Origin of the sequence: Geomonas oryzae (assembly GCF_004117875.1) — a bacterium.
GTDB lineage: Bacteria > Desulfobacterota > Desulfuromonadia > Geobacterales > Geobacteraceae > Geomonas > Geomonas oryzae.
Window position 1 is genome coordinate 1 of record NZ_RAHW01000006.1, and the last position, 114738, is coordinate 114738.

106 protein-coding genes and 3 tRNA genes (1 of these 109 only partly in view) are annotated in these 114738 nt (G+C 62.3%); 83 read left to right on the forward strand and 26 right to left on the reverse strand.

What is annotated here, in order from left to right; genetic code table 11:
- The 8 genes from D6Z24_RS15040 to D6Z24_RS15075 all read left to right on the forward strand — a co-directional run.
- Positions 1–2618 (forward strand): VCBS domain-containing protein (locus D6Z24_RS15040; RefSeq protein ID WP_198419566.1); only part of this gene is annotated, 2618 nt, incomplete at its 5' end.
- 216 nt (positions 2619–2834) lie between these two features.
- On the forward strand, positions 2835–4496 hold the full coding sequence (locus D6Z24_RS15045) for an AAA family ATPase (RefSeq protein WP_129127429.1): 1662 nt from the start codon (positions 2835–2837) through the stop codon (positions 4494–4496).
- A gap of 1 nt (position 4497) precedes the next feature.
- A complete protein-coding gene (locus D6Z24_RS15050) occupies positions 4498–5217 on the forward strand; it encodes a general secretion pathway protein GspB (protein ID WP_129127430.1) in 720 nt (239 codons plus the stop codon).
- Positions 5218–5354: 137 nt separating this feature from the next.
- On the forward strand, positions 5355–5705 hold the full coding sequence (locus tag D6Z24_RS15055; RefSeq protein ID WP_129127431.1) for a hypothetical protein: 351 nt from the start codon (positions 5355–5357) through the stop codon (positions 5703–5705).
- 59 nt (positions 5706–5764) lie between these two features.
- On the forward strand, positions 5765–6466 hold the full coding sequence (locus D6Z24_RS15060; protein WP_129127432.1) for an aspartate/glutamate racemase family protein: 702 nt from the start codon (positions 5765–5767) through the stop codon (positions 6464–6466).
- Between the two features lie 64 nt (positions 6467–6530).
- Positions 6531–7070, forward strand: coding sequence for a surface-adhesin E family protein (locus D6Z24_RS15065; RefSeq protein WP_129127433.1), 540 nt, complete (start codon positions 6531–6533; stop codon positions 7068–7070).
- 38 nt (positions 7071–7108) lie between these two features.
- Complete coding sequence (locus D6Z24_RS15070) at positions 7109–8410, forward strand: MFS transporter (protein ID WP_246014684.1); 1302 nt, start codon at positions 7109–7111, stop codon at positions 8408–8410.
- 21 nt (positions 8411–8431) lie between these two features.
- Positions 8432–9049 carry a LysE family translocator gene (locus D6Z24_RS15075; protein ID WP_129127435.1) on the forward strand — a complete coding sequence of 206 codons (618 nt, stop codon included), beginning with the start codon at positions 8432–8434 and terminating at the stop codon, positions 9047–9049.
- A gap of 55 nt (positions 9050–9104) precedes the next feature.
- Here the strand turns inward: D6Z24_RS15075 and D6Z24_RS15080 are convergent, their stop codons facing one another.
- Complete coding sequence (locus D6Z24_RS15080; protein ID WP_129127436.1) at positions 9105–9374, reverse strand: Txe/YoeB family addiction module toxin; 270 nt, start codon at positions 9372–9374, stop codon at positions 9105–9107.
- Positions 9364–9642, reverse strand: a complete 279-nt coding sequence (locus D6Z24_RS15085; protein WP_129127437.1) for a type II toxin-antitoxin system Phd/YefM family antitoxin — start codon at positions 9640–9642, stop codon at positions 9364–9366. Before D6Z24_RS15085 ends, D6Z24_RS15080 begins: the two co-directional genes overlap by 11 nt.
- Before the next feature lie 301 nt (positions 9643–9943).
- Here D6Z24_RS15085 and D6Z24_RS15090 point away from each other — a divergent pair, with 301 nt between their 5' ends.
- Complete coding sequence (locus tag D6Z24_RS15090; RefSeq protein ID WP_162605150.1) at positions 9944–12130, forward strand: tetratricopeptide repeat protein; 2187 nt, start codon at positions 9944–9946, stop codon at positions 12128–12130.
- Here D6Z24_RS15090 and D6Z24_RS15095 read toward each other — a convergent pair.
- Positions 12127–13410 carry a 4Fe-4S dicluster domain-containing protein gene (locus tag D6Z24_RS15095; RefSeq protein WP_129127439.1) on the reverse strand — a complete coding sequence of 428 codons (1284 nt, stop codon included), beginning with the start codon at positions 13408–13410 and terminating at the stop codon, positions 12127–12129. The genes D6Z24_RS15090 and D6Z24_RS15095 overlap by 4 nt on opposite strands.
- A 228-nt stretch (positions 13411–13638) precedes the next feature.
- Here D6Z24_RS15095 and D6Z24_RS15100 point away from each other — a divergent pair, with 228 nt between their 5' ends.
- Both D6Z24_RS15100 and D6Z24_RS15105 read left to right on the forward strand, forming a co-directional pair.
- Positions 13639–17301 (forward strand): PAS domain S-box protein, encoded by a 3663-nt coding sequence (locus D6Z24_RS15100; protein ID WP_129127440.1) that lies wholly within the window; start codon positions 13639–13641, stop codon positions 17299–17301.
- Positions 17298–18269 (forward strand): diguanylate cyclase, encoded by a 972-nt coding sequence (locus D6Z24_RS15105; RefSeq protein ID WP_129127441.1) that lies wholly within the window; start codon positions 17298–17300, stop codon positions 18267–18269. The genes D6Z24_RS15100 and D6Z24_RS15105 overlap by 4 nt, the downstream gene beginning before the upstream one ends.
- Positions 18270–18280: 11 nt before the next feature.
- Here D6Z24_RS15105 and cobO read toward each other — a convergent pair whose 3' ends face one another.
- The 10 genes from cobO to D6Z24_RS15155 form a co-directional block, all read right to left on the reverse strand.
- Positions 18281–18862: a cob(I)yrinic acid a,c-diamide adenosyltransferase gene (gene cobO, locus D6Z24_RS15110; RefSeq protein WP_129127442.1), complete on the reverse strand. Its 582-nt coding sequence runs from the start codon at positions 18860–18862 to the stop codon at positions 18281–18283.
- Positions 18863–19061: 199 nt separating this feature from the next.
- Positions 19062–19736 (reverse strand): sulfite exporter TauE/SafE family protein, encoded by a 675-nt coding sequence (locus tag D6Z24_RS15115; RefSeq protein ID WP_129127443.1) that lies wholly within the window; start codon positions 19734–19736, stop codon positions 19062–19064.
- A 38-nt stretch (positions 19737–19774) separates the two neighbouring features.
- Positions 19775–20014, reverse strand: coding sequence for a cbb3-type cytochrome oxidase assembly protein CcoS (gene ccoS / locus D6Z24_RS15120; protein ID WP_129127444.1), 240 nt, complete (start codon positions 20012–20014; stop codon positions 19775–19777).
- Positions 20007–22412 carry a heavy metal translocating P-type ATPase gene (locus D6Z24_RS15125; protein ID WP_129127445.1) on the reverse strand — a complete coding sequence of 802 codons (2406 nt, stop codon included), beginning with the start codon at positions 22410–22412 and terminating at the stop codon, positions 20007–20009. The genes ccoS and D6Z24_RS15125 overlap by 8 nt, the downstream gene beginning before the upstream one ends.
- An 11-nt stretch (positions 22413–22423) precedes the next feature.
- Positions 22424–22879: a FixH family protein gene (locus D6Z24_RS15130; protein ID WP_129127446.1), complete on the reverse strand. Its 456-nt coding sequence runs from the start codon at positions 22877–22879 to the stop codon at positions 22424–22426.
- Positions 22880–23040: 161 nt separating this feature from the next.
- A complete protein-coding gene (locus tag D6Z24_RS15135) occupies positions 23041–24264 on the reverse strand; it encodes a 4Fe-4S dicluster domain-containing protein (protein WP_129127447.1) in 1224 nt (407 codons plus the stop codon).
- Complete coding sequence (locus D6Z24_RS15140; protein WP_129127448.1) at positions 24261–24752, reverse strand: c-type cytochrome; 492 nt, start codon at positions 24750–24752, stop codon at positions 24261–24263. Before D6Z24_RS15140 ends, D6Z24_RS15135 begins: the two co-directional genes overlap by 4 nt.
- 65 nt (positions 24753–24817) lie before the next feature.
- On the reverse strand, positions 24818–24985 hold the full coding sequence (locus D6Z24_RS15145) for a CcoQ/FixQ family Cbb3-type cytochrome c oxidase assembly chaperone (protein WP_129127449.1): 168 nt from the start codon (positions 24983–24985) through the stop codon (positions 24818–24820).
- Between the two features lies 1 nt (position 24986).
- Positions 24987–25850: a cbb3-type cytochrome c oxidase subunit II gene (locus D6Z24_RS15150; protein ID WP_129127450.1), complete on the reverse strand. Its 864-nt coding sequence runs from the start codon at positions 25848–25850 to the stop codon at positions 24987–24989.
- A 10-nt stretch (positions 25851–25860) separates the two neighbouring features.
- Complete coding sequence (locus tag D6Z24_RS15155; RefSeq protein ID WP_129127451.1) at positions 25861–27264, reverse strand: cbb3-type cytochrome c oxidase subunit I; 1404 nt, start codon at positions 27262–27264, stop codon at positions 25861–25863.
- Positions 27265–27638: 374 nt separating this feature from the next.
- Between D6Z24_RS15155 and D6Z24_RS15160 the strand changes: the two genes are divergently transcribed.
- On the forward strand, positions 27639–28307 hold the full coding sequence (locus tag D6Z24_RS15160; RefSeq protein ID WP_129127452.1) for a hypothetical protein: 669 nt from the start codon (positions 27639–27641) through the stop codon (positions 28305–28307).
- Here D6Z24_RS15160 and D6Z24_RS21665 read toward each other — a convergent pair.
- Positions 28304–28477 carry a hypothetical protein gene (locus tag D6Z24_RS21665; RefSeq protein ID WP_198419470.1) on the reverse strand — a complete coding sequence of 58 codons (174 nt, stop codon included), beginning with the start codon at positions 28475–28477 and terminating at the stop codon, positions 28304–28306. The two genes, D6Z24_RS15160 and D6Z24_RS21665, sit on opposite strands and share 4 nt — an antisense overlap.
- A 197-nt stretch (positions 28478–28674) precedes the next feature.
- On the opposite strand from D6Z24_RS21665, the gene hcp reads away from it, so the two are divergent.
- Entirely contained in the window at positions 28675–30321 is a 1647-nt protein-coding gene (gene hcp / locus D6Z24_RS15165; RefSeq protein WP_129127453.1) for a hydroxylamine reductase, read from the forward strand.
- 176 nt (positions 30322–30497) lie between these two features.
- Here the strand turns inward: hcp and D6Z24_RS15170 are convergent, their stop codons facing one another.
- The 4 genes from D6Z24_RS15170 to D6Z24_RS15185 form a co-directional block, all read right to left on the reverse strand.
- Positions 30498–31868 (reverse strand): cbb3-type cytochrome c oxidase subunit I, encoded by a 1371-nt coding sequence (locus D6Z24_RS15170; protein ID WP_129127454.1) that lies wholly within the window; start codon positions 31866–31868, stop codon positions 30498–30500.
- Positions 31865–32581: a c-type cytochrome gene (locus D6Z24_RS15175; RefSeq protein ID WP_129127455.1), complete on the reverse strand. Its 717-nt coding sequence runs from the start codon at positions 32579–32581 to the stop codon at positions 31865–31867. The genes D6Z24_RS15170 and D6Z24_RS15175 overlap by 4 nt, the downstream gene beginning before the upstream one ends.
- A gap of 407 nt (positions 32582–32988) precedes the next feature.
- On the reverse strand, positions 32989–33684 hold the full coding sequence (gene ric / locus D6Z24_RS15180; protein WP_407925422.1) for an iron-sulfur cluster repair di-iron protein: 696 nt from the start codon (positions 33682–33684) through the stop codon (positions 32989–32991).
- Positions 33685–34048: 364 nt separating this feature from the next.
- On the reverse strand, positions 34049–34468 hold the full coding sequence (locus tag D6Z24_RS15185) for a bacteriohemerythrin (RefSeq protein ID WP_129127457.1): 420 nt from the start codon (positions 34466–34468) through the stop codon (positions 34049–34051).
- A 211-nt stretch (positions 34469–34679) separates the two neighbouring features.
- Between D6Z24_RS15185 and D6Z24_RS22030 the strand changes: the two genes are divergently transcribed.
- From D6Z24_RS22030 to D6Z24_RS15200, 3 genes are all read left to right on the forward strand, one after another.
- Positions 34680–34907, forward strand: coding sequence for a DUF4160 domain-containing protein (locus D6Z24_RS22030; protein ID WP_407925424.1), 228 nt, complete (start codon positions 34680–34682; stop codon positions 34905–34907).
- Entirely contained in the window at positions 34885–35160 is a 276-nt protein-coding gene (locus D6Z24_RS15195; protein ID WP_129127459.1) for a DUF2442 domain-containing protein, read from the forward strand. The genes D6Z24_RS22030 and D6Z24_RS15195 overlap by 23 nt, the downstream gene beginning before the upstream one ends.
- A 155-nt stretch (positions 35161–35315) precedes the next feature.
- Positions 35316–36266 (forward strand): divergent polysaccharide deacetylase family protein, encoded by a 951-nt coding sequence (locus D6Z24_RS15200; protein WP_129127460.1) that lies wholly within the window; start codon positions 35316–35318, stop codon positions 36264–36266.
- Between the two features lie 159 nt (positions 36267–36425).
- Here the strand turns inward: D6Z24_RS15200 and D6Z24_RS15205 are convergent, their stop codons facing one another.
- On the reverse strand, positions 36426–37799 hold the full coding sequence (locus tag D6Z24_RS15205) for a ParA family protein (RefSeq protein ID WP_129127461.1): 1374 nt from the start codon (positions 37797–37799) through the stop codon (positions 36426–36428).
- Between the two features lie 319 nt (positions 37800–38118).
- On the opposite strand from D6Z24_RS15205, the gene xseA reads away from it, so the two are divergent.
- The 43 genes from xseA (at position 38119) to acnB (ending at position 82024) form a co-directional block, all read left to right on the forward strand.
- Positions 38119–39462 (forward strand): exodeoxyribonuclease VII large subunit, encoded by a 1344-nt coding sequence (xseA, locus tag D6Z24_RS15210; RefSeq protein ID WP_129127462.1) that lies wholly within the window; start codon positions 38119–38121, stop codon positions 39460–39462.
- A gap of 109 nt (positions 39463–39571) precedes the next feature.
- The gene (locus D6Z24_RS15215) at positions 39572–39799 is read left to right on the forward strand and encodes an exodeoxyribonuclease VII small subunit (protein ID WP_129127463.1); all 228 of its coding nucleotides are present in this window, start codon (positions 39572–39574) and stop codon (positions 39797–39799) included.
- Positions 39800–39976: 177 nt separating this feature from the next.
- Entirely contained in the window at positions 39977–40864 is an 888-nt protein-coding gene (locus tag D6Z24_RS15220; protein ID WP_129127464.1) for a polyprenyl synthetase family protein, read from the forward strand.
- Entirely contained in the window at positions 40865–42802 is a 1938-nt protein-coding gene (dxs, locus tag D6Z24_RS15225; protein WP_246014685.1) for a 1-deoxy-D-xylulose-5-phosphate synthase, read from the forward strand. It begins immediately after the preceding gene.
- Positions 42795–44036, forward strand: a complete 1242-nt coding sequence (locus tag D6Z24_RS15230; protein WP_129127465.1) for a peptidase MA family metallohydrolase — start codon at positions 42795–42797, stop codon at positions 44034–44036. Before dxs ends, D6Z24_RS15230 begins: the two co-directional genes overlap by 8 nt.
- A 75-nt stretch (positions 44037–44111) precedes the next feature.
- Complete coding sequence (locus D6Z24_RS15235) at positions 44112–44489, forward strand: holo-[acyl-carrier-protein] synthase (protein ID WP_129127466.1); 378 nt, start codon at positions 44112–44114, stop codon at positions 44487–44489.
- The gene (locus D6Z24_RS15240; RefSeq protein WP_129127467.1) at positions 44490–46079 is read left to right on the forward strand and encodes an NAD(P)H-hydrate dehydratase; all 1590 of its coding nucleotides are present in this window, start codon (positions 44490–44492) and stop codon (positions 46077–46079) included.
- Between the two features lie 2 nt (positions 46080–46081).
- The gene (locus D6Z24_RS15245) at positions 46082–46531 is read left to right on the forward strand and encodes a CBS domain-containing protein (RefSeq protein WP_129127468.1); all 450 of its coding nucleotides are present in this window, start codon (positions 46082–46084) and stop codon (positions 46529–46531) included.
- 5 nt (positions 46532–46536) lie between these two features.
- Positions 46537–47010, forward strand: coding sequence for a tRNA (adenosine(37)-N6)-threonylcarbamoyltransferase complex ATPase subunit type 1 TsaE (gene tsaE, locus D6Z24_RS15250; protein ID WP_129127469.1), 474 nt, complete (start codon positions 46537–46539; stop codon positions 47008–47010).
- Between the two features lie 212 nt (positions 47011–47222).
- The gene (locus D6Z24_RS15255) at positions 47223–48440 is read left to right on the forward strand and encodes an aspartate kinase (protein ID WP_129127470.1); all 1218 of its coding nucleotides are present in this window, start codon (positions 47223–47225) and stop codon (positions 48438–48440) included.
- Between the two features lie 156 nt (positions 48441–48596).
- Positions 48597–50183 carry a citramalate synthase gene (cimA, locus tag D6Z24_RS15260; protein ID WP_129127471.1) on the forward strand — a complete coding sequence of 529 codons (1587 nt, stop codon included), beginning with the start codon at positions 48597–48599 and terminating at the stop codon, positions 50181–50183.
- Positions 50180–50737, forward strand: coding sequence for a ComEA family DNA-binding protein (locus D6Z24_RS15265; protein WP_129127472.1), 558 nt, complete (start codon positions 50180–50182; stop codon positions 50735–50737). Before cimA ends, D6Z24_RS15265 begins: the two co-directional genes overlap by 4 nt.
- A gap of 154 nt (positions 50738–50891) precedes the next feature.
- A complete protein-coding gene (locus D6Z24_RS21670) occupies positions 50892–51047 on the forward strand; it encodes a hypothetical protein (protein WP_012529698.1) in 156 nt (51 codons plus the stop codon).
- A 132-nt stretch (positions 51048–51179) separates the two neighbouring features.
- On the forward strand, positions 51180–51596 hold the full coding sequence (locus tag D6Z24_RS15275; RefSeq protein ID WP_129127473.1) for an RrF2 family transcriptional regulator: 417 nt from the start codon (positions 51180–51182) through the stop codon (positions 51594–51596).
- A gap of 166 nt (positions 51597–51762) precedes the next feature.
- Entirely contained in the window at positions 51763–53061 is a 1299-nt protein-coding gene (locus D6Z24_RS15280) for a cytochrome ubiquinol oxidase subunit I (protein WP_407925425.1), read from the forward strand.
- 10 nt (positions 53062–53071) lie between these two features.
- A complete protein-coding gene (cydB, locus tag D6Z24_RS15285; protein WP_129127475.1) occupies positions 53072–54100 on the forward strand; it encodes a cytochrome d ubiquinol oxidase subunit II in 1029 nt (342 codons plus the stop codon).
- Positions 54101–54418: 318 nt separating this feature from the next.
- Positions 54419–55735 carry a trigger factor gene (tig, locus tag D6Z24_RS15290; protein WP_129127476.1) on the forward strand — a complete coding sequence of 439 codons (1317 nt, stop codon included), beginning with the start codon at positions 54419–54421 and terminating at the stop codon, positions 55733–55735.
- A gap of 8 nt (positions 55736–55743) precedes the next feature.
- Positions 55744–56343, forward strand: coding sequence for an ATP-dependent Clp endopeptidase proteolytic subunit ClpP (clpP, locus tag D6Z24_RS15295; protein WP_129127477.1), 600 nt, complete (start codon positions 55744–55746; stop codon positions 56341–56343).
- Entirely contained in the window at positions 56340–57593 is a 1254-nt protein-coding gene (clpX, locus tag D6Z24_RS15300) for an ATP-dependent Clp protease ATP-binding subunit ClpX (protein ID WP_129127478.1), read from the forward strand. The genes clpP and clpX overlap by 4 nt, the downstream gene beginning before the upstream one ends.
- A gap of 9 nt (positions 57594–57602) precedes the next feature.
- The gene (lon, locus tag D6Z24_RS15305; RefSeq protein WP_129127479.1) at positions 57603–60026 is read left to right on the forward strand and encodes an endopeptidase La; all 2424 of its coding nucleotides are present in this window, start codon (positions 57603–57605) and stop codon (positions 60024–60026) included.
- 86 nt (positions 60027–60112) lie between these two features.
- Positions 60113–60388, forward strand: a complete 276-nt coding sequence (locus D6Z24_RS15310; RefSeq protein WP_129127480.1) for an HU family DNA-binding protein — start codon at positions 60113–60115, stop codon at positions 60386–60388.
- 28 nt (positions 60389–60416) lie between these two features.
- Positions 60417–60493: transfer RNA gene (locus D6Z24_RS15315), tRNA-Asp, on the forward strand.
- Positions 60494–60504: 11 nt separating this feature from the next.
- A tRNA-Val gene (locus D6Z24_RS15320) sits at positions 60505–60580 on the forward strand.
- Between the two features lie 95 nt (positions 60581–60675).
- Positions 60676–60752 (forward strand) — tRNA-Asp (locus tag D6Z24_RS15325).
- A 208-nt stretch (positions 60753–60960) separates the two neighbouring features.
- A complete protein-coding gene (locus tag D6Z24_RS15330; protein ID WP_129127481.1) occupies positions 60961–61701 on the forward strand; it encodes a polyprenol monophosphomannose synthase in 741 nt (246 codons plus the stop codon).
- Positions 61701–61886, forward strand: a complete 186-nt coding sequence (locus D6Z24_RS15335) for a hypothetical protein (protein WP_129127482.1) — start codon at positions 61701–61703, stop codon at positions 61884–61886. The genes D6Z24_RS15330 and D6Z24_RS15335 overlap by 1 nt, the downstream gene beginning before the upstream one ends.
- Before the next feature lie 73 nt (positions 61887–61959).
- Positions 61960–63165, forward strand: a complete 1206-nt coding sequence (locus D6Z24_RS15340; protein ID WP_129127483.1) for a type II secretion system F family protein — start codon at positions 61960–61962, stop codon at positions 63163–63165.
- 7 nt (positions 63166–63172) lie between these two features.
- Entirely contained in the window at positions 63173–64894 is a 1722-nt protein-coding gene (locus D6Z24_RS15345; protein WP_129127484.1) for a GspE/PulE family protein, read from the forward strand.
- 15 nt (positions 64895–64909) lie between these two features.
- Positions 64910–65818, forward strand: a complete 909-nt coding sequence (gene pilM / locus D6Z24_RS15350; protein ID WP_246014687.1) for a type IV pilus biogenesis protein PilM — start codon at positions 64910–64912, stop codon at positions 65816–65818.
- A gap of 1 nt (position 65819) precedes the next feature.
- Positions 65820–66386 (forward strand): PilN domain-containing protein, encoded by a 567-nt coding sequence (locus D6Z24_RS15355; RefSeq protein ID WP_129127486.1) that lies wholly within the window; start codon positions 65820–65822, stop codon positions 66384–66386.
- Positions 66383–66937 carry a type 4a pilus biogenesis protein PilO gene (pilO, locus tag D6Z24_RS15360; protein ID WP_129127487.1) on the forward strand — a complete coding sequence of 185 codons (555 nt, stop codon included), beginning with the start codon at positions 66383–66385 and terminating at the stop codon, positions 66935–66937. The genes D6Z24_RS15355 and pilO overlap by 4 nt, the downstream gene beginning before the upstream one ends.
- A complete protein-coding gene (locus tag D6Z24_RS15365) occupies positions 66934–67569 on the forward strand; it encodes a type II secretion system protein PulP (RefSeq protein ID WP_129127488.1) in 636 nt (211 codons plus the stop codon). Before pilO ends, D6Z24_RS15365 begins: the two co-directional genes overlap by 4 nt.
- 22 nt (positions 67570–67591) lie before the next feature.
- Positions 67592–70147: a cohesin domain-containing protein gene (locus tag D6Z24_RS15370; RefSeq protein WP_129127489.1), complete on the forward strand. Its 2556-nt coding sequence runs from the start codon at positions 67592–67594 to the stop codon at positions 70145–70147.
- Positions 70148–70165: 18 nt separating this feature from the next.
- Positions 70166–70657, forward strand: a complete 492-nt coding sequence (locus D6Z24_RS15375; RefSeq protein WP_129127490.1) for a type II secretion system protein — start codon at positions 70166–70168, stop codon at positions 70655–70657.
- Positions 70658–70661: 4 nt separating this feature from the next.
- Positions 70662–71075, forward strand: coding sequence for a prepilin-type N-terminal cleavage/methylation domain-containing protein (locus D6Z24_RS15380; protein WP_129127491.1), 414 nt, complete (start codon positions 70662–70664; stop codon positions 71073–71075).
- A gap of 18 nt (positions 71076–71093) precedes the next feature.
- Positions 71094–71765 (forward strand): cell division ATP-binding protein FtsE, encoded by a 672-nt coding sequence (gene ftsE / locus D6Z24_RS15385; protein WP_129127492.1) that lies wholly within the window; start codon positions 71094–71096, stop codon positions 71763–71765.
- A complete protein-coding gene (gene ftsX / locus D6Z24_RS15390; RefSeq protein WP_129127493.1) occupies positions 71752–72699 on the forward strand; it encodes a permease-like cell division protein FtsX in 948 nt (315 codons plus the stop codon). The genes ftsE and ftsX overlap by 14 nt, the downstream gene beginning before the upstream one ends.
- A gap of 1 nt (position 72700) precedes the next feature.
- Positions 72701–73894 carry a murein hydrolase activator EnvC family protein gene (locus D6Z24_RS15395; RefSeq protein ID WP_129127494.1) on the forward strand — a complete coding sequence of 398 codons (1194 nt, stop codon included), beginning with the start codon at positions 72701–72703 and terminating at the stop codon, positions 73892–73894.
- Between the two features lie 36 nt (positions 73895–73930).
- On the forward strand, positions 73931–75265 hold the full coding sequence (locus tag D6Z24_RS15400) for a S41 family peptidase (protein WP_129127495.1): 1335 nt from the start codon (positions 73931–73933) through the stop codon (positions 75263–75265).
- A gap of 171 nt (positions 75266–75436) precedes the next feature.
- Positions 75437–76801: a cohesin domain-containing protein gene (locus tag D6Z24_RS15405; protein WP_129127496.1), complete on the forward strand. Its 1365-nt coding sequence runs from the start codon at positions 75437–75439 to the stop codon at positions 76799–76801.
- A gap of 183 nt (positions 76802–76984) precedes the next feature.
- Positions 76985–78442 carry an NADP-dependent succinate-semialdehyde dehydrogenase gene (gene gabD, locus D6Z24_RS15410; protein WP_129127497.1) on the forward strand — a complete coding sequence of 486 codons (1458 nt, stop codon included), beginning with the start codon at positions 76985–76987 and terminating at the stop codon, positions 78440–78442.
- Positions 78443–78531: 89 nt separating this feature from the next.
- Positions 78532–79284: a formate dehydrogenase accessory sulfurtransferase FdhD gene (gene fdhD, locus D6Z24_RS15415; protein ID WP_129127498.1), complete on the forward strand. Its 753-nt coding sequence runs from the start codon at positions 78532–78534 to the stop codon at positions 79282–79284.
- A 220-nt stretch (positions 79285–79504) separates the two neighbouring features.
- Complete coding sequence (gene acnB / locus D6Z24_RS15420) at positions 79505–82024, forward strand: bifunctional aconitate hydratase 2/2-methylisocitrate dehydratase (protein ID WP_129127499.1); 2520 nt, start codon at positions 79505–79507, stop codon at positions 82022–82024.
- Positions 82025–82185: 161 nt separating this feature from the next.
- On the opposite strand, the gene D6Z24_RS15425 is transcribed toward acnB, so the two are convergent.
- Positions 82186–83952 carry a M3 family oligoendopeptidase gene (locus D6Z24_RS15425; protein WP_129127500.1) on the reverse strand — a complete coding sequence of 589 codons (1767 nt, stop codon included), beginning with the start codon at positions 83950–83952 and terminating at the stop codon, positions 82186–82188.
- A 290-nt stretch (positions 83953–84242) separates the two neighbouring features.
- Here D6Z24_RS15425 and D6Z24_RS15430 point away from each other — a divergent pair, with 290 nt between their 5' ends.
- Complete coding sequence (locus D6Z24_RS15430; protein ID WP_246014688.1) at positions 84243–84623, forward strand: helix-turn-helix domain-containing protein; 381 nt, start codon at positions 84243–84245, stop codon at positions 84621–84623.
- Between the two features lie 3 nt (positions 84624–84626).
- Here the strand turns inward: D6Z24_RS15430 and D6Z24_RS15435 are convergent, their stop codons facing one another.
- The gene (locus D6Z24_RS15435; protein WP_129127501.1) at positions 84627–85322 is read right to left on the reverse strand and encodes an HAD-IA family hydrolase; all 696 of its coding nucleotides are present in this window, start codon (positions 85320–85322) and stop codon (positions 84627–84629) included.
- 67 nt (positions 85323–85389) lie between these two features.
- Positions 85390–86766 carry a threonine synthase gene (thrC, locus tag D6Z24_RS15440; RefSeq protein ID WP_129127502.1) on the reverse strand — a complete coding sequence of 459 codons (1377 nt, stop codon included), beginning with the start codon at positions 86764–86766 and terminating at the stop codon, positions 85390–85392.
- A gap of 406 nt (positions 86767–87172) precedes the next feature.
- Here thrC and rimP point away from each other — a divergent pair, with 406 nt between their 5' ends.
- From rimP to D6Z24_RS15525, 17 genes are all read left to right on the forward strand, one after another.
- Positions 87173–87652, forward strand: coding sequence for a ribosome maturation factor RimP (gene rimP, locus D6Z24_RS15445; protein WP_129127503.1), 480 nt, complete (start codon positions 87173–87175; stop codon positions 87650–87652).
- A gap of 39 nt (positions 87653–87691) precedes the next feature.
- Positions 87692–88846, forward strand: coding sequence for a transcription termination factor NusA (nusA, locus tag D6Z24_RS15450; protein WP_129127504.1), 1155 nt, complete (start codon positions 87692–87694; stop codon positions 88844–88846).
- A 2-nt stretch (positions 88847–88848) separates the two neighbouring features.
- Positions 88849–89442, forward strand: coding sequence for a DUF448 domain-containing protein (locus D6Z24_RS15455; protein WP_129127505.1), 594 nt, complete (start codon positions 88849–88851; stop codon positions 89440–89442).
- Positions 89443–92349: a translation initiation factor IF-2 gene (infB, locus tag D6Z24_RS15460; RefSeq protein ID WP_129127506.1), complete on the forward strand. Its 2907-nt coding sequence runs from the start codon at positions 89443–89445 to the stop codon at positions 92347–92349.
- Positions 92350–92680: 331 nt separating this feature from the next.
- A complete protein-coding gene (locus tag D6Z24_RS15465) occupies positions 92681–93040 on the forward strand; it encodes a ribosome-binding factor A (protein WP_129127507.1) in 360 nt (119 codons plus the stop codon).
- A complete protein-coding gene (locus D6Z24_RS15470) occupies positions 93021–93989 on the forward strand; it encodes a DHH family phosphoesterase (RefSeq protein ID WP_129127508.1) in 969 nt (322 codons plus the stop codon). Before D6Z24_RS15465 ends, D6Z24_RS15470 begins: the two co-directional genes overlap by 20 nt.
- A gap of 2 nt (positions 93990–93991) precedes the next feature.
- Positions 93992–94876 (forward strand): tRNA pseudouridine(55) synthase TruB, encoded by an 885-nt coding sequence (truB, locus tag D6Z24_RS15475; protein WP_198419576.1) that lies wholly within the window; start codon positions 93992–93994, stop codon positions 94874–94876.
- 138 nt (positions 94877–95014) lie between these two features.
- Positions 95015–95281, forward strand: coding sequence for a 30S ribosomal protein S15 (gene rpsO, locus D6Z24_RS15480; RefSeq protein WP_129127510.1), 267 nt, complete (start codon positions 95015–95017; stop codon positions 95279–95281).
- A 182-nt stretch (positions 95282–95463) separates the two neighbouring features.
- Entirely contained in the window at positions 95464–97554 is a 2091-nt protein-coding gene (gene pnp / locus D6Z24_RS15485; RefSeq protein ID WP_129127511.1) for a polyribonucleotide nucleotidyltransferase, read from the forward strand.
- Between the two features lie 53 nt (positions 97555–97607).
- Positions 97608–98864 (forward strand): M16 family metallopeptidase, encoded by a 1257-nt coding sequence (locus tag D6Z24_RS15490; protein WP_129127512.1) that lies wholly within the window; start codon positions 97608–97610, stop codon positions 98862–98864.
- Positions 98864–99304 (forward strand): dUTP diphosphatase, encoded by a 441-nt coding sequence (gene dut / locus D6Z24_RS15495; protein WP_129127513.1) that lies wholly within the window; start codon positions 98864–98866, stop codon positions 99302–99304. Before D6Z24_RS15490 ends, dut begins: the two co-directional genes overlap by 1 nt.
- 100 nt (positions 99305–99404) lie before the next feature.
- Positions 99405–100508, forward strand: coding sequence for an aminopeptidase (locus tag D6Z24_RS15500; protein WP_129127514.1), 1104 nt, complete (start codon positions 99405–99407; stop codon positions 100506–100508).
- Positions 100509–100510: 2 nt separating this feature from the next.
- Positions 100511–101119 carry an L-threonylcarbamoyladenylate synthase gene (locus tag D6Z24_RS15505; RefSeq protein WP_129127515.1) on the forward strand — a complete coding sequence of 203 codons (609 nt, stop codon included), beginning with the start codon at positions 100511–100513 and terminating at the stop codon, positions 101117–101119.
- Positions 101120–101473: a hypothetical protein gene (locus D6Z24_RS15510; protein WP_129127516.1), complete on the forward strand. Its 354-nt coding sequence runs from the start codon at positions 101120–101122 to the stop codon at positions 101471–101473.
- Between the two features lie 114 nt (positions 101474–101587).
- The gene (gene queD, locus D6Z24_RS15515; protein ID WP_129127517.1) at positions 101588–101956 is read left to right on the forward strand and encodes a 6-carboxytetrahydropterin synthase QueD; all 369 of its coding nucleotides are present in this window, start codon (positions 101588–101590) and stop codon (positions 101954–101956) included.
- Positions 101949–102701, forward strand: coding sequence for a 7-carboxy-7-deazaguanine synthase QueE (locus D6Z24_RS15520; RefSeq protein ID WP_129127518.1), 753 nt, complete (start codon positions 101949–101951; stop codon positions 102699–102701). The genes queD and D6Z24_RS15520 overlap by 8 nt, the downstream gene beginning before the upstream one ends.
- Positions 102702–102845: 144 nt before the next feature.
- The gene (locus tag D6Z24_RS15525) at positions 102846–103763 is read left to right on the forward strand and encodes an AAA family ATPase (protein WP_129127781.1); all 918 of its coding nucleotides are present in this window, start codon (positions 102846–102848) and stop codon (positions 103761–103763) included.
- Between the two features lie 22 nt (positions 103764–103785).
- Here the strand turns inward: D6Z24_RS15525 and D6Z24_RS21955 are convergent, their stop codons facing one another.
- A complete protein-coding gene (locus tag D6Z24_RS21955; protein ID WP_281275039.1) occupies positions 103786–103911 on the reverse strand; it encodes a hypothetical protein in 126 nt (41 codons plus the stop codon).
- Here D6Z24_RS21955 and D6Z24_RS15530 point away from each other — a divergent pair.
- The 3 genes from D6Z24_RS15530 to D6Z24_RS15540 all read left to right on the forward strand — a co-directional run bounded on the left by D6Z24_RS15530 (position 103904) and on the right by D6Z24_RS15540 (position 108360).
- Positions 103904–104626, forward strand: coding sequence for a DUF58 domain-containing protein (locus tag D6Z24_RS15530; RefSeq protein WP_246014689.1), 723 nt, complete (start codon positions 103904–103906; stop codon positions 104624–104626). The genes D6Z24_RS21955 and D6Z24_RS15530 overlap by 8 nt on opposite strands.
- Positions 104613–106499, forward strand: coding sequence for a transglutaminase family protein (locus tag D6Z24_RS15535; RefSeq protein WP_129127520.1), 1887 nt, complete (start codon positions 104613–104615; stop codon positions 106497–106499). Before D6Z24_RS15530 ends, D6Z24_RS15535 begins: the two co-directional genes overlap by 14 nt.
- 61 nt (positions 106500–106560) lie before the next feature.
- A complete protein-coding gene (locus tag D6Z24_RS15540; RefSeq protein ID WP_129127521.1) occupies positions 106561–108360 on the forward strand; it encodes a tetratricopeptide repeat protein in 1800 nt (599 codons plus the stop codon).
- Between the two features lie 4 nt (positions 108361–108364).
- On the opposite strand, the gene D6Z24_RS15545 is transcribed toward D6Z24_RS15540, so the two are convergent.
- Both D6Z24_RS15545 and D6Z24_RS15550 read right to left on the reverse strand, forming a co-directional pair.
- Positions 108365–109096, reverse strand: coding sequence for an energy transducer TonB (locus tag D6Z24_RS15545; protein ID WP_129127522.1), 732 nt, complete (start codon positions 109094–109096; stop codon positions 108365–108367).
- Positions 109097–109444: 348 nt separating this feature from the next.
- Complete coding sequence (locus D6Z24_RS15550) at positions 109445–111694, reverse strand: NADP-dependent malic enzyme (protein WP_129127523.1); 2250 nt, start codon at positions 111692–111694, stop codon at positions 109445–109447.
- A gap of 289 nt (positions 111695–111983) precedes the next feature.
- On the opposite strand from D6Z24_RS15550, the gene D6Z24_RS15555 reads away from it, so the two are divergent.
- The 3 genes from D6Z24_RS15555 to D6Z24_RS15565 all read left to right on the forward strand — a co-directional run bounded on the left by D6Z24_RS15555 (position 111984) and on the right by D6Z24_RS15565 (position 114163).
- Positions 111984–112460, forward strand: coding sequence for an HIT family protein (locus D6Z24_RS15555; RefSeq protein ID WP_129127524.1), 477 nt, complete (start codon positions 111984–111986; stop codon positions 112458–112460).
- Positions 112457–113359 carry an ROK family protein gene (locus tag D6Z24_RS15560; RefSeq protein ID WP_129127525.1) on the forward strand — a complete coding sequence of 301 codons (903 nt, stop codon included), beginning with the start codon at positions 112457–112459 and terminating at the stop codon, positions 113357–113359. Before D6Z24_RS15555 ends, D6Z24_RS15560 begins: the two co-directional genes overlap by 4 nt.
- Before the next feature lie 105 nt (positions 113360–113464).
- On the forward strand, positions 113465–114163 hold the full coding sequence (locus D6Z24_RS15565) for a DsbC family protein (protein ID WP_129127526.1): 699 nt from the start codon (positions 113465–113467) through the stop codon (positions 114161–114163).
- A 3-nt stretch (positions 114164–114166) separates the two neighbouring features.
- Here D6Z24_RS15565 and D6Z24_RS15570 read toward each other — a convergent pair whose 3' ends face one another.
- On the reverse strand, positions 114167–114738 hold the 3' portion of the coding sequence (locus tag D6Z24_RS15570) for an endonuclease Q family protein (RefSeq protein ID WP_129127527.1). 670 nt of this gene lie beyond the right edge of the window; the window shows 572 of its 1242 coding nt (coding positions 671–1242); its start codon lies beyond the right edge, outside the window — the gene reads right to left on this strand; it ends in the stop codon at positions 114167–114169.

The following is a 114738-nucleotide window of genomic DNA, read 5'->3' on the forward strand; positions in this document are numbered from 1 at the left end:
AAGACACCCCGAGCGTCGAGACCGTGACGTTGTCCACAAATGGGACGCTGGTTGTCACCGACGCTGATCAGCATCAGTCGGCGATCAATACGGCCGTCGCACCGGTGGCGAGCGAAGGCGCACTCGGCCACATCACGATCGACAGCGCCGGTCACTGGACTTACAGCGTTGCCAATGCCGATGTGCAGTACCTCGGCAACGGGGAAACCAAAGTCGAGACCTTCACCGTCCAGAGTGTCGACGGCACCAGCCACGACATCGTCATCACGATCAACGGGACGAATGACATCCCGACCTTCACCGGGGCAGACTCGGGCTTCGTGACCGAGGACACTCCGAGCGCTGAGACAGTAACGTTGTCGACTAATGGGACCCTTGTTGTTACCGATGCTGATCAGCACCAGTCGGCCATCAACACGGCCGTTGCACCGGTGGCGAGCGAAGGCGCCTTGGGCCACATCACTATCGACAGCGCCGGTCACTGGACTTACAGCGTTGCCAACGCCGACGTGCAGTATCTCGGCAATGGTGAAACCAAAGTTGAAACCTTCACCGTCCAGAGTGTCGACGGCACCAGCCATGACATCGTCATAACTATCAACGGGACCAACGACATTCCGACCTTCAGTGGCGCCGACTCTGGGTACGTCACCGAAGACACCCCGAGCGTCGAGACCGTGACGTTGTCCACAAATGGGACGCTGGTTGTCACCGACGCTGATCAGCATCAGTCGGCGATCAATACGGCGGTCGCACCGGTGGCGAGCGAGGGCGCACTCGGCCACATCACCATCGACAGCGCCGGTCACTGGACTTACAGCGTTGCCAATGCCGATGTGCAGTACCTCGGCAACGGGGAAACCAAAGTCGAGACCTTCACCGTGCACAGCGTCGACGGCACCAGTCACGACATCGTCATCACTATCAATGGCACCAATGACGTTCCGACCTTCACCGGGGCCGACTCGGGCTACGTGACGGAAGACACCCCGAGCGCTGCAACTGTCAATCTGACTACCGCCGGGACTCTGGTTGTCACCGATCTCGACCAGCACCAGTCGGCGATCAACACGGCGGTCGCACCGGTTGCCAGCCAGGGGGCCCTCGGCCACATCACTATCGACAGCGCCGGTCACTGGACTTACAGCGTTGCCAATGCTGATGTGCAGTACCTCGGCAACGGAGAAACGAAAGTCGAGACCTTCACGGTGCAGAGTGTTGACGGCACCAGCCACGACATCGTTATAACGATTAACGGTGCCCCTGACTTGCCGACTCTTGATTCGCACAGCGTCTACATGCCGGATTCTTCTTCAGAGATGACTGGCGACTATGCTAACGGATATGCGCTGCAAATCGGCGCACCTTCCGGTGGGGACACTGGTGATGCAATAACCATTAAGGTTGGAACTTTGCCTACTACAGGCACGGTTGGGTATGTCGACGATACCGGCTTCCATGCCGTTGCTGCGAACCAGACACTAACATCCGCACAGCTGCAGTCATTGGTTTATCAGCCAGACGGCTTGGCAACGTTCGATCCGGCGACTGGATTCGGTAAGGCCGGCGCCGACAATGTTCAGTTCACCTACACGGTTAATAATGGATTCGATTCGGCAACAGGAACAATCGATCTGCACACGCTGCTTGGCACCGGTGGTTACATTGCAGAGGTACAAGTCGGCAGTGTCTCTCATCCCTTGACTTCGGGAAGCAATCAGTCCGTTCAATTTGCAGTGGATCCGATATTGGCATCGGTTACAGACTACTCTCAGTCCGCTATCCAGCTCACGACCGACTTCATGAGCATGAACACGAAGACATTGACGTACCAGGTTGAGAACCAGGTAAATGTTAAACTGGTCATTGACGGGCACACTTTCACGGTTGTCTCTGCCAGCGACACCGCGCATGTGAATTGGCAGGCGATACCTGGCAGTGGTGGTGACGGCGATTTGAATGTGGATCACGGCGCCTATTGGACCAGCGTGAACACTAATGCCCCTGCTGGCGCCAACACCATCCAACAGCACAGCATTTCGTTCAATGACATCTCAGATGGAACTACCACGCTAGCTTCCTATCTGGCTAACCATCCGCAGGCCCCGGGCTCTGTCTGGACCGTGGTGTATGACGATATTAAATCAGGGAACGAACAGGCACGGTACATACATCTCTCGATCGTCCAGGATGTAAGCGCGCAAAACGCAGTGTCCACGGTGGGGTCAAGCGGCAACGACGTGATCTACGGAACTACGTCCCATGGCGACAATCTCAGCGGTGGTGCCGGCGATGACGTCATTACCGGGCGCCAGGGCAATGACATAATCTCTGGCGGTGCAGGACATAACACCTTGACTGGCGGCGCAGGTGCCGACACCTTTAAAGTCGGTGCAGGGCACGACACAATTAAAGACTACACCGCCGGTGAAGACAAAATAGTCATTGAACCGACGCACACGGACGCTCTCTTCGAACAGGCGGACGGATCCACTACGGCACATCTTACCATCTACAATAACGGCGCTCAGGTGGGGACGGTGACTTTTGAAAACGTCAGTAACTCAACGGATCTTTTGAATTCCCTTATTCATGACGATCCCACGATTCATAAGTAAGGTTCACTGATCATTTAGACCAGAGCTGCCGCGAAAGGTATCTTTCGCGGCAGCTTTTTTTGTATGAAATAGAACATGCTGCGGCTTCCCTGTGACTTAAATTGTTTTTCATCCTCCTCCGCAGGATTCCCTTGACACTCCCGCCGCAAGAAACTATAGCTATAACGTCCACTTCACCCAATCCTTCTCCGCCCTTGACGGGCTTTTCGGGGAAACATGTACTGGGAATCTTTCGGCTTCAAAGAACCGCCTTTCGCACTTACTCCTAACCCGTCCTTTCTCTTCCTGAGCGCTCCGCACCAGGAGGCCTTCGCGCACCTGCTCTTCGCCATCGAGAACCGCGCTGGCTTCATCGAGCTCTCGGGCGAGGTCGGCACCGGGAAGACCACCATCGTCAGGACGCTCCTGAACCAGCTCGACCCGGAAACGCACCGCACGGCTCTGATCTTCAACCCGATCCTGTCGCCCTTAGGCTTCATGAAGGAGGTGAACGCGGAGTTCGGCCTTTCCTGCGAGGGGGACGAGATCCGCGACCTGCACGCCGCGCTCAACGCCTTCCTACTCGAGGAGAATCGCGCCGGTCGGACCGTGGTGCTGGTCATCGACGAGGCGCAAAATCTCTCCATCGAGGTGCTGGAGCACGTCCGGCTCATCTCGAACCTGGAGACGGAGAGCGCGAAGCTCATCCAGATCGTGCTGGTCGGGCAACCTGAGTTGAACGCGCTTCTGGGCCGGGACGAACTGCGCCAGCTCGACCAGCGCATCACGGTGCGCTACCACCTCAAACCGATGTGCTTCGAGGATACCTGCGCTTACATCAGGCACCGGATCAGGTTCGCCGCCGACGGCAGGGAGCCGCTCACCTTTTCCCTGGGGGCCTTCAGACGTATCTACCGGTTTTCAGGTGGACTGCCGCGCCTGATCAACGGCGTTTGCGACCGTGCCTTGCTGCTCGCCTACACACGGGAGTGCAAGGAGGTGAGCAAGACGATGGCGTCTCTCTCCATCGCTGATCTGCGCCGGGAGAGCCCGCGCAGGCGGTACACCCTTCAGGTCCGGGTGCTTTCGGCCGCACTCGTGGTGTGCGTTATGGTCATCGCCGGCTTCTCCATCGCCTCGTTGCATCTTTTCGGAAAAGGTGAGAACAAGGCGGTGCAAAAGGTCTCTGAGCCCAAAGAGGCCAAGGTGAAGGCAAAGGAAACGGCGCCTTTCTCGGCCGAGTCCGCCCGGCAGGCGATAGCCGCTCAGCCGGCTCAGGACAACCTTTATGCCGCGTTGAACGCGGTACTCGGCGCCTGGCAGGTGCCGAAAATCGACCCGGTGGCAGGTCAGCCCGACAACATCCGTACCCTGGCGCGGCAGCGCGGCCTCACCGCCACCAAACAGAACGTAAGCTTCGAAACTCTCGAGCGGCTGGACGCCCCGGCGCTACTTCATCTCGTTCTCCCCGGAAACGTCGAACGGCTGGTGGCCCTGGTCGGGCTGGACGGCGATCAAGTGCGCGTCGTCCCCGCCATAGCAGGAAGATCGACCCTGTCCCGGGCTGAGTTCGGGCAGTTGTGGAGCGGCGGCGCCACCTTGCTCTGGAAGGACTTCCACGGCATAGCCACCAAGGGCGCCGACAAGGTGGCGGGGACCAGGCAACTGCAGGAGCTTTTGAAGCAGGTCGGCTTTTACGCCGGGACGCCTAACGGTACCTTCGACGAGGCCACGAAAACGGCCCTTGCCGAGTTCCAGCGCAGGGAGCAAGTGACGGCGGACGGCAAGGTGGGAGCCCAGACCCTCATCCTGCTTTACCGGCGCGCCGGCGGTTTCTTCCCTCCGGGGCTTGCCAAGGCGAGCGGGACGAACGGCAAACAGACTACGGGGCGGATCTGACATGAGCCTTATCCTTGATGCATTGAGAAAAATGGAGCAGGAACGCAGAAGCAAGCGCGGCAACGGCCAAGACCTGCGTCCCGAGGTGCTTCGCTACCGCCTGGCCGCCCAGCCCAAGGAAAAATCCCGCTATCCGTTGGCTATCGTGGCCGGACTCGTGTTGGTCTGTGCCGGTCTGGGGGCGGGCTTCATGCTTAAGGGACACGGTGCCATGCAGGTTGCCGACCAGGCGCCCGCCGCCGTTCCCGCCGCACAACCTGCCGTGGCGGTACAGCCCCCGGTCGCGACGGTGCCGGCGCCTGCTGCTCCTGCAGCGGTCGCGGTTCCGCAACCGGTTCCCGCGCCGTCTGCCGCCGCTCCGGCAGCTCCAGCCCAGCCTGTGGTTGGAGGCGCCATACCCGTTTCGTCCCCGGCGGACCCGGTCAGAAAAACTTCCCGCTCCGCCGTTACACCCTCTGTTCAGGACGCACCCGCGCAGCCGAGGGCGCCGCGCGGGGAAAGTGCGAACGCTGCCGCTGGCGGGCAGGATATCGTCATCTCCGGCATCGCGTATCAGGACGAGCGTCGCATGCGCCGTGCGGTGCTGAACGGAAGCCTGGTAGGCGAGGGGGCCGAGGTTGCCGGAGCCCGGGTGGTCGAGATCAAGGAAACCAAGGTGAGGCTGTCCAGGGGAGGGCACGTCTTCGAGATTCCCTTCTCCTCCGGGTTGCAGTCCCGCTGAGTTCTCCCCTTGACGCCCCCGGTCTATTCGCGTGGACCGTGGGGCAGTCTCTCTCAAAAAAAAATAGCACTGTAAAGAAAAATACCGGACAGATGCGGTCTCACAGTGGATAATTGGCTCCAACAGGAGGTGATGTCATGCTGCGGACGCGTGTGTATCTGACTTCCGGGCTCTTGTCATTGGCACTGGGTGGTTGCAGTTCAGGCAACTTCATGGTGAGCAAGGAAAACGTCAGCTTCTTCATCACCAGCGATAGACCGGAGTTGAGACTCGTGCTGTGCGATTCCGGTGACATGGAACGGATCGCGAGAGACTCGCACCTGCAGGACCACCTGCAGCAGACGCTGAAAGAAAAGATCTGTGCGGTGCATAAAGACAGGAAGGACCTGAAGGCGCTGCTTGCTTCGCTGGACAAAGACCAGCTTGCGGCTTTCATGGATGCCTTCCGTAAGAACGGCTATGAGATAAATATCGTTGCGGACGGCTGAGCCGGCGGATGACGCGTCCGTGCGACGCTGATGCGGCGAGGGGAGCAAGGAGGCAGGGCATGAAGACTATCGGCATGGTTGGGGGACTCGGGCCTGAGTCCACCGTGGACTACTACCAGCGCATCATCCAGGCCTTCCGGGTTCCCGGAAGCCTCGCCGCGCCCGAAATGGTGATCTACAGCGCGAACCTGGAGGAGGTGCTGGACCTGGTGGCCCGGCGCGAGTGGACCCATCTCATCTACCTGCTCGTGCAGAAGGTCAGGGCCCTGCAGAAGGCGGGGGCGGATGTCGCCATCATTACGGCCAACACGCCGCACGTTGTTTTCGAAGAGGTAAAGGCGAAAACGACCCTTCCTATGATCAGCATCGTCACCGCGACCTGCGAAAAGGCGCAAGAGTTGGGCGTAAAGAAGGTAGCGCTCCTCGGCACCCGCTTCACTATGCAGGAGAATTTTTTCGCTCCTCCCTTTAACGCCGCCGGTATTTCGGTGGCGGTTCCCAACGAGGCCGAGCAGGAGTACATCCACGAGAAGCTGATGACGGAAATCGAGTTGGGCGTCTTCAAGGATGAAACGAGGAAAGGGCTGATCGATATCATCGACCGCATGGTGCGTGAAGAAAAAGCGGAGGCGGTCATCCTCGGCTGCACCGAATTGCCGCTCATAGTGAGGGATGGCGACTACGACACCACCTTCCTCAACACCACGGCCATTCACGTTGAAAGCGTGGTCAGGTATTGCAGGGAAGGAAGAAAATGGTGAGTCAGCCGGTGTAGTGATAGCGGCAGGCAATGACAACACGTGGAATGAAAGAAGAGGGGGGAGTATGAAGAAATTGATGGTTCTGGCGATGGTCCTGATTGCTTCGACTTCCTTCGCCGGACAGAAGAAAAAGGTGTCAAAGGAAACGGCCGCCTCCGTTACGCTCCAGGAGAAATGGGATGCCGATCCCTCCTTGCTGAAGCTCGACTGCAACGACAACATGTGCGTCTACGGGATCAAGGGAACGGCCCAGATCATCGACGCCGATACCAACGTCCGGTCCGCGTGGGTCGCCTTTCTCTACACCAACGAAGGGCGCAAGACGCTCTCGCCCCAGTTGAAGGGGAGCTATTACAGCAAGGAAAAGTGGAACATCAACTGCAACGACCTGAAGATGAACGTCTCATCGATCCACTATTACGATGCCAAAGGGACTCCGCTCAATTCCTACAACAACGACGAGGAATGGTCCGATATCGTTCCCGGCAGCTTCGGCGAGACGGTGGCCGCCATCGTCTGCTCCATCGAGGACAACGGGGACGAGGACGAGACCCCCGCGCAAGAGGTCCCTGGTGAATCGGTCAAGGAAGGGACCGTCTTTTAGGGCCCATGACTCCTGCCCAAGGGACATCGCGGCTTAGGATGCTGCTTCGGGCACTGCGCTCCCGCAACTACCGGCTTTTCGTGGCCGGCCAGAGCGTCTCGCTCGTCGGCACCTGGATGCAGCAGGTCGCCATGAGCTGGCTCGTCTACCGCCTTACCGATTCCGCCTTCCTGCTCGGCGTGGTCGGCTTCACCAGTCAGATTCCCACCTTCGTTTTTTCACCCGTCGCAGGTGTTCTCGCCGATCGCATGGACCGCAGGCGTCTTTTGATGATCACCCAGGCGCTCGCCATGGTGCAGGCCGCGCTCCTAGCCGCAGCGGTGATGCTCGGGGTGGTGCAGGTCTGGCATATCGTGGTCCTGAGCCTGGTCCTCGGCATGGTGAACGCCTTCGACATACCGATCCGGCAGTCCTTCGTGGTCGAGATGGTGACGAACCGGGAGGATCTCGGCAACGCCATCGCCCTTAACTCCTCCATGGTGAACGCCGCCCGCCTGGTCGGTCCGACCGTCGCCGGGCTCCTGGTCGCTTCGGTCGGGGAGGGAATCTGCTTTCTTTTGAACAGCGCGAGCTACCTTGGCGTGCTGCTGGCGCTGTTCGCCATGCGCATCGAGCCGCGTGAGGGCGACGGTAAGCCGCGGCGTCACGTCCTGCACGAACTGAAGGAAGGTTTCTTCTACGCCTTCGGCTTCGCCCCCATCCGGAGCATCCTGCTTTTGATCGCGCTGATGAGCCTCACCGGCATGCCCTACACCGTGCTGATTCCGGTCTTCGCAAGGGATATTCTGCACGGCGGTGCCCACACCTTCGGCTTTCTCATGACCGCAGCAGGCTGCGGCGCACTGGCGGGGACCATCTATCTCGCTTCCCGAGACAGCGTGCTCGGCCTCGGGCGGGTCATCGTCGTCTCGGCCGCGCTCTTTTCCGCCGGGGTCGCCGCCTTCGCCCTTTCCGGCAATATCTCCCTCTCGTTGATCGCCCTCATGGTGGCCGGCTTCGGCGCCATGACCATGGTCGCCTCGTGCAACACCATCCTGCAGACCATCCTGGAGGAGGACAAGCGGGGGCGGGTGATGAGCTTTTTCACCGTGGCCTTCATGGGGATGACGCCTTTTGGCAGCCTGGGGGCGGGGACCATGTCACGCATGGTGGGGCCCCGTGTGACGCTCGTCGTCGGTGCCGTCTGCTGTCTGCTGGGGGCTCTCGTTTTCGCGAGGAATCTGCCGCGCATCAGGGCACTGGTGCGCCCGATTTATGCCCGCATGGGGATCGTGAAGGAGGTCGCCCAAGGGATGGAAAGCGCGGCGGAACAGCCTCCCATGCCGGAGGAAAAACAATGAAGAAGAAAGGGTGCGCTTGGCATGTTTGAGTTTCTGACGGTTGGTCTTGTTCTCGGGTTTTCGGCGGGGTTTTCGCCGGGGCCGCTTCTCATGCTGGTCATCTCGGAGACGCTCACCCACGGCACCCGCTCCGGCGTCCGGGTGGCGCTCTCGCCGATCATCACCGATTTCCCCATCATCCTGGCCACCGTGCTGTTGCTGATGAACCTTTCCGGCTATCACGGCGTCCTCGGCGTCGTCTCCCTGGCAGGGGGACTGTTCGTGCTCTACACGGGGTACGAGTCGCTGCGCGCCCGGCCGGTCGCACTGGAACTCCCGAAGGAGCCGCCGAAGTCGCTGCGCAAGGGGATACTCACCAACTTCCTGAGTCCGCATCCCTACCTCTTCTGGATCACGGTCGGCGCTCCCATTCTCACCAGATCCCTCAATATCGGCATCACCGCTTTTCTCGCCTTCATCGGAAGCTTCTACCTCTCCCTGATCGGGGCGAAGATCATCCTCGCCGTGGCGGTGGGGAAGTCGCGGGCCTTCATGGGAAGCCGCCTCTACCTCTGGATCATGCGTCTTCTCGGGGGGCTTTTGACCTTCTTCGCGCTGCTTCTCTTCCGGGAGGGGCTCAGGCTGCTGGGGGCGTTGTGAGGCTGGGATGAGGCTGGGATGAGGCAGTGGGGCGTTCTCGTTGTTGCCGTTGCAGTCAGTAATGGTAGCGGGCCTGGAGGAAATCCACGCGCTCGTCGGAAACCAGGTAGACGAGGCGATGCTCCTGGGTCAGGCGGCGAGACCAGACGCCGGGTGAGAGGTACTTGAGCGGCTCCGGTTTTCCTATTCCTTTGAATGGGTCGCGCAGGACCGCTTCCACCAGTGAGAGAGCCCGCAAGGCTGTCTTACGGTCCACTTCGACCCAGTAGCGCAGATCCTCGCGGAACTCAGGCAGAAATACGGCGGCACGCCGCTTAGCCTCCAAGACCCAGTTCCTCGCGGAGTTCACCGGCCGTCTCAGGTTCGCCCTCGCCCTTTAGTGCGCGCTCAAGAGCGCCCAGGAGGCGTTGCGCATTTTTCGGCGAGCGCATCAGGTGCGCCGTCTCAACCAGGCTCGCCAGTTCGTCCGCCGATATCATGGCCACGCTGTCGCCGTTGCGGCGATCTATGATGACGATTTCGCGGTTCTTGGTCACCTGGTCGCAAAGGCCGGCAAGGTTGGCCCGGGCGTTGGTGTACGAGGTCTTCAGCATGTTCCCTTCCTCCTGAGTTGTACAGGAACACTGTACTTTAGTTTTCTCCTTTTAGCAACCTTCATCCTCTCCAGCTCGCCCCCCCCGTCCGGAGCGCGTCAAAAAGACGGTCGCCAAAGAGCATCTATATGGCAAGTTCTGAATCGTAATATATATTGACACGTCTATTAGTATGCACTAAATTGCCGCAAGCGCGTGAACCGGCACCTTTTTCGGCCGGAGTCTTTCGGTTGGCAGCCGAATGACGCTTCCCGCGTCGGCCGCTTTTAGCGGTTATCCTTCGCGAAAGCGAGATCGTGCAATGGCGAAAAAAGCTTCCACCGCAGCAAAGCCCACCGCAGCCCCCTCCACACCGGCCGCATCGACGGCCACGGCACCGCAAACCTGGCTCGATAAAGCGCTTCCGATGTTTCTCATCCTCCTAGTCGCGTTGGCGGGTTACGCAAACACCTTCGGGGTTCCCTTCGTCTTCGACGACCAGACTTCCATCATCGACAACCAGGCGATCAGGGACGTCGGGCGGTTCCTCTCCGGAGACGGATTCGCCTACAACCCGCGGCGCTTTGTGGGGTACCTCACCCTTGCCCTCAACTACCATTTCTCCGCGCTGGAGCCTGCCGGCTATCACGCGGTCAACCTCGCCATCCACGTCGCCTGCGGCTGGGTCGTGTACGCTCTTTGCCGGGTCACGCTCTCGACCCCTTTCTTCCGCGCGAAGTCGCTGCCGCGTTCGGCCACCGCGACGATACCGTTTCTGGCCGCCCTGCTCTTCGTGGCGCACCCGGTCCAGACCCAGGCGGTGACCTACGTGGTGCAGCGCCTGGCATCGCTTGCCACCCTTTTCTACCTTGCCGCCCTTCTTTGCTACGCGAAGGGGAGGGTGCTACAGGAGGAAAGCTGCAGCACCTTCCCGGCACGTGGCGTGGTTTTCTTCCTGCTCGCTCTGGTTTCCGCGCTCGCTGCATTCGCCACCAAGGAGATCGCCGCGACGCTTCCCCTGGCGCTTTTGCTCTACGACTTCTCCTTCTTCGGCAAGGGGATGAAAAAACGCTACCTGCTTGTGGCCGCGTCCGTCCTCTGCATCGCGGCAATCGCAGTGGCCGTCGCCACCGCGGAGCGCCCGATCGGCGAGCTCATCTCCGACATCTCCCGCGCCACCATGGAGACCCAGCAAGTGTCCCGCCTGGACTACCTGCTGACCCAGTTCAGCGTGATCGTCACCTATCTGCGGCTCCTGGTCCTGCCGGTCGCCCAGAACGTGGACTACGATTTCCCGGTCTACAGCACCGTCCTCACTCCGCCGGTATTCCTCTCCTTTCTCGTGCTGGCGCTTCTCTTCGCCTTGGCGCTGTATCTGTACCGGTTATCCGCGCCCCAGGCCGGCGACGCCGCAGAAGAGAAGGGGAGGGAAGGGTACTTAAGGCTCATCGGTTTCGGCATCCTCTGGTTTTTCCTGACCCTCTGCGTGGAGTCGAGCCTCATCCCGATCTCCGACGTCATCTTCGAGCATCGGCTCTACCTTCCCTCTTTCGGCGCCTTCCTGGCCTTCGCCGCCGTTTTCGCCATGGCCTTCGAAAAGAGTGCTTCCTCGACGCGCGTTGCCGTCGCCGCTTTCGTGGTGCTGGCGCTGACCGTCGCGACGTGGCAGCGAAACGGCGTATGGGGGGACAGCGTCACCCTTTGGAGCGACAATGCGGCAAAATCCCCGAACAAGTGGCGCCCGCAAAACAACCTCGCCCGTGCGCTTCTCAAGGAAAACAGGGTGAACGAGGCCTTGGCCGCCGGCTCCAACGCGGTCCGCCTCGCTCCGGATAGCTACGAGGCGCACAACGTCCTCGCGACGGTTTACGAGAAGATGGGGGCGCTGGATGCCGCGATCGAGCAGTACCGCCTTTCCGTCGCCGTCAACCCGAACTACGTCATCGCCCTCAGCAACCTGGGTGCCGCCCTGCAGAAAAAGGGGGCGCTTTCCGAGGCGACCGCCTGCTTCAGAAAGGCCGTCGAGCTTGACGGCGCCAACATGGTCGCACACAACAACCTGGCGGGCGCGCTGCTGCAGCAGGGGAATCTCGAGGAAGCGAGGCGGCACGTACTGGAGGCGGGACGTCTGGACCCTGCAGCGCTGGAGCCGCGCGTGAATCTCGCCGCCATCACGGAGGCGGCCGGGGACCTCGACGGGGCGATCAGGATGTACCAGGATATCGCGGGTCAAAACCCCGGGTATGCCTTTGTACGGTACCGGTTGGCGGGCGCTTACTACCACAAGAAGGAGATGGAAAAGGCGATCGGCTGCTATCAGGAAGTGGTGCGGCTGGACCCGGGTTACGTCCCGGCGTACCTCGATATGGGGCGCGCCTATGCGGCTCTCAGGCAGATCGACAAGGCGCTCGAGCAGTTCCAGCAGGCGCGCCGGGTCGCTCCCCAGAATCAGGAAGCGGCGCTGCTGGAAGCGAAGACCCTTCAGTTCCTGCAGGCGGCGCGGCGCTAGTCGGAGAAGCGGTCGACCTCGACCTCGCTTAACAGCCGCTCCAGGTACCGGCTCTTCAACTGCTCGCTCGCCATGAGCCTTTTCAAGGGGGGGAGCCTCAGGATGGCGCCCAAAAGCGCCGCCATGGCGCGGTGGCTGAGAAACGCCTGGTTGTCGAAGATGAGGTTTTGCAGCTTGCCCCGCTCGATCGCCATGAGGACCAGCCGGTGCGCGGTGTTGACGGGAGTGAGGATGCGCCTCTCCCGCGGCTCGAGTGAGACGGCGCCCGCAGGGCAGCTGCGCACGCATACCCCGCACCCGAGGCAGAGCTCCTTTGCCGCCCGGGCCGTTCTTCCTGTTTCCCCCTGAGCCTCCATGCTGATGACACCTACCGGGCAGACCGCCGCGCACCTGCCGCAGCCTGTGCAGCGCGCCGCGTCGGTTGCCTGCACGAAGTTCGTGCTGTACATGGCGTTTGGGATGGCGAGCCGGCGCGCGGCGATCATCGCCTCGCAGCAGCAGGCGCAGCAGTGGCAGATGAAGTTCACCTGACGCTGCACGTTGTCCGCGCACTGCACGAGGTTCAGGTCGCGGGCCTTTTGCAGAAGGTCGAGCCCCTCGGCACGGTCCACCTCCCGTGCCGCCCCGTGCCTGATCAGCGATTGGGCCGCGAGGTTCAGCGTCATGCAGATGTCCAGCGGAGCCCGGCAGGCCCGCTCCAGCTGGAGCATCTTATGGCGGCAGTAACAAAGTCCCACCGCAATATGGCTCGCGCTCTTGATCACCTCGCTTGCCCGTTCGTAATCGAGCACCTGGCACGCCTTCTCCTCGGGGATCGCCTCCTCGTTCACCATCACCCTGCCAAGCGAAGTCTCCCCACCGGCGAAGAGGTCGCGGATGAAGGCGTCCTCCACGTTTATGTAACTGAAGAAGAGACCGGCAAGCTCCTTCTGGTCCAGTTCCGGGCGCAGCCGCATCAGCGAGAATTCGAAGAACCCGGCCATCGGAGGAGGGAGGAGGTAGACCGTCCTGTCCTCCCGCTCGATGTCCAAAAGAAGGGATCGCGCCGCGAGCCCCTCCAGGCGGGTGCGTGCCGCCTCGGTGGAAAGGCCCAGTATCCTCCCCGCCTTCGCCGCGGTGAACGGCCGGAGCGGGAGCCGGCTCAGCAAAAGAGCCTCCTCCTCGCTGCACAGGATCGAGAAGATCCTGAGCAGGAGCTCCGAATCGGGCGCCCCCTGCGGGAACAGGTTCACCCGCCGCATCAGGCGATGGTAGCCGTCCAGGGTCACGCGCTTGGTCATGGCGGCATCTCCGGTATGAAAAGAGAAAACGCCTCATTTTAACACTCTCGGAAAGGTCGGCAACGCCGGCCTCGGGACATCCCCCGCCACCGTTTCGAAAACCCCTATCTAATTAAAGCTATTCCCACGCCGGCCGATGAGTAGCATAAGCGCCTGCGTCTTTGCCCCGGCACCTCCGGGCGGGGCAAAGACCGCCGTGCCGCCGTCACAAGGAGCCCGCCGTCTGAGATGAAAAACCTGAGCCTCACAACGAAAATTAGCCTGACGGTGTCGCTGCTGGTGGTGCTGGTGCTCTCCTTCATGACCCTGTGCGCGTCATGGTTTCTGCAGAAGCAGTACGAGTCGACCGTTTCGGAACAGCAGTTCTCCATGGTCTCCTCCATGGCCGAGGAGATCGACGGCAAGATACGCGGCGCGGCCGTACAGCTCGAGGCGCTGACGCGGACGGTTCCGCCGCGGCTTTTCAGCGATGCCGCAGCGGCGCAGCGGTTCCTACAGCAACATCCCGAAACCCTAGCCCTTTTCGATAGCGGACTATTCCTCTTCGATTCCGGCGGAACACTCCTCGCAGTTACGCCACTTGAGCCCAGTCTCATCGGCAAGGATTACTCCTTCCGTGACTATTACCGGGATGCGGCGCGCACAAAGCGCACCGTCATCTCGGAGCCATTCATTTCGACCCAGGTGCACCGGCACCCAACGGTCGCCTTGATCGTTCCGGTGCTCGACTCCGGCGGCGCCGTCATCGGGATGCTAGGCGGAGCCGTCGACCTTTACAAGGACAACTTCCTCGGTAAGCTCGCGCACGCGCGCGTCGGCAAGAACGGCTACTTCTACCTGTTCAACCGCGACCGCTACATCATCGTGCATCCGGACCAGGGGCGGATCCTGAAGCGGGATGTCCAGGTCGGTACCAACCTGCTGCTGGACCGTGCCATCGCCGGGTTCGAGGGGGCGGCGGAAAACGTCAACTCCCACGGCCTCGCCTCGGTGAGTTCGTTCAAGCGGCTAAAGAGCACCGGCTGGATCCTCGGCGCAAACTACCCGCTGGCTGAGGCGTACGCTCCGGCACGAAATGCGAAGTTCCTTCTTTTCCTCGGGCTTGCCAGCGCCGTTGCGGCGAGCATCTTCGTCTCCCTCATGCTGATGAGACGACTCACGGCGCCCCTTCTCACCTTCATCCGCCACGTCGAAGGGATCACCGAGCAGGAGCGGGACCTCGAGCCGGTGGCGATCCACACCGGGGACGAGATAGGAAACCTCGCGCACGCCTTCAACCGGATGATCGAGGAACTGCGCCGGCAAAAGGATGCGGCGCGTGAGTTCCAGCTCGCCATCGACCAGGCACCGGTGACGGTTCTGGTCACCGACCGCGAGGGGATCATCCGTTACGTCAACCCGCACTTCACCAAGGTGACCGGCTACCAGGCCGACGAGGCGCTGGGGCAGACCCCGAGGCTGGTGAAGTCGGGGTGGCATCCGCGCGAGTTCTACGCGGGGATGTGGCAGACCGTGCTTTCCGGCGAGGTCTGGCGCGGGGAGATGCGCAACAAGCGCAAAAACGGCGACCTTTACTGGGAGAGCGCGTCGATCTCGCCGGTTAAGGATGCCTCGGGGGAGATACGAAACCTCGTGGCGGTGAAAGAGGACATCACCGAGAGAAAGCGGGCCCAGGAGGCCCTGATACGCAGCGACGAACGTATCAGGCTCCTGCTTGAATCGACGGCGGAGGCGATCTTCGGCATCGACCTATTAGGCAACTGCACCTTCGCCAACCGTGCCTGCGCGCGGCTTTTGGGCTACGACAGCGCGGACGAGCTCCTCGGGAAGAACATGCACCTGCTGATCCACCACAGCTGCCCCGACGGAACGCCCAACCCGGTGCAGCAGTGCCCGGTCTACCAGGTGCTGCGCGGGAACAAAGGGGTGCATGGCGACAAGGAGTACTTCTGGCGTGCCGACGGTTCCAGCTTCGCGGCGGAATACTGGTCCTTCCCCCAGCTGCAGGATGGAGAGCCGGTGGGCGGGGTGGTGACCTTCTTCGACATCACCGAGCGGAAACGGGCCGAAGAGGAGCTTTTGCGCGCCACCGAGGCGGCCGAGGGCGCCACCAGGGCCAAGAGCGAGTTCCTGGCCAACATGAGCCACGAGATCAGGACCCCGATGAACGCGGCCCTCGGGATGCTCTACCTCTTGCAGCAGACCGAGCTCTCCGCGCAGCAGAAGGAATTCCTGGAGAAGGCGCAGAGCGCCTCGGGGGTGCTCCTCAGGGTGATCGACGACATCCTCGACTTTTCCAAGATCGAGGCCGGCAAGATGGAACTGGAGCACATCCCGTTCCGGCTGGGACAGGTGCTGGGCGACCTGGAAAACGTGGCGTCGGCCATCCTGGGCGAAAAGGAGGTCGCCTTCAAGGTGACCGCCGCCGGCGACATCCCGGAACTGCTGGTTGGGGACCCGATCCGTCTGGGGCAGGTCCTCCTTAACCTGACCGGGAACGCGGTCAAGTTCACCGAAAAGGGGAGCGTCGAGGTGGAGGCGGCCCTCGTAGCCCTGGAGGACGGTGAGGCGACGGTGCGTTTCGCCGTTTCCGACACCGGCATCGGCATGGACGAAAAGCAGCGCGAGGCGCTCTTTCTCCCGTTCAGCCAGGCGGACAGCTCCACCACGCGCCGCTACGGCGGTACCGGGCTCGGCCTCGCCATCTGCCGGGAACTGGTGCAGCTCATGGGCGGCCGGATGTGGGTCGACAGCGAGCCGGGGCGCGGCAGCACCTTCAGCTTCGTCGCCCGCTTCGGCCTGAAGGACGCGGGACAGGACCCGGTGCCGCCGCATGCGGCCGAAGGGGAGACGCGGGACCTGTCCGGGGTGCGGGTCCTGCTGGTGGAGGACAACAAGATCAACCAGGAGGTGGCGCGGCTCATCCTCGAGCGGGGCGGCGTGCAGGTCGAAGTGGCGGGTAACGGGGCCGAGGCGCTTGCCATGGTTCATGCCGCCGGTGCCTCGTACCACGCGGTGCTCATGGACGTGCACATGCCGGTCATGGACGGGCTTGAGGCGGCCCGGCGCATGAGGCTCGACCCGGCGCTTGCCACGCTCCCCATCATCGCCATGACGGCGGGGGCCCTGCCCAGGGAGCGCCAGCTCTGCCGCGATGCCGGGATGAACGACCAGGTGGACAAGCCGATCAACATCCCGGCCTTTTTCGCCACCCTCGGACGTTGGGTCGGGGCGGAGCCGCGCGTCATCGAGAAGGCGGCCGCGACGCCCGATTTACAGGAGGACGACATCCCCGAGCAGGTGCCCGGACTGGAACTGAAGCGGGCCATGGAGCGCATCGGGGACGGGCGCCTTTTGAAAAAGCTGCTGGTGAGTTTCCGCAAGGAAAACGCTGCGATGGTCGATGAGATCGGGGCGGCGGCCGCGGTCGCGGATCTGAAGCTCGCCCGGCGCCTGATTCACACCGTAAAGGGAAGCGCCGGTAACCTGGGCGCCACCAGGCTCGGGAGCGCCGCTGCCTCCCTCGAGATCGCGCTGCGCGGCGAGGACGCCTCGCTCGTGCACCAGACCCTTGAGAGCTTCGCGGAAAAGCTCACCGAGGTGCTCGATTCCATCCGGCAGCTCGAGGAGCAGTGGGGCGTTGACGGCGCGGAAAGAAGTAACGTGAAGATCGCCTGCGACGACCTGGAACAGATGGCGGCGCTCTCCCGGAGCCTGGATCGCCTGCTGCAGAGTCAGAACATGAGCGCGCTCGCGGTTTGGGAGGAGATGCGTCCGCTTCTTTCCGGCGAACTTGCGCAACGTCTGGACGCAACGCTGCAGATGCTGGATTTCGGGGACGCAGGTGCGGTCCTGAGGGAAATTATGGAAGAGCTGGAGATCACGCTATGAACCTTAGAAGCCAGATTAAGAGGCACAAGATCCTGATCGTGGACGACACCGCCGCGAACATCGAGATCCTGTACAAGATTCTCAAGGAAAACTACGACGTCCTCTTCGCCAAGAGCGGGGCGGACGGCATCCGCATGGTGCAGGAGCAGCATCCCGACCTGGTCCTTTTGGACATCATGATGCCGGACATGGACGGGTACGAGGTCTGCTCACTTCTGAAGCAGGACCGGGCAACGGCCCGGATCCCGGTGGTGTTCGTTACTGCGATGGGGAACGACGAGGACGAGGCGCGCGGGCTGGAGCTAGGCGCCATCGATTACCTGACCAAGCCGATCCGTCCGCACATAGTCCTCGCCCGGGTGCGAAACCACCTGGAGCTGAAGCACCGGGGCGATCTTCTGGAGCGGCTCACCCGCGAGCTCGAGGAGAAAAACCGCACCCTTGACGTCCTCGCGCGCAAGGACGGGCTCACCGGCGTCTCGAACCGGCGCAATTTCGACGAGGTGCTGCAGTCCGAGGTGCAGCGTGCCATGCGCAACAGCCGCAACCTCTCCCTCATCCTGTGCGACATCGACCACTTCAAGAGGTTCAACGACCTGTACGGCCACATGGCTGGGGACAAGTGTCTGCAACTCATGGGGGAAATCCTGCGGGATACCTTCAAGAGGGCGGGAGAGGTGGTGGCGCGCTACGGCGGCGAGGAATTCGCCGTCATCCTTCCCGACACGAGCGCCGAGCTTGCCGGGCACATGGCGGAGCGGCTGAGGCTCGCGCTTTTATCACAGGCGCTGCCGCACGGGCATTCCGAGCACAACGTGGTGACGCTGAGCGCCGGGGTGGCGGGGACGCTCGTCGAGCGGCCGCACACCCTTGAGTGGTTCCTGGGACGGGCCGACCAGGCGCTGTACCGCTCCAAGGCGGAGGGGCGCAACCGCGTCACCGTGGCGGAGGCCGAAGCGGACGCCTAGATGCGGCGTCCTCAGTAGTCCACCCCGGGTTGCGGTTCGATCTCCTTGCGGTAGGCGTGCTTCACCTCGACCACCTCGCTCACCGTGTCCGCCAGCTCGATCAGCAAGGGGTGGGCGTCGCGGCCGGTCAGCACGAGGTGCATGAGGGAGGGCTTCGCCTCCAGGATCTCCAGCACCTGCTCGAGGTCGACGAGCTTCAGTTGCAGGGCGTTGTTGACCTCATCCAGGATGACCATGTCGAAAAGGCCCGACGCCATCCTCTCCAGGGCGAGCTGAATCGCGTCCTGGGCGTTGGCGCGGTGCTCGCTCCTCGGGTACGGGTTTCCCTGGATGCCGCAGAACCCCTTGCCGGTGGCGTGCAACTCCACCCGGTCTCCCAGAAGTTTCACCCCGTCCCACTCCCCGGCGTAAAGATCCCCTTTCATGAACTGGATGATGCAGACCCTCATCCCGTGGCCCGCCGCCCTTAGCGCCATGCCGAGCGCAGCCGTGGTCTTCCCCTTGCCGTGGCCGGTGATCACCACGATGAGACCCTTCCTCTCCTTCGGTTCCAGCCGGTCTATCTTTAGCGGCGGGGTTCCCTGTTTCTTCATGACGTTGGCTCCGATGGATTTCCATTGGTTGTGGACGGATACGGATGTCTCTATCCCCTCTCCCCCTGGGAGAGGGTAGGGTGAGGGCGCCGGCAGATGCAAACACTCGCTTCGTGGCAATGCCCTCACCCGCCCTTTGGGCACCCTCTCCCGGAGGGAGAGGGGGGGGGCAGGTTGACTCCGTGTGCAGCGGTGGTGATTAATGGTGCGCGGCCATCTTGCCGAGCACGCGCCAAAGCCCCGCAACCCCCATGAGGGCGATGGCTAGGCCGGCGGCACGCAGCATGGCGTTTTTAAGCGCTCCCGAGACGGCGCTCGAGGCGGTGCCGAAGGCAAGGAGCACGGGAACGGTACCAAGCCCCATGGCTGCCATGGTGGCGGCTCCGATCACCGGGCTGCCGGTACCGGCAGCGGCCAGAAGCGGCGCGTAGACGAGGCCGCAGGGAAGAAAGCCGAGCACGAGCCCTAGCGGCAGCGAGGCTAAGGGGGAGTTGGCGGCGAGGAGGCGCTTCAAGGGTGCGGTCAGAAAGCGCGCGCCGGTCCCCTCCAGGGTGGAGAGGTTCAGGACGTTCAGCCCCAGCGCCGAGGAGAGTCCCACCATGATCACCATGAGGTTCGCCCCGACCATGAACCAGCGGAAGACCACTTTCATGGACATGAGGTCGAGGGATGAGCCGATAAGGCCTGCGACGGCGCCCAGGGCGGTGTAGGTGGCGATGCGCCCTGTGTTGTAGAAGAGCTGCGACTTAAGGCGCGCCGCGAAGACGTTACTGCTGTCTTTGAGGGAGATGGCGGCGACGATGCCGCCGCACATCCCGATGCAGTGGAAGCTCCCGGCGAGTCCTGCGAGGAAGGCCAACCAGATCTGTAGCATTTCGGTCTCCTGTGCGCTGTGTCAATGGGATGGTGGGGCTACTGCCGGCTTTGCGGGTCATGCGCTGAAGCGTTGTCGACGTTGCCGTCGGAAGATTCAGGCTCCGCCGCGCCGCTCCTTTTTTCATGTGGCAGAGGCGTCTCGTCGTCGAGCATCCTGTGTTTCGGGCGCTCCATGTCGTTGAACTCCCCCCGGTGCACTCCCCAGAGAAAGAAGAGCCAGCAGCCGCAACCAAGGCAGAAGGATAGCAGGATGAGCGCGATGAGCGAGCTAGTCATGCGGTACCCGCAAAAGTCTCAGCGAGTTCCCAACGACGCAGACCGAGCTTAACGCCATGGCGGCCGCGGCATAGACCGGGGTGAGCCGACCGGTCATGGCGAGGGGAATCCCGATCACGTTGTAGAGAAAGGCCCAGGCCAAATTCTGCCGCACCACCTTCATGGTGCGCCGGGCCATCCGGTGCGCGAGTGCCAGCCGGTCCAGGTCCGCTTTGGCGAGTACCAAGTCCGAGGTCTCCATGGCGATATCGGTCCCCCCGGCCACGGCGCATCCTACGTCCGCGGCGGAGAGGGCCGGGGCGTCGTTGATGCCGTCACCCACCATGAGGACGGTCGCCCCCGCACCCTTCAGCTTCTCGATCTCCCGCGCCTTGTCCGCAGGCGAAAGGCCGCCGAGGCCGAGGGCGACCCCAGCACCCCGGGCCACCTTGTCGGTGCACTCCTGCCGGTCGCCGCTCAGAAGAAGGGTGTCGATCGCCTGGCGCCGGAAGTACGAGACGAGCCCCGGCGCGTCGTCGCGTATCCGGTCCTTGAAGATCAGCGTCCCGGCGTACTGCCCCTTGCGGGCGACGCCCACCACCATGCCACCCTCGGGGGATTCGACCCCGTCCGGGATCCCGGTGACGCCCAGACGCTCGAGAAAGGTGACGCTCCCTAGCGCCACCGTCTCGCCCGCCACGCGCCCCTTGATCCCGGCTCCCGCCAGGGTGACCATCTCGGTGCCCGTCGGGTAGTCGATGTCGTGCCGATCGGCGTAGGCTCGGATCGCGTGGGCCACCGGGTGCAGCGAGCCCCGCTCGACGGCCGCGGCGAGGGCGAGCACCTCCTTGGGCTTCACCCCCGGCGCCGGCTGGATGTCGACCAGCATCGGCGCCCCTTGGGTGAGGGTCCCGGTCTTGTCGAAGACGGCGATGGTGATGCGGCTCAAGCGCTCGAGGATGTCGCCACCCTTGAAGATGACGCCGAAGGAGGCGGCGGCGCCGGTGCCGGCAAGGATCGCGGTCGGGGTGGCGAGGCCTAGGGCGCAGGGACAGGCGATGACCAGGACGGCGAGGGCGATCATGAGGCTGGCACCGAGGGCCCTTCCCTCCCAGTAGTGCAGGCAGAAGGTGGCGACCGCGAGGGTCAAAACGGCCGGGACGAAGTAGGCTGCGACCCTGTCGGCCACCCCCTGGATCGGGGCGCGCCGGCTCTGCGCCTCCTCGACCAGGTGCGCGATCCGTGCGATGAAGCTCTCCCCCGCCTCGCGCAGGCAGGTTACCCGCAGGGCGCCGGAGAGGTTGGTGCTCCCGGCGATCACCTCGTCCCCCTTTTTCTTCACCTGGGGGAGCGGCTCGCCGGTGGCGGCGGACTCGTCGACGTCGCTTGCTCCCTCCTCGACTCTGCCGTCCACCGGGAAACGCTCCCCGGGTGCTACGAGGATCAGGTCGCCGGGGTGGAGCTCGGAAGGATCCACCGTTTCGAGCGTCTCTCCCGCGAAACGCTGTGCCTGCCCCGAGGATAGCTCCAAAAGCCTCGCGATTCCCCCGGAGGCGCGGCGCTTGGCGCCGTTTTCCAGAAGCCTCCCGGCGAGGATGAGGGTGACGATCATGGCCGCGGTCTCGTAGTACACCTCGCCGCCGGAAAAGGTCGCATAGACGCTGTAGCCGAAGGATGATAGGGCGCCCAGGGCGATGAGAAGCTCCATGTTGGGTGCGCCGTTGGCGAGGCCGCGCCAGGCGCCTTTCAGGAAGGGCCAGCCGCAGTAGAAAACGACCGGCGCGGTGACCAGGAGCGAGAAGAGCTGCAGGTACCCTTTCATCTGCGGCTCGATCCCCTGGAAGTATCCGGCGTACAGGGCGAAGGCGTAGGCCATGAGCTGCATGCTGAGGAAACAGGCGGTCCCGAAACGGATCAGGAGGTCCTTCTGCTCGCGCCTTGCCATCTCGCGCACCTCGCTCTCGGTGTAGGGACGGGGCGCGTAGCCGATCTGGTCGATGCGGTTGAAAATGGCGGCGGGAGAGGTGATGCCGGGGTCGAACAGCACGCGGGCCCGGCCGGTGGCGTAGTTGACGCGCGCCTCGACGACGCCGGGGAGCGCGCCGATGATCTTTTCGATGAGCCAGACGCAGGAAGCGCAGCGGATGCCGTCGACGATGATGTCGATGGCGCTTCCCCCGGCCGACTCCCGGACGAATCCGGCGAGGTAGCTGTCGCGAAAGCCCCCCTTGAACGCCTTCGGAATGAGACCCGTTTCCTGCCACTGCCTGCGGCGGTAGTAATCGGAGAGCCCGGAGCCGCTGATCAGAAGGTAGGCGCCGTGGCAGCCGTGGCAGCAGAAGGGGAGCACGGTGTCACCGCTGCGCTCCTCGACCAGCATCCCCGGTGGTATGTCGCCGCCGCAATGAAAACAGGGCACGAAGACTCCTCTCAATTGAAGAACACGACCTTCCGGCTCGCGCTCGCCTCACCCTTGGTGAAGACGAGGAGCCCCCTGAGTTCCGCCTTTCCCGTGGCGGGCCACGGGGAGACGAAGACCCCCGGGGAGGCCTCGGTGAGCGACAGCACCGACGGGTTCCCGACGGCTTCGGTGCGAAACTGCAGCGCGCCGCCGGTTATCGGCGCTCCCTTCTCGTCATGCACCCGCACCTGCAGATCGCGCCCGGCGAGGGAGGCGGACATGCTCCAGTTGAGGCCGGGGTTGCGCGCGCCGCTTTTGGTCCGGTCGTAGTTCAGCCCGTTCTGGTAATACTGCGCATCGGTCACCCCGGCTCCGCGCTGCATGGACATGAGCATGGTGCCCGCCATGCCCAGGAGAAAGACGGCGATCATGAGCACGATGGAGAGCTGCCAGCGGCAGGGGGATGTATTTAGTGTCTTCTGCATCGTTTTCCTCTTTTCTTCCCTCACCTGACGTCCACATCCCCTCTCCCTTCGGGAGAGGGCCAGGGTGAGGGCGACGGCGGTTGCAACATTCTCACTTCGGGGCAAGGCCCTCACCCGCCCTCCGGGCACCCTCTCCCGGAGGGAGAGGGGAGAGGGGCGTTCTAACGTATTGCGACCGGCAGCGGGCTTGCCGCGACCACTTTACCCGCCGACAGGAGCCTCAGCTCTACGACGGTGCCGGGCGCCGGCGCGGGGTTCATCTTCAGCGCGAAGCCGATCTTCCGGTTCGCGTTCGCCGGGAGCTCCACGTCCCGCACCGGGCCTACCAGCTCGACCCGGTAGCCGGGCAATGGCGCCGTCTCCAACTGGAAGGTCCCCGGCTTACCGGAGCGATTCTCGAGATACGCCGAGTAGAAGTTCACCAGCGAGCCGTCGGGCAGCGTCTTCACCTCGCCGCTCGCGTTTCGCTGCACCTTGAGGGTCGCCTCCTTGCGCGTCGTCACCCCGACGACCAGGAGCGCCGCGAGAAGGGCGACGACGCCGCCGACCAACAGCGCCTTCTTGTTCACCGCCCGCGAGCCGTCGGGAGCGGGCGGGCCGAAGGTGTAGTGGATGAGCCCACCGCTGCCGCGCGGCGCCATTACGTCGCGGCAGGCGTCCAGGCAGCGGCCGCAGTTGATGCACTCGATCTGCAGCCCCTTTCGGATGTCGATTCCCATCGGGCAGGCGCGCACGCAGGAGCCGCAGCGGATGCAGGCCTCCTTGAGGCCGGGGTCGAATTCAAGGGTAAGGGTGCCGCGCTCCATGGCCATTAGCTGGATGCGTCCGTAGGGACAGACGGTCTTGCAGAAGGTGCGCCGTACGAAGGCGAGGTCGAGGTAGACGATCGCCCCGGTCGCCGCTAGGGAGATCCCCGCCACGGCGCCCAGGCTTCCGGAAAGAAGCCGTGCGAAGAAGTCCGGGGGCGCTATGAAGTACCAGACCAGGTTCGACGCCACCAGCGCGGAGAGGGCGAGGTAGCCCGCGTGGCGCAGCGCCAAATCGAGCGGGGCTGGGATGCCCCTGGTGCGTGCGTCGAGCCAGTCGGCGATGTCCCCCAGTGTGGTCTGCGGACAGAGCCAGCCGCACCACACCCGGCCGAAGAGCATGGTGACGAACAAAAAGCCGAAGACCAGGATCAGCACCACGACGAGGAGGAGGTAGAACTCCTCGATGCGCAGCTTGGCGCCGAAGAAAAGGAGCGTCCTCGTCCCGGCGTCAAGGCGCAGCAGCGATTCGCCGCCGGGGCGGATGAACGGGACGGCGAGCAGCAACAGGGTGCAAAGCCACTGCACCCTCTTGCGCCATGGTGCTATGCGTGCCGTTTTGAAGGGAGGTAGGTTCAAAGCGACAGCACGTACTGGACCAGCCCCTGGATCTTGTCGCCGGAGAGCTCGTTTTTGAAGCCGGGCATGCCGCCTGGGCGTCCGTCGGAGATGGTGGCGGTCACCTCGGGTGCCGTCTTGCCGAACTTGTAGGTCTTCGCGGTCAGGTCGGGGCCGATACCCCCCTTGCCGTCGGGGCCGTGGCAGGAGGCGCAGCGGGCGGCGAACTCCTTCTTACCTTCGCCGATCAGGTTGGTGGTCCTGATCTCCTCGTGCGCCGGCACGCTCTTGGCCGCCGACTCCTTCTGGGTCTGTGCGGCGAGGCGGGCCTCTTTTGCCTTCTTGATCTCGGCGTATTCACCGTAGGAGCTCCACCCGCTGAACAGGTAGTAGGCCATGAAGATGACGCCCCAGGTCACAAGCCCCCAGAACAGGATCCTGAAGACATTCGGCGCATGCTTCTCCGGGCGGTACCTGATGCCGTCGTATTCCTTATTTTCATCGGACATCGCGTCCTCCTTTGCTCTCTTTTTTAGGGGGACTGGCTCCGCAGGTGCCAGTCCCCTTCTTCTTCCTATTCCGGACGGTCCTTTTTCTTCGGTTCGTCGTCGTCCATCATGCGGAATTTCGGTTCCTCCCCCTTGGCTTGGTGCGCTTTACGATAGGTGCGCGCCACGATCGCCGCGAAGACGATGAAGAGGAAGAGGGTCACCCCGAGGTAGTAGATGCTGGCGCTATCCATATCACTTCCTGTGCACGGACTTCAGGTAGGTGACCACCTTCCAGGTCCGCTCCTTGCCGAGGGTGTCGCCGAAGGCGGGCATGCCACCTTCCGTAATGCCGCTGTAGATGGTGGCGAAGACCTTCGAGTCCGGCTTGTCCATGTCGCGCAGGTCCGGCCCGACCTCGCCCTTCAGTTCGATGCCGTGACACTGTGCGCAGTGCTCGGCGTAGAGCTTCTGCCCTTCGGGGAGGACGGAGAGGTTGTCCTGGAACGGGTTCTTCAGCTCGCCCACCACCTCGGCCTTGCCGGCCTTTCTCCAGGGGATGTCGTTCCCTACCTTCTGCATGTAGGCGACCATGGCGTCCAGCTCGGTCTTACCCTTGAGGGCATCGATATCGGCCTGGGTGTAAGGGAACTTGAGCGCCTTCATCTTTTTCTCGGTGAGGCTCGTGTCGAGCGGCCGGTCCAGGAAGGCGTAGGAGGGCATGTTGGAGCGCGGCACCATGGCGCGCGGGTCCTTCATGTGCTTCACGTGCCAGGCGTCCGGGTACTTCCCGCCGATCCTCGCGAGATCGGGGCCGTTTCGGCGCGATCCCCAGAGGAAGGGCTGGTCGTAAACGAACTCGCCGCTTTTCGAGTACTCGCCGTAGCGCTCGGTGTCGGAGAGCAGCGGCCGGACCGTCTGGGTGTGACAGTTGTTACATCCCTCGCGGATATAGATGTCGCGCCCCTCGAGCTGTAGCGGGGTGTAGGGCTTGACCGAGGCGATGGCGAGCTTCGGGTCGTTGATCCACCGGAAGGGGAGGACCATGGTGATGATGGTGCCGACCAGGATGGTAGCCGTGGCCAGGAGCAGGAAGATGATGGGCTTTTTCTCTATCATGGCGTCCCTCCTAGGCCGGTTGCACCGCGGCCTGGGGCTTGCCGCCGGTGATCGTCTTGTAGATGTTGTAGAGGAAGAGCAAAAGACCGGCGAGATAGATGACGCCGCCCGCCGCCCGCATGTACCAGTAGGGGTAGAGCTCGGCCAGGGTCTCGATGAAGCTGTAGTGCAGGCTTCCGTCCGGGTTGGTGGCGTTCAGCATGGCCGCCTGCTGCACCCCGGCGATCCACATGGTGATGGAGAAGATGAGCTGTCCGGTGAGGACCAGCCAGAAGTGCATGTTGGCCATCGGTATGCTGTAGACCTCGGTGTGATAGATCCTCGGGACCGTGTAGTAGATGGCGGCGAAAAGGACGAGCGAAACCCAGCCGAGCGTTCCCATGTGCACGTGGCCCGGGACCCAGTCGGTGAAGTGGATGAAGGCGGAGAAGGTGCGGATCGACTGGGACGGGCCCTGCAGCGTCTGCATGCCGTAGAAGGTGATGCCGAAGATGAGGAACTTCACCAGGTAGTTCTCGCGCATCTGGTGCCACTGCCCGTTCATCGAGAAGTAGCCGTTGAAGACGGCCGCCCAGGAGGGGGCGATCAGCATGACCGAGAAGCCCATGGCAAGGGTCTGGACCCAGTCCGGAACCGGAGCCCATAAAAGGTGGTGCGCGCCTGTCCAGAGGTACATGAAGATGAGGCTCCAGAAGGCGACGACGCTCATCCTGTGGCTGTAGATCGGGACGCCGGTCGCCTTGGGGAGGAAGTAATAGAAGATGGCCAGAGGCGGCGTGGTGAGCACCATGGCGACCGCGTTGTGCCCGTACCACCACTGCACGTTCGCGTCGTTCGCGCCCGCGTAGGCGGAGTAGGACTTGGTGAGCGAGACGGGGATGGCGGCGTTGTTCACGAGGTAGAGCACTGCGACGCCGACCAGGGTGGCCAGGATGTACCAGAGCGAGATGTACATCTGCTCCTCGCGCCGTTTCACGATGGTCATGACGATGTTCACCGAGAAGATGACCCAGAGCACTACGACGAGGGTTGCCACCGGCCATTCCAGTTCGGCGTATTCCTTGGAGCGGTTCATCCCCATGGCGAGCGTCACCGCGGCGAGCGCGATCACCACGTTGAAGAGCCACAGCTGCGCCTTGGCGAGTCCCGGGCTCCAGAGGCTCCTTCGCGTCAGGCGCTGCGTGATGTAGATGAAAAAGGCCATGAAGCTGCCGATGCCCCAGCCGAAGATGCCGGCGTTGGTGTGGATCGGACGCAGTCGGCCGTAGGTGAGGTAGGGGGGGAAGTTGAGTTGCGGGAAGGCGATCTGGAACGAGATGAAGACCCCGAGCAGCACTGCTACGAGACCCCACACCATGCTCCAGATGACAAACCCTTTGACGATGTCGTCAGCGTACCCATCCTGTTGGTTCATGCCGTCCTCCTGGGGATGAATGGATCAATAAAGGCAACTACTGGACGATGGTGACGGCGTGCCGTCACCCGTCGCTCTGTTACCGGGAGTTTCTGTCATAAATGTTGGATCTGCCGTGACTTTGTCTGAAGGCTGGAGTTATTGCCGGAGGAACGTCCAATGATGCAGCAATAACAAAGTGTTAGTTTAGGTGGTAATCACGCTTTAGCAAGCATTCCGCCTGTATACGGGTTAATTTTTTACCCCCTTTTGGCTGTAGAAAACGGCAGGGGTGCCGAATAGACAAAGTGACGGTGTTTCCGCGTTGACTGGCGCGGGTTCCCCGCTACCCTATTTGATGGCGTCCGGACCTGACGGCGCATACCGAGGATCATATGAGTACAGGCGAACTTATTTACTATATAGCGGCAGGTGCAACCCTTCTCGTTGTCTGGGTCGGTGCGACTTACTGGGCGGTGAACTTCTTTATCAGGCAGGTAACCCAGCAGAGTTGCCATGATTTCAGGATGCGCATGATGGCCGAGGCGGAAAGGGCCTTGAAGCTGTTCCGGGAGGGGCTTTGCGAGCAGATCGTGCAGCAGGAGAACAAGTCCGACGCGCTGGCGCGGCTCTACGCCACCCTCATCGACCAGCTGCGGCTGGGGAAGGAGTTTCTAAGCTCAATTGCGGAGGGGGAGCGGAGTCGGGCGGAAAAGCAACTGAGGACCATCAGGGGGACCGGCGAGAGCTTCAACGACACCTTTCAGAAGCAGGGGCTCTTCTTCTCCGAGGAGTTCACCAGGACGGTGAAAGACCTCCTGACCCAGCAGAAGGCGGCGCAGGAGCGTCTGGAGGAACTGCTGCGCCGGGTGCAGCGGGAACCGCAGAACGCGCTCGCCCTCGACGACCTGAAGAAAGAATGGGGGCAGTTCGAGGACCATCTGAACCGGCTCATGGACTTCGTGCGCAACGAGTTCCGCAGACGCAACCCCGTGAGCAGCGTGATGATGAAGTGGATGAACGAGACACCGGCCTCAGGAGCGCCAGCCCCTCCCTCCAGCTAATCCTTCTTGTCCAGCGGTTCGGGCTTGCAGAGATGGTCCTCCTTCTTGGCGGCCCGACCGCACTTCTTGCAGAGGTAGCGCGGTTCCGCCACGATTTTCTTCAACTCCTTCAGGTTGTCCTTTATCTCGTCCTTATCCCACTTGCACAGTGTCTTCGTGTCCTTCCCCATGGCTTTAGCTCCTCTCACATTGAGATCAATCTTTCAGTATCAGGCGACGTTGCGGCGCTTATAAGCAATCGTGTTTGAGCGTTAAGCTGAATTAATATTGTTTTTGTGGCAGTACGGTTGAAATGAAATTCTTTCCGGATATAGTAAATCAGTTTTCGAAATTTCCCAGTGACATCAATAGAAAAGGAGGAATCCATATGTCGATGTTTTGCCGTCAATGTGAGCAGGCCGCCAAAGGGACCGGGTGCGAGGTGGTGGGTGTCTGCGGTAAGAATCCGGAGGTTGCCGCCCTGCTGGACCTCATGATGTACGGTCTCAAGGGGCTGGCCATCTACGCTGACAAGGCAAGGGAACTTGGTGCGCACAACACCGTCGCGGACATGTACCTCGTCGAGGGGCTCTTCACCACGGTTACCAACGTTGACTTCGATCCGGTGCAACTGGCAGGTAAGCTGAGGAAGTGCTACGACCTGAAGGAGCAGGTGAAGGCGATGTACGAGACCGCCTACCGCGAGCAGAAGGGGGGCGATGCGCCCGCCATCACCGCGGGACCCGCAGCCTGGGTGATCGCCGACAACCTCGAGGGGCTCGTGGCCCAGGGGCAGGCGCAAGGGGTTAAGACCCAGCACAGCGACCCGGACATCCTCTCCGCCATCGAGATCATCATCTACGGCCTGAAGGGTATGGCTGCCTACGCGAACCACGCCTGTATCCTCGGCAAGACCGACGAAGAGGTTTACGCCTTCTTCCACAAGGCGCTCGCTGCCACCACCGATCCGACCAAGGGGCTCATGGACTTGGTCGGCATCGCCATGGAATGCGGCAAGGTGAACATCAAGGTCATGGAGATGCTGAACACCGGGCACGTCGAGCACTACGGCCACCCGGTTCCGACCAAGGTGCAGCTCGGCACCCGGAAGAACAAGGGGATCCTGGTCTCCGGCCACGACCTGCGCATGCTCGAGGAACTCCTCAAGCAGACCGAAGGTAAGGGGATCGACATCTACACCCACGGCGAAATGCTCCCGGCCCACGGCTACCCGGGGCTCAAGAAGTACGCGCACCTCTACGGCAACTTCGGCGGCGCGTGGCAGGATCAGGCGAAGGAGTTCCCGAACTTCCCCGGCGCCATCATCTTCAACACGAACTGCATCCAGCGCCCGGCGGACAGCTACAAGGATCGTCTCTTCACCTGGGGTGAGGTGGGGTGGCCGGGTGCCAAGCACCTGACCGGCTACAAGTTCGACGAAGTGATCAACAAGGCGCTCGAATGTCCCGACATGCCGGATGCGCCGGGCCAGGAGATCCTTACCGGCTTCGGCCACAACGCGGTGCTCGGCGTCGCGGACAAAGTGATCGAGGCGGTGAAGGCGGGGGCGGTGAAGCACTTCTTCCTGATCGGCGGCTGCGACGGCGCCAAGAGCGGAAGGAACTACTACACCGAGTTCGCCGAGAAGGTGCCGAAGGACTGCGTCATCCTGACCCTTGCCTGCGGCAAGTACCGCTTCAACAAGCTCGAGTTCGGCGACATCGGCGGGATCCCGAGGCTTCTCGACGTCGGGCAGTGCAACGATGCCTACTCCGCGGTGCAGATCGCTTCGGCGCTCGCGGGTGCCTTCAACTGCGGCCTGAACGACCTGCCGCTCTCCTTCATCCTCTCCTGGTACGAGCAGAAGGCGCACGTGATCCTGCTTTCGCTCCTTTACCTGGGCGTCAAGAACATCAAGCTGGGGCCGGCGCTTCCCGCGTACCTGTCGCCGAACGTGCTCCAGTTCCTGGTCGACAACTTCAACATCGGTCAGATCGGCAGCGTCGACGCAGACCTGCAGGCGGCCCTCGCGTAGCATCGGCAAAAGAAGCAGTAGCGGTAGAAAAGAAAAAAGAAGAAGTAGGTAGCTCCTTAGTCTCTGCGCCAGGTCCTCTCAGACCTGGCGCCTTTTTTATTCGCCCCCACTTTACTGGTGTGCACGAACGAAGGGGACCTTGCTGTTTGCAAGGTCCCCTTCTTCATTTCCCTTTGCTAGATGTTGGCGGCCGGAGCGACCACCGGTTCCGGCACGGGCAGGGTGGATGGCTTGATGGTGAAGAGGTGGTAGACGGTGATGACGACACCGGCCAGGAAGACGAGGCCGACGCCGAAGGCGACCCGGAACCAGAACATCATGGTGAGGTGCGCGGTGCTGTAGCCGATGTCCAGGAAACGCTCCAGGTAGGTCTGGAGGATCCCGGCGATGCCGAACACGAGCCCGAGGATGAACATGCCGATGGTGGTGATCCAGAAGCCCCACTTGCCCAACCGGTCGTGGTACTTGTTGATCCCCTTGAGGCGCGGCATGGCGAAGTAGAAGATGGTGAGGTTCAAAAGGGCGTAGGCGCCGAAGAAGGCCAAGTGCCCGTGCGAGACGGTGACCTGGCTGCCGTGGGTGTAGTAGTTGATCGGCGGCAGCGTGTGCATGAAGCCCCATAGTCCCGCGCCGACCAGGTGATAGATGGCCAGTCCCACGATGTAATACCAGGTCAGCGGGTTCACGATGGGGTTCTTCCTTTCACGCACATGCATCCAGGTGTCGACCACCATGAGCACGATGGGAAGCGGCTCGAGGGCGCTGAATATGCCACCCCACCAGATCCAGTAGTCCGGCGCACCGATCCAGTAGTAGTGATGACCGGTGCCGACTATGCCGGTGAAGAGAAAGAGTCCTGTTTCCACGTAGAGCCACTTCTCCACCACTTTGCGGTCCACCCCGGTCACCCGCATGATGATGTAGGCGACTATCGACGCTGTCACCACCTCCCAGGCCCCCTCCACCCAGAGATGGATCACCCACCACCAGTAGTAGTAATCGGTGTTCAGGTTCTTGTAGAAGGGCATGCCGAAGAGGTACATGACCGCCAGGAAGGTGACCCCGCCCAAAAGCATCCACTGCAGGGCCGATTTCTCCTTGGACTCGATGATGGTCATGGCGACGTTAGCGATGAAGAGGAGCGCCGCGACCACGATGAGGGAGTTCAGCGGGAAGGGGATCTCGAGGAGCGGTTTCCCCCGGGTCCAGCCGAAGAGAAAGCCGACCACGGCGGTGACCGCGGCGGCGACGAAGATGACGAGCTGCGCGTAGGCGATCTTGGGACTGTACAGCTCACGCCCGCACTCAGGCGGGAGGATGTAGTAGGTCCCCCCCATAAAGCCGAGAAGCATCCATGCCACCAGCACGTTCGTGTGGATCTCGCGCGCGGTGGAGAAGGGGAACACGTTCACCAGTTCCTGCGGCAGCGTGAAGGCGTAGTTGATAGAGAGCCAGAGCCCCAGGATCACCTGCAGGATGAAAAGCACCAGGGCAAGACGGAAGTACCACAGCGACACCCGCTGGCTTTGGTATTCGATCAGCATCATTTGCTCACCTCCTTGGTCGACTTAAGGCTAAGGATGAAGTCGGCGATGGTCCCGGCCGTCTGCGGCGAGACGTCCTGCGGCGGCATGGCGACACCCGGCCGCACCGACTGCGGGTTGATCATGTAGTTGATCAGGGTCTGGCGGTCGTAGGTGATCCGGTTGGCGATGGCGGTCAGGTCGCCGCCCACGTTGCGCCCCTGGTTCTCGAAGGTGTGGCACCCGCCGCATGCCTGCAGGACGAGATGCACCTTGTCGAGCTTCTGCGGCTGGGACTCGCGCAACCTGTATGCCTCCACGAACTTCTCGTCCTGGGGCGGCCAGTGGCGGTTCTCGATATCGCCGACCCAGTGCAGGAAGGAGACCAGTTGCTTCGTCTCCGTTTCGGTGACGCCGAGCTGGGGCATCTTCCGGAAGGAGTTTTTGTACATCACCTCCGGGTGTTGCACGATCGAGGCGATGTTGTTCTCACCCAGGCGGTAGAAAGCCTTGGTCATGTCCGGCGCGTAGTAGCCGCCGAAGCCCAGGATGGTGTGACAGTCGTTGCAGTTGTACTTGTGCCAGACCTTCTTGCCTGCCACCACCTGCTCGGTCAGTTTGTCGGTGTGGGTGAACTTCGGAGTCTGCTTGTGGAAATCGTAGGTTTGCCAGAGGAAAATTGCGGCGGAGGAAAGAGTCCCCAGCCAGAAGATCAGACGAGCTGTTTTTCCGGTCATACCACCCCTCCTTTGTCTGTTGGCTTTGAATTCTTTGAAGATTCTAATGATTGAACAGCAGAAGAATATCGTGGGGTAGGGGGATGTCAACCGTGGAGGAAAAACAACACCCCGAAAGGACTGGGGATGTCCGCTTCGGGGTGTTGTGTGATGCCGTGGCTCCCCGGCTGGGGGGGCTCATGTGGGTACTGCGGGCTTCTTCTTAATCCTTACGCCGCCTCAAGGGGCAGAGCGAAACCGCCGCCATACCCAGCCAGGAGAGCGCGAAGAAAGTAACTATGATCGTCATGGTTGCTCCTATTGTTCGGTCACCAAGCATTGCCTTGGAAGGGCTGCCGTTATTCCCCTCCCCTTGCGGGAGGGGGGAGGGGGTGGGGTAAGGCGCCATAACTTCTTGATTGGCTACTTCACAGCTTCGCCGCTTTCGGGAAGAGGATGTTGTTTTCCAGGTGCACGTGCTTGTGCAGGTCGTCCTCGAACTCCTTCAGCTTCTCGTAAGTGACCATGAAGGTGTTGCAGACGTCGTCGGGGACGGTGTAGTTCCTGGCGAGCCGGCGTATCTCGTGCACCGCCGCGCCAACCTCGTCGTGCTCGTGCCCCAGTTCGGCGAGTACCGCCTTCAGCTTCGCGATCTCATCGCCGGCCGGTTCCGCACCCTGCTCGTGCAGTTCCGTCAGCCGTTTGATGGCCGGGAAAAGCTGCTCCTCTTCGCTTTTAAGGTGCTGAGCCATGTCCATGGCAACCTTCTTGAAGATCTGCGCGATCATCACCACCTCGGGGTGGTTTTCCCCATGCACCTGGGCGATCTTGTCGGCGTAGGCGGCGATGGTCGGGATGTTCTCTTTGAGGTAGCTGTGGTGCTGGTTCTTGATGTAGTCCGCGAGGAAGGGGAGATCCCAGGCGTCGTAGTTCTGGCTGCGGTCCTGCGGGCGTGCTCCCGCCTCTTCCAGCTCGCGGCGTAGACTCTCGATGTCGATACCCTTTTCCCTGCATGCCTGCGTCAGCGGGACGTTCCCGCCGCAGCAGAAGTCGATGCCGTATTTTTCAAGGACCTCGGCGGTGCGGAAGTCTTTTGCGACCACTGAGCCTACGGTTTCAGTCATTGTGGTTTCCTGAGTCTCTTTTTTCATGGTGTCGCTCCTTGGCTGCCCGTTTTAAATAGGGCGGCCTGTTCATACGTTGTATGAGCCATCTGCTGTTAAGCCCATGGTAACACCAACGGCTCAGAAACGTATGATTCAGGTCAAGAAAAGGTGCATTCGTTCAGTACGGGGGCATCGGGAATGATGGGAATGATGGGAATGATGGGAATGATGGGTGCGGCTACCCACGAAGCGCAGCCACGAGCCTGACGTTCCCCCCTTTGCGAAGGGGGAGCCTGCCCCCCGTAGCCTTGGCGAAGGGGGGACAGGGGGGATTTCCCCTACATTCCACAGGCGGCCGAACCGACAAAGTCTGAATGAGGGATCAGCGCGTGGAAAGCTGTGAAGAATTCTGTACGAAGCGGCCGATGGCGCGGTCCATGGTGGAGATGTGGTCGATGAGCCAATTGGTGATGAAGCCGGTCATCGTGGTGACGAGGGGGGCGGTGAGTCCTTCCACTTTGAGGCGTTCCTTGAGCTTGTTGACCTCTTCAACAAACGCCACGTGTTTGGCGCGGTGCTTGTCGTAGTCGGGGTAGCGGACCTGCTGCATCAGCTTCTCTTCGTCCTTAAAATGGGTGACGGCGTACGCTTCGAGGAACCAGAACATCCTCATGATCTCGTCGGTACTCTGCCGGGACTGGTAGGCGTCGGCAAAGGCGTTGAACTTGTCGAAAAGAAGCTTGTGCTGGATGTCTATCTCAAGCACGCCTATGTTCAGATCGTCATTCCATTGCATCAGCATGGCTCCTCCGCTTAATCACTGCGGGAACTTTTATACCTACTCTTCTTTTTGTAATCAATATATTTGTGACTGCGCAGGCCGGAACCGCGGGGCCTGCCTGTTTTGATGTTTCGGAAACATGGGAAGGTATTGATAATTTGACACAATTTACAGGCTCGGCTATAGTGCTCCGGTGTCCATTCATCAGCGGGAGGTGGTCATGCCGACTGTTATGAGAAGTGGCACATACCGGTTTCACTTCTACTCGGACGAGGGACGAGAGCCGCCCCACATCCACGTCGAAACGCCTGACGGAGAGTGCAAGTTTTGGTTGAAACCGATACGACTGGCAAGCAACAAGGGGATCAGCCAGCTGGTGTTGAGAGATATAGAAAGACTGGTTTACCGTAACAAGGAACTGTTTGAGGAGAAGTTTTATGAAATCCACAAGCGTAGATAACGAAGCGGTGGAACCCGCAGCAATCAGGGCCTGGGCTGAGAACCGCACCGTTTTTGTGGAACTCACCGACGGCAGAATCATAGGCTTTCCGGCCAATCGTTTCCCTTTATTGGCACAGGCAACTGATGAGGAGTTGAAAGAAGTGACCATCAGGCTGAACGGTTTCGCTCTTAGATGGGAGAAACTCGACGAAGACATTACCGTGCCCGGTATAGTGGCCGGCAATTTCCCCTTACCTTACATAATGAACTGAGCTGCTCCGTCGCCTCCTTCCTATCCCATTCCTCTGTCTAATCCCCGTGCAAATCATTTGCAATGTCACCGCGCGTCATGCTATCTCACATTAAAACGTTGGGCATTGAAATCAGCTTGTGATGCCGGGCCGTCTCAGGTCTGGCGGAGGTAGTTGTGGCGAAAAAGGGTAGGGCGGTAAACAGGCGAAAATCTTCTTCCGGCGGCGGACGCAGGCCGCTTGTCGCACTTTTGGTGGTGGCGGTTCTCATCGGCCTCGCCCTCATGCTGTTGGAGCGGTGCAAGAAGCCGGTGCCGCCGGTATCTCCCCCGCCGAAACCAGCCGTGACCGCGCCTAAACACCTGCCTCTGCCCGAGCGCCCCGCCCCGGTGCAGCAGAAGATCTCCACCTCCCAGGCCCCCGCACCCAAGCCGCACCCGGCCGCGCTGCCGAAGGCGCAAGGGCCCGGGCGTCTGGCCATCATCATCGACGACATGGGTACGAGCCTGCAGGAGTTGAAGACTCTGCAGTCGATCGGACAGCCGCTTACCTATTCGGTGATCCCGAGTCTGGCCCATGCAAAGGACGTGGCCGAGGGGGCGCACGCAGCCGGTGCCCAGGTGATGGTGCACATGCCGATGGAGCCCGAGGGGTACCCGAAGCAGAAGATGGAATCGGTCGGGGTGCTGCTATCGATGGGCGACGAAGAAGTTGCCGGGCGGGTGAGGGGCTATTTCCGCACCGTTCCCCATGCCGTGGGCGCCAACAATCACATGGGATCGCGCTTCACGCAGGATGCGGGGAAGATGAGGGTGGTTTTGCAGGTGTTGAAGGAGAAGGGGGTGTTCTTCGTCGACAGCAAGACGAGTCCCGCGTCGGTGGGGTATCGGGAGGCGAAGGCCATGGGGATGAAATGTGCGGCGCGCCAGGTGTTCCTGGACAACGTGCAGGATGAGGCGGCGATCGGAAAGCAGCTCGCGCAGGCCGCCGCCATAGCAAGAAAAAAGGGTGCGGCGATAGCTATCTGTCATCCGCACCCTGCAACCATGCGAGCCCTGAAGCTCTATATGCCCGAACTTGCCCGAAGCGGCATCACCTTCGTCCACGCTTCGGAGCTGGCTTCTTAACGGCCGTTCAACGTTCAGCGTTCAACGTTCCACAAAAGTATTGCCCTAGTCATCTCCATGCTATGGTCACTGTACGCGCCGCAGCAAAAGGAGGCTTAATACGGAAGGCCCTGGCGAACGTTGAACGTAGAACGTTGAACGGGTGTTAGAGGACGGGTGTTAAAGCTGTCCCGCGATCCTCTTCTTCAGCCTTGAGACCTCGCGGTACTTCTCGTCCACGAGTATCGAGGCGGGATTGTCGCCGCTTACCGGATGAACCATCAAAAACGCGTCGCGCAGCTCCCCGCCGTAGCCTGCCAGAGTTTCCTGCATGATCCCGGAAAATCCGTCGCGCTCCGGCGCACGCGCCATCGGGTATTTCTTCTTCAGTAACTCGCCGCCGCCGAGGTCGAAGCGGTGGAAATCGATGGTCCCTGCCTCGTCGCCGACACCCGGATTCAGCACGAACACCGATTCCAAGGCGGTCTGGTGGATCATCTGCCTCGTCGGATCGTCGGCCGGCAGCTGCTTCTCGATTTTGAAGATGGTCGAGATCAGGAAGCCGGTGAAGCAGTCCGCCTCCATGTAGCCGCTCGCCGCCCCGTCGGAACTCTCGCAGTAGTAGGAGACCTGCGAGTCCTGCCCGAGCTCCTTCCCGCAGACAAGGCACTGGCTCTTCAGTCCCGAAAGCCTGCCGAAATACTCTTCCTTCTTGCGCTTGTTCTCCTCGTGCTGCCACTTGTCGTACAGCATGGCGCGCGGCTCTTCCGTCTCGTAGTATTCCTTGATGCACCACTGCCCGAGGGCCGCGAACTGGCCGTAGACGTCGGTGCCGCGCCCGTGGGTGAGGATGGGGTAGATCTTCCCTTCCGGGTTGGTGTTAAGGCTCTCCACCTTCGGGCTCTTGGAGATGAAGATGTCGGAGCAGCGGAAGCCGCGGTTGATGGCGAACGCCTTCAAAAGGGTCTTCTGATCCTTGAACATCCCCTCGAACTTGATGCGCTCGTCGATGAGGCAGGGGATGAGGGAGAGGCTCTTTCTGTCCAGCCCCCGCTTGTCGAAGAGCTCGAAGATGTTGCGGCAGTTGTCCATGCTGGCCATGTCCTTGATAGGAACCAGCACCCGGTCCGCCGCGTAGAGCGCGTTCTGGGTCATCACGTCGAGGTCCGGGCGGGTGTCGACGATGAGCACCCCGGGGATCTCGGACATGGCGAGCAGGCGCGCAAGCACCATCGGTCCCTTGAGCGAGCCGCGCAGGTCCGGAAGGGAGGTCGACGAAGGGATGTAATTGACCCCGTACTGCCCGGTGTGCAAAAGGTCGCGGCCGCGTGTCTCCAGCAACAGGTCGGCGACGGAGCCGTTCAACTTCTGCCCCTTGATGGAGAACATCTTGTCGATGGTGAAATGGTTGTCGAAGGAGAAGATGGAGACCGGAAGGTTCTCGTCCAGCGCCTTCAAAAAGATCGCGAGGTTGGTGGCCAGCGTGGTCTTGCCCACGCCCCCCTTTTCCGAGGAAACGGTTATTACATAAGGGTAATTTTTCATGGCGCGCATACTAGCATCGAGACGCGGGGACGGTCAACCGGTTTGACAGTGGCGCGCGCCGCGTGATAGAAACGGCTGGGCGCCGGTTCGGGCAGGGGCGAACAATCTTGCTCCCCTTTGCCGCGCCGGCGTCTCTCGCGCCGGCGCCTGTGTGGCACCGGCGGCCGGGCGAATATTCATTCGATCTCAATCGATCCCCGCCCCCGGAGGGGGAGGGACAGGGAGGGGGCGCGTAGCGTCTGCCTCCGGCTTTCCCCCCTCCCGACCTCCCCCCTCCAGGGGGAGGAGTTCCGGCGAGATCCTCTCTGAGGCGACACCAGGAGGCTAGATGCAGCTCTTCAAAGAACGGCGGGTCCTCACGGTAAGCGCACTGACGGCGCTGGTGCGCGGCCTTTTGGAGGAGAACTTCGATCAGGTATGGGTCGAGGGGGAAATCTCCAACATCGCCTGCCCGCAGTCCGGCCACTGCTACTTCACCCTCAAGGACCCCGGCGCCCAGATCCGCTGCGTCATGTTCCGCGGCGCCTTCCGCACTTTAAAGTTCACCCCCCGCGACGGCATGCGCGTCGTCCTGCGCGGACGGATGACCCTTTTCGAGCCGCGCGGCGAGTACCAGCTCTCGGTGGACGCCATGGAGCCGCAGGGGATCGGCGCGCTGCAGATGGCCTTCATCCAGCTGAAGGAGCGTCTCGCCAAAGAGGGGCTCTTCTCGGAGCTCCACAAGCGTGAGATCCCCAAGCTGCCGCGCAGGATCGGCGTGGTCACTTCCCCCACCGGCGCCGCCATCCGCGACATCCTCACCGTGCTCTCGCGCCGCTTCGCCAACGTGGAACTCATCATCGCGCCGGTCCGCGTCCAGGGGGAGGGGGCGGCACAGGAGATCGCCGCGGCCATCGCCGACCTGAACCGCGTCGGGAACGTCGACGTAATGATCGTCGGGCGCGGCGGCGGGTCCCTCGAGGACCTCTGGGCCTTCAACGAGGAGGTGGTGGCGCGGGCCATCCACCGCTCCGCCGTTCCGGTCATCTCGGCCGTGGGGCACGAGATCGATTTCACCATCGCCGACTTCGTAGCCGACCTGCGCGCCGCGACCCCCTCCGCCGCGGCGGAACTGGTGGTAAGGAGCAAGAACGAACTGACCGCGGAAGTGGAGGGGCTCACGCACCGCCTCGCGGTGGCCCAGTCGCGCCGGCTTGAGCGTGCCCGCTCCCAGGTCGCCGCGCTTTCCCGCGCCGTCACCGATCCGAGCCGGATCCTCGGCCACCTGGCCCAGCGGGTCGACTCCCTGGACGCGAGGCTGGTAAGGGAGGCGGGGCTCATCCTCGATGACGCCTCCGAGCGGATCGTCTCTCTCGCCGCGCGACTCGCCCGCCAGAGCCCGGCGCTCACCCTCAGGCAGAACGCGGAGCGCCTCTCCACCCTCACGCTGCGCCTCGACCACGCCATGACCAGGCGCCTCGCCTGCGCCGCCGAGAATGTCGGGCTCGCCACCGGGACGCTCAACGCCGTCTCGCCCCTTGCCACCCTTTCCCGAGGCTACAGCATCGCCCGAAAGCTACCCGGGCGCGCCGTGGTCACCTCGCACCGCCAGATCGCCCCGGGCGACCGGCTCGAACTCTCCCTCGCCGCTGGCAGCGCGGTCTGCACCGTGGAGGAAACCAGCGGAGAGTGAATCCTTGACGGTTATTGAACGATCGGTATAATAGGCGATCACTTTTTCATTATATAGCGCGGCCGTCGTCTTCATTGGCGCCGCGGCAGCAAGCAGCACGAGGGATGGCATGGCCGTAGAAAAATTCGAGACCGCGCTCAAGAAGCTCGAAGACGTCGTGAAGAAGCTGGAAGGGGGAGAACTTTCCCTCGAGGACTCGCTGAAGGCCTTCGAGGAAGGGGTGAAATATTCCGCCTTCTGCAGCAAGAAGCTGAACGAGGCCGAGCGCCGCGTCGAGCTTCTCGTAAAGCAGCGCGACGGCAGCCTGACCACCCGCCCCTTTGAAGAGGAGGAGTAATCCCCGTCTTTGCCGCCTGACAGGATCAGTTGCAAGCAGGACGCCTCCCCCCCTCCCTTGACGGGAGGGGGCCGGGGGGTGGGTGACGTTGCCCTCGGCTTCCAATGTGGCGCGTTCCCCCTCCCCCTAACCCCCTCCCGCAAGGGGAGGGGGATCTCGATTCGCAAGGAAGCCTGAATGGATCTCAAGGAATACCTGAAGCAGAAATGCCAGCTGGTCGACCAGGCGCTGGAGCGCTTTCTCCCCGCCGCCACCGAACTCCCCTCCTCGCTGCACGGCTCGATGCGCTACTCGGTCTTCGCCGGCGGCAAGCGCGTTCGCCCCGTCCTCATGCTCGCCGCATGCGAGGCGGTGGGCGGCTCGCCCGACGCGGTGATGCCCGCAGCCTGCGCCATGGAGATGATCCACACCTACTCGCTGATCCACGACGACCTTCCCGCCATGGACAACGACGACTTCCGCCGGGGCAACCCGACCAACCACAAGGTCTACGGCGAGGCGACCGCCATCCTGGCAGGTGACGCCCTTCTGACCGAGGCCTTCATCCTCCTCTCCACGGAGGGGCAGAGTGGGGACCCCGCGGCGCGCCTTCGGGTGATCCAGGAGATCGCCGTCGCCGCCGGTTCGCGCGGCATGGTGGGCGGCCAGGTGGTCGACATGGAAAGCGAGGGGCGCCACGACGTGGACATGGCGACACTCTCCTACATCCACACCCACAAGACCGGCGCCCTGATCCGCGCCTCGGTCCGCTCCGGCGCCATCATGGGGGGCGCGAGCGAGGAGCAGTTCAAGGCGCTCACCCGCTACGCCGATGCCATCGGCCTCGCCTTCCAGATTGCCGACGACATCCTCGACGTCGAAGGGACCACCGAGGAACTCGGCAAGGACGCAGGCAGCGACCAGGCCCGCGGCAAGGCGACCTATCCCGCCCTCATGGGGCTCGAGGCCTCCAAGGCGCGCGCCCAGGAACTGGTGCAGATCGCGCTCGACGCCCTCGCCATCTTCGACGACCGCGCCGAACCGCTGCGGGCCATCGCCTCGTACATCGTTAAAAGGAAATCGTAAATGGCAGGTATCCTCGACGGCATCACCGAACCCAGTCAGCTGAAAGCGCTTTCCCTGCGCGAGCTGGAGACGCTCGCCGAGGAGCTGCGTGCCCGCATCATCGAGACCTGCGCCGCAAACGGCGGCCATGTCGCCCCGAGTCTCGGCGTCGTCGAGCTCACCATCGCGCTGCACCGCGTCTTCGACTCTCCGAAGGACAAGATCGTCTGGGATGTGGGGCACCAGGCCTACGCCCACAAGCTTCTTACCGGCAGGAAGGAGCGCTTCGGCACGCTGCGCACCCTGGGCGGGATCAGCGGCTTTCCCAAGCGCTGCGAGTCGCCTCACGACTCTTTCGACGTCGGCCACTCCTCGACCTCGATATCGGCCGGCGTAGGCTTCGCCGTGGCGCGCGACCTTAAAAAAGAGCGCAACAAGGTGCTCACCGTGATCGGCGACGGCGCCATGACCGGCGGCCTCGCCTTCGAGGGGCTGAACCACGCGGGGGAGCTGAACAAGGACCTGGTGGTCATCTTAAACGACAACGAGATGTCCATCTCGGAGAACGTAGGCGCCCTGTCGAACCTCCTCTCGCGCACCATCACGAGCGAATACGTGCACCGGGCCAAGAAGGACCTGGAGGCCTTCCTCGAGGGGGTCCCCATGTTCGGGCGCTCCGTGCTGAAGATCGCCAAGCGCGCCGAGGAATCGCTGAAGACCCTCTTCACCCCGGGCATGCTTTTCGAGGCCTTCGGCTTCGAGTACATAGGACCCATCGACGGGCACGACATCCCGAAGCTCTTGGAGACGCTCGAGAACGTCAAGCGTTTCGACGACGCGGTGCTCATCCACGTCCTCACCAGGAAGGGAAAGGGGTATCCCCCCGCCGAGGCGAACCCGTCGCTTTTTCACGGCGTCGGCCCCTTCGATCTGAAGACCGGCAAGGTGCTGAAAGGTAAGGGTGGCGCCGCCTCCTACACCGGCGTCTTCGGCGAGACGGTGAAAAGGCTCGCCCAGGAGGATGACCGCATCGTCGCCATCACGGCAGCCATGCCGGACGGTACCGGCCTCACCCCGTTTGCGCGCGAGTTCCCGGACCGCTTCTTCGACGTCGGCATCGCCGAACAGCACGCCATCACCTTCGCCGCCGGCCTCGCCGCGGAAGGCTTCCGTCCGGTGGTCGCCCTCTACTCGTCGTTTTTGCAGCGCGGCTACGACCAGCTCTTCCACGACGTCTGCCTGCAGGAGCTCCCGGTAACCTTCGCCATCGACCGCGCGGGCGTGGTCGGCAACGACGGCCCCACCCATCACGGTGTCTTCGACCTCTCCTACCTGCGTGCGGTTCCGGGACTTACCATCATGGCCCCGAAGGACGAGAACGAGCTGCAGCACATGCTGGTGACCGCACTTTCGCTTCCCGGCCCCGCTGCGTTGCGCTATCCACGCGGCAACGGCCTCGGCGTTCCGATGGACCAGATCCTCGAGCCGCTTCCCATCGGGCGCGGCGAACTCCTCGAGAAGGGAAAGGACGGCGCCATCATCGCCGTCGGCACCATGGTGCAGCCGGCCCGCGAGGCGGCGGCAGCTCTTGCCGCTGAGGGGATCGAACTCGCCGTCATGAACGCCCGCTTCGTAAAGCCGCTCGATACCGACCTCATCCTCTCGCTCGCCGAGACCGGATTCCTCGTCACCCTCGAGGACAACGTGGTGCAGGGGGGCTTCGGCACCGCCGTCCTGGAGCTCCTGGAGGAACATGGTGTCACCGGCGTTAAGGTGCTGCGCCTTGGTTACCCCGACCGCTTCGTCGAGCAGGGGGAGCAGGCCGAGCTGAAGGCCGCCTACCGGCTCGACGCCGCCGGCATCGCCGCGAGCATCCGGGAGGCGCGGCGCCCGGTCCCGGTCCGCTCCGAAGCGGCGGCTCCGGTCGGGGAACCCGTCCCGGACCAGCCGCATGCCTAAGATCCCCCCGCTCCTCGCAGCCCTTCTGCTTTATGCCGGTCCGGCCCTGGCCGCCGACCCGCTCGCCTTGAGCGCCAAAGCCGACCAGATGATCGCCAAGGGGGACCTCGCCCAGGCGGCCGAGGAACTCAAGGCCGCTACCTCGCTCTTTCCTTACGACGAAGGGGTGCGGCGCAAGCTCGCCTTCACCTACACCGAAATCGCCAAGCGCGACCTGCAGTCAGGGCACTTTCCCGCCGCCGCCGAACATTTCGGGCAGGCGCACGAACTCCTCCCGGCAAGTGCCGAACTGGGTCTCATGCGCGGCATAGCACTCTACCTGGGCAAGGATTACACGGCGGCCCGCGAGGAGCTTTTGCAGGCCGGGGAGGGGAGCGAGCCGCTCATCTACCTCGGGAAGATCAGCTACGACACGGGGGACCTCCCCGGCGCGCTCGAGCTGTGGCGCCGTGCGAAGGGGAAGGACCCCGACAACAAGACGCTCGAGGCCTTGATCGGCAAGGCGGAGCGGGAGCTCCCCGTCGAGTCGCGCATGGACAAGGGGTACAGCTCCATGTTCGACCTCTCCTACGATGCCGAGCTGCCGCCGGGGCTTTCCGCCGAGGTGCTGGACGCGCTCGAGAGTGCCTATAACTCGGTGGGTGCCGACTTCGGCGTCTTTCCTGCCACGCGCATCCCGGTACTGCTCTACACGAAGAAGGACTACAGCAGCGTGACCACCGGGCCGGACTGGTCCGGTGGGCTCTACGACGGCAAGATTCGCCTGCCGGTCGGTGGGCTCACCCGGGTCACGCCGCAACTGCGTGCCATCATCTTCCACGAGTTCACCCATGTCCTCGTCGCGGAGCTTACTCACGGCAACGTCCCCACCTGGCTGAACGAAGGCCTCGCCGAAATTGAAGGGCGCAAGGAGTTCGCCCCGCCGCTGCCCCGATTCGGCACCGTACCGGGAAAGCATCTGCTGCCGCTTACCTCCCTTTCCCGCGGCTTTGCCGGGATGGGGGGAGAGGATGCATGGCTTGCCTACCAGCAAAGTCATTCCATGGCGTCGTTCATGGTGCAGCGCTACGGCTGGTACGCGATGCAGCAGTTGCTCAAGTATCTGGGTGAGCGCAGGGGTATGGAGGAGGCCGTCGCCAAGGCTCTTTCCGACTACGGGTTGGATCTGGACGGCGTGATGCGTGAGTGGAGGGAGTCGCTGACAGCATCGGCTGCGGGCGACGGCGCCAACTGAGTGGTATAGTATGCATTAAGCCGCAAGTTTGGCAGTATGAGCGGCAAGACGGCAAGGCAATAAACGGGAGTTTTCTTGATTTACGGCACCGGCGTTGACATCGTTGAAATCGGCCGCTTCGAAAAGTTCTTGAGAGAGGGCAACGACGGACTGTTCCAGAGACTGTTCACCCAGCGGGAGATCGATTACTGCTCGGTGAAAAAGAACTGCGCCCAGCACTACGCCCTGCGTTTCGCGGCAAAAGAGGCCTTCCTGAAGGCGCTCGGTACCGGGCTGCGTGACGGACTTTCCTGGAAGGACATGGAGGTGGTGAACGATCCCCTCGGTAAGCCCGAGCTGAAGCTTACCGGGCGGGCCGAGGAGCTTTACCGCCAGGCGGGGCTTGCCGGCTGCTTTCTCTCCCTTTCCCATGACGCCGGCTGTGCCGTCGCCTTCGTGGTACTGGAGCGCTAGATGAAAGTCGTGAGCGGTCAGGTCATGCAGCTTATGGATAAAAGGGCCATCGGGGAGTTCGGCATCCCGGGGCTCGACCTCATGGAGCGTGCCGGTCGCGGCTGTGCCAACGCCATCGTGGACGCCTTCGGCGGCGGCGCGGGGAAACGCGCCGTGATCGTGGCGGGGAAGGGGAACAACGGCGGCGACGGTTTCGTCATCTCGCGCCTTCTGTCGGAACAGGGGTGGGACGCTCCGGTGCTGCTACTTGCCGCTCCCGAGGCGATCGCCGGCGACGCCGCGGCGAACCTTGCGCGCCTTGATGCCGGCGTGGTGAAGAGCGTGCCGCAGGGAATCGCGGGGGAACGGGAACTTCTGCAGGGGGCGACGGTGATCGTGGACGCCCTGCTCGGCACCGGGATGAAGAGCGAGGTCTCCGGCATCTACGGCGAGGCGATAGACGCGATCAACGCGGCCGGGGGCCCCGTGGTCGCCGTGGACATCCCCTCCGGCGTCGATTCGGCCACCGGGAAGGTGCTAGGGCGCGCGGTGCGGGCCGACCTCACCGTCACCTTCGCGCTTGCCAAGCTGGGCAACGTCCTTTATCCCGGCGCGGAGCTTTGCGGGAGGCTGGTCGTCGCCGACATCGGCATGCCCGACGCCGTGGTCGCCGAGGCCGAAGGGGCCGAGTTTACCGATCTTCCGAGCGCCGCCCTACTTTTCAGGCCGCGAGAGGCAACCGCACACAAGGGAACCGGCGGCCACACCCTCGTCGTCGCCGGGAGCACCGGCAAGACCGGTGCCGCGGCCATGGCAGCTAACAGCGCGCTGCGCACCGGGGCGGGACTCGTCACCCTGGCGGTCCCGGCACTGTTGCACCCGATCCTGGAGGCGAAGACCACCGAGGCGATGACCATCCCGCTCGGCCCGGGGACAAAGGGTTACCTTCAGGCCGGGGCGCTCCCGGAAATCGCCGCCGCAGCGGCGGCCCGCGACGTAGTCGCCTTAGGTCCCGGTCTCGGGACGGCCCCTTCCACGGTCTACCTGGTTCATTCGCTCCTGGCCGTGCTCAGGCGGCCCCTCGTGCTCGATGCCGACGCCTTGAACGCGGTGGCGCCCGACCCGTCCCTTCTGCTCAAGAGAAGCGGCTTGGTGACGGTGCTCACGCCGCACCCGGGGGAGATGGCACGCCTGCTTGACTGCTCGGTCCCCGAGGTGGAGGAGGACCGCATCGGCTGCGCCCGCGACTTCGCTACCAGATACCAGGTGCACCTGATCCTCAAGGGAGCGCGCAGCATCGTCGCCGCACCCGACGGCCGCATCGCGGTCAACGGCAGCGGCAATCCCGGCATGGCGAGCGGCGGCATGGGGGACGTGCTCACCGGCGTCGTCGCCGCCCTAATCGGCCAGGGGTACGACCCTTTCACCGCCTGCAGGCTCGGCTCCTTCGTCCACGGCTTCGCCGCGGACCTGTTGCTTGAGACCCGAGGCTGCCAGGGGATGAGCGCCACCGACGTACAGGAGGCGCTTCCCGCCGCGCTGGACCGGATCGCCCGGGCGCGCGGCGTTCATCACGTCTTTAAAACCGACAACACATCACAGGGAGAATGACCATGATGAAAGCAAAAGAGATCATGACCAAAGACGTGGTTACCGTAGGCCGCGACACCACGGTGCGAGACTTGGCCAAGCTCTTCGCCGAGCGCCGCATCTCCAGCGTCCCGGTGGTGGACAACGAGGGGCTTTTGGTCGGCATCGTGTCCGAAAGCGACCTGATCGAGCGGGACAAGCCGCTGCACATTCCGACCGTCATCTCCATCTTCGACTGGGTCATCTACCTGGAGAGCGACAAGCGTTTCGAGAAGGAACTGCAGAAGATGACCGGGCAGACCGTCGCGGACATCTTTTCGCAGGAGGTTCTCACCGTGGGGCCGGAGGCGCCGGTTTCCGAGGTGGCCGAACTGATGACCAACAAGAAGGTGCAGGCCGTCCCGGTGGTCGAGGGGCGCCGCGTGGTCGGTATCATCGGGCGCATCGACATGGTGCGCACCATGATAGGGTAGTCTCGATGCCTTTCATGCGGACCAAAAGCAGCGACGAGACGGTGCAACTGGGGGAGAGGCTCGGGCGGCTGCTTGCCCCCGGCGATTTCATCGCCCTGACCGGTGAACTCGGCGCGGGCAAAACCCAGTTCGCCAAGGGGATCGCCCGCGGGTTGGAGGTCGACCCGGAGACCCCGGTGACCAGCCCGACCTACACCATATTGAACATCTACGAGGGGAGGCTCCCCCTGTACCATTTCGACCTCTACCGTCTCGAGGGGGCACACGACGTCGACGCGCTCGGTTTCGAGGAATATTTCTCCGGCGACGGCGCCTGCGTCGTGGAATGGGCCGAGCGCCTGGACGGGGAGATGCCCGACGACGTTCTCACCGTTACGCTGAACCACGAGGGGGACGAGGAGCGCAGCGTCAGCTTCGAGGGTTCCGGCCCCAGGTCACAGGCCATCGTCCGCGCTCTCTCAGCAGGGGAGCGAGATTAAGTCAGAAGACGCCTCTTCCGGTTCCGGAAGGGGCGTTTCTTTTTGTTGTAAACAGAGAAGGGGGCAAAAAGTGCTCATAAGGCTGTCTTGGCCTTGATTGTTTAAAAAAATGTTTTGACCGGGCACAGTAAACTTGCTAATAAAGTGTTTCCTATCGCCGGGAGCGAAGGTTCCGGGCGGATCAACAGCATATAGATACAAGGAGGACTGACATGGCTTTGGTTGTCCAAAAGTACGGCGGCACCTCGATGGGTTCCGTCGAACGAATTCGCAACGTCGCCAAGAGGGTGGCAAAAACCTACGACGCCGGCAACGACATGGTGGTAGTTGTCTCCGCCATGGCAGGTGAAACCAATAAGCTGGTTGCGCTTGCCAACGAGGTCTGCGAATTCCCGGACACCCGTGAATACGACGTACTCGTCGCGGCGGGGGAGCAGGTCTCCATCGCCCTTCTGGCCATGTGCCTGAAAGCCATGGGGTACAAGGCGAAGTCCTACCTCGGGTTCCAGGTTCCCGTCCTCACCGATACCGCCTACAGCAAGGCCCGCATCGAGAGCATCGACGACAAGAAGATGCGCGCCGACCTGAAAGAGGGGACCATCCTGATCGTCGCCGGTTTCCAGGGTGTCGACGAGTTCGGCAACGTCACCACCTTGGGGCGCGGCGGCTCGGACACCTCTGCGGTGGCACTCGCGGCGGCGCTGAAAGCCGACGTCTGCGAGATCTTCACCGACGTGGACGGCGTCTACACCACCGACCCCAACATCTGCAAAGACGCTAAAAAGATCGAGCGCATCTCTTACGAGGAGATGCTTGAGTTGGCCAGCCTCGGAGCGAAGGTGCTGCAGATCCGCTCCGTCGAGTTCGCCAGCAAGTACAACGTCGACGTACACGTCCGCTCGAGCTTCAACGAAAATCTCGGAACCATGGTTACCAAGGAGGATAAAGAAATGGAAGCAGTGCTCGTCTCGGGTATCGCCTACGCCAAGGATGAAGTGAAGATCGCCGTCATGCAGGTGCCGGACAAGCCCGGGGTGGCAGCGCAGATCCTCTCGCCGCTTTCCGATGCCAACATCTCCGTCGACATGATCGTCCAGAACGTGAGCGAGGCCGGTTCCACCGACTTCACCTTCACCGTGCCCCAGGCCGACTTCAAGAAGGCGCTCACCATCACCAAGGAGACCGCCGAGGCGATCAACGCGAAAGAAGTCCTCTCCGACGAGAACGTCACCAAGGTATCCATCGTTGGTCTCGGCATGAGGAGCCACGCCGGCGTGGCAACCACCATGTTCCAGGCGCTCGCCAAGGAAGGGATCAACATCCAGATGATCTCCACCTCCGAAATCAAGATCTCCGTCGTAGTCGACGCGAAATACACCGAGCTCGCCGTCCGCGTGCTGCACGACGCCTTCGGTCTGGCCGGAAAATAACACCCGTTCAACGTTCAAGGTTCAACGTTCCGTAAAGGTCCGGGCTTCGGCTCGGGCCTTTGCGGTACTGCGAGGCGGACGATGACGGCTTTGGCTTTTTGAAATAGAACGTTGAACGTCGAACGTTGAACGTCTTTTGTTGAAGTTGGGGGTGATATGAGTCTGGTGAAACTTTACGATACGACGCTTAGGGACGGTACGCAGGCGGAGGACATCTCTTTCCTGGTCGAGGACAAGATCCGCATCGCCCACAAACTGGACGAGTGCGGCATTCACTACATCGAGGGGGGATGGCCCGGCAGCAACCCCAAAGACGTCGCCTTCTTCAAGGACATCAAGAAGGAAAAGCTCATCCAGGCGAAGATCGCCGCCTTCGGCTCGACCCGCCGCGCCAAAATCACCCCCGATAAGGACCAGAACCTGCGCACCCTGGTGGAGTCCAAGGCCGACGCAGCCACCATCTTCGGCAAGACCTGGGACTTCCACGTGCACGAGGCGCTCAGGATCCCGCTCGAGGAGAACCTGGAGCTCATCTTCGACTCGCTGGAGTTCCTCAAGAAGAACATGCCGGAAGTCTTCTACGACGCCGAGCACTTCTTCGACGGCTACAAGTCCAACCCCGAGTACGCCATCAAGACGCTGCAGGCGGCCCAGCAGGCGGGCGCCGACTGCATCATCCTTTGCGACACCAACGGCGGCTCCATGCCGTACGAGATCGCTGCCATCGTGGACGAGGTGAAGAAGGTGATCTCCACCCCGCTCGGCATCCACGCCCACAACGACGGCGAGTGCGCCGTGGCGAACTCCATCATCTCGGTGCAGCAGGGGATCGTGCACGTGCAGGGGACCATCAACGGCTTCGGCGAGCGCTGCGGCAACGCGAACCTCTGCTCCATCATCCCGGCCCTCAAGGCGAAGATGAAGCGCGACTGCATCTCGGACGCGCAGATGAAGACGCTCAGGGATCTCTCCCGCTACGTCTACGAACTCGCGAACCTCGCGCCCAACAAGCACCAGCCCTACGTCGGCAACTCCGCCTTCGCCCACAAGGGGGGCGTGCACGTCTCGGCGATCCAGCGCCACCCGGAGACCTACGAGCACATGCGCCCGGAACTGGTCGGCAACACCACCCGCGTGCTGGTTTCCGACCTCTCGGGTCGCGCCAACATCCTCGCGAAGGCGACCGAGTTCAACATCAACCTGGACAGCAAGGATCCGGTGACCCTCGAGATCCTCGAGGACATCAAGGCGATGGAGAACCGCGGCTACCAGTTCGAGGGGGCGGAGGCCTCCTTCGAGCTCCTGATGAAGCGCGCCCTCGGCACGCACCGCAAGTTCTTCTCCGTGATCGGCTTCCGCGTCATCGACGAGAAGCGCACAGAGGACGACCAGCCGATCTCCGAGGCGACCATCAAGGTCAAGGTGGGGGGGAAGGTCGAGCACACCGCATCCGAGGGGCATGGCCCCGTGAACGCCCTCGACAACGCGCTCAGAAAGGCGCTCGAGAAGTTCTACCCTAAGTTGAAGGACGTGAAGCTGCACGACTACAAGGTGCGCGTGCTTCCGGCGGGGCAGGGGACGGCTTCTTCGATCCGCGTTCTCATCGAGAGCGGCGACAAGGAAGGGCGCTGGGGCACCGTCGGCGTTTCCAGCAACGTCATCGAGGCCTCCTACCAGGCCCTCATCGACGCCATCGAGTTCAAGCTGCACAAGGACGAGGAGACGGCGGCACCCAAGAAATGATGCCGAGGAGCCAGCGACTCGCCCTATGGTGTCTCGCCCTGGCCCTCACCCTGCCGCTTTACATCAAAGGCCGCATCCCCACCACGAAAGGTGAGGATGCGGCCTTTTCTCGTTTCACTGGGCAGACCGTGACGGTGCGCCTGACGGGGGACCTGCCGCGTCCGGGCGTGTATCGCCTCCCCAAGGGGGTAGATGCGGCCGCCGCCATTAAAATGACGCTCCCCTGCGCCGAGGTTGCGGTAAGCGTCAGAGGATCCGACAGTTGCGTGCTTGCCAGCGGGGATGTCGTCGCCTTTCGCCGGGATCGATCAGGTAAATATTTGTTTTTATTGGGTGTGATGACTGCCAGGGAGCGCATGCTCCTCGGAGTGCCGCTGGACCCGGACCTCTTAAGCGAGACGGAATGGGCCCTTCTGCCGGGGATCGGGGCGGCACTATCCCGGCGTATCATCGAGGACCGTCAGGAAAATGGCGCTTTCGGTGCTGTGGAAGGGTTGTTGCGGGTGCCGGGGATCGGCCCCGGCAAGCTCGCGGCGATCAAAAGATATTTTTAATGCGCTGCAACAGGGCCTTTTTGCGAAAGGTTCCTTCGAAAAGGAGTAATCGCGACATTACAACTTACTCATATTTTCCTTCTTGGCATGTTAGGTGAAATATACGAACCCACATGAAGTTCTTTAATCAACTTTCTGTTGGGAGGTATGGCTTATGAAATGCCCTAAATGCAAAGGTAGGATGTTTGCCGAGAAATATTACGACTTCGTGAGGTCCTTCGACGCTTGGAAGTGCACCTGCTGCGGCGAGGTGCTCGACCCGACCATCCTGGCCAACAGGGCAAGGAACTTCAACAGCCTCCTCGGCTGATACTGAGACGATAAAAGAACAGCGAAGGGGGACCGCTCAAGCGGCCCCCCTTTTTTCTTGCTGATTTTGGGCTTGACAGCTCTGGGCCGGTCCGTTATAAAAGGGATCAAATTGGTCCTAAAGGTGTTTTTTATGATGGAACTAACCCGAAAGGGAGAATACGCAATCCGCGGCATCATCTATCTGGCCCAGCAGCCGCCGGGTCGGGTCTCGCTTATCAGCGAGATCGCCGCCGCCGCGGAAGTCCCGCAGACATTCCTCGCCAAGATATTCCAGAGCTTCGCCAAGCTCGGTCTGGTCACCTCTTCGCGCGGCACCGGGGGCGGCTTCGTCCTGGCCCGTCCCGCGTCCACCATCACCCTGCGTGAGGTGGTGGAGGCGGTCGAGGGGCCGATCCTGCCTAACCGCTGCCTTCTGGGGAGCGCCTGCGACAGGGGAGGACCCTGCCGCGTCCATGCCGTCTGGAAACAGGTGCAGACCGAGGTGGTCTCCATTCTCGACGCCGTCACCATAGATACCCTCGCGCGCAGCCCCGACTGCAAAAGTTAAAATTTTTTGTAAACAATTAGGATAAAGAAGGTCCTGTTTGTCTTTTGTGAGCGTTAATATCAACAACGGCTGAGCCGGCCCCACAGGCCAAAAGTTTCAATTTAATCAAAGGAGCGAAAAAATGGATGTACTAACCCTGAGCAGGCTGCAGTTTGCCGTCACCAGCATGTTCCACTTCATCTTCGTCCCGCTCACCCTCGGGCTCTCGGTCTTCGTGGCCATGGTGGAGACCCGCTACGTGCTGACCGGCAATGAGATGTACAAGAGGATGGCCAAGTTCTGGGGCAAACTGTTCCTGATCAACTTCGCGCTGGGCGTGGTGACCGGCATCACCCTGGAGTTCCAGTTCGGCATGAACTGGGCCGAGTACTCCCGCTACGTGGGGGACATCTTCGGGGCCCCCCTGGCCATCGAGGCCACTGTGGCCTTCTTCATGGAGTCGGTCTTCATCGGCGTATGGGCCTTCGGATGGAACAAGGTCGGCAGGAGGTTTCATGCCTTCTCGATCTGGATGGTCGCCATTGCCACGAACCTTTCCGGCCTCTGGATCCTGCTTGCTAACGGCTGGATGCAGCACCCGGTAGGGTACGTGCTCAGAAACGGCCGCGCCGAGATGGTGGACTTTCTCGCCCTTATTACCAACCCCTTCGGTCTCTTGAAGTTCGGGCACCAGATCGTTTCCGGTTACACCGTAGCCGCTTTCTTCGTCATGGGCATCTCCGCCTACCATCTGCTTAAGGCACGCAACCGCGAGTTCTTCAAAGCCTCCTTCACCATGGCCGCCGGCTTCGCCCTCTTCGCCACCATCATGGTCGCGGTGATCGGCGACTTCCATGCCGCCGACGTCGCGAAGACGCAGCCGGCCAAGTTCGCCGCCATGGAGGCGGTCTGGAACACCTGTAACAACGCTCCCATGCATCTGATCGCCTTCCCGGACGCAAAGAACGAGTGCAACCTGGTCTCCGCGCTCCCGGTTCCGGGGCTCTTAAGCTTCCTCGCCTTCCATGACTCCAACGCCGAGATCCGCGGCATCACCTCTTTCCCGAAGGACGAACGCCCGCCGGTCCTCCCGGTCTTCCTGAGCTTCCGCCTCATGGTCGGGCTCGGCACCTTCTTCATCGTGGTTGCTGCCGCCGCGTTCTTCTTAGCCAAAAACGGTCTCCTCGAGAAGTACCCCCTGTTCCTGAAACTGCTGGTCCTCACCATCCCGCTGCCGTACATCGCGAACCAGCTCGGCTGGATCGTCTCCGAACTGGGAAGACAGCCATGGATCGTGTACGGGCTGATGAAGACCTCCGACGCGGTCTCCAAGTCGCTCGAGATGTCGCAGGTGGTCGGGTCGCTCGCAGGCTTCACGCTCCTCTACGGCCTGCTGGGCTTCGTGGACATCTACCTGCTGACCAAGTTCGCCCGCAAAGGGCCTGAAGAAACTCATGTCGGCGCCACCGGCGCTTTCGGAAACTAGGGGGGAAACAATGGATCTGCATATCGTATGGTTTGTGCTTTGGGGTGTCCTTTGGGCCGTTTACTTCATGCTCGACGGTTTCGTGCTCGGCGCCGGGATGCTGCACCGCGTCCTCGGTAGAAACGACAGCGACCGCCGCGTCATCATCAACAGCTTCGGCCCGGTGTGGGACGGCAACGAGGTCTGGCTGATCACGGCCGGCGGCGCTACCTTCGCCGCGTTTCCGACCACCTACGCCCTCATGTTCAGCTACCTTTACACGCCGCTGCTGCTCCTTCTCTTCGGGCTCATCGTGCGCGGGGTCTCCTTCGAGTTCCGCAGCAAGGAAGACGGGGCCGCCTGGAGAGGGGGATGGGACTGGGCCATCGTACTTTCCAGCTTCATCCCGGCGCTTCTTTTCGGCGTGGCCTTCGGCAACATCTTCTCCGGGCTCCCCATGGACCAGGCCGGCTACCACGGCTCGCTTCTCGCCCTTTTGAACCCTTACGGCATCGTGAGCGGGCTTCTCTTCGTGATGCTCTTCGCCGTGCACGGCGCCCTCTACGTTGCCGTGAAGACCACCGGGGATCTGAGCCGTCGTGCCGAGAGCCTTGCGAAGACCCTGTGGGTGCCGCTTCTGCTGGTTGCGGTCCTCTTCCTTGGTTACACCAACTTCGCCACCAAGCTCTACGACAACTACCTTAAGGCGCCGGTCTTCCTGGTCGTGCCGCTGGTCGCGGTGGGCGCTCTGGTCGGGGTGCGCATGCTTCTTGGCGCGGGGAACGCGCTTACCGCCTTCGCCGCCTCCTGCGTCACCATCCTGGGGGTGGTCGGCACCGGCGTAATCGGGCTCTTCCCGAACCTCATCCCGTCGAGCCTCGATGCGCTTTACAGCCTCACCATCTACAACAGCTCCTCTTCCGATTACACGCTGAAGATCATGACGACGGTCGCCTTCATCTTCGTGCCGATCGTCATCCTGTACAAGATCTGGGTCTACCGGCTCTTCAGGGACCGGGTCACCGCCGAGGCGGTTGCCGCCGATCACGAGGCCTATTAGCACGGTCCTTCATGGCCGCCCCCCACGCGAAGGGGGGGCGGCTTTTCCCTTTTCGGGGTGTGATCGCGCGCACGCCGGCCGCAGCTAAGCGATTAAAGCGAAACCATTTCTATATTGACAAGTTCCCGTCCCCTTTGCTACTTTACCCTCTTGTCGTGCCCCTAAGCGAACAGCTCCGGTGCCCATTCCCCTTCCGGGAGGCAGCTTTTCTAGCGGATGCCCCGACAGAACCCGTCCCACAACTCCCCCCAGACAACCATGCACGAGGCGTTACGGCAGAAAGGCTGCCATATAAAGTGAACAAAGAGAGGACTTTTCATGCAGATCAACGTTGAATCGGTCAACAGCATCAAGAAGAAGCTGAACTTCGAAATTCCGGCGGACAAAGTTTCTGCTGAAGTCGACAAGGCTTATGCCGAAATAAGGAAGCATGCCGCCATTAAAGGGTTCCGCAAGGGCAAGGTCCCGATGGGCCTGATAGAGAAGCATTACGGCGAGAAGATGGCCGAGGATGTCGTGAAAAACCTCATCAGCGACACCTACTTCAAGGCTGTGACCGACCATGGGATCGAAGCGGTCGCCTATCCGGTGATCGAGAACGGACCCCTCAAGAAAGGCGAACCGTTCAAGTACTCCGCTACCGTGGAAGTTTTCCCGAAGGTGGAGCTCAAGGAGTATCTCGACCTCGAGGTGCAGAAAGAGAAGCTCGAACTCGATGCGGCCGTGGTCGACGCCCGTCTCAAGGAGATGCAGGAGCGCATGGCCCAGTTGGCGCCCGCCCCGGAAGGGCACGCAGCCAAGCTCGGCGACTTCGTGACCTTCGATTTCAAGGGTTCCATGGACGGCGTTCCGTTCGAGGGTGGGGCCGCTGAGGACTTCCAGCTGGAACTCGGCTCCGGCCGTTTCATCCCGGGCTTCGAGGACCAGATGGTCGGCCTGACCGCCGGTGCGGCCACCACCATCACGGTGACCTTCCCGGAAGGGTACGGTTCCGCCGAGCTCGCCGGCAAGCCGGCTCAGTTCGAGATCGTCGTCAAGGAGATCAAGGCCAAGGAACTCCCCGAACTGAACGACGACTTCGCCAAGGAGTTCGGTGAAGAGTTCGAGACCCTGGACCTTTTGAAGGCGAAACTCGCCGAGATCAACCAGGCCCAGGAAGAGGCACGCATCGCCGGCGAACTGCGCGAGCGCGTCTTCAGGGCTCTGGTCGCGAAGAACGACCTCGAGGTGCCGGAGGCCATGGTGGATCGCCAGGTGCAGATGATGCTGGAAAACACCAAGCAGCGCCTCGCCTCCCAGCGGATGTCCCTGGAGATGATGGGGATGACCGACGACACCTACAAGGCCCAGTTCCGCGGCGTGGCCAAGGACCAGGTGAAGGGCTCCCTCATCGTCGAGGCCGTCGCCGAGAAGGAAGGGGTTCAGGTGACCGAGGAGGAGTTCGAGGCTCAGCTCGAGCAGATCTCGGCGCAGACCGGCCAGCCGATCGAGAAGGTACAGCAGCTCTATAAGACCAACGAAAGGGCCAAGGACAGCCTCATGGCCCAGATGCGGGAAGACAAGGCGGTCCAGTTCATCATCGAACGCGCCAAGGTGACCGAGGTTCCCAAGGCGGAAATCGCCGAAAACAAATAGGAGATTCCATGCTGGTACCGATAGTAGTGGAGCAGACGGGAAGGGGTGAGCGGTCCTACGACATCTACTCGCGCCTTCTGAAGGACAGGATCATCTTTCTTGGGGGCGGCATCGACGATAACGTCGCCAACCTGGTGATTGCTCAGCTCCTCTTCCTTGAGGCCGAGGACCCTGACAAGGATATCCACCTGTACATCAACTCTCCCGGTGGTGTGGTCACCGCCGGGATGGCGATCTACGACACCATGCGCTACATCAAGGCGCCGGTATCCACCATCTGCATCGGGCAGGCGGCTTCCATGGGGGCGTTCCTGCTTTCCGGCGGTGAGAAGGGGAAACGCTTCTCGCTCGCCAACTCGCGCATCATGATCCACCAACCGCTGGGCGGGTTCCAGGGGCAGGCGACGGACATCCACATCCACGCCAAGGAGATCCTGCGCATGAAGGACCAGCTGAACGAGCTTCTGGCCGAGCACACCGGGCAGAGCGTCGAGAAGGTGGCCGCCGACACCGAGCGCGATTATTTCATGTCGGGCGAAGAGGCGAAGGCCTATGGTATCATAGATGCCATCGTGACCAGAAACGTAGTCACCGGAGGTGCCAATTGAGCAGAAGAGATGACCGTTCCGATACGCTGATCTGTTCCTTTTGCGGGAAGAGCCAGGAAGAGGTGAAGAAGCTTATTGCGGGGCCGACGGTCTACATCTGCGACGAATGCATCGAGCTTTGCAACGACATCATCGCGGAGGAGTCCAAGCTTGAAGACGCAACGGGCCCTGACGTGAGGAAGCTTCCCAAGCCGCAGGAGATCAAGGAGGTCCTGGACGAGTACGTCATCGGCCAGGAACGCGCCAAGAAGGTCCTTGCCGTCGCGGTGTACAACCACTACAAGCGCGTCGAGGCGCCCGTGAAAGCGGGGGACGTCGAGATGCAGAAGAGCAACATCCTGCTTCTGGGCCCCACCGGCTCGGGCAAGACGCTGCTCGCCCAGACCCTGGCCCGCATCCTCAAGGTCCCGTTTGCCATGGCGGATGCCACCAACCTGACCGAAGCGGGTTACGTCGGCGAGGACGTCGAGAACATCATCCTCACCCTGTTGCAGGCCGCCGACTACGACGTCGAGAAGGCGCAGAAGGGGATCATCTACATCGACGAGATCGACAAGATCGCCAGGAAGTCCGACTCCCCCTCCATCACCCGCGACGTCTCGGGCGAGGGGGTGCAGCAGGCACTTCTGAAGATCATCGAGGGGACCGTTGCCAGCGTGCCTCCCAAGGGGGGACGCAAGCACCCGCAGCAGGAGTTCCTGAAGGTCGACACGACCAACATCCTCTTCATCTGCGGCGGCGCCTTCCCGGGGCTCGACAGCGTCATCCAGCAGAGGATCGGCGTGAAGACGCTCGGCTTCGGCGCCGACGTCAAGAAGAAGGTGGAGAAGAAGGCGGGCGAACTCCTGGCGGGGGTGACCCCGGAGGACCTCCTGAAGTTCGGCTTCATCCCCGAGTTCGTCGGGCGTCTCCCCATGCTCGCATCGCTTTCCGAGCTGGACGAGGAGGCCATGGTGCAGATCCTCAAGGAGCCGAAAAACGCGCTGATCAAGCAGTACCAGAAGCTGTTCGAGATGGAGCACGTGAAGCTCAAGTTCACCGACGGCTCCATGATCGCCATCGCCCGCGAAGCGCTCAAGAGAAAGACCGGCGCCCGCGGCCTCCGTTCCATCCTGGAGAACGCCATGCTCGACATCATGTACGAGATCCCGTCCCAGAGCATGGTGAAGGAGGTGGTCATCAGCGAAGAGGTGATCTACAACAAGGAAAAACCGATCATCGTCTACGAGAACGTGGCGGAAAGCGCCTAACAGGACAATATGACCGAAGAAACCAGCACCAGACGCAGAAAGAAGAGAGGGAATCCGGAAAGGTTCCCTCTCTTTCCTTTACGGGACATCGTCATCTTCCCCCATATGGTGATCCCCCTCTTCGTGGGGCGCGAGAAGTCGGTGCTCGCCCTCGAAGCAGCCATGGCTCAGAACGACAAGCTGATCCTTCTGGCCACCCAGAAAAACGCCCGCACCGAGGACCCCGAGCCGGGTGACATCTACACGGTGGGAACGCTGTGCCAGGTGATCCAGCTCCTCAAACTCCCCGACGGCACCGTGAAGGTGCTCGTGGAGGGGAAACGGCGCGGCTCCATCGTTTCCTTCAACGACAGGACCGATTACTTCGAAGTCGACGTCGAGTCGCTCGTCGAGAAGCCGGACAACGTCACCGAGGTGGAAGCGCTCAAGCGCGGCGTGCTCGCCTCCTTTGAGAACTACGTCGGTCTGAACGGCTCGGTTCCCTCCGAAATCCTCCAGTCCGTGCAGGGGATCACCGATCCTTCCCGTCTCGCCGATACCATCGCTCCGCACCTGAACCTCAAGGTGGCCCAGAAGCAGGAACTCCTGGCCGCGGTGCAGCCGGCCCGGCGCATGGAGCGACTCCTCTCGCTCATGGGGGCGGAAATCGAGATCCTGCAGATCGAGAAGAAGATCCACGCCAGGGTCAAGAAGCAGATGGAGAAGACCCAGAAGGATTACTACCTGAACGAGCAGATCCGGGCCATCCAGAAGGAATTGGGGGGTAAGGACGAGTTCAAGCAGGAGCTGCGAAACCTCGAGGCGAAGGCCGGGAAGCTCCCGCTCTCCGCCGAGGCGAAGCAGAAGGTGCAAAGCGAGATCAGGAAGCTTAAGTTCATGTCCCCCATGTCCGCCGAGGCGGCCGTGGTGCGCAACTACGTGGACTGGCTCCTCGCGCTCCCCTGGGGGAAGTTCGCCGAGGAGAGACGCGACATCCCGGCGGCGCGCGCCTGCCTTGAGGCGGATCACTACGGCCTCGAGAAGGTGAAGGTGAGGATCCTCGAGTACCTCGCAGTGAACGCGCTTGCCCCGGGGATGAAGGGGCCGATCCTCTGCCTCGTGGGCCCTCCCGGCGTCGGCAAGACCTCGCTCGCGCGCTCGGTTGCCAAGGCGACCGGTCGCGATTTCGTCAAGATCTCCCTGGGCGGGGTGCGCGACGAGGCGGAGATCCGCGGGCACCGGCGCACCTACGTAGGTGCGATGCCTGGGAGGATCGTCCAGTCGCTCAAGAAGTGCGGCTCCTCGAACCCCGTGTTTCTCCTGGACGAGATCGACAAGATGAGCTCGGATTTCCGCGGCGATCCCGCCTCGGCGCTCCTTGAGGTGCTCGACCCCGAGCAGAACGCCTGCTTCAACGACCACTTCCTCGACCTCGACTACGACCTCTCCAAGGTGATGTTCATCACCACGGCCAACTCGAGCCACACCATCCCGAGGCCGCTTCTGGACCGCATGGAGGTGGTGCGGCTGGACGGTTACACCGAGCACGAAAAACTCGCCATCGCGAGGCAATACCTGATCCCCAAGCAGGCCGAGGGGAACGGGCTTGCCGGCAAGGGGGTCGCCTTTACCGATGCGGCGCTTCTGGAGCTGGTCCGGCGCTACACCCGCGAGGCCGGCGTCAGAAACCTCGAGCGCGAGATCGGCGCCGTCTGCCGGAAAATCGCCTTCGCCATCGCAGAGGGAGGGAAGCCGCGCCGCTCCGTGCAGCCAAAGCAGATCGCGGCCTACCTTGGCCCCCCGCGCTACAAGTACGGCGAGGTGGGACAGGAGGATGCGGTGGGGCTCGTGACCGGTCTCGCCTGGACCGAGGTCGGCGGTGAACTCCTCAATATCGAGGTTGTCGCATTGCCGGGGAAGGGGAAGCTGACCGTTACCGGTAAGCTCGGCGAGGTGATGCAGGAGTCGGCCCAGGCGGCGATGACCTACGTCCGCTCCAGGGGCGAACTTTTGGGCTTCCCCAAGGACTTCTACCAGCACTTAGACATCCACATCCACGTACCCGAAGGTGCCATCCCGAAGGACGGCCCCTCAGCGGGGATCGCCATGGCGTGCGCGCTCACCTCGGCCTTGACCAGGCGCCCGGTGCGCCGCGACATCGCCATGACCGGAGAGGTTACCCTGCGCGGCACCGTCCTCCCGATCGGCGGCCTGAAGGAAAAGCTCCTCGCCGCCGGACGCGGCGGCATCAAGACCGTCCTCATCCCGAAGGAGAACGAGAAGGATCTGGCTGAGGTTCCCAAAGAGATCCTCTCCGGGCTCACCGTACATCCGGTGGCGCACATGGACGAGGTGTTGGGACATGCCCTGCTCGCCGCGGTAGGGCTCCCGGCGGCCGCCCTGTATGCTGATCCGGCCCAAGGAGCAGGCGAGGCTCCGGTGGTGCCCCACTGAAAAAAAGTTAGAAAAAAGGTTGACAGCCCGAAGCGGGCTCTGATATAAGGTGGCTTCACTTTGCGATGCATCTCTAGGAGGAACTAATGAATAAGGCCGAGCTGGTAAGCGCCATTGCCGAAGAAGCACAGTTGACCAAGGTTGATGCGGACAAGGCTCTCAGCGGTATCCTCGATGCCCTGACCGACTGCCTCGCTGGTGGAGACAAGGTCACCCTGGTTGGCTTCGGCACCTTCAGCGTCGCCGAGCGCGCCGCACGTACCGGTAAGAACCCGCAGACCGGCAAGCAGATCGAAATCCCTGCTTCCTCCGCTCCGAAGTTCAAGGCCGGCAACACCCTGAAGGCTCTGGTTAACGGTTAAGCGGTTCCTTCGGGAACCTGAAAGATGCGGGGTTGTAGCTCAGTTGGTTAGAGTGCCAGCCTGTCACGCTGGAAGTCGCGGGTTCGAGCCCCGTCAACCCCGCCATACAAAATATTGGGTGAATAGCTCAGCTGGGAGAGCGCCAGCCTTACAAGCTGGATGTCGGGGGTTCGATCCCCTCTTCACCCACCACAAAACACACGTTCTGCGTTCCGGGTTTTGCGTTCAAAGTTAACGTAGAACATAGAACCTAGAACGTAGAGCCGATTCTCAGGTTTTAGAGAGTTGGGGTTGTAGCTCAGTCGGTTAGAGTGCCAGCCTGTCACGCTGGAAGTCGCGGGTTCGAGCCCCGTCAACCCCGCCATACAAGGAAAGGCCGCCATGAAAGGCGGCCTTTCCTTTTTTCGTTCTGGTCACCGGTTGCGACACCGGCGCGCTTTCCCTTTAGCTTGACTTGGCAACGCTAAATCGTTTATCCTCTGCCAAGCTCTTGTTTCGGGTGCATTTGCCGGTGAACCGGCCATGATATTGCGGTCTTAGCGTATTTATTGCGAACAAAAGGCGAACCTTCCTTGAAACCCATCAAGCCCATCGTGGTAATCCCCACCTACAACGAAAGAGACAACCTGGAAAAGCTGGTACGGGAGATCCTCGCGCTCGACCCGGCCGTCGAGCTTCTGATCGTGGACGACGCCTCCCCGGACGGCACCGGTGAACTGGCGGACCGGCTCGGGGCCGAGACCGGACGGGTTTCGGTGATGCATCGAAGCGGCAAGCTCGGGCTTGGCTCCGCCTACCGCGAAGGGTTTGCCAGGGCTCTCGACATGGGGGCCGACCTCGTGGTGCAGATGGACGCGGACTTCTCCCACGACCCCGACATGATCCCGTATTTCTTCGAAGAGGCCCGGCAGTCCGACCTGGTCATCGGTTCGCGCTACCTGAACGGGGTCAGCGTGGTAAACTGGCCGCTGCGCCGCCTCATGCTGAGCTACTTCGCCAGTGTCTACACCCGGGTCATCACCGGGCTCACCATCTCCGACTGCACGAGCGGCTTCAAGTGTTTCCGGGCCGATACGCTGAGGGCGATCGATCTCTCCAGCATACGTTCGGACGGCTACTCGTTCCAGATCGAGATGAACTACCGCTGCAAGGAAAAGGGTTTCCGTATCAGCGAGATCCCCATCATCTTCATAGACCGGCACGCCGGTACTTCCAAGATGTCCAAGCGCATCGTGCGCGAGGCGGTGGTGATGGTATGGAAGCTGAAGCTCGGCACGCTGCTGCGCAAGCTGCTGCCGGTGGGGAGGGGATAATGTCCTCGTCTTTTTGGTCTGCGCTCTGCCTGGCCGGGCTTTGGGGCGGTATCTTCTGCACCATCTTGCTGATTCTCAAGGCGTTCCCGGCCCGGGACCGTTTTGACGGGCGCTCGGCGCTTCAGTGGGGCGGGGCCGGGCTTTTCTGCTTCGTGATCTGGATACTCGGCATGACCCGGGCGTAACGTCGTTGTAGACGGAATCACTCCCTGTTTTACTGTTTTAATTCTCTCTTAATTGTGGTAGTGATATTGGCTTATGCCCATATATACCTGCAAAATAGGCTCCTCTGACGGCAGGATTCTGGTTAAGGAGCTCGATTCGGTCAACGCCAACCTGCTGAGGCAGAGTCTGGAAGAGCAGGGTTACGTCGTATTCGAGGTGCGCAAGAAGCCGTTCCAGTTCCTGCTTGAGTCCGGCATCGGTCGCAGGAAGATCGGCAATAAGGAACTCCTGCTCTTCAACCAGGAGTTTCTGGTGCTGCTCAAGGCGGGGCTTCCCATCATACAGGCGCTCGATACCATCCTCGAGTCCGGCACCGGAAAGCTGAACGAGATCCTCGGCGCCGTGCGCGAGGACATCAAGGGGGGGCTCGCGCTCTCCGCAGCGCTGGAGAAATACCCCAGGATTTTCCCGCAGCTCTACATCGCCTCCATCCGCGCCGGCGAGCGCACCGGTGACCTGCCACAGACCATCCGGCGCTACATCGCCTTCCTGAAAAGGACAGAGGGGTTCCGCGGGAAGATAATAAGTTCGCTTTTTTATCCGGCGATCCTCATTTCCGTCGCCGTGATCGCCATCGCCCTGCTCCTTGTTTACGTGGTACCGACTTTCAGCCAGATTTACGCCGACTCCGGCAACGCCCTCCCGGTGCCGACGCAGATGCTGATCAACTCGACCAAGGCGCTGCGCCACTACCTGCCGGTGTTCATCGGCATGGTCGCGGTCGGCATAGTGTTGTTTCGGCGCTGGAAGGAGACCGAGGCGGGACGCTACCGCGTGGATGCGATGAAGATCAAGACTCCCTTCGTCGGCGCCATCGCCATCCGTTACGCGCTCGCGGGGTTCACCAGGACCCTTGCCACCGTGCTCGGCTCCGGTATCCCGGTGGTGGAAGCGATGCGCATGTCGGTCGGGACCCTGAACAACAAGGTGCTGGAACGCGGCCTTTTGTTGGCGGTGCACCGCGTCGAGGAGGGGAGCAAGCTCTCCACCGCCCTTGAGAACATGAAGCTGCTTCCGCCGCTTGCGCTGCGCATGCTGTCGGTCGGCGAGACCACGGGCGCACTGGAGGAGATGCTGGGCGACATCGCGGACTACTTCGAGGACGAGATCGAGCGCAACCTCCACGTTTTGAGCACCGCCATCGAGCCCGCCATCATGATTGTCATGGGCGTCGTCATAGGTACCATCATCATCACCATGTACCTGCCGATCTTCAAGATCGCCAGTACCGTAGGCTAGAGGGACCATGCTGAAGCCGTTCAAGAGACAGAGGCTCGGTGACATCCTCGTGGAGCGGGGAGACCTGACCAAGGACCAGTTGGCGTACGCTCTGGACAAGCAGCAGTCCACCAAGGAGCGCCTGGGGGCCATATGCCTTGCCGACGGCCTCATCAACGACACGGCTCTCGGACGGGCACTGGCCGAGCAGTTCGGCCTCGAGTTCGTCGATCTCAAGGGGGTGCGCCCCGACGAGTCGCTCTTCAACGTCGTTCCCCCCGAGGTGATGTTCCGCTACCACTTCGTACCACTGGAAATGGAGGGCGACCTCCTCGTCGTCGCCATCTCCGATCCGACCGCTGTGCTGCAACTGGACGAGATGGCGCTGCTCCTGGAGCGCCCCTTGAGCTTCCGGGTCGCCGCGGACTCCGAGATCACCTACCTCCTGAAGCGGGGGGAGGGGACGAGCCGTGTTCTGAAGGAAGTCTCCGAGGACTTCATGCTCCAGCTCGTCACCGAGACCGACAAGGGGGAGGAGATCCTCTCCGTCGAGAACGTCTCGGCCGACACGAGCCCCATCATCAAGCTCGTCAACTCCACCATCCTCGATGCGCTCACCCGCCGCGCCTCTGACATCCATATCGAGACCGCCCAGGAAGGGGTGATCATCAAGTACCGCATCGACGGCGTGCTCTACAAGGCGACCGACCCGATCGACAACCACTTCCAGGGACCGCTCATCTCCAGGCTCAAGGTCATGAGCGAATTGGACATCTCTGAGCGGCGCATCCCGCAGGACGGCAGGTTCAAGGTGAGGATCGGCGCCAAGTCGATCGACTTCCGTGTCTCCATCATGCCGAGCGCCTTCGGCGAGGACGCCGTCATCCGTATCCTCGACAAGGAGAGTATCGCCAGCGACCTCCGGGGACTCACCCTCGAGACCCTCGGCATGGCCTCCCACGAGATCAAGCGCTTCAGGAAGATGATCAAGGAGCCCTACGGCATGGTGCTCGTTACCGGCCCTACCGGTAGCGGCAAGACGACCACCCTCTACGGTGCGCTCACCGAAATCCATACCGGCCTCGAGAAGATCATCACCATCGAGGACCCGGTCGAGTACGTCCTCTCCGGCATCACGCAGATCCCGGTGAACGAGAAGAAGGGACTCACCTTCGCCCGCGGCCTGCGCTCCGTTTTGCGCCACGACCCGGACAAGATCATGGTCGGTGAGATCCGCGACTCGGAAACGGCCCAGATCGCGGTGCAGTCCGCCCTCACCGGCCACCTCGTGTTCACCACGGTGCACGCGAACAACGTTTTCGACGTCATCGGCCGCTTCACCCACATGGGTATCGACCCCTACAACTTCGTAGCCTGTCTTAACTGCGTCATGGCGCAGCGCCTGGTCAGGAAGATCTGCCCGGCGTGCAAGAAGGCCGTGGTGCACACCGACGAGGAACTGCGCGAGTCGGCCATCGACCCCGAGCGCACCCGCGGCCTTACCCTCTACGAGGCGCGTGGGTGCGACGAGTGCAACGGAACCGGATACCGGGGACGTTCCGCCATCGTGGAGCTGCTGGACTTGAACGACGAGATCCGTGAGCTGATCATCTCGAAGGCGCCGGCCGCCGCGCTGAAAAAGGCCGCCAAGGCAGCCGGGACCATGTTCCTTAGGGAATCCGCGGTGGCCAAGGTGCTGGCCGGGGAGACGACCCTCAAAGAGATCAACCGTGTCACCTTTGTGGAGTAGGTGCCTGATATGCTAATGTCCAGCAAAAGTCTCGGGCTTGAGCTTTCCCCCGCCGGGTTCAGCTTCGCCCTTGCTAGCGGCGGCAAAGTTCCCCTCGTGGAGGCGGGACTCTCCCTGCCGTTCGCGCCGGGGATGCTGACCCTGTCCCGCCGCGAGCCCAACATCACCGATGCCAAGGGGTTCGTTGCCCAGTTGAAAGAGGCCCACCTGCGCCTGCTCACCAGGGAGCGCGCCGTCAACGTCTCGCTACCCGACGCCGTCGGCCGCGTGGTGCTCCTCGAACTTGAGGCGCGCTTCAGGAGCCGGGAGGAGGGGCTGGATGTGATCCGCTGGAAGCTCAAAAAGAGCCTCCCCTTCGACGTCGGTTCGGTGCAGCTTGACTACCAGATCCTGGAGGAGAAGGAGAACGGCGCGGTTTCGCTCTTGGTCTCCCTGATTTCGCGCCCGGTGGTGACCCAGTACGAGGAGCTGCTCGTCGAAGCGGGGCTCGAGCCCAAGCTGATCGACTTCACCTCCTTCAACCTCTACCGCCTCTTCACCCCGCGCCTGGACCTCGCCGAAGACGGCGCCTTCGTCTCCTACTACCAGGGGACCATGACGGTGCTGATCTTCAACGGCGGCGTGCTGAACTTCTACCGCAGCAAGGACGCGGCCGGGGAGGTGCAGCACCTGTTCCGCGAGGTGAACAGCTCCTTCCTGGTTTACGGTGACCAGTTCCCGGGTCAGGCGGTGAGCGAGGTGTTCTGCATGGCGTCCCCGGGGGATGCCGAGTCCTTCCGTGCGCTCGTCGCGGAAGCGAGCGGCATGGAGCCGGTACTGCTCGACCTGGAGCGCATGGTGCGCCAGGGGGCGACCCTTGGACTGGACCGCCCCGGCATGCACGCGCTGGCCGGCGCCCTCGGCGCCGCGCTTAGGAGCCTTTAACATGAGACTCACCATCAACCTCGCCACCAGGCGCTACGTCAACAAGCGCCAGCTGAACGCGGTGCTGGCGGTCTGCTTCGCGGTCGCTTCGCTGCTGCTCGTCTACCTCGTGCGCGAGGTCGCCACGAACCAGGCTGAGATCAACAGGATCAAGGGCCAGGTGGCCACGGCGAGCCGCGGACCGGCGGGTGCTCCCCCCATCCCTGCGGCGCAGATGAGCGAGCTCGATGCAAAGATCGCCTTCGCCAACACCTTGATCGATCGCAAGACCGTGAACTGGGTGGGGCTTTTGGACAAGCTGGAGCAGGTGGTGCCTGCCGGTGTCATGGTCACCCAGGTCGACCCCTCCGCGCAAGCGGGAGAGGGGGACAAGGAAAAGAAGGGGACGCAGGGGATCAAGGTCACCGGCATCGCCCTTAGCTTCGCAAACCTCCGCGCGCTGCTGGAGAACATGGAACGGACCCCCGGCTTTTCCGAAGTGCTTCTTTTGAACCAGGGCGAGTTGAAGGTGGATACCTCGCAGCGCGGGTACACCTTTTCCGTTTCCTGCAAGGTCAGCTACCGATGAACTTCCAGACGATACTCGACATGATGGCCGCACGGCGCAAGGTGTTCACCTTTTTGGCGTTTCTGCTGCTGATCGCCGTGGGGATCGAGGCCTACCTCGCCACCTACCAGAGGCCGGAGCTTGCCAAGCGCCAGCAGGAGTGGTTCGCCAGGCGCGACTCCCTTGCCCGCGGGGAGACCGAGGCCGACGCCACGAGGTACCAGCGCGGCATGCGCGACCTGGAGCAGTTCCGCAGGCTGCTCATCCCCAAACGCGACTTCGCGGCGGCTCTGGGCCGTATCTACGAAACCGCAAACCGCAATTCCCTCTCCCTGCAAGGTATCACCTACAAACCGGGACAACTGATCAAGGGGACGCAGGTGCTGCCGTACGTCGTCTCTTTCCAGGTGAGCGGGAAGTACGGTGCGGTCAAGAATTTCCTTGTCGACATGGTGCGCTTCCCGGAGATGGTGACCGTGGACACCATGACGATCGGGAACAATAAAGCGACCCAGGAAAAGGTCGACATGAAGCTCCAGACTACGGTCTATCTGCTAACGGAGGGGGCATGAACCGCCAGAAACTCGCGCTTTTCCTTCTGCTGATAGCCCTGGCGGGTGCCGTGGCCTACGCTTTCCTGCGGTCTCCAAGGCAACAGGAGGCCCCCGCCCTCAAAAACCGCCCCGGGGTCAAGGCCACCACGATACGCAAGGACCCGGGGGCGCAGAAAAACGCGACGGCACCTGCCGGGGGAGTACGTCTGGACCTGTTGCAGGGGAACAACGCCGGGTCAGGCGGTTTCCGGCGCAACATCTTCGCCCCGCTTTTCCGGGAAGAGGTAAAGCCCGGGACGCTCAAACTGCCGCCGCCACCGCCGCCGCCCCATAAACTGCCGCCGCCCCCTCCCCCGGTCGCCGCGCCGGCTCCGCCGCCACCGCCGCCACCGCCGACCCAGGCGCAACTGGACGAGGCGGATCTTGCGAAGATCGTCTTTCTCGGATTCCTCAAGAAGGGTGGGGAACGCACCGTGTTCCTCTCCAAAGGGGGGGAGATCTTCGTGGTCAAGAAGGGGGGGCAGGTTGGCCCCAAATTCAGGGTCGCCGACCTTACCGATGACGCCATCACGATAAAGTCGGTCGATTCCGACCGGCAGATGGTGATACCGCTGGTAGAGAACAGGTCGCTCAGCACGCGCCGCAAGTAACCAGGCCTCAAGGAGCAACTGCATGCATAGACTAAGATCGATCTCAACCCTCATGCTGGTTACCGTGGCCCTCTCCGGCTGTGCCGCGGGACGCACCGCTTTCAGCAAGGCCGAGCAGCTAGAGCGCGAAGGGAACCTGGACGGCGCGCTGGTGAAGTACGCCGAGGTCGCCTCCGCACACCCCGACAACGGCGAATACCGGGTCAAGCTCCTCAACGTGACCGCTGCCGCCGCCAGGGTCCACTTCAAAAAAGGGGAGACCTTCTTCGAGAAGAAGAACTACGACGAAGCCGTGCGCGAGTTCCAGAGCGCCTTCGCCATGGACCCGGGCTACGGAGAGGCTAAGCTGCGCGCGGAGCAGGCGCTGAAGCTTCGAAACGCCCAGACCTATCTGCAGGAGGCGTTGGACTTCGAGAAGGAACACAAGCTGCGCGACGCCATGATCTCCTTCAGGCACGTGCTGCAGTTCGACCCGGAAAACGCACCGGCGAAAGAGGGGCTGGACCGCATCCTCGCCACCAAGAAGAGCAAACTCGACGGTTTCGACCTGAACCTCAAGTCGACCAAGCCGATCACCTTGAAGTTCAAGGACGCGAAGCTCAAGGACATCTTCTCCATCCTGACCCAGCTCTCCGGGATCAACTTCGTCTTCGACGATGCGGTCAAGGACGTGAACATCTCGCTGCACCTGGAGAACGGTAGCTTCCAGCAGGCCATGGAGCTCTTGACCGGGATGCAGAAGCTGGACAAGAAGGTGCTGAACGAAAGCACCATCATCATCTATCCGAAGACCCCGGACAAGCAGAAGCAGTACGAGGAACTCTTCCTGCAGACCTTCTACCTGAACAAGCTTGACGCGAAGAAGGCGGTCAACCTTGTGCGCACCATGCTCCAGGTGAAAAAGATCTACGTGAACGAGGAGGCGAACGCCCTCGTGATCCGCGACACCCCGGAGGTGATCGAGGTGGCGCGCAAGATCCTGGAGGCGAACGACGTCCCCGATGCCGAGGTGCTTCTCGAGGTCGAGGTGTTCGAGCTTTCCAAGAAAGACTCCGAGACCTTCGGCATGCTCCTTTCGCGCTACGGGACCTCGATGGGAGTCACCACCCCGAACGGGAAGTTTTTCTCCGACACGCTTAGCACCACGGCTACCACTTCCGCCACCACCGGGACCACCACCACCGTCGCGGATACGAGCAGCCTGCTCAATCTGTTCCGGGTGAGCGGCTACAACGGCTACATCACCATACCCAACGCGACCTTCAACTTCGGCAAGACCATGGCCAACGGAGAAACCCTGTCCAATCCGAAGATCAGGGTGAAGAACCGCGAGAAGGCGAAGTTCAACGTGGGTACCCGCGTGCCGATCACCACCACGTCGTCCACCTCCACCGGCACCAGCGTCAACGTCCAGTACGTCGATGTCGGCGTCAAGGTGAACGCCGAGCCGACCATCCAGCTGAACAACGAGGTCTCCATCAAACTGGGCCTGGAGGTCAGCTCGATCCTGCAGCGTGACACCGTCGGTACCGACCAGGCGACCACCGTGGTCACCATCGGTACGAGGAACCTCGACACGGTGCTGTCTCTGAAGGATGGCGAGACCAGCATCATCGGCGGTCTGATCCAGAAGAGCAAGACCGACAGCAAGGACAAGGTGTTCCTGCTGGGAGACATACCGGTGCTCGGTTCGCTCTTCTCGAACACGGACAAGTCAAACGACAAGAACGAACTGCTCCTGGCGATCACACCGCGCATCGTGCGTGGCGTGTCGGTGCCGGACACCGATGTGGCGGCCTTCTGGTCCGGCCGCGAGGACGATCCTTCCACGAACAAGCCGTACCAGTCCTTCATCGAACCCGAGTTCGTGCCGCAGGACGCCGCGGCTCCGGCTCCGGCCAAACCGGTCCCGGCGCCGAAGCCCGCTCCCGCTCCCGCGCCGGCTGCGGCTTCCGCGCCTCCCGCGGTCCCTGCACCCGTCCCCGCCCAGGTCCCTTTCGATGAGCCGAACCCGGAGGACAACCCCGAGCTGCTCCAACCCGTGAACCTCGCTCCCGAAGCGCCTGCGGTGACTCCCCCCGCTGCGCCGGCGGCTCCGGTTCCCGCGCCGGCCGCGCCGGCGGCTCCGGCGGCTCAAAAGGCGCCCGCCGCCCCTGCAGCGGCCGCCCCGCTGGCTAAGGCGCTGCTCGCCTTCACGGTGCCTCCTTCCGTCAAACTTAACGACCAGTTCACCGTGCCGGTGACCGTGGCGGATGTGCAGGGTCTTGAGAGAGCGGTGTTCGTCGTGAACTACGACCCGAAGGTGCTCGAGCCGGTTGCACAGTCGGAAGGACCGCTGCTGGAGCAGACCGGGAAACCTGCCTCCTTCCAGTCCTACGCCGACAAAAAGAAGGGGGAGGTCTGGATTTCCGGCACGAAAGGGGAGGGGACTCCTGCCAACGGTGCGGTGGCCATGCTGACCTTCAAGGCGATAGCGAAGGGGAGCACCGCTCTTTCCTTCTCCAACACGAGCTTCACCGGCAAGGCGGGAGCTGTGATCACCGTCACCCCTTTCAAGTCGGTAGTGGAGGTAAAGTAGCCCTTCGGGCTTTTCATCATGCGGAAAATCCTGGCAGACAATCGAGGGCTTAGCCTGATCGAGCTGGTGGTGACCATGGTCATCCTGACCATGCTCGCTTCGCTGATCCTCCCCTCGGCCCAGTTGGCCTCCAAGAGGACGAAGGAACTCGAGCTGAGGAGGAACCTGCGCGAGATCAGGACGGCCATCGACGAATACAAGAAGAACTACGACAAGGTGCAGTCCGATCAGAAGACCGGGCAGGTGATCAACAAGAGCGGCTACCCCGCTACCCTGGAAGTGCTCGTCGAGGGGGACGACTTCGGCGGTCTCGTCAAGGAAAAGAAGAAGTTCCTGCGCCGGATCCCGAAGGATCCCTTCTACCAGGCCCAGGAGGGGGATCCGGCCTGGGGGATGCGTTCCTACGCCGACGAGCCCGACAGCAAAAACTGGGGCAAGGAAGACGTCTTCGACGTGTACTCCCTGAGCCAAGGGGTCGCAATTGACGGCACGAAATACAAGGACTGGTGACCTCATGTTGAAGAGGATACTGAAGACAAAGCGTGGCTTCACGCTCATAGAGCTGATGATCGTGGTAACCATCGTCGGCATCCTCGCGGCGATCGCGGCTCCGAACTACCAGTGGGGCATCATCAAGGCGCGCGAGGCGGTGCTCAGGGAGGACCTCTACAACTTCCGCACCACTATCGACCAGTACTACGCCGACCAGGGAAAATACCCGGAATCGCTGCAGGAACTGGTGGACAACAAGAACAAGTACCTGCGGGATATCCCGAAGGATCCCTTCACCAGATCGAAAGAGACCTGGGTGGTGAGCGCCCCCCCCGCGACCGAGACCACCGACGGCGCCGCGACGGGAGGCGTCTACGACGTGCACAGCGGCTCCACGCTGATCGGCAGCGACGGCGTCCCGTACAACGAGTGGTAGCGAAGAGGCTTTCAGACGATGATACAGATGCACAACGTTTTCATGTCGTACCAGCCGGAATCTAGCGCGCTGGCCGATATCAACCTCAAAATCCCCAAAGGGGATTTTGTTTTTTTGACCGGGCAGTCCGGCGCCGGCAAGTCGACGCTCTTGAAGCTCGTCTACGCCGACCTCACCCCCACCCGGGGGCAGGTCCTCATCGACGGGGTCAACCTGACCCGGCTCTCGCGCTCGCAGATACCGCTTTTGCGCCGCTCCATCGGGGTGGTCTTCCAGGACTACAAGCTCCTTCCGAACCGCACCGTGCTCGAGAACGTGGCGATCACGCTCGAGGTGCTCGGGTGGGGCAAACGCGACATCGGCAAGAAGGTGTTCCACATCCTAAAGCGCATGGGGCTTGAGGACAAGGTGAACGCGACCCCGCTCAGGCTGTCCGGCGGCGAGCAGCAGCGCGTCGCCCTCGCGCGCGCCCTGGTGAACGACCCGAAGATCCTCGTGGCGGACGAGCCCACCGGGAACCTCGACGACGAGAACAAGGAGGCGATTCTCTCGATCTTCAAGGAGGCCAACAACCGTGGCACCACGGTGGTCGTGGCGACCCACGACCGGCGCGTCATCGAGAACTCCCATCGCACGGTGATCCGGCTGGACAAGGGGCGGATCGTGGAGGTGCCCGATGTCCAAGGCTAACAAGGGTGCGGTGCGCCCGAAGCTCGAACAGGAAGGCTTTTTCGGCAGACTTTCCTACTTTTCCAGCCGCGCGGTCGCAAACCTCAGGCAAAACGTCTTCGTAAGCGCGGTGACCGTCGGGACCATCGCCCTTGCCCTCCTCATCGCCTCGCTCTTTCTCCTGGTGTACGTGAACCTGGACGGGATGGCGCAGGGGTGGAGCGACAAGGTGCAGGTGACCGCCTACTTCGACCAGGAACCCGCGCCGCTTGCCGTGGCCGCGCTGAAGGGTAGGGTGCAGGCCATCCCCGGCACCGCGAAGGTGATCTTCGTGAGTCAGGCCGAGGCGGAAAAACGGCTCAGAAGTCGTCTTAAGGGGCAGGAATCGCTCCTCGAGGGGATCACCCAGGAGGTGCTCCCCGCATCGCTTGAGATCCGCCTCGACCGTGAGCACCGCGACAACGAATCGGTCGCCGCCTACGTCAGGAAACTCAAGCAGATCCAGGGGATCAGCGAGGTGCAGTACGGCGAGGAGTGGGTGCAGCGCTTCAATTCCTTCATGAACCTCTTCCGGCTCATGGGTGGGCTGCTCGGCGCCTTCCTGACCATCACCGTGCTCTTCATCGTCTCCAACACGATAAAGCTCACCATCTACGCGAGAAAGGACGAACTGGAGCTTTTGGGCCTCGTGGGAGCGACCCGCTTCTTCATCAAGGCCCCTTTCCTGATCGAGGGGGTGCTGCAGGGGGCCGCCGGCGCGGTGATATCGCTTCTGGCGCTCCTTGCCTGCTACTACACCTTCCTGAAGAACGCCGGTGATTTCCTCGGCATCAACCCGGCCTCGGCCGGACTCTCCTTCCTCCCCGCCACGCACCTGGCCGGCATCGTCGCCGGCGGGGTCCTGCTGGGCTTTATAGGAAGCGCCACCTCGCTCAAAAGGTTCATCAACGTCTAGCATGCGCCAGTTAACCGCCATAAACCTGCTCGTGCTGGTTCTCGCTCTGCCGCTCTTGAGTTACGCCGGCGCGAAGGAGGACCTGCAGGACATAAAGAAGCAGATCAAGGAGAAGAACCGCCTCATCACGAAGACCCAGAAGGTGGAGACCAAGGTCTCGGGTGAGCTGGTGCAGATCCAGAAGTCGCTCGCCGAGAAGCAGTCGAGCCTCGTGGCGCTCGGGCGCGACCTCGCCGTGGTCGAGAAGGGGGTGGACCGCACCCTTCTCGACATCGAGCGCGAGCGTCAGGAGGCGGAGCGCAAGAAGGCCCAGATCAACCGCCGTGTGGCAGCCCTCTACAAGGGGGGGGACACCGGGAACCTGCGTGTCTTCTTCTCCTCGGAATCCTTTCCGCAGATGAGCGAAAACCTGCGCTACATGCGGAGCATCCTCGAAAACGACAAGAAGCTCTTCCAGCAGTACAACGACAACGTACAGCGGCTGAACAAACTTAAAGAGCAACTGGAGCAGGATGCGGCGCGCAAGGAAGGGATCCGCCGTTCGATGGAAGCGAAAAAGCGCGAGATCGAGCAGGAGAAGAGCCGCAAGGCGACCTACCTCGTCAAGGTGCGGCAGGACAAGCAGGGGTATCTCGCATCGCTGAAGGAGCTGCAGGCCAATGCGGCGCGCCTGCAAAGCATGATCCGGAAGCTTGAAGCCAAAAGTAGAAAAGCGTATAGTGCCAAAGGTCGTTCCAAAGGGAGCGAGAGCCAGCCCGGGGTGACCGCGAAGGCAACGCCCGTCCCGGGTCGCGGTCTCGGGGCGCAAAAGGGGAAACTCTCATTGCCGGTACGAGGCAACATCGTGGAACGCTTCGGCAGGCACAAGCATCCCGACTTTGACTCATTCACGGTCAGTAACGGAATTTCCATTCAGGCCTCAGCCGGCAGTGCCATTCATGCCATCGACGACGGCGAGGTGATTTTCGCGAACTATTTCAAAGGCTATGGTAATATGATCATCGTCGATCATGGAGACGGCTTCTTCAGTCTCTACGCACACGCCTCATCCATCGCGAAGAGAGTCGGCGCCAGGGTCACGAGAAACGAGGTACTTGCGAGCGTGGGTGATGTCGATTCGACGAAGGGACCCATGCTTTATTTCGAGATCCGCTACCAGGGGAAACCGGTTGACCCGTCCCCCTGGTTCAGATAAGCAGGGTATCGCAAGAGAAAAACTCAGGGAGGCAAAATGTTCAAGGGCAGCAAATTCAAGAAAACAACCCTGTTTGTCACTACCGTTGCACTGCTGACGCTGGTCATCGCGTTCGGCGTACAGCGCAGATGTGCCGCCCAAGGGGGCGGAAACGACTACCAGTCCATCGAGCTGTTTACCGACGTCCTCGCCATCGTGAAGAAGAGCTACGTCGAGGAGGTAGACACCAAGAAGCTCGTCTACGGTGCCATCAACGGCATGCTGAGTTCGCTCGACCCGCACAGTTCCTTCATGCCTCCCGAGACGTACAAGGAGATGAAGATCGACACCAAGGGCGCCTTCGGCGGTCTGGGGATCGAGATCACGGTGAAGGAAGGCATCCTCACCGTCATCTCCCCGATCGAGGACACCCCCGCCTTCAGGGCCGGGATCAAGGCAGGCGACCAGATCCTCAAGATCGACGACAAGTACACCAAGGACCTGACGATAACCGACGCGGTGAAAAGGATGCGCGGCGTCAAGGGGACCAAGGTAACCCTCACCATCATGCGTGAAGGGTTCGACAAAACGAAGGAGTTCGTCCTCGAGCGCGACATCATCCAGGTGAAGAGCGTGAAGTACAAGGTGCTCGACGACGGTTACGGCTACGTCAGGATCTCCCAGTTCCAGGAGAAGACCGACGACGACCTCGAGAAGGCGCTGCAGGCGTTGCAGGCCGACAAGAAGGTGCTGAAGGGTCTCGTGCTCGATCTGAGAAACGACCCCGGCGGGCTCCTGGACCAGGCGGTCCGCGTCTGCGAGCACTTCGTGCCGGAAGGAAAGCTCATCGTCTACACCGAGGGGCGCGAGAAGGATTCCCAGATGCGCTTCACCTCCAGAAAGAGCCACAAGCAGGGCGAGTACCCGATCGTGGTGCTGATCAACAGCGGTTCGGCGAGCGCCTCCGAGATCGTGGCGGGGTGCCTCCAGGACCACAAGCGTGCCGTCATCATGGGGACCCAGAGCTTCGGCAAGGGTAGCGTGCAGACCATCATCCCGCTCTCCGACAACTCGGGCTTGAGACTCACCACCGCGCGCTACTACACCCCGAGCGGCCGCTCCATCCAGGCCAAGGGGATCACCCCGGACATCGTCGCCGAGCGCGTCGAGATCGCCTCCACCGGCGAGAAGCGCGAGGGGATGCATATCCGCGAGAAGGACCTCGAGAACCACTTCGAGAGCGACAAGAAGGATGACCAGGACGAGAAGACGGCGAAGCCCGCCCCCTACAAGACCGACGAGATGATCAAGAGCGACTCCCAGGTGCTGCGTGCCCTCGACCTCTTGAAGGGTTGGGAGATCCTCAAAACCATGGGAAAACTCCCTTCCTAGGATAAGGAACATCTTTAACCACAAAAAAGAAGGGGTAGCATGGCGCCGCCCCTTCTTTTTTTTTGCCACCGCAGGGCGGTGCAGCCGGCTCAGCCGTTTTCTTGACACCCGGCTCCGTGCTGCGTAGAGTAACCCGGGTGCGGCAGTCACCCAAAGCAGTCGAGGTCAGCCATGATGATACAGACTCTCTCGCGTGTGCTTCTTTTTCTATCGCTCACCCTCCTTTCCGTTCCGGCTCTGGCCTTGCCGATCCTCTCCATCTCATCGCCTGCGGCTGACGGTGTCTTCGTGCTCTACGGCGCACAGATGTCCGGCGTCGCCGGTCTCGACGTGACGGTAAGTTTCGACGCCGCGACACTCAGCAACCCTAGGGTTACCATGGGAAGCCTCGTTTCCGGGATGATGAGTGCGGCGAACCCGGGGACACCGACCATCCGCATGGCCATCGTCGGTACCAAGGAACTGAGCGGCAGTGGTGTAATCGCCACCATCGCCTTCGATCGTACCGGGAGTTCTCCCGGGAGCATCACCCTGCTTACCGCCAGCCTCATCGATGCCGCGGGGAAGAAGGTCGCCATGGCCTCCCCCATCGTCACCAATCCCCCACCGCCTTCGACGTCCGACAGCGCAAGCGGCGACGGCCAGACCGGAGCGAGCTCCGGCAATAGCGGAGGGACAGGGACAGGGACAGGGACAGGGACAGGGACAGGGACAGGGACCACCGGAGAAACGTCCGGCTCGGGCGTGAGCACGCCCAAATCAGGCGGATACGTCGGCGGTACGCTCACCATGCCGGGGCAGGAGACGGCAGGCCAGGAGACCACGACGGGGCAAACCACCTCCGGAGAAGATTATTCCTCCGGGCAGGAGTCGCAGAGGCGGGTACGGACCAAGAAGGTGCAGCCGGACGACGTTGAACCTCAGCTCGAGCAGGGGAATAACCAATCGAGGCCTTCAGACGAGCGGGGTGGGGCATCGACCGCAAACGGGAAGCCGGCCCAGGTCGCCGAGCCGGTCAAGATAGAAAGCGTGCTGGACAAATTCAGGGACTTCAAAGGGGAACGCACCCCGGCCAACCTGACGGTGCTCTTCGCTCCGGCACCTCAAGCGCAGTACATCCAGGTCCCGGCGGTAGTGCTGGCGGACGGCAAGGCGACGGTCACGTTGCATGTTTATCTCAACGTGGGTGATGCGACCCCCAGGTTCAGTTTCGCCGACTGCAGCTACGTTTCCTACGGCCGCATCGAGAAGGGGTGGGAGATCCAGGCCCGCCCGGACCGCGACGCGTTGAGCGCAAGCGTTGCGGTGCTCTACAACGGCCAGAGACAGGAATTCCCGCTGGTGGTGGCCCCTGCGGTGCGGCTTGCCAAGAAAGGCCAGAAAAAGGTCACGGAAGCAGACTTCCAGCGCTTCCTCGCCGACCGCGGCACCGACTCTGCACCGCACTTCGACTTGAACAAGGACGGCAAACGAGACTACGTCGACGATTACATCTACACGGCGAACTACCTGGTGCAGACAGATCAGGTCAAATAGAAGCACAAGCAACAGTTTTTCTGTTTAAGCACTGACATGGATGCCCTCCGGCCCAATGGCCGGAGGGCATCCGACGTTAGCGGGAGGCAAGCAGCCTGTGCAGAGGGGCTTTTCAGTTGCCGCACCGTCATCGATGTTGTATACAAAAAACTGCTGCGATCATTTCACACATGGGAGGAACAGATGTTGAACCTAAAAGACGGCAGTCTTTTTCAGCAACTCTGCTTCATCAACGGTGCCTGGAGTGCGGCCGACAGCGGTGAGACCATCGATGTAACCAACCCGGCAACGGGAGAGAAGCTCGGCACCATACCGAAGATGGGAGCGGCCGAGACACGCCGCGCCATAGAAGCGGCGCAAGCCGCACTCCCCGCGTGGCGCGCGAAGACGGCTCAGGAGCGCTCCGTCATCATAAGGCGCTGGTCCGAGCTGATGCTGGAGCATCAGGAGGATCTGGCGGTACTGATGACCGCCGAGCAGGGCAAGCCGCTTGCCGAGGCGCGCGGCGAGACGGTCTACGCCGCCTCCTTCCTCGAGTGGTTTTCCGAGGAGGGAAAAAGGATTTACGGCGACGTCATCCCGTCGCACCAAAGCGACAAGCGTATCGTCGTCCTCAAGGAGCCGATCGGGGTCTGCGCCGCCATCACCCCTTGGAACTTCCCTTCCGCCATGATCACCCGCAAAGCCGGGCCTGCGCTTGCCGCCGGCTGCACCATGGTCGTGAAGCCTGCGACGGCGACACCTTACTCGGCCCTGGCTCTAGCCGAACTGGCACGGCGTGCGGGCGTGCCGGACGGTGTCTTCTCCGTCGTCACCGGTTCGGCGGCGGGGATCGGCGGCGAGATGACCGCGAACCCGCTGGTCAGGAAACTCACCTTCACCGGGTCGACCGAGATCGGCAAGAAGCTGATGGCCGAGTGCGCGGGGACGGTGAAAAAGGTCTCCATGGAACTGGGCGGCAACGCCCCTTTCATCGTCTTCGACGACGCCGATCTCGATGCCGCTGTGGAAGGCGCGCTGATCTCCAAATACCGCAACACCGGCCAGACCTGTGTCTGCACCAACCGCTTCCTTGTGCAGGACGGCATCTACGACCGGTTCGCCGAGAAGCTGGCCAGCGCGGTTGCCGCGATGAAGGTGGGGGACGGTCTGAAGGGAGAAACCCAGCAGGGGCCCCTCATCGACATGGCCGCGGTGGAGAAGGTGGAGGAGCATATCGGCGACGCCCTCGCCAAGGGGGCGCGCGTGTTGACCGGCGGCAAACGGCATGCCCTTGGCGGCTCCTTCTTTGAACCGACCGTCCTCGCCGACGTCTCGCCGGATATGCTGGTCGCGCGGGAAGAGACCTTCGGGCCGGTGGCCCCGCTTTTCCGGTTCCAGACCGAGGAGGAGGCGATCCGTCTTGCCAACGACACCGAATTCGGCCTCGCCGCTTACTTCTACAGCCGTGACATCGCGCGGGTGTGGCGGGTGGCGGAGGCGGTCGAGTACGGCATCGTCGGCATCAATACGGGCCTCATCTCCACCGCCGTGGCTCCCTTTGGCGGGGTGAAGGAGTCCGGCGTCGGTCGCGAAGGATCCAAGTACGGCATCGAGGACTTCCTCGAGGTCAAGTATCTCTGCATCGGCGGGATCAGGTAGGGGGGCCGCGCTGAAACCTCCACATCCCTCCTCCACCGTAGGGTGAAGGTCGGGGGGGTGCCCGTCCGACGCAGGCAAAAAGGTAAACCATGACCGAGGTGCTCCAATACAACGAGGGTAAGGTGCTGCGCGGCGATATCGACGTCGTGCGGGAGTTTCCCCTGGTCCTCAGGGTGAACGACCGGGAACTGGTCACCCTGGTCGCTTCGCCGCACGACCTGCGCTTTCTGGTGGCCGGATTTCTAAGGCTCCAGGGATTCGTCGCCTCGGCCGATGACTTTTTGGTCCTTAGCGTCTGCAACGACTACGGCATCGCCAACGTCCGCATCAAGGGGGAACTCCCCCATGAACTGAAGCCGGTGCTCACCTCTGGGTGCGGCACCGGCGTCACTTTTTCCCTGCCGCAAGGCACGCCCCCTGCCGCACCGCGCGCCGGTATCGCGGTCGGTGCCCTCTTTGAGCTGATGAGGCAGCTGGCCCGGACCTCGGACCGGTACAAAAGCCATGGGGGCCTCCACTCCGCAGCCATCGGGGACGTCGAGGGACGGCTCCTTCTGCACGCCGAAGACCTCGGCAGGCACAACACCATCGACCGCCTGGCAGGGGAGGCCCTGCTCAAAGGGATTTCCCTGTCAGGCACCATCCTCGCCACCTCAGGCCGCGTCTCGACAGAGATGGCCGCGAAGGCGGCGCAGCTCGGCATCGCGGTCGTCGCATCCAGAACCTCGCCCACCGATATGGCGATCCGTATCTGCGATGAAAGCGGCATAACGCTCATCGGCTACCTGCGCGGCGCCAAACTCACCGCATATACCCATTCCGAATATATTTTATTTTCTTAATACTTCCGTTCCGCGTACCGCCGAACACCTCCGCTGATTCCAGATAAAACGCCATAGTAACAGCTCTTTTTACACGGATCTGCGCCATCTTACAGGCACTTTCAACAATTGACAAAGCAGGGTAAAAATTGTATACAGTATCCGTTCAAATGAAGTACCAGCTGAAAGAAGAGTTATCATAACTTCCGTAAATAGCTGCACATTATCTGGAGGAGGAATCATGATCGAAGCGTACCTGAAGCAAGAGGCAGAAAGAAAAGCACTCGGGATTCCTGCGAAACCGCTCGACCCTGAGCAGACCGCGGAACTTTGCAAACTGTTGGAAGCACCCCCGGCAGGCAAGGAGGAGTTCCTGCTCCACCTCCTGAAGGAAAGGGTCTCCCCGGGCGTCGACCCGGCAGCCGAAGTGAAGGCCGGCTTCCTCGCCGCCATCCTCACCGGCGCCAAGAAGTCCCCGCTGGTCTCCAAGAAGGACGCGGTTCAGATTCTGGGCACCATGCTGGGCGGCTACAACGTGGCCCCGCTGGTCGCAGCGCTGAAGGACGCCGAAGTTGCCGATGAGGCCGTGAAGGCCCTTTGCGGCACCACCCTCGTGTACGACGCTTTCGACGACGTCCTCGAGCTCTCCAAGAGCAACGCCGGCGCCAAGAAGGTTCTCGAGTCCTGGGCCAACGCCGAGTGGTTCACCTCCAAGCCGGGCCTGCCGGAAACCGTGAAGGTGAAGGTCTACAAGGTCGACGGCGAGATCAACACCGACGACTTCTCCCCCGCAGGCGACGCATGGAGCCGTCCGGACATCCCGCTGCACGCCCTCGCCATGGGCAAGACCCGCTTCCCCGACGGCAACGCCACCATCGCCAAGTTCAGGGCGGAAGGGTTCCAGGTCGCCTTCGTGGGCGACGTCGTGGGTACCGGTTCCTCCCGTAAGTCCGCATGCAACAGCGTGCTCTGGCACATCGGCCAGGACATCCCGGCCGTTCCGAACAAGCGTCGCGACGGCATCATCATCGGCGGCGTCATCGCCCCGATCTTCTTCAACACCGCGCAGGACTCCGGCGCGTTCCCGATCAAGACCGACGTGACCAAGATGAAGACCGGCGACGTCATCGTGATCAACGCCAAGAAGGGCGAGGTGACCACCGAAGCTGGTGAGGTTCTCTCCACCTTCACCGTGGCCCCGAACACCCTGTTCGACGAATTCCGCGCCGGCGGCCGTATCCCGCTGATCATCGGCCGCGCCCTCACCGATCGCGCACGTAAGGCACTCGGGCTGGCGCCGACCGACGTCTTCACCCTCCCGGTCAACCCGGTTGCCAAGGCAGGCCAGGGCTACTCGCTGGCCCAGAAGATGGTCGGCCAGGCCTGCGGCGTCGCAGGCGTCCTCCCGGGGACCGCTTGCGAGCCGAAGATGACCACCGTCGGTTCCCAGGACACCACCGGCCCGATGACCGCCGACGAGCTGAAAGAGCTCGCCTGCCTCAAGTTCCAGGCGCCGATGTTCATGCAGTCCTTCTGCCACACTGCGGCCTACCCGAAACCGGCCGACGTGAAGATGCACAAGACCCTGCCGCAGTTCATCATCGAGCGCGGCGGCGTGCCCCTGAAGCCGGGCGACGGCGTCATCCACTCCTGGCTGAACCGTCTCCTCGTTCCGGACACCGTCGGTACCGGCGGCGACTCCCACACCCGTTTCCCGATCGGGATCTCCTTCCCGGCGGGTTCCGGCCTGGTCGCCTTCGCAGGCGCCCTGGGCTTCATGCCGCTCGACATGCCCGAGTCCGTTCTCGTACGCTTCAAGGGCAAGTTCAACCCCGGCATCACCCTGCGCGACGCGGTTAACGCGATCCCGTACTGGGCCATCAAGCAGGGCCTCCTTACCGTGCCCAAGAAGAACAAGGTCAACATTTTCAACGGCCGCATCCTCGAGATGGAAGGTCTTCCGGAGCTCTCCGTCGAGCAGGCCTTCGAGCTGACCGACGCCGCCGCCGAGCGCAGCGCCGCCGCCGGCTGCATCAAGCTCTCCGAGGAGTCGGTAGCCACCTATCTCCGCTCCAACGTGGCCCTCATGAAGCAGATGATCGCCGACGGCTACCAGGACGCCCAGACCCTGCAGAACAGGATCGACGCGGTCAACGAGTGGCTGAAGGCTCCGAAGCTTCTCGAAGCTGATGCCAACGCCGAGTACGCAGCTGTCATCGAGATTGACCTCGCCGAGATCACCGAGCCGATCCTCGCCTGCCCGAACGATCCGGACGACGTGAAGCTCCTCTCCGAGGTTGCCGGTACCCCGATCCAGGACGTCTTCCTCGGTTCCTGCATGACCAACATCGGCCACTTCCGCGCCGCAGGCGAGATCTGGAGGGGGCAGAAGTTCAACCCGAACGTCCGTACCTGGATCTGCCCGCCGACCCGCATGGATCAGGCGAAGCTCAAGGACGAGGCGTACTTCTCCGTCTACAGCGCCATGGGCGCACGCGTCGAGATCGCAGGCTGCTCGCTCTGCATGGGTAACCAGGCACGCGTACCCGACGGGGTGAACATGTTCTCCACCTCGACCCGTAACTTCGACGACAGGATCGGCAACGGCGCCAAGGTGTTCCTCGGCTCCGCAGAGCTCGGTGCCGTCACCGTGAACATGGGCAAGCTCCCGACCCCGGCCGAGTACCTGGCCGTGTACAAGGAGAAGGTCGAGCCGAACAAGGCAACCGTGTACAAGTACCTCCAGTTCGACGAGATGTAGAAAGAGCTGGCAACAAGCAGCAAAAAGGCCCGCCGGGAAACCGGCGGGCCTTTCTTTTTTCTGTGGCGGCAGTTCGACGGCCTCGCCGTCCCACCTGTCGTCTGACTGGTCTGACTGTGGGCGGAGGGCGGAGGGCGGAGGGCGGAGGGCGGAGGGCGACGCTACAGCAGCGCCTTCAGCTCCGCGATCAGGTCGCCCAGGAGGTCGTAGCCCCCCTGCCAGAAGCTGGGGTCGCTGAAGACGATGCCTGCGGGGGCAAGGGTGTCGCCGGGCGACTTGGATCCGCCGTCGGCCAGGATGTCGCGGTAGACGGGCACGAAGCTCTCGCGCTCCTTCAGGTAGCGCTGGAACAGCGACAGCACCACCAGTTCCGCGCAGGTGTAGGAGTAGCAGTAGAAACGTGCGTGGATGAAGTGGGAGATGTAGCTCCAGCCGTACCGGTAAGGCTCGATCATCTCGACCGAGTCGCCGTAGAGCTTCGCGTTCTCACTCCACCAGAGGTCGCAGAGTTCGTTGGCGGTGAGAAGACCGTCGTTGCGCCTTAAGTGCATCTGCTCCTCGAACCTGGTGAGGACGTTCTGCCTGAAGGTGGTGGCGATGATGTCCTCGATCTTTGCGCACAGAAGGGACTTCTTCACCTCGACGTCGGTCTCGCGCTCAAGCAACTGCCGGGTGAGGAGCATCTCGCCGAACACCGAGGCGGTCTCGGCAAGGGGCAGCGGCGGGTGGTAGTTGAGCATGGTTTGGCGCTGCGCGAGCAGGTAGTGGATGCCGTGCCCGACCTCGTGGGCGATGGTCGCCACGTCGCGCAGGTTTCCGGTGAAGTTCAAAAGCAGGTAAGGGGGGAGCTCCGGGGTCATCCCCATGCAGAAGGCGCCGCCGCTCTTGCCGGGACGGGGCATGACGTCCACGCGCCTGCCGGTGAAGAAGGAGTCCGCTAACTGGGCGAACTCTTCGGAGAAGCCGCGGTACGCCTCAACCGTCATGGCGCGCGCTTCCTCGAAGCTGTATTTGCGGTCGCTCTCGGTGAGGGGAGCGTAGACGTCGGTGTTTTTCAGCTTCGGCATGCCGAGCAGCCGGGCCTTCAGGCGGAAGTACTCCTGCGCCAGCGGGTAGTTCTTCTCGGAGACCTGCATGAGGCTTTCGACCACCTCGTTGGGGATCTCGTTGCCGAGGTTGGTCGGCTCCATCGGGTGCCGGTAGTTCCTAAGCTCCATCTCCTGGGAATGGTCCAGCGCCACGTTGTTGAACACCGCGGAATAGAGGATGCCGTTTTCCTCGTGCTTTTTGAGGAAGGTGCCGAAGGCGCGCTCGCGCACCTCCGCGTCCGGGTGGTGCAGAAGGGCGAGCAGTTCCTCGCCGGTCACCTCTTTGGTCTCCCCGTCCATCTCGAGGGTGTAGCGCAGCGAGGCGGAGACCTCGTCGAAGAGACGGCAGAAGGCCTGCACCCCGGTCAGGCTCTTTTGGGAAAGCAGACTCTCCTCCCGCTCGGAAAGGGTGTGCGCCTTGAACTTGCGCAGCACCTCGAGGAAGTGACGGTAGTTATCGAGCAGGCTGTCCTTGACGAGCTTTTGAAACGGCTCTTCCTCCATCTGGATGATCTCGAGATCGAAGAAGAGGAGCTCCCGCCCCATGGCGTTTCCGAACTCCTGGGACTTCTGGGAGAGCCGTTTGTGCAGATCGCTCTCGCTGTCGGCGGCGAAAAGCAGGTGCGCGTAGAGTTGGGGCACCGCCAGATCCTCCTGCAGCTTCTCGTAGCTCTTGAGCGCTTCGAGGAGCCCCTCGGCGGATAGCTCGGCTACCTTGCCGCGGTAGCGCTCCCTGAACGCTGCGACCTGCGAGGCAGCCCCCTCGAAAGCCTGGTTCAGCTCGGGTGCTGAAGGGGAAGAGTAAAGCGGGGTGGTATCCCAGCAGAGGTTGTCGGACATGCGGCCTCCTGAAAAGCTGATTTCGTAATGATTTCAAAAGAATGGAACCGATAGTAATGCATGGTCGGCACGGTGTCAAGAAAGGGCGCCCCATGGTGCACGGGAGAAATCAACGGCCGTTGCTGCACTTCCGCGCCTTGACAACAAAAAGGGGCGCGATAGAAATAGCACTTGTTAAAAAAATATAATATTCAAACGTCAGCCGCTGACAGCGCTTCTCCTGTGGGGGTGGCAGGAAGCCGCTCCTGCAAGTGGTTCTTTCGTTAACCGCTAGTGCGAGGATGAACGCCATGAAAAAGCGTCAGGTGGTTCAGGATGCGGCTTTTCAACCTGCACCGGGGACGGCGACAGGTTGTGACCGTTTCGGGGCAGGAAGCGGTGGCCAGTGCATCGTGTTGCAGCGGCTTTTTTCCTGCCGCAATGACGCGTTGGCAGCGGGCACGGAAGCGGGGCACGGCGCCGATGTCGGGTGCAGCGTGGGGGCCATGGCCTTCGCGTCGCTCACTCTTCGTGAAGCGCGGGACAGGGTCGAGCGGTGGATGGTGTACGACGCTATCCGCGCCTGTGCGGGAAACATGAGCAAGGCGGCGGACATGCTGGGCGTCAGCCGTCCGGCCCTTTACGATCTGGTGAAGAAGTACGGGGTATGCAGGATCAAGACGCGCGGCTGACGGTCAGATACGTACGGCCATGCCGCCGTCGCGCGGGATCAGTTCGCTGAAATAATGGATGGTGTGAAAGTCTTTCGACTGGAGCGGCTGCATCGTCGAGCTGAAGCGACCGACATAAATCAGGTAGCGGATGCCGAAGAGGCGCGCCGTCCCCAGGTTGGTCTCGCTGTCCTCTCCCAGCATGGTTCTTTCAGGATCGTACGGTACCTTCCTCTGCAATTCCCCCCAGAAGAGCGGATCCTCCTTTGGCAGTCCCAGGTCGTGGGCGGAGATGATGCCGTCGAAGTAGCCGCCGATCGTGGTCCGGCGCAGTTTCAGGTTCAGCGTCTTGCCGTGGGCGTTGGTGACCAGGTAGACCTTCTTGCCGTGCTGGCGCAGGAAAAGGAGAAACTCGGTCACGAACGGGTGCACCGCGATCAGGTGGTGCACCTCTTCCTTCAGCACCGGGATGTCGAGGCCCAGTTGCGCGGACCAGTAATCGAGGTCGGTCCAGTTGAGGGTCCTCTCCTGGGAGCGGAACATGCGGTAGAGCTTTTCCCTCGCCGCGCTCTCGTCGATGCCGTTTTTTTCGGCGTAGCGTCTCGGGACGTGCTCGAGCCAGAAGTGGTCGTCGAAGTGGCGGTCCAGCAGGGTGCCGTCCATGTCGAGGTGGACGGTGTCGATCAGGTTCCAGTCTACTTGCAGGGGGGGGAGGGGCATTCGGGGGTCTCTTTTGTTATCTGACCCGTCCGACCGGTCTGACCAGTCGGACAGGTCAGACGTCAGACTAAGCTTTGGCTTTAACGAAGGCTTTCACCAGCTCTTTGTCCGCAGCCATGATCTCGCAGCGGGTTTCCTTGCCTTGCAGGGCGGCGAGCTGGGGCGGCAGCTCGGCGGGGGCGCCGATGGCGCGCTCGACGGCGTCACCGAACTTCGCCGGGTGCGCGGTGGCAAGGCAGACGACGGCCGGATGCCCCTTCACGCACTCGAGGGCGGCGCGCACCCCGACCGCGGTGTGCGGGTCGAGCACGTAGCCGGTCTCCTTGTTGAAGGTGGCGATGGTGTCGAGGGTCATCGACTCGTTCACGGTGCAGCTAAGGAATTCTTCCTTGACGCGCTGCACCTCTTCCGCGGTGAAAACGATCTTGCCGGTCTGCTGCAGCTCGGCAAAGGCGCTTCTCACGCGCTCCGGATTTTCGTTGAAGAGGTAATAGAGGTAGCGCTCCAGGTTGGATGCGAGCTGGATGTCCATGGAAGGGGAGACGGTCTGCACCACCTTCCCCAGGGAGTAGTCGCCGCTTTGCACGAAGCGCGAAAGGATGTTGTTCTCGTTGGTGGCGAGCAGGAGCTTCTCCACCGGGAGTCCCATCCGCTTCGCGAGGTAGCCCGCGAAGATGTCGCCGAAGTTCCCGGTCGGAACGGAGAACACCACTTCCCCCTGCTCGGGGAGCCTGCCCCAGGCGTAGAAGTAGTAGACCACCTGGGCGAGCACGCGGGCCCAGTTGATCGAGTTCACCGCGCCGAGCGCGTACTCTTTCTTGAATTCGAGGTCGTTGAACAGGGTCTTCACGATATTCTGGCAGTCGTCGAAGGTCCCTTCTACGGCGATGTTGTGCACGTTGGCGTCGAGCACGCTGGTCATCTGCAGCGCCTGGATGGGAGAGGTCTTCAGGTGCGGGTGCAGGATGAAGATGTTGATGTTCTCCTTGCCGCGCACCCCCGCAATGGCGGCGCTCCCGGTGTCGCCGGAGGTGGCGCCCAGGATGTTCATCTTCTCGCCGCGCTCCTTCAAAAGGTACTCGAAGAGGTTCCCGAGCAGCTGCAGCGCCACGTCCTTGAAGGCGAGGGTGGGACCGTGGAAGAGCTCCAGGATGTAGACGCCGTCCTTTTTCACCAGGGGAGTCGTCTCCTGGTGCTCGAAGGTCCCGTAGGAACGGTCGATGAGCGCTTTCAGGTCGGCGCCCGGGATGTCGGTGGCGAAGAGGGAGATGATATTGAAAGCGAGCTCACGGTAGGGGAGTTTGGACCATGCGGCAAGGGTGCCACGGTCGAGCTGCGGGATGCTCTCCGGCAGAATAAGGCCGCCGTCGGTGGCAAGCCCCATCATTACTGCGTCCTTGAACCCGATCGGGGCGATGTTTCCCCTGGTGCTTATGTATTTCATGTCGGTTCTCTTTCCTTTTACAGGTTTTTGTGCCGTTTTCGGCGACGCCAATATATAGCAGCTAATGGTCTAAAAGTGAAGCGATTGCTGGGTTGCTGACTGTGGGCAGGTCCTCCTTGACTGCCGTGACTTACACGCGGCGCCCGGGAGCACACAGGAAAAAACGGCGGTCTCTTGAATTTCCCCAATGTCTCGTGCGGCGGCTAAAGTTCCCCGTCCTTCCGGCAGAAGAAAAAGTGGCGCTGGATGAGGCCGATAACATGCCTGAAAGCCCGAAAAAACAGCTCACTCTGGGAAAAAAGCGCTTGCATAAAGAAGGCTTCCATGGTAATTAATGGCGTACATGTTAACGTTCACTCAAAAGTGAGCTCCTCCGGCTCGCTTTTTTTTATGGGAAAACCTAGAGATGGCCAAGGTTGATGTAGCAGAAAGAGTCACTGAAATCGTTGCAGAGATCGGCGCGCCGCTCGGGATCGATCTGGTCGACCTCGAGTACAAGCGCGAGGGGCGCGACATGGTGCTCAGGATCTTCCTCGAGAAGGAAGGCGGGATCACCCTGGACGACTGCGCCGACGTGAGCCGCCAGCTCTCCGACATCCTGGACGTCGAGGACTTCATGCCGGAGCGCTACGACCTGGAGGTCTCCTCGCCGGGGATCTGCCGTCCGCTCAAGAAGCTCGCCGACTACGAGCGTTTCGCGGGGCACCTGGTTAAGGTGAAGACCTTCGAGATGCTCGCCGACGATGCGGGGAACAAGCGCAAGACCTTCACCGGGAAGCTCCTTGGTGTTGCGGACGGGGTGATCAGCATCGACCTCACCGAGGGTCAGCATGCGTCCGTCCCGCTGGACAAGGTGGCCAAGGCCAACCTCGAATTCGAATTCTAAAATTTCTATTTGTAATTATCAGCAGAAGGAGACAGTCACGTGGAAACGAGCTTTAACCTCAAGCACACGATCGACCAGATCGTAAAAGAGAAGGGTATCGATAAAAGTATTGTGGTAGAGGCGCTGGAACAGGCAGTGCTGACCGCCGCCAACAAGAAATTTCGCAATACCCGTGATCTGGAGGCGCACTACAACCCCGAGATCGGCGAGGTTGAGCTGTTCGAGTTCGTGACCGTCGTGGAAGAGGTGCAGGATTCCTACCGCGAGATCGAGCTCGACGAGGCCCGCGAGGAGGATCCGGACGTCGAGATCGGCGACTCCATCGGCATGAAGATGGACGCCTCCGGCTTTTCGAGGATCGCCGCGCAGACCGCCAAGCAGGTGATCATTCAGCGCGTGCGTGAGGCTGAGCGCGAGACCATCTTCAACGAGTTCCAGGAGCGCCAGGGCGAGATCGTGAACGGCGTCGTGCGCCGTTTCGAGAAGGGCGACCTGATCGTCGATCTCGGCCGCGCCGAGGCGCTTCTCCCGCACAAGGAGCAGGCTCCGCGCGAGGTGTACCGTCAGGGCGACCGCGTTAAGGCACTCATCACCGAGATCCGCATGACCACCAAAGGGCCGCAGATCATGCTCTCCCGCACCCATCCCCAGATGCTCGCCAAGCTGTTCGAGGCCGAGGTTCCGGAGATCGCCGAGGGGATCGTCGAAATCAAGAGCGTCGTGCGTGAGCCGGGGGGGCGCGCGAAGATCGCCGTCTACTCCCACGATGGCGACGTCGATCCGGTCGGCGCCTGCGTCGGCATGCGCGGCTCCCGCGTCCAGAACGTGGTCTCCGAGCTGCGCGGCGAGAAGATCGACATCATCCCGTGGAGCGAGGACATCGCACGCTTCGCATGCAACGCACTGGCTCCTGCCGTGGTCACCAAGGTGTACGTCGACGAGGAGGAGTACGCCATGGAGGTCATCGTGGCCGACGACCAGCTCTCGCTCGCCATCGGCAAACGCGGCCAGAACGTCCGCCTTGCCGCCAAACTGACCGGCTGGAAGATCGACATCAAGAGCGAGACCCGCATGGCCGAGGCCGAGCTGCAGCAGTTCGCCTCCTATGACGGCACCGAGGCGGCCGACGCCGAAGAGGCTGAGGAAGTAGCCGAGAGTGTCGAACCCGCAGTAGAGGCGGTCGAAGAGGACTAAGGATGACGAAGGCCGCACCACAGAGAAGTTGCCTCGCCTGCCGTGAGACGAAGGACAAGGGCGAGCTCCTTCGCTTCGTGCTGGCCCCGGACCGCACCCTCGTGCCGGACCTGCAGAACAAGCTCCCCGGGCGCGGCGCGTACACCTGCATGAAGGGGGCGTGCCTGAAACAGGCGGCCCAGAAAAAGCAGTTCGCCCGCGGCTTCAAGGGTGAGGTGCTGGGCGCCGACGCGGACGGGCTCCTGAAGCAGGTGATCCACAAGCTCGAGGAGCGCATCGCCTCCTACGTAAGCCTCGCCAACAAGGCGGGGAAGGTGGTTTCGGGTTCGGATCAGGTACAGGAAAAGCTGAAGAAGGGTGGGGCGGGGCTTTTGTTCGTCGCCACCGATATCTCGCCCGATATCGGCGAGAAGTTCAGGGGGCTCGCGAAGCTGAAGGAAGTCCCCTGCATCTCCCTGTTCACCAAGGAGCGCCTTGGCGAACTTCTGGGAAAGGAACTCAGAAGCGTCCTGGTTGTTATGGAAAGCGGCTTCGTGGGCTCGATTGAATTGGAAATGGAAAAGTACAGGAACTTCTTTGAGGAGGAGCGTGAGTAGATGAGCAAAACCCGCGTATATGAGTTAGCGGCACAGATGGGGATCGAAAACAAGGAGCTTATGGCAAGACTTGCCGAGGCAGGCGTGCAGGTCAAAAACCATATGGCTGTCCTTGAGGATTCGGATATCAAGGCGTTATCCGCCCCCGCGCACCCCCCAGTCAAAGAAGTTTCCCAGGAAGAGGTAAGGGTGAAGCCGACCCTGATCCGCCGTCGCGCGAAGGCGGTCGAGCCTGAGGCTCAGGCGGCAGCCGAGCCGGCCGAGCCGGTCAAGGAGGAGGCGCCCCAGCCGGCACCCCCCGAGAAGGCACCGGTGGAAGAGGCGCCCAAGCGTCCGGAACCGGTTCGTGCGAGGATCATCGAGGCGGCTCCCGCTCCGAAGCCTGCTGCGGTGAAGCCCGAGGCTCCGGCCCCCCAGGCTCCGGTCGTCAAGGAAGAGAAACCGGTGGCCGCCGCACCTGCCGCGCCCGCGGCACCGGAAAAGCCGGCCGTCGAGGCCCCGAAGGCGGAGGCGCCTGCTGCCCCCGCACCCGAGGCTCCGAAAGCAGAGCCTGCCAAGGTCGAAGCCCCGAAGGCCCCAGCCGCGGAAGCACCGGTTGCCGCCAAGGCACCCGAGGCACCCGCCGCCAAGGCGGTGGAGCCCGAACCGGACAAGCCGACGGCAACCCGCGCGAGGATCCTCGGCCGCGTCGAGATCCCGATTCCGACCCAGCGTCCGGCCGAGCGCCGCGAGTACCAGCGCCCCGCGCAGGGTGAGCGTCCGGGGCAGCGTCCCGGCATGCCGCGCGGCGTGGAGCGCCCCGGTACCGAGCGTCCGGCACCGCGTCCCGGTGCGGGTCGTCCCGGCGAGCGTCCCCCCATGGGTGCGCGCCCCGACCGTCCGGCACCCTTGACCCCGGTAGAGCCGCCGCCGATGCTGGACGATCGCGGCCGCAAGGGGAGGAAACCCGCCCCGGCAGGCGGCACCGCCGATTACGGCAAGAACGGCAAGAAGGGCGGCGCCCCCGCAGGCAAGGGGAAGAAAGAGAGCTTCAAGGACCTTCTGGACAAACGCGAGCGGGTTTTCGAGCCCGGGCCGCGCTCCAAGGGTAAGAAAGGGAAGTACACCGAGAAGGTCCAGATCGGCAAGAAGACCGAGATCACGGTACCGAAGGCGATCAAGAGGATCATCAAGATCAGCGAGTCCATCACCGTGGGCGAGCTGGCCAAGCGCATGGGGATCAAGGCGACCGACCTGATCCGCGCCCTGATGAAGCTAGGCGTCATGGCGACCATCAACCACCCGCTCGACTTCGACACCGCGACCCTTCTCGCCACCGATTTCGGCTACGAGATCGAGAACGTGGCGCTCGACGTGGACGAACTGCTCGAGGCGGAGCCGGATGCGCCGGAAGCGATGCAGAAGCGTCCGCCGGTCGTCACCATCATGGGCCACGTCGACCACGGCAAGACCTCGCTTCTCGACGCCATCCGCCAGGCCAACGTAATCGCCGGCGAGGCAGGCGGCATCACCCAGCACATCGGCGCTTACGACGTGGAGTTGAAGGGGCAGAAGATCACCTTCCTCGACACCCCGGGCCACGAGGCGTTCACCGCGATGCGCGCAAGGGGCGCCAAGGTCACGGACATCGTCATCCTGGTGGTTGCTGCGGACGACGGCGTCATGCCGCAGACCCGCGAGGCGGTCAACCACTCGAAGGCTGCGGGCGTTCCGATCATCGTCGCCATCAACAAGATCGACAAGCCTGAGGCGAACCCGAGCAAGGTGAAGCAGGAACTGATGGAATTCGGCCTCGTCTCCGAGGAGTGGGGCGGCGAGACCATCTTCGTGGAAGTATCCGCGAAGAAGCACATCAACCTCGAGTCGCTGCTCGAGATGGTTCTTCTGCAGGCCGACGTCCTCGAGCTCAAAGCCAACCCGGACAAGACCGCACGCGGCACCGTGGTCGAGGCCAAGCTGGACAAGGGGCGCGGCCCGGTCGCGACCGTCCTTGTTCAGGAGGGTACTCTGAAGGCGGGCGACTACTTCGTGGCCGGCATCCACTTCGGCCGCGTGCGCGCCATGCAGAACGACCGCGGCGAAAAGGTCAACGCGGCAGGCCCCGCCATGCCGGTCGAGGTCATCGGCTTCAACGGCGTGCCTGATGCGGGCGACATCTTCGTCGCCATGAACGACGAGAAACAGGCCAAGGAGATCGCAAACCACCGCCAGATGAAGCTGCGCGAGTCCGAACTGGCCAAGCACAGCAAGCTCTCCCTGGAGCAGCTCTACGAGAAGATCCAGAAGGGCGAGGTCAAGGACCTCAACACCATCGTCAAGGGCGACGTGCAGGGCTCCGTCGAGGCGGTCGCCGAGTCCCTCAGGAAGCTCACCACCGACGCCATCCGTCTCAACGTGCTGCACGCCTCCGTCGGCGCCATCACCGAGACCGACGTCAACCTGGCCAGCGCCTCCAACGCCATCATCCTCGGCTTCAACGTCCGTCCGGAGGTCAAGGCAGCGGCACTCGCCGAGAAGGAAGGGGTCGACGTCAGGCTGTACAACATCATCTACGACGCGGTGGACGACATCAAGAAGGCGATGGAAGGCCTCCTCGAGCCGACCTTCAAGGAGAAGTACCTGGGTCGCGCCGAGATCCGCGAGGTCTTCTCGGTGCCCAAGGCCGGCATGGTCGCGGGTTCCTACGTCACCGACGGCAAGATCATCAGGAACGCACAGGTACGCCTTTTGCGCGACAACGTGGTGGTCTTCGAAGGCAAACTCGGCAGCCTGCGCCGCTTCAAAGACGACGTGAAAGAAGTCGCCACCGGCTACGAGTGCGGTATGTCGCTTGAGAACTACAACGACATCAAGGTCGGCGACATCTTCGAGTGCTTCGAGATGGAGAAGGTAGCCGGCAAGCTGTAGAGGAAGAAAAACGGGGAGAGCGGCGTCCCGCGTCCGGCATCCCGGCCGCGGAAGGCCCTCTCCCCTTATTGTTTCTCGTTAGCGATGGTCTCACACTAGTCCCCCCTCTCCCTCCGGGAGAGGGTGCCCGGAGGGCGCGTGAGGGCGTTGCCTCGAAGTGAGAAGTTGCCGCTGCCGATGCCCTCACCCTAGCCCTCTCCCAGAGGGAGAGGGGATGCGGATGTTGTGCAGCGGAAGATGGTAAAGATAGGCAGGGCGAATGATTTATTTGCCCCTACGGGTGTGTGGTCCATGGCAATGGCACCTCCCACACTGACAAGAGAGAAAGATCATGGTAAAGCGTTCCGACAAGGTTGCCGAAGAGATCCACAAGATCATCTCGGAACTCCTGATAAAGGGTCTCAAGGACCCCCGCATAGGCTTTCTGACCATCACCGGTGTCAAGGTCACTCCCGACCTGAGACAAGCCACCGTCTACTTCACAGTGCACGGCGACGATGCGGCCAAGAAGAACAGCGAGGCGGGCCTCAACTCCGCCAAGGGCTACATCCGTAAAGAGATCGGCCAGGCCCTCAAGTTGCGTTTCACCCCCGAGGTGACCTTCAAGTACGACACCTCGTTAGATTACGGCCAGCATATCGAATCGATTCTGAAGGAGATTGGGGCTACGGATGACGGCGACAACAGCTGAGATTAAGCGGATAGTTGCGGAGATCGACCAGGCGGCGAGTTTTCTGATCACGAGCCACGAGAGTCCCGACCCGGACGCGGTCGGCTCCTCCCTGGCCCTGGCCAACTATCTGACCGCGCGCGGCAAGGACGTCACCGTCTATCTCTGCGATCCGGTCCCGGACAACTGCGCCTTCCTCCCGATGGCTGAGCAGGTGTACGGCGAGATGCCGGAGCGCGACTTCGACGTCTGCTTCGTGCTCGATGTGGGCGAATTCCGCCGCGCCGGCAGGGCGGTCACCGAGAACAAGAGGATCGGCCGTTTCATCAACGTCGACCACCACCTGGGGTGCGAGAACTTCGGCGTTTGCAACCTGATCGACCCGAAGGCGAGCGCCACCGCGGCCCTCATCTACCGGATCATCAGGGCGGCGGGGGACGAGGTGGACTATCCCACCGCACTCTGCATCTACACCGCCATCCTTTCCGATACCGGCAGCTTCCACTACTCGAACTCCGACCCCGAGTCCTTCGCCATCGCAGGCGAGATGATCGGCAAAGGGGTGAACGCCTGGAGCGTGAACGAGAACCTCTACGAGAGCGAGCCGCTGCAGAGGATCGCGCTTTTAGCCCTAGCCCTCTCCGATCTGACCGTCTCCCCTACCGGCGAGTACGCCTCGGTCACCGTCACCCTCGACATGTACGGCAAGACCGGCGCGACCGCCCAGGACACCGACCGTTTCATCAACTACCCCCGCTCCATCAAGGGGGTGCAGGTGGCGCTCTTCTTCCGCCAGGTCGAGGAGGGGCTCTTCAAGGTCGGTTTCAGGAGCAAGGGGAAGGTCGATGTCTCGGCGGTATCCGCCTCTTTCGGCGGCGGCGGGCACCACAACGCCGCAGGATGCATGGTTCGGGGCACGCTCGCGGAGGTCAAGGCGCAGGTCTTTGACCGGCTGGAGCAGATGCGCTGATGCTGAACGGCTTTTTCGTGATCGACAAGCCGGCCGGTGTCACCTCCCATGACATCGTGTCGAAGGTCCGCCGTGCCATCAACCAGAAGAAGGTGGGGCACACCGGGACCCTCGACCCCTTCGCGACCGGCGTTCTGCCCGTGGCGGTGGGGGAGGGGACCAAGGCGATCCAGTTCCTCGACGAGTCCGAGAAGGAGTACCGTGCGGTCTTGAGGCTCGGCATCGCCACCGACACCCAGGATCTCACCGGTGAGGTGATCGCGCAACGGGAGTGGTCGCACCTCTCGCCCGCGGACCTGGAAGGGGTCGTGCCGCGCTTTCTAGGTCTCCAGAAGCAGCTCCCGCCCATGTTCTCCGCCATCAAGCAGGGTGGCGTGCCGCTTTACAAGCTGGCCCGAAAGGGTATCGAGGTGGAGCGCGAGGAGCGCGAGGTGGAGATCCACTCGCTCACCTTCGAATGGATCCGTCTCCCCGAGGCCTGCTTCACGGTGCGCTGCTCGCGCGGCACCTACGTCAGGACACTTGCCTGCGACATCGGCGAGGCGCTCGGATGCGGCGCACACCTGCTGGAGCTCAGGCGCACGAAAAGCGGCCTGTTCAAAGAGGCGGACGCCATCACCATCGAGGCGCTCGCCGCTGCGGCCGACCAGCAGGCGCTTCTCTTGCCCCTGGACCGGGCGCTCGATCACCTGAGGAGCTTGCAGCTCACCGAAGAGGGGGGGCGCAAGGTCGGTAACGGCGTGGTGCCGCGGGAGTGCGAGTTCGTCCAGGCGCCGGGGCCGTTTCAGGACGGCGAACAGGTGCGACTCTATCTTGGTGAGCGTTTCCTGGCAGTGGCCAGCCACGACCGGCTCAAAGGGCTGCGTCTCATGCGTGTATTCAATTAGTATTCCTTCTTTACACGTACCTGCTTTTGTGGTAAGAGTTGAAGGTCTTGATCTATGCCGTGGCCTCGAGGCTGCGGGAAGGCATAAAAGCACAAAATAAAAGCACTAACAATTAAGATGGGAAGGGGGTGTAACCACATGCTGCAAACGGAAAAGAAGCAGGAAATCATCACAGCTCATAAGCTGCACGATTCCGACACGGGTTCGCCGGAAGTGCAGATTGCAATTCTTTCGGAGCGTATCACCTATCTGACTGAGCACTTCAAGACTCACAAGAAGGATCATCACAGCCGTCGCGGTCTGCTGAAGATCGTCGGTCAGAGAAGGGGTCTGCTTGACTACCTGAAGAAGAAGGATGTAGAGCGCTACAAGGCGATCATCGCCAAGCTCGGCATCAGAAGGTAAAAAAAGGCAGTATACCTCAACGGGTATATTGCCTTTCCTCTTTCATCATGTAAGGGCCTTAGTGCCCTTTTTCTTGTTGGGGGCGTGGATAAAACCGCCCTGCGGCGCGTACTTGTGTCCGCATGACGATTTTCTCGGCGGCCCCAACACCAACCGAAGCACCAATAATGGAGGCCGTAACAATGGTACATTCCGTACAGGCAGAATGCTGTGGCAAGACAATCACCATCGAAACAGGAAAGATCGCGAAGCAGGCTAGCGGCGCGGTCATGATCAAAAGCGGCGACACCATGGTCCTCGTGACCGCCGTCGCCATGAAATCCGCCAAGGAAGGGCAGGGCTTCTTCCCGCTCACCGTCAACTACCAGGAGAAGGCTTACGCAGGGGGCCGCATCCCCGGCTCGTTCTTCAAGCGCGAGGGGCGTCCCTCCGACAACGAAACCCTCACCTCCCGTCTCATCGACCGTCCGATCCGTCCGCTCTTCCCGGAAGGGTTCCTGAACGACACCCAGGTCATGGCTACCGTGGTTTCCGCTGACAAGGACCACGATCCGGGCATCCTCTCCATGATCGGCGCTTCCGCAGCCCTCATGGTCTCCGACGTTCCCTTCGCCGGCCCGATCGCAGGCGTCAAGGTGGCTCGCGTCGACGGCCAGTTCATCGCCAACCCGACCGCCGAGCAGGAAGAGAAGAGCGACATGGAGATCGTCATCGCCGCTTCCAAGGACGCCATCCTGATGGTGGAAGGTAGCGCTTCCGAGGTTTCCGAGAACGACCTCCTCGAGGCGATCTTCTTCGGCAAGGAAGCGGTCCAGGGGATCCTCGCCGCCCAGGAAGAGCTGGTTGCCAAGGTGCAGCCGGTCAAGCGCGACATCCCGGCCCCGGTGGTCAACGAGGCGCTCAAGGCGCGCGTCGACGCACTCGCCAAGGAAGAGATGAAAGCAGCGGTACGCATCAAGGCCAAGGGCGAGCGTCACGACGCCATCGACGCCATCGCCGAGAAGACCGTGGCGGCTCTCGCCGAGGAGTTCGAAGGGTCCGAGAAAGAGGTTAAGGCGTTCATCGAGGACCTCGAGTACAACCTGGTGCGTGAGCACATCATCAAGGACGGCTCCAGGATCGACGGCCGCGACACCAAGACCATCCGCAACATCGCAACCGAGGTCGGCTTCCTGCCGCGCGCACACGGCTCCGCCCTGTTCACCCGCGGCGAGACCCAGTCCATCGTGGCCGCAACGCTCGGCACCTCGGTCGACGAGCAGCGCATCGACTCGCTCTACGGCGATTCCCGCAAGAAGTTCATGCTGCACTACAACTTCCCGCCGTACTCCGTCGGCGAGACCAGCTTCCGCCTCGCTCCGGGCCGCCGCGAAATCGGCCACGGCATGCTGGCCGAGCGCGCCCTGCAGCAGGTGCTTCCGAAGCACGATGACTTCCCCTACACCATCCGTATCGTCTCCGACATCACCGAGAGCAACGGCTCCTCCTCGATGGCCACCGTCTGCGGCGGCTCCCTGTCCATGATGGACGCAGGTATCCCGATCAAGGCGCCGGTTGCCGGTATCGCCATGGGCCTCATCAAGGAAGGCGACGAGTACGCCATCCTCTCCGACATCCTGGGCGACGAAGACCACCTGGGCGACATGGACTTCAAAGTGGCCGGTACCGCCGACGGCGTCACCGCGCTGCAGATGGACATCAAGATCGGCGGCGTCACCCGCGAGATCATGGGCGCCGCCCTGGCACAGGCGAAAGCCGGCCGCGTGCACATCCTGGGCGAGATGGCCAAGTCCCTCTCCTCCGCGCGTGCCGACCTCTCCGCCTTCGCTCCGCGCATCACCACCATCTGGGTCAAGGTCGACAAGATCCGCGACGTCATCGGCAGTGGCGGCAAGAACATCAGGAGCGTCACCGAGGCGACCGGCGTCGCCATCGACATCGAGGACACCGGCAAGATCAACATCGCTTCCAACAACAAGGAAGCCTGCGACCTCGCCATCAAGATGATCCGCAACCTCACCGCCGAGGCTGAGGAAGGCAAACTCTACATGGGCACCGTGAAGAAGATCATGGAATTCGGCGCGTTCGTCGAGATCTTCCCGGGAACCGACGGTCTGGTGCACGTCTCCGAACTCGACACCGAGCGCGTGAAGAACGTGAGCGACATCCTCAAAGAAGGGGACAAGGTGCTGGTGAAGTGCATCGGCATCGACAAACAGGGCAAGATCAAGCTCTCCCGTAAAGAGGCTCTGGGCCAGACCTTCACCGAATAACATCTCTCATGTGAGAGCTGGAAATTTTCGGCTTTCCCGGTATAGTTCTAGCCATGATTAAAAAGACCACCCTAAATAACGGGATACGCGTCATTACCGAGCGTATCCCGTACGCAAACTCCGTCTCCATAGGAATCTGGGTCGCCAACGGCTCCCGCCACGAACGGCGGGAGTCGAACGGCGTCGCCCACTTCATCGAGCATCTCCTCTTTAAAGGCACCGAACGCCGCTCCTCATTGGACATCGCCCGCGAGATCGACTCGGTTGGCGGCGTGCTGAACGCCTTCACCAGCCGCGAGTACGTCTGCTACTACGCCAAGGTGCTGGACAAGTTCCTCCCGCGTGCCGTTGATCTTTTGACCGACATCTTCCTCCATTCCGTCTTCGACGACGAAGAGATCGAGAAGGAGCGCCGCGTGGTGCTCCAGGAGATCAACATGATGGAGGACACCCCGGACGACCTGATCCACGACCTCTTCCACCAGCACTTCTGGAAGGGGCACCCGCTGGGGATGTCGATCCTGGGCGATGCCGAGAGCGTAACCGGGCTTTCCCGCGACGCCATCATCGCCTACAAGGACAAGATGTACCGTGCCGACGACATCATCGTCACCGCGGCCGGCAACGTCAATCACGACAAGCTCACCGTGCTTTTAGAGGAATTTTTAAACGGCGTCGAGCCGGGGCACGGCAGGAGCGAGTCGGTACCCCCGGTGTACGAGCGTCGTATCGAGCTGGTCGAGAAGGACCTGGAGCAGATCCACGTCTGCCTCGGCCTCAAGGGGGTGCAGCAAAGCCACCCGCAGCGCTACGATGCCTTCATCATGAACGCCATCCTGGGGGGCTCCATGAGCTCGCGCCTCTTCCAGGAGGTGCGCGAGAAGAGCGGGCTTGCCTACTCCGTCTACTCTTACATCGCCTCCCACGCCGATGCCGGTTCGCTCGTCGTTTACGCCGGTGCGAGCCCGGAAAACGCGAAGGAGCTTCTCGAGATCATGCTGCGTGAGATCGGCCGCTTCAAACGCGAGCCGGTCCCCATGGAGCAGCTCGAGGGGGCGCGCGAGCAGTTGAAGGGCAACCTGCTCCTGTCGCTTGAATCGAGCGACAACCGCATGTCGCGCCTGGCGAAAAACGAGATCTACTTCGGCACGCCGCTGCCTCTGTCAGAAATCATGGAAGGGTTCGACCGCGTCACCTCCGAGAGCATCCAGGAACTCGCCCAAGAGATTCTGGACAACTCCGCGCTGACCCTGGTCATGCTGGGCCGGGTCGGTTCTCCCTCCTTTACCGACTCCGATATCAACGTCTGATGAAAACCATACCCATCCGGATAAAACGCCTGCGGTCGACCTCGCTACCCTCTTACATGACCGAGCAGGCGGCGGGTGTCGATCTGCATGCCGCGCTCGATGAGGATTTCGTGCTGCACCCGGGCGAGCGTGCCCTGGTCCCGACGGGCATAGCCATCGAGATCCCGCCCGGCATCGAGGCGCAGGTGAGACCCAGAAGCGGCCTGGCGCTCAGGCACGGCATCGCGCTGGTGAACTCGCCGGGCACCATCGACGCGGACTACCGCGGCGAGATCGGGGTCATCGTGATCAACCACGGCAACGAGCCTTTCGCCATCAAGCACGGCGAGCGCATCGCGCAGATGGTCTTCGCCCGCTGCGAGCGCGCCGAGTTCATCGAGGTGGACGAACTGGGCGATACCGCCCGCGGCGCCGGCGGGTTCGGGCATACGGGAAGGTAGATCCATCGCCATTCGTCCTTACGGAAGTTAACCCGCTTGCCGGCCTCTTCTGCCGGTCGGCCGCGTCACCCATTCTTGAACTACCTACGGGGGCACGCTTATGAAAGATCCTCGCGTCAGACAATTCGCCGAAGTGCTGGTCAACTATTCGGCCCGCGTCCAGCCGGGCGACGTGGTGCTCATTTCCTGCGCAGGCCTCGAAGGCGCGCCGCTCGTGAAGGAGCTCTACGCCCTCTGCCTCGAGAAAGGGGCCAAGTACGTCGAGTACGAGTTCAGCGTCCCCGAGATCGGGCGCCACTTCTACAACATAGCCAACGCCGACCAGCTCTCATTCTTCCCGCAGCACAAGCTCGACTTCATGAAACAGGTCGACGTCTACTTCGGTCTTTCCGCCGCCGACAACTCCATGGTGAACGCCAAGGCGAACCAGGCCAGCATGATCGCCTGGTCCAAGGTGGTGCGCCCGATCATCGACCAGCGCGTCAAGGGGACCCGCTGGGTGGTGACGCGCTACCCGACGCACGGCGCGGCCCAGGAAGCGCGCATGAGCCTCGAGGAGTACGAGGATTACCTCTTCGCCGCCTGCTGCATGGACTGGGAGGAGGAGTCGAGGAAGCAGGACGCGCTCAAAGCATGCGTCGATGCCGCCGACCGGGTGCGCATCAAGGCCTCGGACACCGATCTCACCTTCAGCATCAAGGGGCTTCCCGGGATCAAGTGCGACGGGCGGCTGAACATCCCGGACGGCGAGGTGTTCACCGCGCCGGTGCGCGATTCGGTGGAGGGTTACATCACCTACAACTGCCCGACCGTCTACCAGGGGAAGGAGTTCAACAACGTCCGCCTCGAGTTCGAAAAGGGGCGCATCGTAAGAGCGACCGCTCCCGGCATGGACGCGGAGCTGAACCGCATCCTCGACACCGACGAGGGGGCGCGCTACGTGGGCGAGTTCGCCATCGGCGTCAACCCGAACATCCGCGTGCCGATGCGCAACATCCTCTTCGACGAGAAGATCTTCGGCTCGATCCACTTCACCCCCGGCCAGGCCTACGACGAGTGCGACAACGGCAACCGCTCCGCGGTGCACTGGGACATGGTGAAGATCCTTGCCGGCGACGGTGAGCTTTGGTTCGACGACATCCTGATCCAGAAGGAGGGCCGTTTCGTGCACGAGCCGCTTCTGGGACTGAATCCCGAGGAATAGCCATGCTGCTCGAGATCAACCCTGACAACCCCCAGCCACGACTCATCGCCAAGGTCGTCGAGATCCTGAAAAACGGCGGCGTAGTCGCCTATCCGACCGACACCACCTACGGCATCGGCTGCAGCATCTTCAGCAAGAAGGGGATCGAGCGGATCTACCAGATCAAGCAGCGCGACAAGAAGAAACCCTTTTCCTTCATTTGTTCCGACATGGCCGAGATCTCCCGTTACGCGCGCGTCTCGAACTACGCCTTCAAGCAGCTGCGTCGTCTGCTCCCCGGCGCATACACCTTCGTCCTCGAGGCGAACTCGGTGGTTCCCGATCTCGTGCAGACCAAGCAGAGGACGGTCGGCATCCGCATGCCGGACAACGCGATCTGCCTGGCCATCGTGAGGGAGTTGGGCGCCCCCATCGTCACCACGAGCGCCAACCTCTCCGGCGAGGAGCCGATCGGCAACCCGTGGGAAGTCGAGCACGAGCTGGGAAAACAGCTCGACCTGGTGGTGGACGGCGGCGATCTCACCGCCGACGTGAGCTCCGTCGTCAGCCTGATCGGAGACAGCCCCGAAGTGCTCCGCAAAGGGGTGGGCGACGTGAGCTGGTGCGAGTAGATGCGTAAAACTACCGTGCGTCGCGGCATAAAAGCGATCAACGCGGGGCTCATCGCCCTGATCGCCGCCACCTTCTTCCATGGCGAAATCGCCGCCCTCTTAATGCTGGGGCTTACCGGCGAGGCGCGTCTTACCTTCTTCGGTTTCTTCATGGCGGGGATGCTGGGCGGCTTCGGCGTCCTGGTCGCCGCCCTCGGGCTCGTGCAAGGGAGCGCGGCGGAGTCCCGTGCCCGTCTGCTCCCAAGCTTCATGCTCCTTTTCTCGCTGGTCGTCCTCTTCTTCGTCCTCACCTACACCTGGATCACCACACCCGCGCCTCCCCCCCTCCAGCGTGGCGAAAGCATAACCATATAGAGCAAACCCCGATACAGGTGCGCATCCCGGCTGAGAAAGGCTTTTCTTAGCCTGTTTTTCTTTCCCGTTCATGATATATTGCAACCGATAAAAATAATTAAAAGGGAGGGTGGCATGTTTCGTCTCACCATTCACACTGCGTTTGCCGCAGCCCACAATCTGATCAACTACCAGGGGGACTGCGAGAACCTGCACGGCCACAACTGGAAGGTGGAGGTCTCCATCACCACCGACGAGCTCGACAAGGCCGGTCTCGGCATCGACTTCAAGATCCTCAAGAAGGAAACCAACAACCTCTTGAAGACGCTCGATCACAAGTACCTGAACGAACTGGCCCCTTTCGCCGATATCTCCCCGTCGTCCGAGAATATCGCCCGCTACCTGTACCATGAGCTGACCAAGATCTTCGGTTCGGACAAGGTGAAGGTCGACATGGTCACGGTATGGGAGTCGGACTACGCAGCTGCGAGCTACTATGAGTAAGCTGCAGGCTCCCCTGGTAGAATGCTTCTCCTCCATTCAGGGGGAAGGGGTGCTGGTTGGCCTGCGCCAGGTCTTTCTCCGCTTTGCCGGCTGCAACCTGAACTGCAGCTTCTGCGATACCCCGGGGATGTCCGCCGTGCCCGAGGAGTGCCTCCTGGAGCTCACCCCCGGGCGTCGCGACTTTCTGAAGGTGCCGAACCCGGTCACCCTGGAACGGGTCGCGACCCTTCTCGAGAGCTGGGGTGCTGCCTGGCCGGGCATCCACCATTCGATCAGCATCACCGGCGGCGAACCGCTTCTTTACGGCTCCCTGCTCGAGGAGTGGCTTCCCGAACTAAGAAAACTCCTCCCCATCTACCTGGAGACCAACGGTACCCTTCCCGAGGCCTTGGCACCGCTCATCCCGCACCTGGACAGCATAGGGATGGACATCAAGCTCCCTTCCGCCTCGGGGTGCCCCGAACTGTGGGACCAGCACCACGCCTTCCTGGAACTGGCGGCGATGAAGGAGGTCTTCGTCAAGATCGTCGTCGATCAGAGCACCGAGGAGTGGGAGATCCGTCGCTCTTGCGCCATGATCGATGCGGTGGACCCCGCCATACCGCTCATCCTGCAGCCTTTGACGCGGAAGGATGGGACCATCGGCATCACCGCGCAGCGGGCGCTCGAGCTCCAGGAACTCTGCTCTTCCCTGAAGGAGGTCCGCGTCATCCCGCAGACCCACAAGTTCATGGGGCAGCTGTAGTTCCGTTTCCTGGCCGGCAGACAGGAATCGAATAGGGGCGCCTTTCCGGGCGCCCCTTTCCTTTTTACGGCCCGGCCGATATAATGAGTGGCTGTTGCTTCCCAGGAGGTTCCCGCTTTGCCGAAACCAGCCAAAGTAGACGAGATGAACGCGGTACTCGAAGAGCTCTCCAGTCAACACCTGAAGGGGAAGGTGAGGGCGCTCCGCCTGAGCCTCATGGCCCTTTTGACCGGCGGCCACATCCTCCTCGAGGACATCCCCGGGCTCGGCAAGACCACCATGGCCCTCGCCTTCGCCGGCGCGCTCGGCCTTTCCTTCGGGCGTGTCCAGTGCACCAGTGATCTCCTCCCCTCCGACATCACCGGCCTCTCCGTCTTCGACCGCACCGAGGGGCGCTTCAACTTCATCAAGGGACCCATCTTCAACAACATCGTCCTCATCGACGAGGTGAACCGCGCCATGCCGAAGACCCAGAGCGCCCTTCTCGAGGCGATGGAGGAGCGGCGCGTCACCGTCGAGGGGGTGACCTATCGGCTCCCCGAGCCGTTCATGGTGCTCGCCACCCAGAACCCGGTCGAGCAGGTGGGGACCTATCCTCTCCCCGAATCGCAGATGGACCGCTTCCTCATCCGCACCGGCATCGGCTACCCTCCGGAGGAGGTCGAGAAGGGGATTCTCAGGCAGGGGAGCATCAGGGACGAGATCCTCCACATCCCGCCCCTGTTGCAGCACGACGACCTCGTCGAGGCGATCCGGGCCGTGAGGGAACAGGTCTACGTGGGCGAGAAGGTGACCGACTACATCTACGCCATCATCAAGGCGACCCGGACCCACCCGCTGGTCCAGACCGGGCTCTCCACCCGCGGCGGCATCGGCTTGGTGGACGTCGCCAAGGCCGCAGCCTACCTGCACGGCCGGGACTTCGTCGCACCCGAGGACGTTCGCGACGTGGTGCATGCGGTCTGCCCGCACCGCTTGATCTTCCGCCCGGAGCACGAAGGGGTGGACAAGGAGCACGTATTAAACGCGATACTGAAAGAAATACCCCTCCCTCTCACATAAGGCTCACCAAGGGGGGCGGGCTTTACGTCGCCTCCACGCTGCTTCTAGGCGTCTCCGCGGTCAACACCGGCAACAACCTCCTCTTCCTCGTCGTCGCCGCGATGCTCTCCTTCATGGCGGTAACCGGGGTGCTGGGGTGGATGAACATCCGCGGCATCGCCCTCAGCGTGCGGTTGCCGGACGAGGTCTATGCCGGCACCGAGACGCTCCTGCCGGTAGTCGCGGAAAACAACAAGCGCTTCCTCCCTTCCTTCCTGATCAGGGTGACCCTGATGGGGAACTCCACGAGCTTCACCCTCCTCGAACGTAACCGTCCGCAGAGCGCAGCGCTGCTTCTCTCCTTCCGCGAGCGCGGTCCCCTGCAGCTTCCCGACGCCACGGTGAGTTCACCGTTTCCGGTCAATTTCTTCGTGCGCGCCGCGGCGGTCCGTCTGCCGGTTGAAGGAACCGTCTTTCCGGCACCGCGCCCAGTACCGGTCCCGGCGTCGGGTGGGAAGCCCGACGCGGGGGAGGCGGTTTCCGCTGCAGCGTCCGGCTACGACGGCGAGCTTGCCAAGATCTCGGACTACCGCGGCGGCGAGCCGCTGAAGCTCATCCATTGGCGCCTTTCCGCCAAGCACGAGGTGTTCAAGGTGAAGGAGCTCACCGCGACCGCGGCGGAGCCGCTGGTCATCGAACTCGACGCGGTGCCGGGGCGCGACCTGGAAGAGCGCCTCTCCTGCGGCGCCTTCCTCGTGAACCGGCTGGCGCGGGGGGGGCGGCCGGTCGGACTTAAGCTCGGGGAGCGCGTCGTCCCCCCGGGCACCACCCGGTCACACCGGCTCAAACTGCTCACGGAGCTTGCCCTATATGGTAAGGGTTGATCTTTTTCTCAGCGGGCTCACCGCCTGCATCGCGCTTCTCGGGTACCTCCCACTGCTGGCGCACCTGGGGCTCTTCGCACGGGTTTTCTTTCCCGCCGCACTGCTCGCAGGGGGGTACCTGTACTACAGTGGACGCTCGCTGCCGGGGCGGGTGCTCACCCCGTTATCGATACTCCTCTTCCTCTACTTCGCCTCCGGTTTCAGCATAAGCCGGCTCGTCCCGGTCACCGCGGACCTCCTCGTCGTCTTCCTCGGGGTGAGGCTTCTCGGGGAGCGCAGCGGCCGCCATTACCTGCAGGCGTTCGCGCTCTCCCTCTTCTGCCTCGCCGCTTCCTCGCTCTTCGAGATGTCGGCGCTCTTTCTCGTCTACCTCTTTGCCCTGCTGCTCCTTCTTGCCGTGGCGCTGGTGCTCCTCACCTTCCACGCCCAGGACGAGGCGATCCTCCTCACCCGCCACGAGGCGAGGAAGGTGGTGACGGTGGCGCTTCTCATGCCGGTGGTCGCGCTGCCGCTGCTTCTTTTCTTCTTCTTCATCCTCCCGAGGACGCAGTACCCGCTCTGGAACTTCCTGAAGACTCCGGCGGAGAAGCGGATCGGGTTCTCCGATACGGTGAAGCCGGGGAGCGCCCCCGCGGTCAGCGCGGTGAAGGGGGTGGTGCTGCGGGCCGTCGCACCGAAAGTCCCGGAGCAAAAGCTTTACTGGCGCGGCGTGGTGCTGAACTCCTTCAAAAACGACGCCTGGGTCAGGAAGGGGGTCCCCGGGGAAATCGACAGCGTCCCGGCCGGTGAACGGGTGACGCAGGAGATCTATCCCGAGCGGTCACAAAGCACCTATCTCCCCGCGCTGAACGTCGGGCGCACCGTCTCGGGGCTGCGCAACGAGGCCTCGACCGACGGCGTGTTCGTCGCCAGGCGTCCCCTGGACCAGAAGGTGAAGTACCTGGCCGAGTCGGCGCTGAGCGACGTCATCCAGGTTCGGGGTCTGGACCGTGCCTTCTACCTCGAGCTTCCCGGCAACATATCGCAGAGGATGCGGGACAAAGGGCGGGAGGCGGCGCAAAAAGGGGGTAGCACCGCGCAGCGCATGCGCTTTCTGGAGGATTTCTTCCGGGGGCAGCGGCTCACTTACGCCAACAGCGGCATGGCCGTAGGGGATGACCCGCTCGACTCCTTCCTTTTCGACAAGAAACGGGGCAACTGCGAGTATTTCGCCTCGAGTTATGCGATCCTGCTGCGCCTGGCCGGGGTCCCGTCACGTCTCGTCGGCGGTTACCGCGGCGGGATCTACAACGACATCGGGGGGTACTACCTGGTCACCGAGGATATGGCGCACGTCTGGGTCGAGGCGTACGAGGATGGGGTGGGGTGGCGCTTCGTCGACCCGAGCGCGTGGGCGCTGGGGGCGGTGCGCGGCACGCAGGCCGCAGGGTTCGCCAAATACGTAGATATGGCCGGCTTCTATTGGGACAAGGCGGTGGTCACCTACGACCTGGAAAAACAGATCGCCTTGGTGCGCGAGGCGGGGAGCAGGGCGCGCAACCTGCGCCTTCCCGAGAAAAGCGGCAAGGGGCTCCTCGTCGTCATGCTCGCCGTAGTGCCGCTTGCCCTCCTGGCGGCCTGGATAAGGCGCCGTCCACCCAGCGTGGAGGCCCGCCTTTTGCGGCGCATGCTCCGCGCGGCGGCCAAGCGTCATCCGGGCGCGCTGCAGGAAGGAGAGGGGCTCTTCGAGCTCGCCGCACGTCTTGACGACCCGCACCTTAAGCGCTTCGTCTCCATCTACGGAGCAGCCGTCTACCGCGACCGCTCCCTGAGCCGGGAAGAGGTGGCGCAGTTGGAGGAAATCATCCGGCTTGCATCCCAGCATCTTCCTTGACACAACGGGCACTTTGCTTTAGTTTTAGGTTTCCAATTTTCAGGCGGTACGAGGCGTTAACTTGGCTTCCAAAAAAGACAAAATTCTGGAGAGCGCACAAAAGTTCGTGCTCAAGGGGCAGATCGACAAGGCCATCAAGGACTACCAGCAGGTGGTCGCCATGGAGCCCAACGACATCAGGTATCGGCAGCGTCTGGCCGAGCTCCTGGTGCGCGACAACCGCAAGGAAGAAGCGATACAGCAGTACGAGGACATCGGCAAGCATTACGCCGACAACTGCTACTACCTGAAGGCGATCGCCATCTACAAGCAGATCCAGCGGCTCAATCCCGGCAACATTCCAACCGCACTCAACATCGCCTGGCTCAACCACCAGCAGGGGCTCATCGGCAACGCCTTGGCCGAATACGGCCAGGTTGCCGCCCAATATGAGAAGGAAAACCTCCCGAAGGAGGCGCTCAAGGTAGTTGAGAAGATGCTGGAGGTCGATCAGGAACACGCCGCCACCCGTCTCAAGTACGCCGAGCTCCTCCATGTAACCGGGGCCGACGAACAGGCCCGGCAGGCTTACCAGGATCTGGCCGCAGCGCTCAGCGCGAAGGGACTGCGCGACGAGGCCGCTTCGGTTTCGGCGCGCCTCAACGAGCTCTTCCCGGAGCAGCTGGAAGCGCAACCGGCAAGCATCACCGCCGAACCGTTGTTGGAGGCGTCTCTGCCGACGGAGCCGTTCGGGGGTGGAGAGAGTATCGCAGCTGTCGCGGCACAGCCTGCCGCCGCGTGGGAAATCCAGGAGCCGGCCGACGCGCCGGAGCTTCCCGAGTGGGAGAGCGCGGAGACCGAGCTCCCCGACCCCTTTGCACCGGCTGCGGCCGTGCCTGAGGAGGTTGTTCCCGCCCCCGTCGAGGCGCCGTCCCCATGGGAGGCAGCGCCCGCACCCGAGGCAGCCGCAACGGAGAGCGCCTGGGAGGAGGAGATCGAGCTCGATCTGGACGATGACCTCTTCGAAGCGCCCGAGGAAACCGCGCCTGCCGCGCCCCCGGTCCTGAGCGTACCCGAGCCCGAACCGGTTGAAGAGCCTGAGGCTGCGGTGACCGAGCTCGAGCTCCCCATGGAATTACCAACGGAGTTCGACTTCGAGGAGGCGGTTGAGTCGGTCGAGGAGCCGGAGGCGGAAGTGCAAACCGCGGTCGAACTCGACTTCGAAGAGGAAGAGTCGCTGGAGCTCACTTTGCCGCAGGAAGCGTCACCCTTCGGAGACTTCGAGTGGGAAAGCGAACCGGAAGAGTTGGCGGAGGTGGAGCCGTTGCTTCCGGAAGAGGCCGAGCCGGTTGAGGCTGAGCCGCTCGAGGCAACGTGGCTGGAGGAGCCGGAAGTGTTCTCCGGAGAGTCGGTCGAGTCGCACGGTTGGGAGGAGATCTATCCCGAGGCGGCGGCAGGCGACGGTGCCGAGATCGACCTCATGGAGCTGGAAAGTCACTACGACCTGGGGATCGGCTACAAGGAGATGGGGATGTACGCGGGGGCCATAAAGGAACTGGAGATCGCCGCCGCGAACCCGCAGCGCCGTTTCGCCTGCCTGACCCTGCAGGCCATCTGTTACCGGGAAAAAGGAGAGCCGGACCGCGCGGAGGATCTGCTGCGGCGCGGCCTCGCTCTGGGCGTGATCTCGAGGGACGAGCGCATCGCCCTCAACTACGAGCTTGCGGTGCTTTTCGAGGGGACCGGCAGGGTGGACGAGGCTATCGTGTTCTACCGCGAGGTGGTGCGGGGCAACCCCGCCTACCAGGACGCCTCGGACCGGCTTTTCGCCCTCTCCGGCGAGGAACCTCTCGACATCATCGATCTGGAACTGGAAGAGTAGTCGGCTACCAGGACATGAGGTTCAGGGGCGGGACCAGCCGGATCGGCGCCATGAAGACGTCTGCGGTGTAGCTTTCGGGGACCGGCGGGAGCGGGCCGGCGCTTTCCAGCATCTTCTGCACCGCCCGGTCGTACACGATGTTGCCGGAACTGATCATGATGTTGCTGCCCAGGATCCGGCCGCTCCTGTCGATCATCAGGTTCACCACGATCGTCTTAACCTTGTCGTCCTTCTGCTCGAGCCACCACCTCTCGTTCACCCCCTGCAGGACGTTCTGGTAGTACTCCTTGATGTCGGGACGCAGAGAATCGCCGTCGCTGAGCGCCTTGAAGAACCCCTTGGTAAGCCCCATCCCGAACGAGCTTTTCGTCTCCTCCACCGCGGCCTGCGCCGGGGTAGGCGGGGCGGGGGGCGCCACCTGCTGCGCCGCCTGCGGAAGCTCGCGTGCGGGCGGCGTTTCCGGAAGCGGTTCGGCTTCTTCGTCGGACTTCAAAGGCTGCGGGATCGGTTCAGGTTGCGGCTTTACCGCCGGGGCGGCGGGTGCGGGGATGGATTTGAGATCCACGTAGGTTACGGCGGGGCGCGGCGGTGCTCCCCCGCCACCGCCGGGAAGACCGATGAGGACGACGGCCAGGACCGTGTGCAGAAACAGCGATGCGGCAAGCCCGAGGACGAACTGCTTGTTCGGCCTTAGCGTGTACTCCCCTTCCTCGAGCGGATCCAGTGCATCTTCCATGGTGACGGCACGTCCTTCTCCCCCGGGAGGGGGCTTTTTGCGTTTTGCGTCCGTCATGTATAACAAATTAGCCGCGTCGCTGGCAACCAAAGAAAGCCGTTTACGTCAAAAGCAAAGGGGCCCCGGCCGTATCCACTCCTCCCCTCTCCCACCGGGAGAGGGTGCCCGGAGGGCGGGTGAGGGCGTTGCTTCGAAGTGTGAAATTGCTGCCGCCGACGCCCTCACCCTGGCCCTCTCCCGGAGGGAGAGGGGCGGTGGACGTTATGTAGCGGAAAGTCATGGCCCATCAGGAACGCGAAAGGGACCCCGCAGGGTCCCTTTGACGTTCAAGTTGAATTTTCCGCAGAGCTACATGCTCTGAGCGTCCACCACGGCGATGGCCGCCATGTTGACGATGGTCGCGACGTCGTCCCCTCTTTGCAGCACGTGCACCGGTTTCTTCATCCCCATGAGGAGAGGCCCGATCGCCTCGGCACCTCCCAGGCGATGCAGGAGCTTGTAACAGATGTTCCCCGAGTTGAGGTCGGGGAAGATGAGGATGTTGGCGGCGCCCGTGAGGGTGGAGAAGGTGTAGTTGGACAAAAGCTCCGGCGTCACCGCGGTGTCCGCCTGCATTTCACCGTCGATCTCGAGCCCGGGGTCGCGATCCTTCACGATCTCGACGGCGCGCTTCACCTTCTGGGTGAGGGCGTGGTGCACCGAGCCGAAGTTCGCGAAGGAGAGCATGGCGATGCGCGGCACGATGTCGAGAAGCCTCACCTTCTCTGCGGCGAGCAGCGCCGTCTCGGCCAGTTCCTCCGCGGTCGGCTCGATCTCCACCGTGGTGTCCGCCATGAAATAGATCCCCTTCTTGAAGACCATCATGTACATGCCGTGCACCCCGGAGAGCTGCGGCTGCCTCCCGATCACCTCCAGCGCGGGCCTTATGGTGTCCGGGTAGTGGGTGTCGATGCCTCCTAATAGGGCGTCGGCGTCCCCCATGTGCACCATCATGGAGCCGAAGTGGTTGCGCGACTTGCGGCGCACGATGCGCTGCGCCTCGGAGAGGGTGATCCCCTTTCTTTGCCTCAGGCGGTAAAGCTCCTGCGCGTAGGTCTCGGTGAGCTCGCTCTCCTCCGGGTCGACGATGGGGACGGAGAGCTCCAGCCCGAGTTCCGCGATCTTCGCCTCGACCTTCATCCGGTTGCCGATCAGGATCGGTTTGGCGATACCCTCCTCGACGAGGTGGTGGGCTGCCTTCAGGATCTTCTCGTGGTCTCCCTCGGGGAAGACGATCCTCCTCGGATCGCACTTCGCCTTGTTGATGATGGCGCGCATGGTCTCCTTGGCGCGCCCCTGCAGGGTCTCCAGCCACTCGACGTAGCGGTCCATGTCCTCGATCGGGGTGCGCGCGACGCCGCTCTCCATGGCGGCTCTCGCGACGGCCGGGGCGACGCGCAGAAGCGCCCTCGGATCGAAGGGCTTCGGGATGATGTAGTTGCGCCCGAAGGAGAAACTCTCGTTGCCGTAAGCGCGGCAGACCGAGTCGGGACACTCCTCGCGGGCAAGTTCCGCGAGGGCCTGGACCGCCGCCTTCTTCATCTCCTCGTTGATGGTGCTCGCGCGCACGTCCAGGGCGCCGCGGAAGATGAAGGGGAAGCCGAGGACGTTGTTCACCTGGTTCGGGTAATCGCTTCTGCCGGTGGCCATGATGACGTCGGAGCGGACCGAGAGCGCCTCCTCCGGGGTGATCTCCGGGTCGGGGTTCGCCATCGCCATGATGATCGGGTCCTTCGCCATGCCGCGCACCATCTGCGGGGTGACCGCCCCCTTGGCGGAGACCCCGATGAAGACGTCCGCCCCCAGCATAGCCTCCTCCAGGGTCCGCAGTTCCGTGTCGAGCGCGAGACGCTCCTTGTAAGGGTTCATCCCCTCTGCTCTCCCCTGGTAGATAACCCCCTTGGTGTCGCACATGCAGAGATTCTCCGGGAGGGCCCCGAGCGAGAGGGCGAGGTTCGCGCAGGCGATGCCGGCGGCTCCGGCGCCGTTCACCACGATTCTGACCTTCCCGATCTTCTTCCCCACGAGATGCAGCGCGTTGATGAGCGCCGCGGAGCAGATGATCGCCGTGCCGTGCTGGTCGTCGTGGAAGACCGGGATGTTCATGGTCTTCTTCAGTTCCTCCTCGATGTAGAAACATTCCGGCGCCTTGATGTCCTCGAGGTTGATGCCGCCGAAGGTGGGCTCCAGGAGCTGCACCACCTTGATCACGTCGTCGGGGTGCTCGCTCTTCACCTCCAGGTCGAAAACGTCCACGTCAGCGAAACGCTTGAAGAGGACCCCTTTCCCCTCCATGACCGGCTTGCCCGCCAGGGCGCCGATGTTGCCGAGGCCCAGTACCGCGGTGCCGTTTGAGACCACCGCCACCAGGTTTCCCTTGGCGGTGTAGAGGTAGGCGTCCGACGGTTCTTCCTGAATGGCGAGACAGGGTTCGGCGACCCCGGGGGTGTACGCGAGCGAGAGGTCCAGCGAGGTGAGACAGGGCTTTGAGGAAACGACTTCGATCTTACCCCTGCGACCCGCGGCATGGTATTGCAGTGCGTCAGTCTTCTTCGTCATGGTATCCTCCTCGGTCAGGATGGTGAGGGTGATCTTTGTAGACTGGAAAAAGCTGCCTAAGCGGTGATTCTTTAACAGAAGATGCGGCGACTGAAATGGATGTTGTGGTGGGGCTGCGAAATTATAGCATGACACGTCCGGTGTACAATGACCGCGCGGGCGACGAGAACCAATGCCGGACACCCTCAAGTTTCAGCTCGTCTTCTTGCAATGTCATGGCGGGGTTGTAAATTGAGAGAGTTTGGTTATAATCAGCCGGCTTTTGACAGGAGATCCGGCAGGAGGAGTCATGGACAGGCTTTTTGCGCCATGGAGGGTTGAGTACCTGACGCAGCCGCCGTCGACGGGCTGCATTTTCTGCGCGCAGGGGGACGACAGGGAGCTCCTTGTCGTGCACCGCACCCCGCTCGGCCGCGTGATGCTGAACCGTTACCCTTACAGCAACGGCCACCTGCTGGTATCGCTCAACCGGCACACGGCGGAGCTGAACGACCTGACCGGCGAGGAGATGCAGGAACTCCTCACGACGGTGGCGCTCTGCAAGGACGTGCTGATTAAGGCGAGCAAGCCGGACGGCTTCAACATCGGGCTGAACCTCGGCAAGGCCGCCGGGGCCGGCGTCGAGGATCATCTGCACATGCACGTGGTGCCGCGCTGGAACGGCGACAGCAATTTCATGTCCGTGCTCGCCGACGTCCGGGTGCTCCCGGAGTCGCTCTGGGCAACCTACGACCGGCTGAAGCCGTTTTTCGAGGGGGCGCGTTGAAGCAAAAAGGGTGCATCGGCATCGACATCGGGGGGACCAACCTGCGCCTGGCGCTGGTCGACCAGGAGGGACGCGTGCTCGCGAGGAGCGAAGAGGCGACCCTTCCCGCGGCCGGGCTCCCTTTCCTCCTCTCAAGGCTCGAGTTCGCGCTCGAAGGGCTCAGGGGGACGGCCCGCTCGGCGGGGATGGACGTAGTCGCGGTAGGCGCAGGGGTGCCCGGACTCGTAGGGAGGGACGGCGTGGTGCGCGCCAGCGTCAACATCCCCGCGCTCGAGGGGGTGCGGCTCGGGGAGGAGATCGAGAAAGCGGTGGGGCTGCCGGTGCTCCTCGTGAACGACGCCAATGCCTGCGCCGTGGCCGAGCACCGCTTCGGTGCGGGGCGCGGCTGCTCTTCGCTCCTCGTCGTCACCCTCGGCACCGGCATCGGCGCTGGACTCATCCTGGACGGAAGGCTATGGGTTGGAGCCGACGGCGCCGCGGGGGAGCTCGGACACGTCCCGGTCGAGCCGCTCGGGCGTCCCTGCGGCTGCGGAGCGCGCGGCTGTCTCGAACAGTACGCCTCGGCGACCGCCATATCCGGAGGCAGCGGTGACGCGGAAGCGGTCGCCGCGATGGCAAGGGGAGGGGATGCCGGGGCACTCACCCTTTTCGCGGAGGCGGGACGCTATCTCGGCATCGCGGCGGCGGGGGTGGTGAACCTCTTGAACCTCGAGGCGGTGGTCCTGGCGGGAGGCGTTTCGGGAAGCTTCGAACTTTTGGAGCCGTCCCTGCGACGGGAGCTTGCCGCCCGCAGCATTGCCGTCCCCGGCTCCCGCGTCCGCATCCTCAAAGGGAGCCTCGGCAACGACGCCGGCGTCCTTGGTGCCGCGGCCCTGGCCTGCAGCTCCCTTCCGCTGTAGTTCCCGAAGACTCCTCTCATTATTCAGACTACCTTTAGATAAAGATATGCTATAGTTACCGCTGCCCCGCAGGCCGGGGGACACAAAAGACCCATGGAGGCGCTCATGTCGTTGCATAAAAGCTTCATCGCAGCAGCACTTTCCTTTCTCCTGCTCTCTTCAGCCGCCGCATCCTTCGCCGCGACCCCGGAGGAATCCTTCCGCAGCACTTTCCCGCAGGTAGCCTTCGACAGCATCACCCCGACCGAAATCCCGGGACTGTTCGAAGTGATCAGCGGCCAGAACATCTTCTACTACTACCCCGACAAGCAACTCGTGCTGACGGGGGAGATCGTGAACAAGGACCTCAAGAGCCTGACCGCCGAGCGCAAGGGGCAGCTCGCTGCGAAGCTCGTGAAGGATCTTCCGCTCGACAAGGCGTTGAAGATCGGCGACGGCAAGAAGGTGGTGATCGAGTTCACCGACCCGGACTGCCCCTACTGCAGGAAGGGTGCTGAGTACTTCACCAAGCGCAGCGACGTGACCCAGTACATCTTCTTCGCGCCGCTTGCCCACCCGGGCGCCATCACGAAGATCGAGTACATCCTCTCCGCCGAGAACAAGACCCAGGCCTACGACGCGATGATGCTCGGGCAGGAGATCCCGGCGTCGGCCAAGCCCGCGTCGGCGGAGATCAAGAAGCTCGCGCAGGAGCACATGACGCTCGCCAGGAAGGTGGGGATCAGCGGGACGCCGACCTTCTTCGTCAACGGGCAGATGGTGGTGGGGGCCGACACGAAGAAGCTGGACGAGCTCCTCAAGTAACCCTTACGGCTCGGGCGTGACCGAGACGGTGCCGAACCTGCCGTCGTAGCCAGGATCGATCTCGACCTCGCCCCGCCGCATCCTGCCGATGGCGGCCGCCAAGGGCGCCGCCGAGACGGCGATCTCCTCAAGCGGTGCCTCAAGAAGGACGTGAAACTCGTTTCCCAACCGGCCCAGGAGCTCGAAGTAGAGCTTCTGGGCTTTTTTGCTGCCGCTTCCCGTGCGAAGCGTCGCGGCGATCAGGTCGATGAGGGGGATGACCGAGCTGAAGGGAGGCGCCCCGGCAGGTCTCGTCCCGGAGGGGCGGTCGGCAACGGATTCCAGCCGGTGCAGCACCCCCACGGTCACCTTGCCGCCGCATGCCGGGCAGCGGTAACCGTTGGCGACCGTTTCCGAGGGGGCAAGGCGCACGCCGCAGCACCTGTGGCCGTCGGCATGGTACTTCCCCTGCTCCGGGAAGAACTCGATGGTCCCGGCCACCCCCTCGCCCGAGCTGATGGCGCGGTAGATCCCCTGGTAGGAAGCCTCGGTGTCGAAGATGGTCGCTTCCCGTCCAAGTTTCGATGCGGAGTGGG

Coding starts and splice junctions, on each gene's coding strand:
- D6Z24_RS15565 (WP_129127526.1), top strand. CDS start 113,465: ATGTCGTTGCATAAAAGCTTCATCGCAGCAGCACTTTCCTTTCTCCTG.
- D6Z24_RS15395 (WP_129127494.1), top strand. CDS start 72,701: ATGCGCCAGTTAACCGCCATAAACCTGCTCGTGCTGGTTCTCGCTCTG.
- D6Z24_RS15105 (WP_129127441.1), top strand. CDS start 17,298: ATGAACCTTAGAAGCCAGATTAAGAGGCACAAGATCCTGATCGTGGAC.
- D6Z24_RS15230 (WP_129127465.1), top strand. CDS start 42,795: ATGCCTAAGATCCCCCCGCTCCTCGCAGCCCTTCTGCTTTATGCCGGT.
- D6Z24_RS15490 (WP_129127512.1), top strand. CDS start 97,608: ATGATTAAAAAGACCACCCTAAATAACGGGATACGCGTCATTACCGAG.
- fdhD (WP_129127498.1), top strand. CDS start 78,532: ATGACCGAGGTGCTCCAATACAACGAGGGTAAGGTGCTGCGCGGCGAT.
- D6Z24_RS15100 (WP_129127440.1), top strand. CDS start 13,639: ATGAAAAACCTGAGCCTCACAACGAAAATTAGCCTGACGGTGTCGCTG.
- tig (WP_129127476.1), top strand. CDS start 54,419: ATGCAGATCAACGTTGAATCGGTCAACAGCATCAAGAAGAAGCTGAAC.
- D6Z24_RS15055 (WP_129127431.1), top strand. CDS start 5,355: ATGCTGCGGACGCGTGTGTATCTGACTTCCGGGCTCTTGTCATTGGCA.
- D6Z24_RS15375 (WP_129127490.1), top strand. CDS start 70,166: ATGCGGAAAATCCTGGCAGACAATCGAGGGCTTAGCCTGATCGAGCTG.
- D6Z24_RS15205 (WP_129127461.1), bottom strand. CDS start 37,799: ATGCGCGCCATGAAAAATTACCCTTATGTAATAACCGTTTCCTCGGAA.
- ric (WP_407925422.1), bottom strand. CDS start 33,684: ATGACTGAAACCGTAGGCTCAGTGGTCGCAAAAGACTTCCGCACCGCC.
- thrC (WP_129127502.1), bottom strand. CDS start 86,766: ATGAAATACATAAGCACCAGGGGAAACATCGCCCCGATCGGGTTCAAG.
- D6Z24_RS15345 (WP_129127484.1), top strand. CDS start 63,173: ATGCTGAAGCCGTTCAAGAGACAGAGGCTCGGTGACATCCTCGTGGAG.
- D6Z24_RS15400 (WP_129127495.1), top strand. CDS start 73,931: ATGTTCAAGGGCAGCAAATTCAAGAAAACAACCCTGTTTGTCACTACC.
- acnB (WP_129127499.1), top strand. CDS start 79,505: ATGATCGAAGCGTACCTGAAGCAAGAGGCAGAAAGAAAAGCACTCGGG.
- D6Z24_RS15530 (WP_246014689.1), top strand. CDS start 103,904: ATGAACATCCGCGGCATCGCCCTCAGCGTGCGGTTGCCGGACGAGGTC.
- D6Z24_RS15275 (WP_129127473.1), top strand. CDS start 51,180: ATGATGGAACTAACCCGAAAGGGAGAATACGCAATCCGCGGCATCATC.
- D6Z24_RS15245 (WP_129127468.1), top strand. CDS start 46,082: ATGATGAAAGCAAAAGAGATCATGACCAAAGACGTGGTTACCGTAGGC.
- D6Z24_RS15335 (WP_129127482.1), top strand. CDS start 61,701: ATGTCCTCGTCTTTTTGGTCTGCGCTCTGCCTGGCCGGGCTTTGGGGC.
- D6Z24_RS21670 (WP_012529698.1), top strand. CDS start 50,892: ATGAAATGCCCTAAATGCAAAGGTAGGATGTTTGCCGAGAAATATTAC.
- D6Z24_RS15150 (WP_129127450.1), bottom strand. CDS start 25,850: ATGATAGAGAAAAAGCCCATCATCTTCCTGCTCCTGGCCACGGCTACC.
- queD (WP_129127517.1), top strand. CDS start 101,588: ATGTTTCGTCTCACCATTCACACTGCGTTTGCCGCAGCCCACAATCTG.
- D6Z24_RS15455 (WP_129127505.1), top strand. CDS start 88,849: ATGACGAAGGCCGCACCACAGAGAAGTTGCCTCGCCTGCCGTGAGACG.
- D6Z24_RS15090 (WP_162605150.1), top strand. CDS start 9,944: ATGGCGAAAAAAGCTTCCACCGCAGCAAAGCCCACCGCAGCCCCCTCC.
- D6Z24_RS21955 (WP_281275039.1), bottom strand. CDS start 103,911: ATGTTCATCCACCCCAGCACCCCGGTTACCGCCATGAAGGAGAGCATC.
- D6Z24_RS15280 (WP_407925425.1), top strand. CDS start 51,763: ATGTTCCACTTCATCTTCGTCCCGCTCACCCTCGGGCTCTCGGTCTTC.
- D6Z24_RS15255 (WP_129127470.1), top strand. CDS start 47,223: ATGGCTTTGGTTGTCCAAAAGTACGGCGGCACCTCGATGGGTTCCGTC.
- D6Z24_RS15065 (WP_129127433.1), top strand. CDS start 6,531: ATGAAGAAATTGATGGTTCTGGCGATGGTCCTGATTGCTTCGACTTCC.
- gabD (WP_129127497.1), top strand. CDS start 76,985: ATGTTGAACCTAAAAGACGGCAGTCTTTTTCAGCAACTCTGCTTCATC.
- D6Z24_RS15310 (WP_129127480.1), top strand. CDS start 60,113: ATGAATAAGGCCGAGCTGGTAAGCGCCATTGCCGAAGAAGCACAGTTG.
- dut (WP_129127513.1), top strand. CDS start 98,864: ATGAAAACCATACCCATCCGGATAAAACGCCTGCGGTCGACCTCGCTA.
- D6Z24_RS15500 (WP_129127514.1), top strand. CDS start 99,405: ATGAAAGATCCTCGCGTCAGACAATTCGCCGAAGTGCTGGTCAACTAT.
- D6Z24_RS15115 (WP_129127443.1), bottom strand. CDS start 19,736: ATGCTACAGATCTGGTTGGCCTTCCTCGCAGGACTCGCCGGGAGCTTC.
- D6Z24_RS15545 (WP_129127522.1), bottom strand. CDS start 109,096: ATGGAAGATGCACTGGATCCGCTCGAGGAAGGGGAGTACACGCTAAGG.
- D6Z24_RS15365 (WP_129127488.1), top strand. CDS start 66,934: ATGAACCGCCAGAAACTCGCGCTTTTCCTTCTGCTGATAGCCCTGGCG.
- D6Z24_RS15170 (WP_129127454.1), bottom strand. CDS start 31,868: ATGATGCTGATCGAATACCAAAGCCAGCGGGTGTCGCTGTGGTACTTC.
- D6Z24_RS15265 (WP_129127472.1), top strand. CDS start 50,180: ATGATGCCGAGGAGCCAGCGACTCGCCCTATGGTGTCTCGCCCTGGCC.
- D6Z24_RS15070 (WP_246014684.1), top strand. CDS start 7,109: ATGCTGCTTCGGGCACTGCGCTCCCGCAACTACCGGCTTTTCGTGGCC.
- D6Z24_RS15240 (WP_129127467.1), top strand. CDS start 44,490: ATGAAAGTCGTGAGCGGTCAGGTCATGCAGCTTATGGATAAAAGGGCC.
- D6Z24_RS15430 (WP_246014688.1), top strand. CDS start 84,243: ATGAAAAAGCGTCAGGTGGTTCAGGATGCGGCTTTTCAACCTGCACCG.
- D6Z24_RS15525 (WP_129127781.1), top strand. CDS start 102,846: ATGAACGCGGTACTCGAAGAGCTCTCCAGTCAACACCTGAAGGGGAAG.
- D6Z24_RS15370 (WP_129127489.1), top strand. CDS start 67,592: ATGCATAGACTAAGATCGATCTCAACCCTCATGCTGGTTACCGTGGCC.
- D6Z24_RS15355 (WP_129127486.1), top strand. CDS start 65,820: ATGAGACTCACCATCAACCTCGCCACCAGGCGCTACGTCAACAAGCGC.
- cimA (WP_129127471.1), top strand. CDS start 48,597: ATGAGTCTGGTGAAACTTTACGATACGACGCTTAGGGACGGTACGCAG.
- D6Z24_RS15340 (WP_129127483.1), top strand. CDS start 61,960: ATGCCCATATATACCTGCAAAATAGGCTCCTCTGACGGCAGGATTCTG.
- D6Z24_RS15185 (WP_129127457.1), bottom strand. CDS start 34,468: ATGCTGATGCAATGGAATGACGATCTGAACATAGGCGTGCTTGAGATA.
- cydB (WP_129127475.1), top strand. CDS start 53,072: ATGGATCTGCATATCGTATGGTTTGTGCTTTGGGGTGTCCTTTGGGCC.
- lon (WP_129127479.1), top strand. CDS start 57,603: ATGACCGAAGAAACCAGCACCAGACGCAGAAAGAAGAGAGGGAATCCG.
- D6Z24_RS15215 (WP_129127463.1), top strand. CDS start 39,572: ATGGCCGTAGAAAAATTCGAGACCGCGCTCAAGAAGCTCGAAGACGTC.
- D6Z24_RS15425 (WP_129127500.1), bottom strand. CDS start 83,952: ATGTCCGACAACCTCTGCTGGGATACCACCCCGCTTTACTCTTCCCCT.
- ftsE (WP_129127492.1), top strand. CDS start 71,094: ATGATACAGATGCACAACGTTTTCATGTCGTACCAGCCGGAATCTAGC.
- D6Z24_RS15405 (WP_129127496.1), top strand. CDS start 75,437: ATGATGATACAGACTCTCTCGCGTGTGCTTCTTTTTCTATCGCTCACC.
- D6Z24_RS15470 (WP_129127508.1), top strand. CDS start 93,021: ATGACGGCGACAACAGCTGAGATTAAGCGGATAGTTGCGGAGATCGAC.
- D6Z24_RS15155 (WP_129127451.1), bottom strand. CDS start 27,264: ATGAACCAACAGGATGGGTACGCTGACGACATCGTCAAAGGGTTTGTC.
- D6Z24_RS15435 (WP_129127501.1), bottom strand. CDS start 85,322: ATGCCCCTCCCCCCCCTGCAAGTAGACTGGAACCTGATCGACACCGTC.
- D6Z24_RS15510 (WP_129127516.1), top strand. CDS start 101,120: ATGCGTAAAACTACCGTGCGTCGCGGCATAAAAGCGATCAACGCGGGG.
- D6Z24_RS22030 (WP_407925424.1), top strand. CDS start 34,680: ATGAGAAGTGGCACATACCGGTTTCACTTCTACTCGGACGAGGGACGA.
- D6Z24_RS15045 (WP_129127429.1), top strand. CDS start 2,835: ATGTACTGGGAATCTTTCGGCTTCAAAGAACCGCCTTTCGCACTTACT.
- cobO (WP_129127442.1), bottom strand. CDS start 18,862: ATGAAGAAACAGGGAACCCCGCCGCTAAAGATAGACCGGCTGGAACCG.
- D6Z24_RS15060 (WP_129127432.1), top strand. CDS start 5,765: ATGAAGACTATCGGCATGGTTGGGGGACTCGGGCCTGAGTCCACCGTG.
- hcp (WP_129127453.1), top strand. CDS start 28,675: ATGTCGATGTTTTGCCGTCAATGTGAGCAGGCCGCCAAAGGGACCGGG.
- rimP (WP_129127503.1), top strand. CDS start 87,173: ATGGCCAAGGTTGATGTAGCAGAAAGAGTCACTGAAATCGTTGCAGAG.
- pnp (WP_129127511.1), top strand. CDS start 95,464: ATGGTACATTCCGTACAGGCAGAATGCTGTGGCAAGACAATCACCATC.
- dxs (WP_246014685.1), top strand. CDS start 40,865: ATGGCAGGTATCCTCGACGGCATCACCGAACCCAGTCAGCTGAAAGCG.
- D6Z24_RS15050 (WP_129127430.1), top strand. CDS start 4,498: ATGAGCCTTATCCTTGATGCATTGAGAAAAATGGAGCAGGAACGCAGA.
- D6Z24_RS15095 (WP_129127439.1), bottom strand. CDS start 13,410: ATGACCAAGCGCGTGACCCTGGACGGCTACCATCGCCTGATGCGGCGG.
- xseA (WP_129127462.1), top strand. CDS start 38,119: ATGCAGCTCTTCAAAGAACGGCGGGTCCTCACGGTAAGCGCACTGACG.
- D6Z24_RS15085 (WP_129127437.1), bottom strand. CDS start 9,642: ATGCTGAAGACCTCGTACACCAACGCCCGGGCCAACCTTGCCGGCCTT.
- tsaE (WP_129127469.1), top strand. CDS start 46,537: ATGCCTTTCATGCGGACCAAAAGCAGCGACGAGACGGTGCAACTGGGG.
- clpP (WP_129127477.1), top strand. CDS start 55,744: ATGCTGGTACCGATAGTAGTGGAGCAGACGGGAAGGGGTGAGCGGTCC.
- D6Z24_RS15130 (WP_129127446.1), bottom strand. CDS start 22,879: ATGCAGAAGACACTAAATACATCCCCCTGCCGCTGGCAGCTCTCCATC.
- D6Z24_RS15505 (WP_129127515.1), top strand. CDS start 100,511: ATGCTGCTCGAGATCAACCCTGACAACCCCCAGCCACGACTCATCGCC.
- D6Z24_RS15140 (WP_129127448.1), bottom strand. CDS start 24,752: ATGTCCGATGAAAATAAGGAATACGACGGCATCAGGTACCGCCCGGAG.
- D6Z24_RS15160 (WP_129127452.1), top strand. CDS start 27,639: ATGAGTACAGGCGAACTTATTTACTATATAGCGGCAGGTGCAACCCTT.
- D6Z24_RS15535 (WP_129127520.1), top strand. CDS start 104,613: ATGGTAAGGGTTGATCTTTTTCTCAGCGGGCTCACCGCCTGCATCGCG.
- D6Z24_RS15220 (WP_129127464.1), top strand. CDS start 39,977: ATGGATCTCAAGGAATACCTGAAGCAGAAATGCCAGCTGGTCGACCAG.
- D6Z24_RS15550 (WP_129127523.1), bottom strand. CDS start 111,694: ATGACGAAGAAGACTGACGCACTGCAATACCATGCCGCGGGTCGCAGG.
- pilO (WP_129127487.1), top strand. CDS start 66,383: ATGAACTTCCAGACGATACTCGACATGATGGCCGCACGGCGCAAGGTG.
- D6Z24_RS15380 (WP_129127491.1), top strand. CDS start 70,662: ATGTTGAAGAGGATACTGAAGACAAAGCGTGGCTTCACGCTCATAGAG.
- ftsX (WP_129127493.1), top strand. CDS start 71,752: ATGTCCAAGGCTAACAAGGGTGCGGTGCGCCCGAAGCTCGAACAGGAA.
- D6Z24_RS15195 (WP_129127459.1), top strand. CDS start 34,885: ATGAAATCCACAAGCGTAGATAACGAAGCGGTGGAACCCGCAGCAATC.
- D6Z24_RS15520 (WP_129127518.1), top strand. CDS start 101,949: ATGAGTAAGCTGCAGGCTCCCCTGGTAGAATGCTTCTCCTCCATTCAG.
- D6Z24_RS15555 (WP_129127524.1), top strand. CDS start 111,984: ATGGACAGGCTTTTTGCGCCATGGAGGGTTGAGTACCTGACGCAGCCG.
- D6Z24_RS15465 (WP_129127507.1), top strand. CDS start 92,681: ATGGTAAAGCGTTCCGACAAGGTTGCCGAAGAGATCCACAAGATCATC.
- D6Z24_RS15145 (WP_129127449.1), bottom strand. CDS start 24,985: ATGGATAGCGCCAGCATCTACTACCTCGGGGTGACCCTCTTCCTCTTC.
- infB (WP_129127506.1), top strand. CDS start 89,443: ATGAGCAAAACCCGCGTATATGAGTTAGCGGCACAGATGGGGATCGAA.
- rpsO (WP_129127510.1), top strand. CDS start 95,015: ATGCTGCAAACGGAAAAGAAGCAGGAAATCATCACAGCTCATAAGCTG.
- D6Z24_RS21665 (WP_198419470.1), bottom strand. CDS start 28,477: ATGGGGAAGGACACGAAGACACTGTGCAAGTGGGATAAGGACGAGATA.
- ccoS (WP_129127444.1), bottom strand. CDS start 20,014: ATGACTAGCTCGCTCATCGCGCTCATCCTGCTATCCTTCTGCCTTGGT.
- D6Z24_RS15175 (WP_129127455.1), bottom strand. CDS start 32,581: ATGACCGGAAAAACAGCTCGTCTGATCTTCTGGCTGGGGACTCTTTCC.
- pilM (WP_246014687.1), top strand. CDS start 64,910: ATGTCCAGCAAAAGTCTCGGGCTTGAGCTTTCCCCCGCCGGGTTCAGC.
- D6Z24_RS15075 (WP_129127435.1), top strand. CDS start 8,432: ATGTTTGAGTTTCTGACGGTTGGTCTTGTTCTCGGGTTTTCGGCGGGG.